The following is a 115,343-nucleotide window of genomic DNA, read 5'->3' on the forward strand; positions in this document are numbered from 1 at the left end:
CGTTATACCTTTGAACAAGTGGATATCTGCAGCCGTACAGAATTGGATCGAGTGTTTAAAGAGTATCAACCTGACGCGGTGATGCATCTTGCAGCTGAATCACATGTTGACCGTTCTATCACTGGCCCTGCTGCGTTTATCGAAACCAACATTGTTGGAACATATACGCTACTAGAAGCGACACGCGAATACTGGAACACGCTTGAAGAACGAGCGAAAGCAGAGTTCCGTTTTCACCACATCTCTACTGATGAAGTGTATGGTGATCTTCCACATCCAGATGAAGTTTCAGAAGGCACAGCGCTGCCAATGTTCTTAGAGACAACCTCGTATGAACCATCAAGCCCATACTCGGCGTCAAAAGCTTCGAGCGATCACCTTGTGCGTGCATGGTTACGTACTTACGGCCTACCAACTATCGTCACGAATTGCTCAAATAACTACGGCCCGTACCATTTCCCTGAAAAGCTGATTCCGTTGGTTATCCTTAATGCGCTTGAAGGCAAAGACTTACCTATTTACGGTAAAGGCGACCAAATCCGTGACTGGTTATTTGTCGAAGACCACGCTCGTGCACTCTACAAAGTAGTGACGGAAGGTAAAGTGGGTGAGACCTACAATATTGGTGGTCACAACGAGAAGAAAAACCTCGAAGTTGTGAATACGATTTGTGAAATCCTAGATACGTTAGTACCGAAGGAGTCAGCGTATGCAGAGCTGATCACGTACGTTCAAGATCGCCCTGGTCACGACCGTCGATATGCTATTGATTCGTCCAAAATGCAGCGTGAGCTAAATTGGACGCCAGAAGAGACGTTCGAAACCGGCCTTCGTAAAACAGTACAATGGTATCTAGATAACTCGATATGGTGTCAAAACGTGCAAGATGGTAGTTACCAGCGTGAGCGCTTGGGTGTAGAAGCAACTGAATCAAAGGAAAATGAATAATGAAAGGTATTATTTTAGCTGGTGGCTCAGGCTCTCGTTTATACCCAATTACTTTAGGGGTTTCCAAGCAGTTACTTCCTGTCTATAACAAACCGATGATTTACTATCCAATCTCGACCCTAATGCTGGCCGGGATTCGAGATATTTTGATTATTACAACGCCAGAAGATAATGAAGCGTTTAAGCGGCTGTTAGGTGATGGTTCTAAATTTGGCGTTCGACTTTCTTATGAAATACAGCCATCTCCCGATGGTTTAGCTCAAGCCTTTTTAATAGGTGAGAATTTTCTTGATGGGGACAGTTGCTGTTTAATTCTGGGCGATAACATCTTCTTCGGGCAGTACTTTACTCAGCTGTTACGCAATTGTGTTGAATCAAATGATGGAGCTACTGTGTTTGGGTATCGCGTCAAAGACCCGGAGCGATTTGGCGTGGTGGAATTTGATGACAACAAACGCGTATTATCGATAGAAGAGAAGCCTGAGCACCCTAAATCGAATTATGCGGTTACGGGACTGTATTTTTATGACAATAGCGTTGTCGATATGGCAAAAAAGGTGAAGCCTTCGCATCGTGGTGAGCTAGAAATTACGACGTTAAACCAAATGTATCTTGAACAAGGTAAATTGAATACTGAGATATTAGGTCGAGGATTTGCATGGTTGGATACAGGCACTTTTGACAGTCTCCATGAAGCGTCGTCGTTCGTGAAAACTGTAGAAAATGTGCAAGGCCAGGAAATTGCGAGTCTTGAAGAAATAGCTTGGCGAAATGGTTGGCTATCAAAAGAAGAAGTTCGCTATGCCGGGGAATCAATGGCAAAGAATCGATATGGTCAGTATCTTTTGAATTTGGTGAGCATGGATGATGCGGAAAATAATGACTACTACAAGTTATGATAATCAAACATTAACGAAGTTACTGCTTCGTTCGTGGTCTTTAAAAGATACGGCCTTTTCAAACCTCTCTGAACACCTTGATTGGATAAAGACATTAAATAAAACGACTAACGTTGCTTTATCTCGAACTTCATTAGCTCAATGTGGCGATTGGTTTTATGATTCGAATCTAGGTGAAATAAGAAATACCAAAGGTTCGTTTTTTAAAATTACCGGAATCAAAGAGACCGTCGATGACCAAGTTGTTGCTGAGCAGCCCATCATTTTGCAAGAAGAAATAGGATATCTAGGCTTCTTATGTAAAGTAATTGATGGTGAGTTGTATTTTCTCGTACAAGCCAAAATTGAGCCAGGAAACATCAATAAAGTTCAATTGTCACCAACAATTCAAGCGACAAAGAGTAATTTTCAGCAGAAACATGGTGGAAGAAAACCCCGATACTTGGAATGTTTTTCGAATGTGATGGATGAGAACATCATCTATGACCAAATCCAATCGGAGCAATCTTCTCGGTTTTACGGCAAGCGAAATCGAAATATTGTTGTCATTACCACTGATGATATTGAAATTAGTGACAGCTTTAAGTTTATGACATTAGGTCAAATTAAAGAACTAATGGCTGTCGATAATCTAGTTAACATGGACTCTCGGACCGTAATTTCATGTTTACCTTATCAAGGTGAATACGTCCAAAGCAGTGAACTGTTGCATTTGTTCAGTGATAGACATCTATATAATTCCCTATGTCACAATAACGATCATGAGCTAAAAGCGGTGCTACGCAGGCTCAATGATACAAAAATGTATTCAGAGAGTAAAAAGGTACTGATCCCTTTATCGGAAATGAGTAGTTGGACGATTGAAGGATCACAGATAGTTGGTTTGGAGCAACCTTTTAAAGTAAGTTTTTTCGAAATTGAAATTGAAGGGCGAGAAGTCACTCGATGGCATCAACCACTCTTTGAAGCTATCGGTTGTGCTACTTTGGGGTTGCTATCGACGGTTATAAATGAAGAACGGAAGTTTTTGGTTAAATTAATACCGGAAGTAGGCTGTTTTGATACTGTTGAATTAGGGCCAACAATACAGAAAGAGCCTAATGAGACTGAAGATGGATCGAACGTGATAGAGCAATTTTTTTTGCAATTGCTTGATGAAAAAAAAGGTGTCTTGCATGACGTATTGTTATCAGAAGAAGGTGGTCGCTTCTATCACGAACAAAACCGAAATATCATCATTGATGTGAATGAAGAAGAAATGGATACGATTGAGTTACCTCCAGAATATATGTGGGTATCATTTAATACACTGAATCGATTACTGCAGTTCAACAATATTCTGAATTTGCAGTTAAGAAACCTAATTAGTCTCCTGAGAATTTAATCATGTCACTAAATATTGCCGTATTAGGCGCTGCAAATATAGCGATGAATCGATTTATGCCAGCCTTGGAATCGGTTAGTTCATTGCATTATGTCGGTGTTGCCTCGAACACACCGTCTAAAGCCGAGCAATTTCAAGCCCAATTTGGAGGAGAAATTTTTGCTTCCTATCAAGACATCATTGATTCTGACGAAGTTGATGCCGTTTATATTCCATTACCACCTAGTATGCATTTTCTATGGGCAAAAAAGGCGCTCTTAGCAAACAAACATGTTTTCCTAGAAAAGCCCTCTGTTATAGAGGCTCAACATGCCAAAGAACTAGTAGAGATTGCACACGAGCGTGAGCTAGTTCTGACTGAAAATTATATGTTTGAGTTTCATAAGCAATTGATCTTTATCAAAGAATTGATAGATTCACAAGAAATCGGGAAATTGCGATCTATCAACAGTCAATTTTGCTTTCCTTTTCGGGGAGAGCAGGATTTTCGCTATTCAAAGGTTATGGGAGGGGGCGCTTTATTTGATTGTGGCGGGTACCCCTTAAAACTAATGAGCTTACTTATGGATGAAGGGATGGCGCTACAGCATGCTTCTCTTAACATAGATGACGGCTTCGATGTCGATAGTCACGGAACAGCGATGTTAATTGATTCTGCTGGAGTAGTAGGGCAAGTATATTTTGGCATGAATGACGCCTACAAATGTTCTGTTGAAGTGATTGGAACTAAAGGGCGTATTGTTTCAAATAGGGTTTTTACGGCCCCCAGTAATGTTGATGCAGAAGTTGAAGTGGTAGCCGGTAACAGTGTGGAGTACCACCTAATTCGTGATAACCAGTTCCGTAATATTCTTAAGCACTTCTACCATGCAACGCAACACAGCGACTCTAGATTAAAACTGTATTCTTCTTTGCTTAAACAAGCAAATCTCGTGGCACAAATTCAAAGGAACCAGACTACTCATGCAAGTAACTAAAACAAAACTTGATGGCGTTTTGATTATTGAACCTAAAGTTCATAAAGATGACCGAGGGTGGTATTCAGAAATCTATTCAGAAAGAAGCTTAGAAAAAGCAGGGATTTCGTTTCGCGCTGTTCAAGATAATCATATTAAATCTAAGAAAGGGACGTTAAGAGCTATTCACTTTCAAAATAGCCCTAAAGCGCAAGCTAAGCTCGTTCGCTGTACAAAAGGTAAAGTAAATGACTTTATTGTTGATTTGAGAAAGACCTCCCCCACTTTTAAGCAATGGATAATGGTTGAGCTTACTGAAGACAATAAACTTCAAGTACTGGTACCAGAGGGATTCGGCCATGGGGTGTTGGCATTAGAAGACGACACTGAAGTCACTTATAAAGTTAACGAGCTTTATCACCCTGATTTAGATAGAGCAATCTGTTGGAATGACCCAGCTCTCGCGATTGATTGGGGGGTTAGTGCACCAATTTTATCGGAGAAAGATAAAAATGCACCACTACTTAAAGATAGCGATGTGAATTACTGATTATGACAAATAAAAAAGTTGTCATCACTGGGGCTTCAGGATTCGTTGGTCTGGCTTTGTGTAGAAAACTATTGTCTGAAGGTAGTCAGGTCGTCGCTTTAGTGAGGGATGCGCAGAGTCTAAAAGAGCTGGCTCATCATAACAACTTAAGTATCATCGAAGTGTCTTTAGCCTCCTACCGTTTGCTAGATAGTAATGAAATTAGAAATGCGGATTGCTTTTATCACATAGCTTGGGATGGTACTTGGGGGAAAGCATTTGCTGATTATGACAAGCAATTGAAAAATGCTATTTATGCATGTGATGCGTATCAGTTGGCATCGGACTCGAATGTTAAACGTTTTGTACTAGTAACTACGATTAATTCGTTTGAGATACATCATTACCTTCATAACAAAGAATCTAAACCGCGTACTGCGTGTATTTATGGTACGGCGAAGATTGCAGCAGGGCTAATTGGGAAAACGTTAGCACAGCAATCTAACTGTGAATTCGTCACTGCAGTATTGCCATCAGTGTTCGGGCCTGGTGATAACTCGGGTATGGTACAAAATATTCTAATCAGAAATTTCATGGATAATGTGTCCCCTAAACTGGTGGAAGGCAATTTTACCTATGATTGGGTGTACATCGATGATGTGGTGGATATGCTTTCTTTGCTTATGTCACCTACGTTAGATGATAGTTCTTACTATTTGGGTAATAGAAAACCGGGCACATTTAAAGAGGTTGTGACACAAGTCAGAGACATCCTTAACCCTGAAATTGCATTAGAATTTGGTTCTTTTCCTGATGTTAATGCCATCAACTACAACTTGATTGATACGGAAACGGTTTATCAAGAGTTTGGTTATGAAGTCGTATCTGATTTTGAAGAATCGATATTAAAAACAGCAAACTGGTTACGAAAAGAGAAGTCCTTATGAAAGATTATGATGTAGTTGTTGTAGGAAGCGGGTTTTCGGGCGCTATCTTTGCACGAGAGTTGGCCGAAAAGTACGATAAGAAAGTCCTAGTTGTTGAGAAGCGACCTCACATCGCAGGCAACATGTACGATGAATATAATGAACACGATATACTTATTCAAAAATATGGTCCTCACTTTTTTAATACTGATAAAGCCTGGATTATTGAATATTTACGTCAGTACTGTGAACTTGTACCTCATGCTGTATCAGGAAAAAGTGTAATCGATGGAAAGTATGTTCAACTACCATATAATTTTCAAACGATTCAAGATATGTATGGTGTAAAAAAGGCAGAAAACCTTTACTGTAAGTTAAGAGCGGAATTTAAGGGTGAAGAGCGAGTTAGTATATTCAGTTTGTTGTCTTGTGACGATAAAGATATCAAAGATTTTGCAGAAGAGCTTTATGAGAAAGCATTTAAGCCTTATACAATGAAACAATGGGATCTCACCACAGATCAAATTGACCGAAGTGTTCTTAATAGAGTCAAGTTTGCTTTGAATTTTGACAATCGCTATTTGAACAAAGATTTTCAATTCGTACCAAAGCGCGGTTTTACAAAACTTTTTGAAGAGATTTTAAATCACGAAAATATTAATGTTGTTTGTGGTGAAAATGCTGTTGAGAATATTTCTTTTAAAGGAAATAGGGTGGAATTTCGAGGGTGTAAGATCGAATCGATCATTTTCACGGGACCAATTGATGAACTTTTCGATTACAAGCTAGGTATGCTTCCCTATAGGTCACTAGAGTTCACTTATAAGCACTTTGAAGGAGAAGATAAGCTACCATCTGACTTTGTATCTTACCCTCAAGATTATAGTTACACTCGACAAACAGAATATAGAAAGTTTAATTATGAGAAACAAGGTCAAAACTATACAACGATTGCATCAGAACATCCACTAGAATATAATCCAAATGGTGAAAAAGGTAATGTTCCTTATTACCCGACAATAACTAGTGAAAATATAAACCTGTTGAAAAAATATCAAAAAATTTCTGAGGAATATGAGAATTTATTTTTAGTTGGAAGATTAGCAGAATATAAATACTTTAATATGGACCTTATTATTGAAAACGCATTTGAAAAGTTAGAAAATTATATAGGAATTATTAGAGCATAAAAATGTTGCTGATCTAAGTGATATGTTAATCTTGCAAAAATAATTACATCAGAATGAAATGTTATTAAAATTAGATAATTATATGGTTTGAGTTAAATTGTGAAAAATAAAAAAATTGATATACTAATACCAACATATAATAGGTCTAGCTACGTTAAGAAAAACATAGCTACTATAGTTGATATTTTAGATAAAACTAATACCCACGATAGAGTTAATGTCTACATTTCTAATGATTGCAGTTCAGATGATACTAGTATTGTTTTAAATGGATATATGAATAATTCCAATGTGACTATCATTAACCACAAAAACAATATCGGAGTTCAGAGTAATTTATTATTTTTAATAGAAAAGTCAAACTCAGAATATGTGATGTATTTGGGAGATGATGATTATATCTCTCTGGATTATATCACTTCCGTTATAAGCGCCATCGATAACGTAAACGATTTGTCTGCGATCGTACCATCATTTAGAAATATTGACATTGAAGGGAACTACATTTCAGGCGGAAGAGATTTAGGAATGAGTCGATCAATTCATTCAAAGGGCTTTAGTAGCAGTAAATATTTTGCTCGAAGAGCCCATCAGATGAGTGGCATCGTACTAAAAAGAGAAGGTGTATTTGAATCATTTAGAGCCCACGGTATCAACAATTTTTATCCTCATGTATTTATGGTTTTACGGTCTACTTTGATAGGAACTGTTTTGCATGAAACTAATTATCCAGTCCTTGTTACACAACCAGGCCAAGATAAAAAAGGTTGGTCGTACGGTGATGACGGTTTACTCGACGATTATTTTAATAACTTCAAGTTGTTTTCTAATATAGAAAGATTTGTTTTGGAGCAAAATTTTCTGAATTATAATCGTTGGAGATATATCACAGCACTAAGAACTTCTCCTATAAAGTTTATGAAAAGTGTAGTGAGTTCAAAAAATACAACTAAATTGACAAAGTTATCTTACTTCTTTTTGGTATTGAAAGCACTGGTGTTTCGCATCTTTCGACGGTAATCATGTTACTAAGGGAGACGTTTTTTCCTGGCTGAGTAGTTTCTTTAAACTGGATCTTATAAACCTAGTGGTACTCAAAATTACTTATTATACATTGATAATATTAGGAAGGGAGTGCTAACTAAATGAGAGTTTTTCCTTGTTCTTAGTCTATTGACTTCGTTAAATTTAACTTTTTTAGAAAATCCGGTATTTGATATGATAAATGTAGCATTATATTCTGCAATTAAAAGAAGCGTTTCAGGACGGTTGTTGGTTTACATCATTCAGTTTTTTGCTTTAGCTTTATATGCGCGTTTATTTACCCCGGAAGAGTTTGGGGTTATCGCATCAATTCAAGTTTTTGTTGTTTTTTTTCAAACTATTGCTGATATAGGCTTTGGACCTGCAATTATCAATCAACGTAAGTTTGATGAGAATCAACGAAATGGTGTCTTTACCTTTACAGCCCTATTTGGTTTTTCTTTAGCTATCGCATTTTACTTATTTTCATTCATACTGAATGTGTTCTATGGCGGCTATGACTATCAAAATATTGCAGCGATAGTTTGCGTATCAGTGTTTTTTAATTCCTTAAACATTGTGCCGATGACCGCTATGAATAAGGATGTGAAATTTTTACGTATAGCAATGAACGATGTATTGGTGGAGATTTTTACTTTTTTTGTAGTTTATTCTCTGTCTAATTTAAACATTGGTGTGTTAGCCCTTGCATCTCGCTCAGCTGTACAAGCAGTATTAAGGTTCTCTTTTACGTGGCTATCATCAATAAAAACTAGTATAGGTAGACCAAAGTTTGGCATTGAGTTATATCATATAAATTCAATATTGGGGTTTTCATTGTATCAATTTGGATTTAACTTTATTAACTACTTTTCTAGGAATTTAGATAATATTTTGGTTGCAAAGTATTTTGGTATGAATTCTGTAGGAGTATATGAAAAATCGTATCAATTGATGAGGTATCCATTGATGGTAACTACATTTGCTATGACACCTGCAATCCAGCCTATTTTGACAAGATACAGATCTGACATATGTATGATTATAAGAGAACATAATAAATTAACATCCAGGTTGTTAGCGTTGGCTCTTCCTGTCAGTTTTTTCTTATATATTAATAGCAAAAATGTTACATTAATTCTCTTTGGAGAACAATGGTCGTCTGTTATACCTCTAATTGAAATTTTTTCTTTTATCATTCCTTTACAGGCTGTATTATCAACCTCGGGGTCTTTTTTTCAGGTAATGAATAAGCCTAATTTGATGTTTATTTCAGGAGTAATATCCGCAGTTATAAACGTCTTAGCAATATCTGCAGGTGTTTTCTTGGGCGAAACAATATATGTGGCTTTATGTTTAGTAGTATCTTTTAGCATCAATTTTTTTCAAACATACTTCATATTATTCAAATTTTGCTTTGAGCATAGCTCTGTGGATTTTTATTTACGTTTAGGTAAGACTGTTTTAGTTATGCTTCTCCCTATTGCAGTATACATTATAATAAATAGTACGATAATTGTTGATTTTAACATGTCTATTATCTTCGATATTCTAGCGAATGCCATTTGTGGTGTGTTTTCATTAATCATATTTTTAAGTTTGATAAAAAGAAAAATCATTGAAGATATATAGGTCCATATTATTATATGTAGTCTATCTTTTATGTCTCAGATGTTAAAAATTGAAGTTTACTACAATTATCAACCTCAATTATTTAAGGTATAGGCATTAGATAAAGATATTACATAATTGGAATTATGCCATTTCTTAAACCCTTGATACGAAGGGGGGGGAATCAAATTATTACAGATTTAGAGTCGTTCATGAATTTAACTTAGAACATGGATAAAGCTATAGGAATGCTTAGGCTTTTGATATTGAATATAATGACCATCTTGGGGTTTGTAGCTATTTCTTATTTTATTGAGTAATAACTCGGTTAAAATAAAACTCGTTAAGTATTAAGTCTCGGGATGATGGGAATTATGTTATCAAAAAAACGGATTATAAAAAACGTTCACATATGGTTTGAACTATTATCTATTTATAAGTTTGACTATTAGAGAATGGATCTTCAATGAATTATATTTGAATTTTTTCGAAATCAATTTTTCAGATGTATAAATTGAATTGTAACTTAAGGTGTAGTTATGAAACTAGTATCGGTTTATATACCGACCAAAGACCGCCACGACCTTCTTGAACGGGCTGTATTATCAGTACTTAATCAAACTTATAAGAATATAGAGTTGATTATTGTTAATGATGGAGGTGCAAGTGTTAAGACGGAAAGGTTGAAGCCTTACTTCTCTCTTTTTAAATCCTGTCAGATTATTGAACTTGATCAATCAGTAGGGGCTCCAGCTGCTAGGAATATTGCAATTGAAAATGCAAATGGATATTTTATTTCTGGCTTAGATGATGATGATTACTTTTTGCAAGATCGGATTAGTTATTTCGTTGAGGAATGGGATAATAAATATGCATTTCTTTCTGCTAGAACCAAAATTGAAGGATATGATAATTTTAACTTTATTAAAGATGCAATTATAAGAAAAAAAAGAGTTTTTTCCTATGAATCATTTTTTGATGAAAATGTGTCCGGTAACCAAATTTTTACTTTAACAAAGCGCCTAAGAGAAAACAAATTCGATGTGTCTTTACCAGCGCTACAAGATTTTGAATTATGGTTTAGATTAAGTAAAGTGCATGGTGAATTTTTAAGTTTGAAGAAAAGAACACAAGTTATTGATATAGGACATGGCTTGTCTAGAATAACAAACTTAGACAGAAGAGATGCTGCATTGCAAAAAGTAATAGATAAACATCAACTTGGCATTGATGACTTCAAGTGTTTGAGGTTGTACTGGAAAGTGGAATTTGGTATTAATCTATCTTTAAAAGATTGTTTGTTTTTGATCGAAAAGTTAAGATTCAAATTGCTTTTTGTTAGTTTTTTTAGGAAGTTAATGAATACTGGCTCCTTAGGTTGATCTTATATTTTTGTGGTTAGTTATGGAAAATGTTAGTTTTTTTATACCCCAATTAACACTTGGGGGCGTTAGTTCAGTGACAAAGAAAATAGCAAAGGGTATTATACCAAATGTTAAGAATGTTTATATATTAACATTGAAAAAACCAAGTTATGAATCCCTATATAGTGTGCCAGAGGGTATAAGAGTTATCACTCTATCTAATTTCTTTTCTTTCTGTAAAGTATTGAAAAAAAGTAAGATGGTTTTCCCTCCATCGTATCATTCTGTAATACTATCGTTAATGATTTACATGTTCTTTGGTAAAAAAAGTGTTTTTATTTTTGATCGATGTATTTCCTCTTTGATAAATGGTGGGCTATATTCAAAGTTGTATTACTTTTCAATGAAACTACTTGTACCAATATCGTGTCGTATTGTTTTTACATATAAGCTTGCATTCGAAGAGTTTAAAAATCAATATTCTAGCCACAAACATAAGGCGGTATTAATTTATTACCCTGTTGACGAAAACTTCTTTTCTGCAAACTCTAATACAGGAGTTAATAAGAATATAGACATATTATATGCAGGGCGCCTTGAAGAAGAAAAAGGGGTTATTTATCTGATCAAAGCGATTGAAATTATACAAAAGAAAAACTCAGATATAAAATTAACAATTCTTGGCTCTGGTTCTCAGTCTGTTTTTTTGCAAGACTATTGTAAGATAAATCATATAAATAATGTGGATTTTATCGGTGAGGTTAATAATGTACATGATTATATGCTCAGATCCAAAGTGTTTGTATTGCCCTCAATTTCGGAAGGTTGTGCTAGTGTCATTAAGGAATGTATCGTCTCAAACCTTCCAGTAGTAGTGACAAGTGTTGATACAGGTGGGCCACAAGAAGCAATCGGCCATGGTGAATTTGGAGAAATCTCGGAGATAAAGTGCCCACAAAGCTTGGCAGTAAATATAGAGATCGCATTGAATAAGCGTTATAATCAAGATTTTAGAAGTTCAGTGATGGTTACATCTAGAGTTGAATATGCAGGCCAAAAATATATAGAGTTGTTAAGATTATGAAAACGCTATTAATCATCCCCTACATCGGTAAGTTAAATATTGATTCGTTAGAGTCGCTTAAATCGTTGTTAAAAAATAGTTTCATTGATGTGTTGCTGCTTACAGATGATGAAGACTTTCTGACGACAAAGTTGGAAAGTAATAATTTAAAAACTACTTATATAAACTTACAGGCCATCGATGAGTTGCTTTTAAAAAAGCTAAATGTTGGAGTAAGTTTAAAAAATCCTTATAAGTTGTGTGATTTTAGACCTTTCTTTTGGTTGGTTTTTCAAGATTTTTTTGATATTGCAGATTATGACTATATCGGGCACTGCGATTTAGATGTTTTATATGGAAATTTATATCCATACTTTCACTCTGATTCTAATAGTTTATTACCAAATGTAATCGGAGCTAATGGTCACTTTTGTGTGTATGATCGTAAAGTTCGAGAACTATTATCTTCAAAATTGGCTAATAGAGATATCAACCGAATTGTCTCGATGATTTTCTCTTCAAATAAATGTTTTGCGTTTGATGAATTTAAGTTTTTTCATGTATTGCTAAAACATTTTGTAGCAAGAAATCAAGTTAAATGGGATAAGTCAATCTCAAATGATTGTGTCGATTTATCTTATTACAATGAATACCTCTATTGTAATAATCGAAAAGACTATATGTTAGAGTTTAATATTAAACAAGGTGAAATTATAAGTAAATTTCAACGTGGTGGTCACATAGAAGTACCTTACGTTCATTTTCAGAAGAGAAGAATGTCTAACCAGGTTAATTCTACTTTTTGTTCTAAAAAAGTCACTCGACTTAGGTCGTACCAGTATACCGCTAGAGTGTTATTGAAGCGGATAAAAGCAAAGCTATTTATTGAATCAACTTTACGTAAGTTTATTTATTCAAAAAGGTTTACTCGGTTACTATGAATAGAAAGACATTTATAGTTATATTATTATTGTTATCTTTGACTGGTTTGGTTTTGGGCTTTGGTCTTAAAGACTATGATCATTTACTAACGCGTAATGAACTTAGCCTTCATACATTGATAATTCAATTCCTTAACCCACCATCAATAATTTTAATTTTATTTAACCTATTGATAATTTCCTATGCACTTTCTGTTGTATGTAATAAAAATATAATATTGTTCGTACTGCTTATTATTAATCCATTCTTATTAACTAACACATTCGATGCTTATAATAAGTTTGCTTTTATTGTTTTTTTTCTATTGTTGGTCGAATATATTTCTAGTAAAAGGAGAAACTTTGTTTATCTAACATCTTTTTTCTCAATACTTATTCACCCGACATTAGTCTTTTCTAATTATTATTACTTATTCTCTTCAAAGAAAAATATCAAGTATTTATTATTGATTTGTTTTTTTATTTTGTTGTCTTTTTCCTTTATCCATGATTACTTATTAGAATATAGTGACAAATACCAATCATTTATTAATAATGATGGAAGTATGGCAAACTTGTATGATGGCAACACAAAAGTATTGAAAGAGTTCTCTGATTTTAATTTTCAATCTATTGTTGCTAGATTTATTGCTTTTATCTTTCCATTTGGTTTTATTATTGATAGTAGTATTATATTTTTAATTTTTGGATTCTACAACGTTGTAACTCTTGGTTTTCTATTTCTACAGTTACGATTTGAACATTTAATTACTCTTCTATTTACATATCTTGTGGTTGTAGTTGCTGTTGGTAATTTCGCAGTAGCTCAGAGGCACATGTTACCTATAATACTGTTTTTTGTAGTTATCAGTGATAGGAAACTAACGTTGAAGTTTTAACCTTACTTGGATTGAAAATTATTACCATCTAAAAGAATAAGTTAATATTTATTTTACAGAGTGATTGCTGATTAGAATCGATTTGCTTAATTCAATAATTATTCTATGTTTAATAGCTCTCCGCATAAGTTGAAATTGGTAGCAAATCTTGAAAATTAATTATTATGTTCAGTTGCTCAACCCTCAGCGACTCGACATTATGTATAATTTATATATTGATGATTACTCATAGAGTGATAATTTGGTTGTTAATTTTTACCATATGAGTAAAGAATCTATGTTTATTTAGGTGATATTTGTGTTATTGATAAGCGGAATTTTTAAAACACTTACTTTCCCTTTTTTAAGAACTGACGGTGCTGTAATTGGTATGTGAAATTAGAGGAGGTTGTTAGAAGAGTCGTATGAATACGTAGTGTCTATCTTTGTCATTATAGGCTATTTAGACGCTAAAGTCCAAATTCCTTAGCTTGCTGTTTTCAAAATTCTCGTGTTTGTTAGATTTTAATTTAGGTTTCTTATGGTTGTTGAAAACAAAAAAATACTATTTGTATTAACCCGCTCTGACGTGATCGGAGGTGCGGGAGTTCATATGTTTGAACTGGTTCGTGCATGTTTAAAGAAAGGCTATACAGTTAAAGTCGCAATTGGAGGTAAGGGACTTTTTTATCAACAATTAGTTGATAAGGGGATTGATGTCGTGTCGTTAGATTATTTGGTTAGGCCAATGAATGTGTTATATGACATCCTAGCGATTAGAGAGATCAATCATTTATTATTGGAGTATAAGCCAGACTTAATACATGCACACTCAGCCAAAGCAGGTCTTGTATCGAGAGTCTCGGGAAAAATAAATAAAATAAGAACAATATATACTGTTCATGGTTGGCCCTTTACTAATGGGATCGTCGGTATTAAGAAGTTCTTATTTCTGAATGTCGAGAAAGCTATGATGTTTTTATCGGATCGTATAATCACAGTTTCTCATTATGACCTTAGTTTGGCAAAGAAGCATAAATTCCCTCGTTGTGAATATATTGTTCCAATTCACAACGGAGTTCCTAGGCCTGAACTAAAAAGAGAAAGCTATTTTAAAAATGGCAAGTTGAATATGGTAATGGTCGCAAGGTTTGACAAGCAAAAAAATCAAGAGTTACTCATTCAATCTCTATCAGGGTTACTTGGAGATAACTGGACTCTAGACTTTATCGGTGATGGACCAAGCATCAGTTCTTGTAAGCAATTGGTCAAATCTCTAGGTTTAGAAAATAATATTAATTTTTCAGGATTTTCTACTGAAGTTAATAAAAAGCTCGTTGAGTCAGACCTTTTCTTATTAATATCCAACTGGGAAGGCTTACCTTTAACAATAATAGAAGCGATGGCACTGGAAATGCCCGTTATAGCCTCTAATGTTGGAGGTGTTTCTGAGTTGATTTCAGATGGGGTGAATGGCTTTTTAGTTTCTGAACAGAAAAGTATTACTGAAGCCATTAACTATTATATCGAAAATGGTAATAAAATTTTAGAACATGGTGAAGAGTCATTAAAATCCTTTAACAGTAACTTTGATGTTAATTTGATGTTGAGTAGGACGTTTGACGTTTACGAGGAAAAATTTTGATACTTTTAACAGGTTCATCTGGTTTTTTAGGCCGAGAAATATTATCCATTCTTAATCCTAACAGCGTTAAGGTTGTTAAAAGAGGGCAATCTAGCGTAATAGGATGTCAGGAGTCATACTCTATCGATAAACTAGATAGTAAAACAAATTGGAGTGGGGCTTTTAGTGGTGTTGATTGTGTATTGCATTTGGCAGCAGTCGCCCATAAGCATGACGAACTTAATACTACTTACGATGAGATAAATACACGTGGTACATTGAACCTAGCGCTGGCGGCTGCACATGCAGGCGTCAAACGGTTTGTATTTGTTAGCTCTATCGGCGTAAATGGTAGTACAACTAAGAACAATAAGTTTACTGTTGCTTCAAAGCCTAGTCCTCATAGCCACTATGCAAGATCCAAATATGAAGCTGAGGTTGGGCTTAAGAAAATTTCAGATGAAACCGGTTTGGAAATTGTGATTGTTCGACCGCCATTAGTGTATGGTCTAAATGCTCCTGGTAATTTCGGTATGTTAACTAAATTTATTCATAGATTTCCAATTTTGCCATTTGGTTTAGCTAGAAATCAAAGGGATTTTATTTCACTACCTAATTTGGCAGATTTACTTGTTGTTTGTACAAGTCACCCGAAAGCAGCTGGCCATACATTTCTAGCTAGTGATAATGACCCCGTTTCAATCAAAGAGTTAACCAATGCAATAGCTGACGGCTTAGGTAAGAGGGTTATCCAACTCCCAATACCGAAGTTTATTATGCATTTTCTAGGGAAGATGGCCGGAAAATCTACCGTTATAGATCAACTATTCGGTGATCTTCGGGTCGACTCCTCAAACTTAAGAGAAACCCTCGACTGGACACCTCCATTTACGATGAAGCAGGTTATGTCATCGTTACGCAACTCGGGAAAATAGACCAATATGATACGAACACTAGATTTTCTCACGGCTTTCTTCGGTTTGCTTCTCCTTTGGCCTTTGTTTCTTATAGTCACTATTTTAGGCTTTTCTGATACCGGGGCTCCAATTTTTGTTCAAGAGCGAGTTGGGCGCAATAAAAAGCCATTCAAACTCATCAAATTTCGTACTATGTCGGTGGAAACAAAATCTGTGGCTAGTCACTTAGCTAGTAATGCCTCGATTACTAAGCTAGGTGCATTTTTACGCAAGACTAAGATTGATGAACTACCACAGCTTATCAACGTCGTTAAAGGTGAAATGAGCCTAGTTGGCCCGCGTCCAAACTTGTTCAATCAAGAAAAGTTGATTAAAGAGCGTGATGTACTCGGCGTTTATGATGTATTACCAGGGATTACTGGTCTGGCGCAAGTACAAAATATCGACATGTCTACACCAGAGCTACTGGCAAAGACGGATAAAAAAATGATAGATACGCTGACTTTGAAAGATTACTTTAAGTATATTCTGATGACCGCTACAGGTAGTGGTTCTGGTGACGCAGTTAAGTAAAAGATATCATAGAACTTTATCTTTTTATTTATTTTAAATTATGAACATGTTTGGCTATTTATGAAAATTGCAATTGCCGGTACAGGCTATGTAGGCTTATCAAATGCGATGTTGTTGGCACAACATCATGACGTTATCGCAGTCGACATAGTCGAAAAGAAAGTTAAACTACTTAACGATAAACAATCTCCTATTATCGATGCTGAGATTGAAGACTTTTTGGCGAATAAACCTTTAAGCTTCACGGCAACACTAGATAAGCGTTTAGCTTATTCAAATGCAGAGTACGTTATCATCGCAACACCGACCGATTATGATGTTGAAACTAACTACTTTAATACCTCTTCGGTCGAGTCTGTAATTAAAGATGTAATGGCGATCAACCCAAATGCAGTTATGGTGATCAAATCTACCGTGCCTGTGGGTTACACTGCACGTATTAAAGAAGAACTGGGGTGTGATAATTTACTGTTTTCTCCTGAGTTCTTGCGTGAAGGTAAGGCGCTTTACGACAACTTATATCCTTCACGTATTATCGTGGGTGAACGTAGTGAAAGAGCTAAGATATTTGCTGACTTGTTGGTTGAAGGGGCACAGAAACAATATATTGATGTCCTGTTTACGGACTCAACAGAAGCCGAAGCGGTAAAGCTATTTTCTAATACTTACTTGGCACTGCGTGTATCTTATTTCAATGAGTTAGATACTTATGCTGAATCACATGGATTAGATTCTCGCCAAATTATTGAAGGGGTGAGCTTAGACCCGCGTATTGGTTCTCACTATAACAACCCTTCATTTGGTTATGGTGGTTACTGCCTACCAAAGGATACTAAACAACTGCGAGCGAACTACCAAGATGTTCCTAATGAAATCATTGGTGCAATTGTAGATGCGAACCGTACTCGGAAAGATTTTGTTGCAGAGTCAATTTTAAGCAAGAGGCCAAAACGTGTTGGTATCTACCGTCTTATCATGAAGTCTGGATCAGATAACTTCCGAGCATCGAGTATCCAAGGAGTGATGAAGCGTATCAAAGCAAAAGGTGTGGAAGTGGTAGTGTATGAGCCTGTTTTGAAAGACGATGAGTTTTTCCATTCAAAAGTCATACGCGATCTGCAGGAATTTAAAGAAAGCTGCGATGTAATTGTATCAAACCGAATGGTTGATGAAATTAGAGATGCTGCAGACAAAGTTTATACGCGTGACTTGTTTGGTTCTGATTAATTTTTATTAATGGTGTGCGACCCATTGGGAGGAGGGACATTCTTGAAGCCTAACTCTGGTCAATTAATCATTACCTTACGATATTACCAACTCAGGCGAGAGTTGAATGGTCGCTTAAAATCCTTTTTTGAAGTATCACTAAAATGCCTCAATAGGTTCCTGTTTGAGACTGTTGGGGCATTTGTTCACTATAAGTAAGCTTGCAGCGTGGTAAGATACTTTAATCATGGACTGGCTTTGTCTGTGAATGAACTTCACTTAGATATACTCTTTTAACATCCTCCTGGTACACATAAATACCAACAAATAAGAATAGATTTATGCAACGTCTAAATTTTATATGGCAGTTGTCTCGCCTACAAAAGCGGGTAATCAGTGTCACGATTGATACTTTCCTTATTCTCTTTGCTCTGCATATTGCATTGTGGACAAGACTCGGTAATTTTCAACTTTTGAATGATGGTGATAATTTATTACTGGCTGGCTTAACAGTAGTTACAACTGTCATCATTTTTACAAAGATAGGACTTTATCGCGCCGTTCTGCGCTACCTTACTTTTCAGGCACTGTTTGTGGTGACAGCTGGTGCCGTGTTGTCGGCGCTAGCATTGGCAGTCTTTGCTTATTATCTGCAAGAGCCAATCCCTCGTACCGTCCCTATTATCTATGGCGCTTACTTAGCGCTATTGTGTGGTGGCTCTCGTCTTGTAATTCGTAACCTTGTTGTCACTACGTCACCTTCGAAAGACTCACGTCAAGAAGTGTTGATTTATGGGGCTGGCTCTGGTGGTCGACAGCTCGCAGTTGCGCTTCGCGCCTCTGAAAGCTATCGTATACGTGCATTTATTGATGACGATAGAACCCTCACTAACACTGTTATTTTGGGGCTACCTGTTGTCGGTTTAGGTAAAACTCAAGCCTTGATTGATAAATATGATATTTCCAAAATATTACTCGCGATACCAAGTGCTTCTCGTGCACGTCGTAAGCAAGTTCTGGACTTGTTAGCGCCGTTACCTGTTGAAATCCAAACGGTACCAGACATGGCGGATATTGTGTCTGGCAAAGCAAAAATTGATGAACTGACCGATGTACCTATTGAAGATTTGTTAGGTCGCGATGCGGTTGCGCCTCAGCAAGTTTTAATGGAAGCTAACATCAAAGATAAAGTGGTGATGGTGACCGGTGCTGGTGGTTCTATTGGTTCAGAGCTGTGTCGTCAAATTCTAAAGCAACAACCTAAAACCTTGGTGCTTTTTGAAGTTTCTGAGTTTGGCTTATACCAAATTGATCGCGAGCTTTCCCAGTTGAAAGAAACCAAAGGTTATGATACTGAGATTGTACCGTTATTGGGCTCAGTTCAACGCTCACATCGCTTATTGACCTCAATGCAGTCTTTTGGTGTACAAACAGTTTATCACGCTGCAGCTTATAAACATGTCCCTCTTGTGGAGTACAACGTAGTGGAAGGCGTGCGTAATAATGTTTACGGCACTTACTATACGGCTAAAGCCGCTATTGAGGCCGGTGTCGAATCTTTTGTACTAATCTCGACAGACAAAGCGGTACGCCCTACTAACGTGATGGGCACCACCAAGCGTATGGCGGAATTAGGCTTACAAGCCTTAGCGCAGCAAGAAAACCAAAAAGAGAATGGTACTCGTTTTTGTATGGTTCGCTTTGGCAATGTTTTAGGTTCTTCAGGCTCCGTGATTCCGCTGTTTAAGAAGCAGATAAAAGCGGGCGGTCCATTAACGGTTACCCACCCTGACATTACTCGCTTCTTTATGACCATCCCAGAAGCTGCCCAATTGGTGATTCAAGCCGGCGCGATGGGTAAAGGCGGTGATGTGTTCGTGTTGGATATGGGAGAATCCGTAAAAATTACCGACCTTGCGGAAAACCTTATTAAGCTATCCGGCCTCTCCGTTAAGAATGAAGAGAATCAACACGGTGATATTGAGATTCAATTTTCCGGCTTACGCCCAGGAGAAAAACTCTATGAAGAGTTATTGATTGGCGATAATGTCGCGCGTACCGCTCACGAACGGATCATGACGGCGCAAGAAGTGTTCTTGCCGATTGATGAGTATGACACGCTACTTGAATCCTTAGACTTTGCTTGTCACAACCTAGAACATGAAGCTATTCGTAGGCTACTTCTTGATGCGCCGACCGGATTTTCGCCAACGGATGGGATTGGTGATTTGGTTTGGAATGCCGCCCTGTTGCAAAAAGAATTGGTTGAATAATAACAGGGCATTATTAGTTAACTAGTAAACCCCTGTTCTATTTTATTTATAACGTCAGTAATTGAAGAATAATTATGATCAAAAAATGTCTTTTCCCCGCAGCAGGCTACGGAACTCGTTTCCTTCCTGCTACCAAATCTATGCCAAAAGAAATGATGCCAGTGGTGAACAAACCGCTCATTGAGTATGGAGTAGAAGAAGCGATCCAAGCCGGCATGAGCGACATGTGTATCGTAACAGGCCGTGGTAAACACTCGTTGATGGATCACTTTGATAAGAACTATGAACTTGAACATCAAATCATGGGTACCAGCAAAGAGTCTTTGTTGGATGATATCCGTGGTTTGATTGATTCTGCAAGTTACACCTATATTCGCCAGCGTGAGATGAAAGGGTTAGGTCACGCTATTTTGACGGGGCGTGAACTTGTTGGTGATGAACCATTTGCAGTAGTATTGGCTGATGATTTGTGTGTTAACGAGCAGCAGGGCGTTTTGGCGCAAATGGTTGAATTGTACAAACAGTTCCGCTGCTCAATTGTCGCAGTGCAAGAAGTACCAGAATCAGAAACGCACAAATATGGTGTGATTTCTGGAGAGATGATCAAAGATGATATCTTCCGTATCGATGATATGGTTGAAAAACCTGAACCTGGCACTGCACCAAGTAATTTAGCGATCATTGGTCGTTATATCCTTACTCCTGATATCTTTGAGCTGATTGAACAAACAGAGCCGGGTAAAGGTGGTGAAATCCAAATTACCGATGCATTACTAAAACAAGCAAACTCAGGCTGTGTTCTTGCGTACAAGTTTAAAGGTCAACGTTTTGATTGTGGTAGCGTTGAAGGGTACATCGAAGCAACTAACCATTGTTTTGAAACCTTCTATAAAAAAGCGCCAAGTGCAGAGCTAGCTAAAAAGCCAACCGTGAAAGTCGTCGAAGAAAAAGAAGTCGAAGTGGTTTAAAGAGATTTTATTTCGTTGTTTTATATTTGAAGGTCTAGGTATTTTTATATCTAGACCTTTTTATTTACTAGTATTCAATTTAAATCACTATTCTTATGATCCACAATTACATATCAAATGACATTTTTTTTCACATCCGATCCTCCTACCTGCGACCTTTCTTGATCTTCCACTACAGTTTTGACTGTAAACTGTAGTAAAATTACGCTAATTTGTTTTTATACCGATTTATTTTGAATTGAACGAGGTCAGTCCTATGTCAGCTAAGAAGCCAATGGCTCTAGTGATCCTTGACGGTTACGGTTACCGTGAAGACAACCAAGACAACGCTATCGCGAACGCTAATACACCTGTATTAGACGGTCTTATTGCTAACCAACCTAATACGCTAATCTCTGCTTCTGGCTTAGATGTAGGCCTACCAGATGGTCAAATGGGTAACTCTGAAGTAGGCCACACCAACATCGGTGCGGGTCGCGTTGTATACCAAGATCTTACTCGTATTACTAAGTCAATTTCAGACGGCGAGTTTGGCCAAACTGAAACGCTAGTGAACGCTATCGACAAAGCAGTAAAAGCTGAGAAAGCGGTTCACATCATGGGTCTTATGTCTCCAGGTGGCGTTCACTCTCATGAAGATCACATCTATGCAGCTGTTGAAATGGCAGCAGAGCGTGGCGCAGAGAAAATCTACCTACACGCTTTCCTAGACGGTCGTGATACGCCGCCACGTAGTGCAGAAAACACGTTGGCACGCTTCCAAGAGTTGTTCGCTAAGCTAGGTAAAGGTCGTGTTGCTTCGCTTATTGGTCGTTATTACGCAATGGACCGTGATAACAACTGGGATCGCGTTCAAGAATCTTACGACCTGCTGACTCAAGCAAAAGCAGAGTTCACATTCGACACAGCAGTGGCTGGCCTAGAAGCGGCTTATGCTCGTGACGAAAACGATGAGTTCGTTAAAGCGACGGAAATCAAAGCAGAAGGCGAAGAGTCTGCAGCTATAGTGGATGGCGATGCAGTTATCTTCATGAACTACCGTGCTGACCGTGCTCGTGAAATTACACGTGCATTCGTGCCTGAATTCGACGGTTTTGCTCGTAACGTATTCCCAGCGATCGATTTCGTGATGCTGACTCAATACGCTGCTGACATCCCACTTCTATGTGCATTCCCACCAGCTTCTCTAGAGAACACCTACGGTGAATGGCTATCGAAGGAAGGTAAAACACAGCTACGAATCTCTGAAACAGAGAAATACGCACACGTTACTTTCTTCTTCAATGGCGGTATCGAAGATGAGTTCGAAGGCGAAGAGCGTCAACTTGTTGCTTCTCCAAAGGTAGCAACTTACGATCTACAGCCAGAAATGAGCGCGCCAGAGCTAACTGAAAAGCTAGTTGCAGCAATCAAAGGCGGCAAATACGACGCTATCGTTTGTAACTTCCCTAACTGTGACATGGTTGGCCACACTGGCGTTTACGATGCAGCGGTTAAAGCCGTAGAGTCGCTAGATGAATGTCTTGGTAAAGTGGTTGAAGCTATTAAAGAAGCCGATGGCCAACTGCTTATCACTGCAGACCACGGTAACGCGGAAATGATGGTAAACCCAGAAACGGGCGGCATCCACACTGCGCACACTAACCTACCAGTGCCACTTATCTACGTAGGTAACAAAGACGTTGAGTTCAAAGAAGGCGGTAAACTGTCTGACTTAGCACCAACAATGCTTTCTCTATCTGGTATCGCAATCCCTGCTGAGATGTCAGGCGATGTGATCGTTAAGTAATCACTTAACTTTCATCGAGTACTAGAACGGCTGCGCGCGAGTGTAGCCGTTTTTTTGTATCTAGAATTTGAGTATAGATGCGAGATACGAGTAAGCGGGATTTGGGTTCTCAAGTGACAAAAAGCGGTAAAGCTAAAAACAGGAAGAGAATGCCCAGTTTCTTTTTACATGCCGAATTTCGTGACTCTCATCTCGCTTTCAAAACTGATCGCTCAAAATCCAACAACCACTCTTTGCGGTTCATGCCGCCGGTGTAACCAGTTAATGTTCCATTCGCCCCAATCACTCGATGGCAGGGTACAACAATACTAAATGGATTCTTTCCATTCGCACCACCTACCGCTCTTACTGCTTTTGGGTTATCCATTCTCTTTGCTTGCTCGCCGTAGCTGATGGTTTCGCCATAAGGAATGGTCGTTAAAGCCTGCCAAGCTGCTTTTTGAAAGTCAGTGCCTTTTATCGCTCTTAATGGCAAATCGAACTCTGTTCGTTGACCTGCGAAGTACTCATCTAACTGTTTCGTCGCCAGTTGGCAAAGCTCATCTGGATTGCTAGTCATTAGCTCTTGGTGATTTATATGGTCAATTTCAATAATCGACACACCATCACTAATAATGATCATCTTGCCAATCGGAGCGTCATAAAGCATTTTGTAAGTGGTGTCTTCCATGCAATCTTCCTTCTCTCGTCTTTTCTACTGTTAAGATCTTAATTCCTTTCGCATCCCGCACTCGCATCTGCTTTAGCCCTCACACGAAGCGCAAAGCAATACCCTGAAATACCACCCATAATGTTCCCCAAGGCTAAGCCAATAAACAACCCTTCGACATCGTCAATTTCGCTGCCTATCCAAGCGAAAGGCAATGTGAATACAAACAAGCGCATGAAGCTCCATTGGAAGGCTTTGAGTGGTTGATGCATCGCATTCATGGCACTGATTAGCATCATGATAATACCTTGGAATCCATAGCTAAATGGTACGACTAACAGGTAATGCCACAAGATGCCACGCACGGACTCTTCTTGAGAGAACAGGGCGGCTAAAGGAATGCTTAATGGCACCATCATTAAGAAAATTAAACCTTGGAACATCACGGCAAAGCGCATGCTTAGAAACAGCGCCTTAAAGCTGCGTTGAGGGTTGTTTGCGCCAAAGTTCTGCGCCATGAAAGGCGTGAGAGCAGAGGTCAGAGACATCAACACAATGATAAGAATCGATTCAATACGCTGAGCTGCGCCATAAGCCGCCACGGCTTCGGTTCCTTGATTGGCCAGCATCATCATAATGATGGCACCCGCGAGTGGGTTTAGCGCATTGGAGAGTGCAGCTGGCGTTCCAATGGCTAAGATTTGTTTCCAGTCATCGATGATGTTTTTTAGTTTGGGTGGAGCAAGCAGCTTTTCTCGTATGGTTAACACATACAGTGAGCCACATAACGCACCAAACCAACTGAAACCACTTGCAATGGCTGCTCCTTGAATCCCTAGCTCAGGAAAAGGCCCGTAACCGAAGATCAGCAGCGGATCGAGAATGCCGTTAATTAGGCCTGCCAACATCATGATCTTTGCGGGGGTTTTAGTATCGCCACTGGCTCGTATTGCGCTGTTGCCTGCCATTGGAATAACAAGCAGTGGAATAGCTAAATACCAGACTGTCATGTATTCAGATATAAGTGGCAGTAACTCTGGCTCTGCTCCCAACAAGGCAAACATGGGTTCAAGCGTTACAAGCCCCAGAGTTGATGTAAAACCAACAAGAAGGACCGCAAGTAATAAACCGTGACAAGTAAAGCGAGCTGCGTTTTGTGAGCAGCCTTGACCAAGTAATCTTCCAATACAAGTAGAAAGGCCGATGCCAATCCCCATAGTGATGCAGTTGATGGCAAAGGTGACAGGGAAGGTAAAGCTAACCGCAGCAAGGGCTTGCGTACCCAGTAATGAGATAAAGAAGGTATCAACAAGGTTAAACATCAAGATCGCCACCATACCGAATATGGTCGGTATGGTCATGGTACGCAATGTACTTTCAATTGGGGCGGTTAAGAGCCCGTGCTTATCTTGCATGTAAAACGCCGATAGAATCCAAAAGCGTAGGATAAACAGATGTGGTCGGGAAGGGAAGAAAAGCAGATGCGAGTAAACGAGATTCGGGATGATATGGCCCCTAAAAAGTAGACACAGGGGTTTAGTTGATTAGTTCAAACTCCATGGGACTCACTCCACCTAGAGTCCCATGTCTTCTTACTGGATTATAATAGGTATCGATATAAATTCGACTCTGCATCGTCATTTCTTGTCGTGAAAGCTGATCTAATTTGTTCATCCACTCTTTCTTATATTGCGCAAAGAAGCTTTCGGAACAAGCGTTATCCCAACAGTTTCCTTTTCTCGACATGCTGACTTTAATCTTTCGTTTACGGTGCCAACGGATCGTCTCCAACGCTCGATACTGTATACCTTGATCGGAGTGAAACAAAAGCTCATGACCTAAGGGCTGCCTTTGTTCCCAAGCCTTATTCAGGCTTCTTAGCACTAACTTTGCGTTATTAATGCGACTTGTCGACCAACCAATCACTTTGCGTGAAAACAAATCTAAGACAACGCACAGGTATTGCCAACCATCAGTACAGCGCACCTGAGTTATATCTGACACCCAAACTCGATCGGGTTTATCCACCTTAAATTGACGGGCAAGAATGTTATAGGCAGGTATAAGTGTATTTTGTCTTGGCGCTCGTCCATATCGCTTCTTACTCACGCAAGAGCGATAGCCCATATTCTGTAGAAGCCTCTGTACTCGCTTTTTATTACAAATAAAGCCGTTAGCGACTGCTGCTTCCCAAAGCTTTCGATAACCAGGAATACAGTGCTGAGCTTTGCTTTCTCTCCTCAAGTAGTTACTTAAGGACTCATTTTCTGTCTCTCGTTTCGAGGGTTGTCTCGTGAGCCACTTGTAGTAACCCGCTGTAGAAACGTCTAACCATCGACATAACCGAATAACAGGAAGCTTCACACAGGTTTTCTTTAGAATGTACTCGAACCTTATTCTTTTTGGCTGTCGAAGAAAGCCTTCGCTTCCTTTAAGAAATCATTCTCCAGCTCCGCCATCTCTAGTTTCTTCTTCAATTGACGGTTCTCTCTTTCCAATTGAGCAACGGATTTCTCGGGGCCTTGATTAGGTATTGGGAGGGAATTAATCTTCTTCGACGTCATTTGAGATCTCCATTTCGAAAGTAGCACCGGCGATATTCCTAAGGATAGTGCTACTGACTTAACGGTGTCAGAAGAATCGAGAGATCGCTGAACAGCTTCTCGTTTAAATTCGTCTGTATATTGTCTTTGTGATTTTACTTTCATGACACTCAATGCTCTGTATTAAGTGTCTACTTTTATGGGGTCACATCAGGATGCGAAAGGCAAAAACAAAATAAGGCGATTCTTTTGTCTTCCGTTCTTCGTTACTCGTTTACCCGCATCTACCTTTAAGCTCTTCGCCACTCGCTTACTCGAATCTCGTATCTGCTCTTTGGATCACAATTTTTCTCTTTCACCCCTTGGGATCTTCCGCATCGCCCCAACATACTCTTTAACCCCATGCCAATCGTGGCAACTATCAAATTAAATGGAAATTATCAGGAGATCTGACCGATGAATATCCGTCCTCTACACGACCGAGTTATCGTTGAGCGCCAAGAAGTTGAATCTAAATCTGCTGGTGGCATCGTTCTAACTGGTTCTGCCGCTGAAAAATCAACTCGCGGTGTAATTCTAGCTGTTGGCAAAGGCCGCATTCTAGAAAACGGTTCAGTACAACCATTGGACGTTAAAGTTGGCGACACTGTTATCTTCGCTGAAGGCTACGGCACTAAGTCTGAAAAAATCGACGGCAAAGAAGTTCTGATCATGTCTGAAAACGACATCATGGCGATCGTTGAGTAATCCGACCCATAAACCTGAACTGACTGAATAAAGAATTTAAAGGAAATAAAGATGGCTGCTAAAGACGTTAAATTTGGTAACGACGCACGTATTAAAATGCTAGAAGGTGTAAACGTTCTGGCTGACGCGGTAAAAGTAACGCTAGGCCCTAAAGGCCGTAACGTTGTTCTAGACAAATCATTTGGCGCACCAACGATCACTAAAGATGGTGTTTCTGTTGCACGTGAAATCGAACTTGAAGACAAGTTCCAAAACATGGGCGCACAAATGGTTAAAGAAGTGGCTTCGCAAGCGAATGACGCAGCGGGCGACGGAACAACGACAGCGACAGTTCTTGCTCAAGCTATCATCACTGAAGGCTTAAAAGCCGTTGCTGCTGGTATGAACCCAATGGATCTTAAGCGTGGCATCGACAAAGCGGTTATCGCAGCAGTTGAAGAGCTAAAAGGTCTTTCTGTTCCATGTGCAGATACTAAAGCTATCGCGCAAGTAGGTACTATCTCTGCAAACTCTGACGCGACAGTCGGTAACATCATTGCTGAAGCGATGGAAAAAGTAGGCCGTGATGGCGTTATCACAGTTGAAGAAGGTCAGGCTCTGCAAGACGAGCTAGACGTAGTAGAAGGTATGCAGTTCGACCGCGGTTACCTATCTCCTTACTTCATCAACAACCAAGAAGCAGGTTCTGTTGATCTAGAAAGCCCATTCATCCTTCTTATCGACAAGAAAGTATCAAACATCCGTGAACTTCTTCCGACTCTAGAAGCGGTTGCTAAGGCATCTCGTCCACTTCTAATCATCGCTGAAGATGTAGAAGGCGAAGCGCTAGCGACTCTAGTTGTGAACAACATGCGTGGCATCGTGAAAGTGGCTGCTGTTAAAGCGCCTGGTTTCGGTGACCGTCGTAAAGCGATGCTGCAAGACATCGCTATCTTAACGGGTGGTACGGTTATCTCTGAAGAGATCGGCCTAGACCTTGAGAAAGTAACGCTAGAAGACCTAGGTCAAGCTAAGCGTATTACTATCACTAAAGAAAACTCAACCATCATTGATGGTGCGGGTGAAGAAGTGATGATCCAAGGTCGTGTTTCTCAAATCCGTCAACAAATCGAAGACGCAACTTCAGACTACGACAAAGAAAAACTTCAAGAGCGCGTAGCGAAACTAGCTGGCGGTGTTGCAGTAATCAAAGTGGGCGCTGCGACTGAAGTTGAGATGAAAGAGAAGAAAGACCGCGTAGAAGACGCACTTCACGCGACTCGCGCTGCTGTTGAAGAAGGTGTGGTTGCTGGTGGTGGTGTTGCACTTATCCGCGCTGCATCTAAAGTTGCTGGCCTTGAAGGCGACAACGAAGAGCAAAACGTAGGTATCCGTGTTGCACTACGTGCAATGGAAGCACCTATCCGTCAAATCACTAAGAACGCAGGTGATGAAGAATCAGTGGTTGCTAACAACGTTCGTGCTGGCGAAGGTAACTACGGTTACAACGCGGCTACTGGCGAATACGGCGACATGATTGCAATGGGTATCCTAGATCCAACTAAGGTAACTCGCAGCGCACTTCAGTTCGCAGCATCAGTTGCTGGTCTTATGATCACAACAGAAGCGATGGTGACAGACAAGCCTCAAGATTCAGCACCTGCAATGCCTGATATGGGCGGCATGGGTGGTATGGGTGGCATGGGCGGCATGATGTAATCATCCCCTTTCTCTATAGCAGAGAAAGCCATACATAAGCTTTAAAGCGGAGACTTCGGTCTCCGTTTTTGTTTTTCGTATCTCGTCACTCGAATCCCGCATCTGCTCTTAACCATTGCTCTTTATGATTTAGCGTCTTATATTCAACAGTACAGTTATGACATTGATCTAACATGAGTAGCTGTTGAATGAAGGATAATAAATGCTTGATTGAAATGGATTAATCAAGTGAACAATAAGTCAGTGGAGACTCCCCCAATGAAAAAACTACTTTCGGTATTAGCTGTGTCGGCAGCGGTAATGGCACCAGCGGCATTCGCTTCTTCGCCTGTTATGTTTTCAACGATTAACGGCTTCAATGCACCTGATTCAGATGCGGTTGGCGGTGTGCGCTTGGCTCTGCTTCACGGACAAGTAAACGACCTTAAAGGTGTCGATCTTGCCGTTGTTGGTATGTCAGAAACACAAACCACCACAGGTGTAAACCTTGGTATTTTTGGTGCATCAAAAGTGAACCAAGAAATGACTGGTGCATCTCTAGGCTTCTTCAACTGGAACACGGGTAAAACAACCGGTGTTAACCTTGGTGCTGTGAACATTACCAATGATGTAAAAGGCGCGAACGTGAGTTTCGTAAACTACTCAGAAGGTAACACTATGGTTGATGTTGGCGCAGCGAACCTTTCAGAAGTGTCTACGGTTCAGGTTGGTATCTTCAACAAAACCAACAAAATCGAAGGCGTGCAAGTTGGCTTGATCAACTGTGCTGATAACGGTTTCTTCCCGTGCTTCCCGATTGTAAACTTTGCTAAATAAAGCGGTCGTTTAGCCTTTGGTTCTGCTATTGGCGAGTAACGTTTAGTTAGCACATTGGCTTTTAGTTACGAATTAGTTTTTAAAGGCTAAGCCTATCAACGCCTAAACCCTTGTTTAGGCGTCATTAGGTTCGATTCCATTCCACTATAAACTCTTCGAATACCCAATAAGCATGTTGTTTTATATTTATTGTTGCGATGTTCTTATTTATAAGTACAGTGTGCGATAAATTTCCAGTGATGATTTATATGCTTTGATTAACCACCATACCGTCGATTTTAAAAGGGCTTTATTAGGCCTGACCGCCAGTTTTTTAGTAGTTTTGAGCTTGTTGCTCGTTGATTCAGCGGAAGAATCAGATAAACAGTATGGAATTGAAAACCAAGGCGTGACCCGTTCCTTAGCGGAGCTCACACAGATCATTAATGCGCTTGAGTACAACATCACCGCCCTCTACCCACTGCATGGGGATACCTACGTATTCTCACATGACAAAAAGGTTGAGGGTGAGACGTGCTACTTTACTAGTGAAGAGCAACATGCCCCTCGTTTTGATTTTATGTTCTCTGGTCCTCGTGAGATGTGCGACCCTAAATCGGACCTTTATACTGAAGCGGGCAAGCGGCTGTTCATTGCACCGACTATGGCTTATTTTGCCAATACCATTGATACCATCTCTGCGATTTACTTTATTTCAAAAGAGAAGTTCATCATCTCTTCGCCTTCTGACTTTGCCAGTTATATTAAGGGCGACACCTTTGATTCGGTTGTGAATAGCCGTCCTTATTGGGTGAATACGATTCGCTTTGGCCTCTCTCAGGGCAAAGAGCAAGTTGTGTATACCGGGCAATATGATGACTACCTTACCGGAAAAAAAGTGGTGACCTTAACAAAGGGGATCTACGTCAATGGTGAGTTCAAAGGGATATTGGGTGTCGATGGATATGTCTCCAACCTCGTATCGAACCCTACCCATGGCTATAAAGTCACAAGTACTCGAGGCGCAAACAAATACGGGTTTATGGACTTTACCTATTCCAAGCCTCTGTATGTTGGTGACATTAACACCCAGTTGTATCTGAGTATTGAAGAAGATAAGAGCGAGCACTTTCTGCATGTATTGGAGATGGAGAAGATTCAGCTTTCAATACTATTGATTTTGTATCTTCTCTCGGTGTTATGGCTATGGCGCTTCTATACCAGGCAAGAGCACCTGCGTTTAAATGACTTAGCAATGCGCGATCCACTGACCGGTTTGCTGAATCGACGCGGTTTTGAAGCTCGATTATTGGCGCAGGATGAAGAGCCGATTATTGGTGTTGGCGTGTTTGATATTGATGATTTCAAAGTTGTTAATGATCAGCATGGTCACAAAGTGGGGGACGATGTGATTTGCCACGTAGCTCAGTTGATGCTGAACAGCGTTAGACAGCAAGATATCGTGGCACGATTTGGTGGTGAAGAGTTTGTTGTGGCGATTACAGGGGAATCCTCTGAGCTGCTTTCGTCTATCTTTGAGCGCATTCAAAACGACATCAGCCTACAAAGTTATCGATGTCCTACGGGGGATAAGATTAGTGTCTCGGTATCTGGTGGCGCGACGCTTTATTCTCTGTACAAGTTCGATAGTGTCGGGCACTTATGGAAAAACCAGAGTATTCGTTCGTCTGATCAGCAGCTCTATAAGGCAAAGGCTGCGGGTAAGAATCAGGTGTGTATTCAGGTGTATTAAGCGCTTTCGTAAAAACTCAAAGCCTAGTCGTTTGACTAGGCTTCTTTTTTGTCTCTAAGAATCGCACCTAAAATTGGAGATTACTTCTTCACACGGCCTTTTCTCATCCACTTCTGGTGAACACCACGACGCAGGCTTTGGAAGCTGTTTTCCACTTTATCGACCCCAAGCAGAATCACTAATGCCATCAGTGTGATAATCACCGATTGGGAAAGGTGGCCAAGGGCGATCATCATACCTAATGCAGCAAGTACCCAGATAATTGCCGCTGAAGTCACACCATGAATTTTGCCATCCAGAGTCATCATTACCCCAGCGCCAAGGAAACCGACCCCAGTTATGATCTGACCAAGCACACGAGCTTGATCCAGCGTGTTAGGGGACAGGCTAATCGCCATCGTAAGGAAGAAGTAGGTACCACTGATGATCAAAATAGATGTTCTGATCCCTACCGGTTTGCCGCGTGTTTGTCGCTCGATACCGATTAACGAACCACACAGCATGCATACTGCAAGGCCTGCCCAGCTAAAGGGGGCAAGGTTGAGAGTTTGTTCTATAAATTGTGTCATATCACCCCTCCTAAAAATTTAGAATAGAGCCGAGTATGCTAATAATAGACCGGACGATCGAACAAAAACTTTTTGTCTTAACGATTGATAAAGATGACTTGAAGTCTAGCAGCCATCTGTTGTTAAGGTGAAGATAGGTGTCGTAGTTTCTGTTGCTTCTTGATACTCCAAGTAGCAATTATCTCCTTCCTTTTTACGACTTGCTGGAGCGTAGATAATTTTTCCATCAGCGTGATTACTATTTGTAAAATACCAATCGGCATTACCGACTCCCCACTCGGCATCAAGAAAAGTTGATTCTATTAGCATTGACCAAGCGTCACTGTTGATTGCTGCTGGGTAGCCATAGACGACTGAGATATCGTCGCCTTCCACATTTACAGACGCACTTGCTGCTTTATCTAAGCCTAATGCTGATGCCTTACCATAAAGCATAGCACTTGCGCCTTCCATGCCGCCTTTGAGGCCATTTAATGTCGAGATGCGAGCATCAGTTTGAAGGTTGAGAAACTTGGAAGCCGCCGTTACAGAAATAATGCCCAGAATTACGATCACTACAACCAGTTCGATGATGGTGAAGCCTTTTGAGAGGCATTTGTTCGCTGGTGGAGTGATAAGAGCATTGTGTTTCATTGATACGACTTCTCTATTCAATGTGTAGGTCGAGTGGTGTCTTGCTAGTGCGACCGCCAATCTCGCGAGTGAGTTTTGGTACTAGGTAGCCAGAAACCTCAGAGATCAAACCCTTGAAGTGGTGTTTTGCCTCTTCATCGGAAATATAGAAATGAGCTGCGCCCTGAACTTTATCAAGTACATGCATATAGTAAGGTAAAATACCGGTGTCGAATAGCTTTTCGCTTAATTCTTTCAAGGAGTTAGCGCTATTGTTCACGCCTTTTAGCATCACGCCTTGGTTGAGCAGCGTCGTGCCACTTTGTTTCAGCTTATGAAAGGCTTGTTTGAGTTCTAAGTTAATCTCGTTGGCATGGTTAATATGGCTCACCATCACTACGTTAAGGCGAGTGTTAGCCAATATTTGGCACAGTTCATCAGTTACACGCGCTGGAATGACTACTGGCAAACGGCTATGAATACGAACAGTTTTGACATGTGGAATCTGTTCGATAGCGTTGATTAGCCACTCTAATTCGCTGTCTTTTGCCATGAGAGGATCGCCACCTGACAAGATAACCTCGTTGACCTCTGTATGGGTAGCAACATAGTCGAGGCTGGTTTGCCAAACCGACTTTGAGCCCTTGTTATCTTGATACGGGAAATGACGACGGAAGCAGTATCGGCAGTTGATCGCGCAACCCCCTTTTACGATCATCAATGCACGATTTTTGTATTTGTGCAGTAGCCCAGGAATAGCGTTTTCTTGCTCTTCTAAGGGATCTGCAGAGTACCCTTGGTGAGCCTCAAACTCTTCACTGAGCGGCAAAACCTGACGTAATAGAGGATCGTGTGGGTTGCCTTTTTCCATTCGTTCGACAAAGCTAAGAGGAACCCGAAGCGCAAATAACTCGCGAGCAGCGAAACCTGCTTGCCACGGTGTTGGGTCTATTTCTAATGCCTCAAGCAGTTTTGTCGGGTCAGAGATCGCATTCGATAGTTGTTTGAGCCAGTTTTGCTCAACAGATTCGACTTTTCGGGTTATGATATGCGGCATTGAAATTAACTCAAAGATGTGGAAGAGAAAATCATGGCGTCAGTAAGCACCAATGAATTCAAAGGCGGTTTAAAATTCATGATGGATAACGAGCCTTGCTCAATTATCGAAAATGAATACGTTAAGCCAGGTAAAGGCCAAGCGTTTAACCGTGTTAAACTTCGTAAACTGCTGTCAGGCAAAGTGTTAGAGAAAACATTTAAGTCAGGCGATACAGTAGAACTAGCGGACGTTGTAGACGTTGAACTAGGCTACCTATACAGCGATGGCGAATTCTACCACTTCATGAACAATGAAACATTCGAGCAAATCGCTGCTGAAGTAAAAGCAGTTGGCGATACAGCTAAATGGTTAGTTGAAAACGACGTATGTACTCTAACGTTGTGGAATGATAACCCTATCACAGTAACTCCACCAAACTTTGTTGAGATCGCAGTAACTGAAACCGATCCTGGCCTAAAAGGCGACACACAAGGTACTGGCGGTAAACCTGCAACTCTAGCAACTGGCGCGGTAGTTCGTGTACCTCTATTCATCGCTATCGGTGAAGTTGTGAAAGTTGATACTCGCACTGGCGAATACGTTGGTCGTGTAAAATAATTACTGTGTTTAAACACGGATAATAAAAAAGGTCGCTAATGAGCGACCTTTTTTGTGCCTGCAATATAACGTTATTGCGAGGTCTAGCTTATTTTTTATTCGCTAAGAAGTAGGTGTCAAGGTAGATATTAAGTGGCGCAAATGCAGGGTTTGCCCAAGAGTTGAACATTGCTTCAACGTTGCCATCTAGCTCACCGGAGCCAACTTGACCAATATTCTGAAACTCGCCACCTTTTGAACCAAACAGCTCACCACCACCTTCGCTGATCGTTGGGTTTACCTTGTACTCGTACATCAAACCAAGCAGTGCGCCAGGGTTTAGGTTTACGCCACTAATTTCGTGAATTTCATCAACTTGACCATTTGGTGCTGGCTCTTCATCATCTTCTGTCACGCATGGTGTATCAGTACCCAATGCACGCTCTGATGCAGTTGTCGATAGCTGGCCATTTCCGTATGGACATTCGTCGAAACGCAGTGCTTCAACGTTCAGTGTACTTGCGGCAAGGTCTTGATGTTGGAGTAGCGACTTAAAGCTGCTGTATGCGCTGTTTAGCCCCTGGCCGAGTAAGTGGCTTTGATTGTCATCACCATAGTAGTCGAACAGTTGCATGAGTTTCTGATAAGTGGTCGCTCGCTCTGTCTCGTCAGTACCATCAATATTGGTGTACACCAGCTCCACACCGTCAACAATCTGTTTCGCTTGGCTTAAGGTAACCACAAACTCAGCTTCTTCAGATGGGCCATTCGGCTCTGTCATCATGATGCCAATTACGAATGTTTTGTGATTTAGCTGCTGTTTGACGCTATCACTCGCCCAAGTCGCGAAGTTGGTTGCTTGGGCAATCACTCGCTGCTGCTGTTCATCGGTAACCGTTGAATCTACTTTTAGTACATAGATACCCTTTTCAAATGCACAGTTAGGGACATCTGCTGCAGTACTACAGTTCTCGATAGACGAGTAAATGGTCACATCCAAGCTTGGTGCTGGTGGCGGCGTAGGCTTAGGTGGTGTGGTGGTCGATGATGTATCACTGTCTGATGAACTATTACAGCCGACTAGGGCTAATGGCAGTAAAGCTAAAAGTATCTTTTTCATGGCATTCGCTATCTAAGTAAATTCAATGGGTTTAATAGTTACTTCTTATTTATTGATAACGATATCACTTGGGCCGATTTCGTGGCGTAAGGAGATGTAAGTAGTGTAAGCGGAGAAAGGCTGATATGAGGGAGATAAAGAGCGGGAGAGCAGATGCGAGTAAACGGGATTCGAGATACGAAGAGCGGGAAGAGCAAGTGAGCTAGATGTTTGAGATTCGACAAGCAACAAAAAAGCAGAGCCGGATAACCTAGCTCTGCTTTTAGTCTTTGCGCTCTTAAGCTCTTCGTGATTCGGTTACTCGAATCCCGTATCTGCTCTTAACTGTTAAATCATAAAGATGAAAATAACAGACAGTGCGCTGATTAGGCCTGCAAAGAAGTAGCAGCCCACTTTACCCGCAACGCCGACGTGGAATTTCAGGTCGTGCATGCCGTGGTGAAGACGGTGCATGGCGTGCCACATTGGCAGTGCTAACGTACCGATGATGAATAGCGCACCAATGATGCTGGTGGCAAATTCAGATACACGCTCGTAGCTCATTGCGTCCGCATCGATAATCCCCATGGGTACTAAGATACCTAGTACTAAGATCGTGATTGGCGTGATCATCGCGAACCAAGTACCGCCAGCGCCGAATAGACCCCACCAGATTGGCTCATCAGAGCGTTGAGGATTGTGGTTAACAGGTTTTACTTTGTAATTTGTGTTCATAACGAAAGCTCCTTACACCACAACAAGAACGATTAAAGAAATAAAAGCCACCGCTGCCCACTGAGTCAGTACGATGATTCTTTTATCAACCAATTTACCTTTCAGGCGGATTGGCATCACTTGAGGCATCATGCTGAAGAAGGTTTGAGCGTGCATTAAGCTACCTAACAGAGCCACGATATTAATACCGACAATGATAGGGTTAGCCATAAAGTTCAACCAACCAGCCCACGCTTCAGGGCCTTTCACTAGCGCACCCAAACCAAAGGTTAGGAACACAGTGAACAGAATCAAAGGCAGTACAGTTGCTTCACGTAGCATGTAGAAGCGGTAGAACGGATGGTTGCTCCACCACGTTCTCTTCATCTCACGAACATAAGGCTTACGATTGCTCATCTTATGCCTCCTCTGTTGTTTTTACTTGGTTCTTGCTAACTGATGTACCGTCTGGTTTGAACATCGAGATAACGAAGTCCATTGAAGACTCAACTTTGCCTTGGTTCACTGCAGCTGCTGGGTCGACTTTCTTCGGACATACTTCAGAACAGTAACCTACAAACGTACAGCCCCAAGCGCCGTTTTCACCATTGATAAGCTTCATGCGCTCATCTTTACCGTTGTCACGGCTATCTAGGTTGTAACGGTGAGCAAGCGTCAATGCTGCAGGGCCAATGAACTCAGGGTTTAGACCGAATTGAGGACACGCTGCGTAACAAAGACCACAGTTAATGCAGCCAGCGAACTGTTTGTATTTCGCCATTTGCTCTGGAGTCTGGATGTTAGTGCCGTCTTCAGGCTTACGATCGTTACCAATGATGTATGGCTTGATTGCTTCAAGGCGCTCGATGAACGGCGTCATGTCGACAATCAAATCTTTCTCGATTGGGAAATTAGCCAGTGGCTCGATAGTTAGGCCGTTCGGGTAGTCACGTAAGAAGCTCTTACAAGCTAGCTTTGGCACACCATCAACCATGATGCCGCAAGAACCACAGATCGCCATACGACAAGACCAACGGTAAGACAGGTCTTTATCTTGGTAGTCTTTGATGTAACCAATGGCATCAAGTACTGACATGGTTTCATCAAATGGCACTTCGAAAGTCTGCATGTAAGGTTCTGCATCTTTCTCTGGGTCGTAGCGCAGAATGTCTACTTTTTGGATACGGTTCGCTGACATTATGCTTGCTCCTCTTCGCTCTTCTCATCTTTCTTAGCACTTTCTGCTGAAGATTTTTCAGCTTCTGCGGCCTTTTCAGCGGCAGCAGCTTTCTCTGCTGCTTCACCGTATAGACGAGCTTTAGGTTGAGATTTGGTGATCTTAACGCCGCTGTAGTCGATGGTTGGTGCAGCATCTTCGTTGTAGAACGATAGAGAGTGTTTCAGGAAGTTCACGTCATCACGTTCTGTGCAGTTGTCATCTAGACGTTGGTGTGCACCGCGAGACTCTTTACGAAGAATCGCTGAATGAACCATCGCTTCGGCAACTTCAAGGCCGTAACCCACTTCGATAGCGTAAAGTAGGTCAGTGTTGAACACTTTGCCTTTGTCTTTAATGCTGATCTTCTTGTAGCGCGCTTTCAGTTCAGTGATCTTGTTGATAGTTTCTTGCATCAAGTCTTCTTGACGGTAGATACCACAACCCGCTTCCATGGTGTGACCCATTTCAGTACGGATATCAGCCCAGTTTTCATCGCCTTCTTGAGCCAAGATACCTGCGATGCGATCTTCAACCGCTTTCACTTGCTTAGCGATAGACTCTTCGTTCCAGCCTTTGAATTCAGCAGCGCGTTTCACCGCTTCTTCACCAGCGACACGACCAAATACCACGAACTCAGCCAGTGAGTTAGAACCTAGGCGGTTTGCACCGTGTAGGCCAACTGAAGCACATTCACCAACCGCGAATAGGCCTTTGATGCGAGTTTCACAGGTACCGTTAGTTTCAATACCACCCATGGTGTAGTGAACGGTAGGACGAATTGGGATTGGCTCTTTTGCAGGGTCGACGTTTACGTACGCTTTTGCTAGCTCACAGATAAACGGTAGACGTTCTTGTAGGTACTCTTCACCAAGGTGGCGAAGGTCAAGGTGTACCACATCACCAAGCGGGTGCTTGATGGTGTTACCTTTCTGCTGCTCGTGCCAGAATGCTTGAGAAACTTTGTCACGTGGACCCAGTTCCATGTATTTGTTTTTCGGCTCGCCCACTGGAGTTTCTGGGCCCATGCCGTAATCTTGTAGGTAACGGTAGCCGTTCTTGTTGACGATGATACCGCCTTCACCACGACAACCTTCGGTCATCAAGATGCCAGTGCCCGGTAGGCCTGTTGGGTGGTATTGAACGAACTCCATATCACGCAGTGGTACACCGTGACGATAAGCCATTGCCATACCGTCGCCAGTTACGATGCCGCCGTTGGTATTACAGTGGTAAACACGACCTGCGCCACCCGTTGCTAATACAACCGATTTTGCTTTGATGGTAACAAGCTCACCTTCAGACATGTGAATTGCGATAAGGCCTTGTACTTCGCCTTCTTCAACGATCAAATCCACCACAAAGTACTCGTCAAATCGTTTGATTTGATCGTACTTCATCGAAGTCTGGAACAGAGTATGAAGCATGTGGAAGCCAGTTTTATCCGCTGCGAACCACGTTCTCTCTACCTTCATACCGCCGAATCGGCGTACGTTTACTTCACCGTTTTCTTTACGACTCCATGGGCAGCCCCATTGTTCCATTTGGATCATTTCGCGAGTCGCGTTTTCAACAAAGTATTCAACAACATCCTGTTCACATAGCCAGTCGCCACCGCCAACAGTATCGTTGAAGTGGTTATCAAGGCTATCTTCGTCTTTAATTACTGCTGCTGAACCGCCTTCCGCTGCTACCGTGTGCGAACGCATTGGGTAAACTTTAGAAATCAGTGCTACTTCCAATTCAGGATTAGCTTCAGCTGCTGCAATTGCTGTACGAAGACCAGCGCCGCCTGCGCCGATGACTGCGATATCTGTGGTAATTGTCTTCACAGTTATTCTCCAGTGTGATGCGGAGTATTCCGCTTGTTATTATAAAAAGCCTATTTAGGAAGGTTCTAAACAGTAGGAACTGCTTATCACCCCTAAGCCTTAAGTGGTAGGTTCAGTGTAAGAGAGGAAGGTATTCGAAAAGTTGATGCATTTGGGTTTTTAGGTCAGTAATGCATATGGAGGCATAGAATTTATAGGTTATGTGACTGCAATCACGGCAATGAATTGTTGATAACGATTAGCCCACAGGGCTTGTGTTAACGGCTTGTTGAGTATGATTTTTGTTATCAATGTGGATGTGAAAGCTGTATTGATAATTGTATTGTAGAACGTGATTTTCTGGCTTCATTAAAGCAACATTTTGCTTTCATAAAAGACAGATAGAAGCTTACAAAAGAGGCGAAAGGTGGTAATTTTCGTCGCCTAGAATTCAGTGATATGGAACTTAGTAATGCACTCTACATGGCAACCAGCAGCAACCATCAAGCAGTTAAAGCAACGTGCTGATATCCTTAATCAAATCCGTCAGTTTTTTGCAGAAAGGAATGTGATGGAAGTGGATACGCCTGCGATGAGTCACGCCACGGTGACGGACGTGCATTTACATACCTTCAAAACTGAATTCGTAGGGCCGGGTTATGCGCAAGGCCAACCATTGTTCTTTATGACGAGCCCTGAATTTCATATGAAGCGCTTGTTGGCAGCTGGAAGTGGCTGTATTTACCAAATTTGTAAGTCTTTCCGTAACGAAGAAAATGGTCGCTACCACAACCCTGAGTTCACCATGTTAGAGTGGTATCGTGTTGGCTTTGATCATCATGACCTGATGGATGAAATGGACTTGCTATTGCAGCAAACCCTCAAGTCGGGTGCAGCAGAGCGCATGACTTACCAACAAGCCTTTATTGATGTGCTGGGTGTGTGTCCGCTCGAGGATTCGATGGGTACCCTAAAACAAGCAGCAGCGAAGCTTGGGTTAAGTGATATTGCCGACCCTGAACAAGATCGCGATACCTTATTGCAATTACTATTCAGCGTGGGCGTTGAAGCTAAAATTGGCCAGACAGTACCAGCATTTGTTTATGACTTCCCAGCTTCACAGGCGGCATTAGCCAAGATTAACCCGAATGATCCGCGAGTAGCCGACCGCTTTGAGGTGTATTTCAAAGGCATCGAGCTAGCAAACGGCTTCCATGAATTAGATAAGCCACAAGAGCAGCTTAAACGCTTTGAAGATGACAATACCAAACGAATTGAGATGGGTTTATCACCTCAACCGATTGACCATCACTTGATTGAGGCATTAAAAGCGGGTTTACCAGACTGTGCGGGCGTTGCGTTAGGTATTGATCGTCTGATCATGTTGGCGTTAGGCTACGACCATATCGATGACGTGACCGCTTTCCCGTTCCCGCGTTCTTAGCTTTTTGTTTTTACTGAGAGTTAATAGTCATTAACCATTAGCTCTCAGTTTCTAATCAGCCGCACTAGCTGACCAAAATACCTGTACCACTACCTGACTAGAATACCAGTACCCACTACGGCAACAATGGCACCGATCCAAGCATAGGTATTTGGCCTCTGCTTGGTGTACAGCCATAGAATTGGCAGCAACATGATAGGTGTGGTTGAAGATAACAGAGCAACCATGCCGACATTCCCTTCTTGCAGTGCATACAAGATAAGCGTCATTCCCACCGCCATCGCCAAAAAGCCGTTAACTGCGGTAATTGCGAATATTTGACCATTCATAGGCTTGATTGCGCGTGATAGCTTGGCGCCGGTTAAGCGAAACAGTGAATGGGCCACAAAGGCGGTGATCATTCGAATGGCGGAGGCAGCTATCGGGTCGATGCTAGTTTGCATCACAGGTTTGGCAATAATACCGCCCAATGCTTGGCAGATAGCCGCTGTGATTCCGAGAGCAACACCAATCCACACCGCGCCCTTGATGGTTTCAAGTTGGTTGTTGGCTTGTCCTCGACGACCAAAGAAGATCGCAGTTAATACGCCACTAAATACCAAAGCTGAGCCAATCAGCTCCACCGAGGTCATGCTTTCACTAAATAGGAAGTAACCGAGAATGGCGGAGAATACGGCGTGACAAGAGAACAGCAAACCCGCTTGGCGTGGGCCCATTCGGTTCAAGCAGGCAAATAGGGCGGTATCGCCAATAAAGATGCCAATCAGGCCAGACAGCATCATCGGCGTGATTAAGTCCGCTTCTACAGTTGTCCAGCCACCAGTAAACCAAGCCATGCTCGATAATATGATAGCGGTGCAGCCCATTCGCCAACGACTATAAGCGAAAGAACCCAAGTGTTGAGCAGGCTTTACGGACATTAGGCTTGCGATAGCCCAAAGAAAGGCAGCGGCGAGAGCCAACCATTCGAATCCCATCTGAATAACATCCTTGTGTCTGGGATAAATTAGCTCATCAATATGCATTAAACCGGACTAAGAACAAAGTGATTCTTATGAAAAGAACCGCTTTGCTCCTCAGTTATAGGTTTGTTTCAGTTGTCCGTTTCGCTATTGCAATATGCTATTGAACTCGGCATTCCTTATACCTTGAAGCGCTCTACATCTCGGCGCATCGATTCAGCAGCGTTGCTCATTTCATTTGAGCTATTGCGGCTGCTTTCAGCTTGTTGTGCCAAATCGTCAGAGGCATCTTTGATCCCTTGTGTGTTGCGACTGATGTCTTCGCTTACCGCACGTTGCTCTTCGGCAGCACTCGCTATCTGAAGTGCCATATCGTTGATTTCAGTGATTGCTTGGGTGATCTTAGTCAGGCTGCCATGAGCTTGCTCTGCGAAGCCAACACTGTTTTCTGCCAGTTGAGTGCTGGTGGTCATGCTATCAACCGCATGTTCGGTATTCTTCTGCAGGGTATCGATCATTACACGGATTTCTTCCGTTGAGCCATGCGTTCTTTGGCTTAGCACTCGAACTTCATCGGCGACCACCGCAAACCCACGACCTTGTTCACCTGCACGAGCAGCTTCAATCGCAGCGTTCAATGCCAACAGGTTGGTTTGTTCGGCAATGCCTTGAATGGTGGATAGGATCTTGTTGATGCTTTGGGCGTTACTCTCTAACTCTCGAATAACATTGGCGGCATCTTCAACTTGAGTCGCAAGGCCTGTTATAGCATCACGGTTTTGTTGGATAACTTCCTGACCCTCATTACAAGCGGTCGCTGATGCCTGAGATGCGGAGGCGGTTAATTCGGCATGGCTGGCCACTTCAGCAGCGGTGGCGGACATTTCATGAATCGCAGTCGCAATTTGGTTGATGTCGTTTTGTTGATTCTCAACTCGAATCGAAGATTGGGTAGCCAGTTGATTGGCTTTTTCTGCATGATTGTTGAGATCGTGGCTGTGTTCTATCACGCCCTTAAGCATGCTTTGCATTTGACTCAAGAACTGGTTCACGAGCTCGGCAAGTTTGCCAATTTCATCCATACGCGTGATATCAATACGTTGAGTGAGGTCGCCTCTACCTTGAGCAAGCTGGGTTAGCGCTTCAGATAAAGTTTGTAATGGGTAAAGCAGTCGGTTGATGACCATAGTACTCGCGATTGAAATCACGATGTACAGAACAAGAGAGGTAAGCGCGATGAATTGAATCGCGTCAGATACCGCAGAAAACGCCATTTCTTTATCGATAACGATACCCAGTGACCAATCGGTATTTGGAACGTTAGCAATGTAGACCAGTTTATCGCCTTGGCCTGGCCAAGTTAGAGTGGTGATCATTTGATCTTTGATCAATTGCGACACTTTGTTAGTCGTCAGAGCAGGGTTCAGAGTCGTCAGTGGTTTTTGACTTAACGCTTCATCACTGTAAGCAACAATGTTGTTGTTACCATCTACTAAGAAGGCGAAGCCATCGTTATCCAGTTTTACGTTAAGAACCGTATCAATGATGCTAGTTACGGTTAAGTCTGCCGCGAGAACGCCTTGTCTTTCTCCACTGAATGCTTTAGCGAAGCTGATAACAATACTGCCATCGAAATCTTGATAAGGTTCAGTGATGATAAGGTCTGATGCAGCGTTGGCATCTTTATACCAAGGGCGAGTTCGCGGGTCGTAGTCTGCTGGCCAGCCTTCCGTTTTATCGCCATACGCGATAGTACCATCGTTGAATCCCGCGTAAACCGATAGGAATTGACCAGCTTGTTTGGTGATCAATAACTCGCGGTCAGAATTACTATTGCTTGAAATGGTTGGTTCATTGGCCAGCATCATATCACTGCGAGTCGACAGCCAATCGGCAATGTAATTGGTTGTTCCTGCACTTACATTCTTCATTTCTTGGTTGATCGCGACTTCAGTCTCTTGGGTGAGCTGGTTGACCGATATCCAGGCTTGGGCGCCACTCACGACGGCGATAATGATCGCAATGGCGATCTGAATTTTAAATTTAATAGTATGTCTCAAGGTCCATTCCTCTCTTTTAAAACAAAACCCTAACTACAGTGACGTACTTGATGGTGAATTGATGTGTCTCTGATAGGTGTATAGTGTCGTTGTCTCAGTGAGAATAAATGTGTTTAAAATCATAAATTCTAAATATATTTGTGCTGTTTTTTTATAAACAGTGAAGTGAAATCACAGTTATCTGTTGATTGAAATGTCAGCTAATTGCTTAGAGCGGAGTGGTATAGCTCGAAAAAAGCGCTAAATCTATATTCAGCGCTTTAGTGAGAATTAAAGAAGGGCGTTAACGTCTGCTAGGTGATGATAAACAGCGCAAGGTAGACCATTAATAAGCCGACAATCCCTAAGATGATACCCATCTTCGCCATGTCTTTGCTTTCGATAAGCCCGGTCGAGTAGGCCAGTGAGTTGGGTGGTGTCGATACTGGCAAAATCATACCAAGTGACGCAGAGAAGGCGACCACAACCAATAACCCTTGCAATCCACCAATAGTAACTAAGCTTTCCATCGATGCACCGATCGCAGCGGCTATCGGCATCAGCAAGTTCGCAGTCGCGGTGTTTGACATGAAGTTCGCCATTAGCCAACACACGATAGATAGCGTCAGAACTACGGCTGCCGGTGACAGAGATTCATAATCAATTGCGTGTGCGAGTGCTGCCGCTAAGCCTGTTTTATCTAGGCCGATACCAATCGCAATACCACCCGCGACTAACCACAACACATCCCAGTTAATCAGCTTTAGCTCTTCCTTACCCATGATGCCCGTTAGGGTAAAGACGGCGAGAGGAATGATAGAGACTACATAGGTGTTCATGCCATGTAGCTTGGTGGTCATCCACAATAAGATTGTTGCAGAGAAGGTGATGTAAACCACAATAGCTCGCCAGCTCTTTCTAAATTGTCCATCGAGCTTGAGCACCATGTTCTTTTGCTTGGAAGGAAAGATTTTCTGAAGAAGGAACCAAGCTATGGTGAGTTGGATGATCACAAACGGTAAGCCCATCATCATCCAACTCAGGAAGTCGATGGTGTTTTCACCCGTTAGGTATTGCAGTGCGATGGCATTGGGAGGCGTACCGATTGGTGTGGCGATACCACCAGTATTAGCGGCAATCGGAATACACAATACGAGTGCTTTGATCCCCATATCGCCTTTTGGTGCAGAAGCCACGATAGGGCCAAGCAGAGCTAGCATCATGACCGTTGTTGCGGTATTCGACATGAACATTGAGAACACAGCGGTGATCAGCATCAAACCCAGCATGATGAAACGTGGCTCTGTGCCAAATGGCTTGAGCAGCACTCGAGCTAAGTTGTTGTCGAGTTCGTACTTGGATGCGGATATCGCGAGTGCGAAACCACCCATGAATAGAATGATGATCGGTGATGAAAATGCACCAAATATGTCGGTATATTTAATTAATTCACCGAGATCGTGTCCCGCTGGTGGATTTCGGAATAGATGCAAACCTTTGTCAGAAATCATGACCAGTTCAAGTGCAATGATCAGTATTGAGGTAGCGAAAACTGGCACGGGTTCAAGCACCCAAAGCAGTGCTGCCAGAAGGAATATCGCCAACAAGCGGTGTTGAATCAGCGTGAGATCGTCGATTGGTATTGAGTCTATCGGCATGAATAACACGCCTAAGGGAATCGCAAAACAAATCAACAGCTTGACCAGAACGCCAACATTGAGTTTAGGCATGTACAAAGACCCTATAAATAAAATTTCTTCAAATAGAGTAAGTTATCTGGTTTTTGGGTACTTGGAGACGGGTTGTAAAATCGGAAAGTTGTTTAAGGTTTCGGCAACTGTTTTGTTTTTGGTCAATCTTTTTTCTGGGCAATTGAAGGTAATAGTGGCAAGCAAATGTGGCTGGACAGGGCTTTGGAAATTTGGGTTGTGAGAGCTTGAGTAGGAAATGAATCGATAGAGCGAAGAAAAAGGCGCGTTCTTCTCTGAAAAACGCGCCTTGAAAGCTTAATGAGCTAACTCTGGGAGTTATACTTGGTCTGTGTTTTCTGCAGTATCAGCAACAACATCTTCACTCGCAGGTGCTTCTTTACCCGCAGCAATGTGCGCGTAAGGCGTACCAAGAACCGTTTTCTCACCATTTAGCATAGTCTCATCGAACTTGATTGCATCTTTAGCGAACAGGTTAATAACCGTTGAACCAAGTTTAAAGCGACCCATCTCTTCGCCTTTTTTCAAGACGATGGCTGTATCACCCTGCGCAGGGTAATCCCACTTGTAAACAGAGTTACCACGAGGTGGTGTAATAGTACCTGCCCACACTTGCTCAATGCTACCAACAATAGTTGCGCCAACCAGTACTTGTGCCATTGGGCCAAATTCAGTATCGAAGATACAAACTACACGTTCATTACGAGCGAATAGGTTTGGAACGTTCTCTGCCGTTAGCGGGTTCACTGAGAAAAGGTCACCTGGAACGTAGATCATCTGGCGCAGTGTGCCGTCGCATGGCATGTGCACGCGATGGTAATCACTTGGAGACAAGTAAAGTGTTGCGAATTCACCGTCTTTAAATTCATCAGCTAATGCTGCATCACCACCCAATAGCTCGCGAGCTGAGTAGTTATGGCCTTTAGCTTGAATCAGTTGACCGTCAGTAATTGGACCAAATTGGCTTACGCGAGCGTCGGCAGGGTGAACAATAACAGACTCGCCTTCAGCGATAGGGCGCATGCCTTCTTTCAATTCACGCACGAAGAATTCATTGAATGTTTTAAAGTGTTTTGGATCGCTATGCAGAGCTTCATCCATGTTCACTTTGTATTGCTTGATGAACCAATTGATGATCGCTGTCGTTAAGCCGCCGGCTTTAGCAGACGCCAGTTTGCCGACTAGGCGAGTCAGTCCATGTTGTGGAATCCAGTACTGCAATCCAACTTTAATCTTATCCATTGTATTAATTTTCCAATGCTAATTGTTTTTCAATTAAATCTGTCGATGACGGTTTAGGGCGCGAGATGTTACTTAAATTCGCGCCAATTGTCAGTAAATGCGCACATTTGTTCACAAAAACGCGATTAGAGATCGGCTTTTTTGTTGCGTGAATACTGACGGTTATCTTTGTTACTCGCCATGCTTTCAATTATGCGGTGGTAGTTGTCGAAACGCAGTCGACTGATCTTTCCGCTTTCTACCGCTTCACGCAGGATACAACCTGGGTCGTCATTGTGCTTACAGTCGCGAAACTTACAGCCGCCAAGGTAAGGCTTGAATTCGATGAAGGCTTCAGTGATTTCGTCGGCTTCTAGGTGCCATAGGCCGAATTCACGAACTCCTGGTGAGTCAATCAGATCTCCTCCAGAAGGGAAGTGGTATAAACGAGCGGCCGTAGTTGTATGCTGGCCAAGACCTGAGTTCTCAGAGACTTCGCCTTCTTCAATGTCTAGCGTTGGCATTAATGCATTCACTAGGCTTGATTTACCTACACCCGATTGGCCAACAAAGATGTTGATGCGATCTTTCAGTTCAGCTTCCAGCTCTTTGATGCCGTAGCCAGACTCTTTACTCACGAACATCACTTTGTAGCCGATCTTCTCGTACTCTTTAAGTGTTTCACGGTATTCAGCAATCTGCTCATCAGTCAGCAGGTCAACCTTGTTCAGTACAACAAGAGGTGCGATGTTGACCGTTTCAGAAGCGATTAAGTAGCGGTCGATGATATTAAGTGATAGCTCTGGTAGTACCGCAGATACGATAACCATTTGGTCGACGTTTGCCGCAACCGGTTTTAGGCCATCGTAGTAATCGGGGCGAGTCAGCATTGAAGTTCTTGGTTCAACCGCTTCCACAACGCCAGAAATACCAGCCATAGACTCTAAGCCCGCTCGCCAAGTCACTCGGTCACCAGAAACTAAAGTCTCGATACTACGGCGTAGGTTACAACGATGAACTTCGTTCGTTTCAAGATCTTCGATATCAGCATGTTGGCCAAAGCGCGTAATCACGAGTCCGCTTTTGGTTCCACCAAGCATGTTCTCATCCCACTGGATAGAATCTTCTTTCTTGAGTCGCTTGTTCTGGTTGCTACGTACACGACGTACTTGACCTTTGGTTAACTTCTTTTTTTTAGCCACAATTTTTCACTTAACACATCTAACTTGATGATTGGGGACTCAAACCGGATGTTGCTGGTACCACGTGATTTCGATGGTCCTAAAGCTAGTTTGAGTATAGTTATTTGGGTATAGTACCTCTTTTACACATAAACAAATAGGCAGCGCCTTATGTCCTTTAGCGATCAGAACCTTATTTGGGTTGATCTAGAGATGACAGGACTTGATCCTGAAACTCATAAAATCATTGAAATTGCGACTATCGTTACTGATAGTGAGCTTAACATCCTGGCTGAAGGACCTGTTTTGGCTATTCACCAACCTCAGAGTGAATTGGACAAAATGGATGAGTGGTGCACAACGACTCATACTGGCAGCGGCCTAGTGAAGCGAATTCAAGAAAGCACGGTTTCAGAACAAGATGCCATTCAACAAACGATTGAATTTCTTGAAAAATGGGTACCGAAAGGTAAGTCACCTATTTGTGGCAACAGCATTGGTCAAGACCGCCGCTTCTTATACAAGCACATGCCAGAGTTGGAAGAGTACTTCCACTACCGCTATGTTGACGTAAGCACTCTAAAAGAGCTGACTCGTCGTTGGAAACCTGAAGTGTTAGATGGTTTTTCTAAGTCGGGAAGTCACCTTGCGTTAGACGATATTCGAGAGTCGATCGCCGAGCTGCAGTACTACCGAAAAACGATTATTAACATCTAGTCGAATGAAATGATCACGTTTATCTAACTTTTCAGGGACATAAGAGCCGTTTTTTTTTGCAAATCTGTGTGCTTTTACAGCAGTTGAGTAAAAAGTTTCGTAATTTTGCATTAAGGACTTGCATCACAAAAAAATGCTCTTATAATTCGCAGCCCTGAACGGCGAAAGACGTTTTCAGATTGCGATACTAGCTCAGTTGGTAGAGCGCAACCTTGCCAAGGTTGAGGTCATCGGTTCGAACCCGATGTATCGCTCCAATTTGTAGGTTACGGCGAATGCGGTAATCGAAAGGTGAAAGACCTTTTATAATGCGATACTAGCTCAGTTGGTAGAGCGCAACCTTGCCAAGGTTGAGGTCATCGGTTCGAACCCGATGTATCGCTCCAAATTAAAGAATCATCAACTTAATTGATGCATCCGGACGCGGGATGGAGCAGTTTGGTAGCTCGTCGGGCTCATAACCCGAAGGTCGTCGGTTCAAATCCGGCTCCCGCAACCACATTACAGTTAAGCGCTATTTATTGCCAAGGCAGTAAGAGCAGCGATTAACTTATGCGATACTAGCTCAGTTGGTAGAGCGCAACCTTGCCAAGGTTGAGGTCATCGGTTCGAACCCGATGTATCGCTCCAAATTCAGTTCTTAGCAGTCATCTCCTAGAGAAAGTACTCAGAATGAAAATGGTTTAGTTTCATTGTCTTAAACAATGCATCCGGACGCGGGATGGAGCAGTTTGGTAGCTCGTCGGGCTCATAACCCGAAGGTCGTCGGTTCAAATCCGGCTCCCGCAACCACATTACAGTTAGGCGCCATTTATTGCCAAGGCAGTAAGAGCAGCGACTAACTAATGCGATACTAGCTCAGTTGGTAGAGCGCAACCTTGCCAAGGTTGAGGTCATCGGTTCGAACCCGATGTATCGCTCCAATTTAAAGCCTCATTGTCTTAAACAATGCATCCGGACGCGGGATGGAGCAGTTTGGTAGCTCGTCGGGCTCATAACCCGAAGGTCGTCGGTTCAAATCCGGCTCCCGCAACCACATTACAGTTAAGCGCTAGTTCATTGCCCAAGGCAGTAAGAGCAGCGGTCAACTAATGCGATACTAGCTCAGTTGGTAGAGCGCAACCTTGCCAAGGTTGAGGTCATCGGTTCGAACCCGATGTATCGCTCCAATTTAAAGCCTCATTGTCTTAAACAATGCATCCGGACGCGGGATGGAGCAGTTTGGTAGCTCGTCGGGCTCATAACCCGAAGGTCGTCGGTTCAAATCCGGCTCCCGCAACCACATTACAGTTAAGCGCTATCTGTTTGCCCAAGGCGGTAAGAGCTGCCCAAGGCAGTAAGAGCAGCGACTAACTAATGCGATACTAGCTCAGTTGGTAGAGCGCAACCTTGCCAAGGTTGAGGTCATCGGTTCGAACCCGATGTATCGCTCCAAATTCAGTTCTTAGCAGTCATCTCCTAGAGAAAGTACTCAGAATGAAAATGGTTTAGTTTCATTGTCTTAAACAATGCATCCGGACGCGGGATGGAGCAGTTTGGTAGCTCGTCGGGCTCATAACCCGAAGGTCGTCGGTTCAAATCCGGCTCCCGCAACCACATTACAGTTAGGCGCTATCTGTTTGCCCAAGGCGGTAAGAGCTGCCCAAGGCAGTAAAAGCAGCGGTTAACTAATGCGATACTAGCTCAGTTGGTAGAGCGCAACCTTGCCAAGGTTGAGGTCATCGGTTCGAACCCGATGTATCGCTCCAGTTTAAAGCCTCATTGTCTTAAACAATGCATCCGGACGCGGGATGGAGCAGTTTGGTAGCTCGTCGGGCTCATAACCCGAAGGTCGTCGGTTCAAATCCGGCTCCCGCAACCACATTACAGTTAAGCGCCGTTTATTGCCCAAGGCAGTAAGAGTAGCGACTAACTAATGCGATACTAGCTCAGTTGGTAGAGCGCAACCTTGCCAAGGTTGAGGTCATCGGTTCGAACCCGATGTATCGCTCCAAATTAAAGAATCATCAACTTAATTGATGCATCCGGACGCGGGATGGAGCAGTTTGGTAGCTCGTCGGGCTCATAACCCGAAGGTCGTCGGTTCAAATCCGGCTCCCGCAACCACATTACAGTTAGGCGCTATCTGTTTACCCAAGGCGGTAAGAGCTGCCCAAGGCAGTAAGAGCAGCGATTAACTAATGCGATACTAGCTCAGTTGGTAGAGCGCAACCTTGCCAAGGTTGAGGTCATCGGTTCGAACCCGATGTATCGCTCCAGCTTTCTTCTAAAAGCTATTAAGACTCTTTAAACCACCGTGTTTTTCTTTAGAACACAGAGTTTAAAGACGACCGTAAAGGTCACGCTCTTTCTTTAATGCTGCGAAGCATAATCCCCCCAAAAAGCAAATAATCCTCCATCATGGTGGATATTTTTTTGTCTTAAATTTTTCTTAGCAACTGGAATGCTAGTAAATATCAGGTCTCTGAAGCAGATACTTGAGGTTTTTCACATCTATAAACAGACTTATCCACAAAAATTTAGGTGTGGATAACTTGGTTGATAAAGTTATTTCAGGCTTAATTCTTTAGCCACCCCTAAAAGATCTTTCTTGTTTTCAATATATTAGATGAATTGTAGTGATCGTAACTTATTGTTTTTTATCAAGTTGGATGCTTATCTAGGATTTGATAAAAGATCGTTAACTTGTTGTTTTTTGATCTTAATCATTTATCGGTACTGTGTTTAACTTTGTGCGGGTGTCGGAAGTTTACGAGAGTTCTGAATTTTTTCCACATTGCTAGAATTGAGAACAAGGTCAAACATTGTTCTAAAATTATGTGCAACGGGTTGTCTTATATATTGGACAGTCGATGTAGGCAAAACTGCCAATCGTTGATGCTTAAAGGGCTAGGCGTCTCTTGGTAGCCCTTTCTCAACAATACGTATCAGTCTGTGCTTTTTGGTGAGGATTTTGCTGCTATTTTTTTGCAAACAGTTATCTTGTTGCATGCCGCTAGCGTTAGGTAACTGTTGTAGTTGTTTATTCAAAGCCCACTCAATATGCACATCTAGCATTTCGTTTTTACCTTGATGAGATTCTAGTGTTTCAACAATGCGTTGTTGAAATGGTGCATTGCCCATAGCAACAAAGATATTGCGTAACCACTGGGTGTGGCCGATACGTCTTATTGCGGAACCTTCCATTTTCTTTAGGAAGGTTGCTTCATCCCAACTTGAAAGTGAAACCAGATCGGCTTCTTGGAAATCTTCTCTGCGGTGAAAGTCGGTTTGTTCTGTCAGTTCGGCATGACGGTTCCATGGGCAAACTAACTGACAATCATCACAACCGTAAATTCGGTTACCAATTGCATCTCTATACTCTTCAGGGATCACACCATCATATTCAATGGTTAAGTACGAAATACATTTGCGTGCATCAACGACGCCATCATCAATAATGGCGCCGGTCGGGCAAGAGGTGATACATGCAGTGCATTTGCCGCACTCATCGACACTCGGTTCATCTGTTGGAAGAGGGATGTTAACTAGTAGCTCTCCAAGGAAGAACCAAGATCCTGCGTCTTTATCGAGAATGAGTGAGTGTTTGCCTGTCCAGCCTAGCCCTGCTTTTTGAGCTAGTGGTCTTTCTAAAATAGGCGCAGAATCGACGAAAGGACGAGAATCTAAACCTTCGACCTCTTTTTCGATTCTTTGTCCCAGCTTTTTCAACTGGTTACGGAACAATTTGTGATAGTCGCGGCCTAAAGAATAACGGCTGATATAGCCTTGAGTGGTATCGTTTAGGTTAGAGGCAAACTGAGCTTCTGGTGGTAGGTAATTCATTCGAGCGCTGATCACTCGAATTGTGCCTGGGTGAAGTTCATCAGGACGTGCACGCATCATCCCATGTCGAGCCATCCAATCCATTTCGCCGTGGTGACCCGCATCTAGCCATGCTTGAAGAGGGGCTTCGTGTTCACTTAAATCAACATCGCAGATGCCAACTTTTTGAAAGCCTAACTCTTTTCCCCAAATTTTAATTTTTTCAGCAAGATGGTCTAGATTCATGGCTTCATACTTATCGATTAAAATTCGGTTAGGCAAAAATGGGGGCGGATCTTAACGGATCTTAGTGGTGTTGACCAGAACAGACGTGTTTTGAGCAGTATTTTTCATAGAACTTACACTTGAGTGCTTGTCTCCCAAAAGCATCACGGTTTACTATTCTTGTTCTTTTGATTTTTATATAGTCAACGATCGATTTTTAGAGAACGTATTCATGAGCACGAAACAATTTACTTTGAAAGATGAACAAGCAACGATTCAATTAGGAACGGAGCTTTCTAATCTTTGCTCACAGCAGACGACTATTTATCTGCATGGTGATCTTGGCGCAGGTAAAACGACCTTCAGTCGTGGCTTTGTAAAAGCACTTGGCCATCAAGGAAATGTAAAGAGCCCAACGTATACTCTAGTTGAACCTTATCAACTTGCCGATTGGCAGGTGTACCACTTTGACCTTTATCGCCTAGCCGATCCTGAAGAGTTAGAGTTCATGGGAATTCGTGACTACTTTACTCCAGATGCTATCTGCTTGGTTGAATGGCCTGAGAAAGGTTATGGGATGCTACCAGAAGCTGATTTGGATATTGATATTCGTTACCAAGATGATCACCGTATTGTTTCTTTAACCGCTAATAGTGAATACGGACAGCGCTTACTTAGTCAGTTGGAGTTATGTTGATTTCTAAACGCCTTATTTCAGCAGTGGCCATGATGGCTGCTGTTTTTTCTATACTGTTTTCTTCACTTGTTTCTGCAAACTCACTGAAAAGTTTAAGGGTTTGGCCTTCTCCAGAAGAAACTCGTGTGGTTATCGACTTAAAATCAGAAGCGGACTTTAGCTATTTCACACTGAGTAGCCCGAGTCGTTTAGTGGTCGATTTAAAAAATACCAACCTTGCAACTAAGCTACCTGTCGTGGTGAAAGATAGCCCTGTTCTATCTAAGATTCGTAAGAGTTCACCGCCAGACAAAAACACCTATCGCTTGGTTTTTGAGTTAAAGAAGTCGTCTAAAGCAGAGTTGTTCAAACTGAGCCCGACTCCGGGTGGTCAGTATGGACACCGTTTGGTGATCGACTTACCTCATGGTGCGGTAAGTAAAGCAACATCGAAGCCAAGTAAACCAACGGTTAGCAAGAACATTAATCAGGTTAAACGTCAGAAAGACATTTTGATCGTGATTGACCCTGGCCACGGTGGTGAAGATCCTGGCTCAATCGGTCCATCTCGTAAATATGAGAAGAATGCGACGCTGAGTATCTCCCGCAAGCTGGCTGCACAATTAAATGCCGTACCGGGAATCAAAACGCGTTTAACGCGTAATGCTGACTACTTTGTGAACTTGAATCGACGTGTTGCGATTGCTCGAGAGAATGAAGCTCACCTGTTGATCTCTATTCACGCCGATGCATTTACCACTCCTCAACCAAGAGGTGGCTCGGTGTTTGTGCTGAATACTCGACGTGCGAATACCGAGATCTCACGCTGGATTGAGAATAAAGAGAAACAGTCAGAGCTACTTGGTGGTAGCGGTGCTGCTTTTACTGGCAATATTGATGATAAGAACGTAAATCAAACCTTGCTTGATTTGCAGTTTAGCCACTCTCAAAAAGAGGGCTACAAGCTGGCAACGGCGATTCTGTCTGAAATGGGTAAGGTTGCGAAACTGCATAACAGTAAGCCGATTAACACCAGTTTGGCGGTATTACGTTCACCACAGATCCCATCTGTATTGGTAGAGACGGGCTTTATTTCGAATCCGACGGAAGAGAAGCTGCTTTTCCAACGCTCGCATCAAGATAAATTGGCACGAGCAGTGACTAAAGCGGTCGTTAAGTATTTGAAGGCTAACCCGCCTGAAGGGATTATCTTGTCTAACGCGACGTCATCAACGGGTAGCGTGAGCCAACATAAAGTCTCTCGTGGTGAGTCTCTATCTGTTATTGCGAGTAAATATGGCACGTCGACACAGGCCTTGATGAAATTCAACAATCTGAAATCGAGCAGCCTAGCGATCGGCCAAGTGCTTAAGATCCCAGGCAGCGCTTCAAGCTCATCATCAAGCAGTGCTGTTAGAACTAAGACCATAACTCACACGGTTAAGTCTGGAGAGTATCTAGGCAAGATAGCCAGCCGTTATAAAGTTTCGGTGGCTGATATCAAACGTGAGAACCGCTTGAAATCAGAGACTGTGAGAGTAGGCCAAAAGTTACGTATTACAGTTGAAGTGAAAGATGTCCCTCTGCGCAAACACAAAGTCGCAAGAGGCGATTATCTTGGCAAGATAGCTTCGAAATACGGCGTGAGCGTTAACAGTATTCGCCAAGCGAACAAATTGCGCTCTGATGAATTAGCCATTGGCCAAGTGCTCATTATTCCACATAAGTAGTTGAGCCAATATTTAAGTCATGTTTAGAACATAGAAGTAATCTTTAACGCGAGAAGTACTTCTATAAGTGGCAGTAAGGTAGCTATATGACGATCAAAATACTGCCAGCTCGGTTAGCGAACCAAATCGCAGCGGGTGAAGTGGTAGAAAGACCAGCTTCTGTTGTGAAAGAGTTGGTTGAGAACAGTTTGGACTCAGGTGCGACGCGTATCGATATTGATATCGAGAAAGGTGGCGCTAAGATGATCCGCGTTCGTGACAACGGTAAGGGCATCGTCAAAGATGAGCTTGCCTTAGCGTTGAGCCGTCATGCTACTTCTAAGATCCATACTCTTGACGACCTTGAGGCGATCGTCAGCCTCGGTTTCCGTGGTGAAGCGCTGGCGAGTATTAGTTCAGTTGCGCGCTTAACCATGACTTCACGCCCTGCTACTCAAGATCAAGCTTGGGCGGCACACAGTGAAGGCCGTGATATGCAGGTGAAACTGCAGCCTGCAGCGCATCCAATTGGTACCTCGGTTGAGGTGTTGGATCTGTTCTTCAACACACCAGCACGCCGCAAGTTCTTACGCACCGAGAAAACCGAATTCACGCATATTGATGAGTTGCTTAAACGTATTGCATTGAGTCGCTTTGATGTGACGATCAACCTTCGTCATAACGGCAAAATGATTCGTCAGTACCGCGCAGCTAAAACACAAGTTCAAGCAGAAAAGCGCATCGCTGCGGTATGTGGCAACCCTTTTGTGCGCCATATGCTTAAGATCGAGCTTGAGCATCAAGGCCTAAAACTTCATGGCTGGATCACCACGCCAGAAGGAGCAAGACAACAAAGCGATCTGCAATACTGCTATGTGAATGGCCGTATGATGCGCGACAAGCTGATCAATCACGCCATTCGCCAGAGCTATGAAACTAGCCTGCGTCCAGACCAATTCGCAACGTATGTGCTGTTCATTGAACTCGACCCACATCAAGTCGATGTGAATGTTCATCCTGCTAAACATGAAGTGCGTTTCCATCAAGCGCGCCTTGTGCATGACTTTATTTACCAAGCATTGAGTGATGGCTTAGCACAGAGTAAGCAGATCGATGCTGCGCCAATCAATCAATCAGCTTTTCATCAATCAGAAGTGATTCATCATCAGCAAGATAGTACGAGCTCTGTAGTTGATGGTGTTGCAAGTTTTACTGAGCCAGAAAACACGCTACCTAGTAATGCGGATCAAACCCAAGTTTCGGAGAGGGAGCGACACGCCATTGAGCAAACACCTTCCTACCCGAGAAAAGCCGAATCTGAGCAGGTTCATGATAAGCCTCAACACAGCGTTAATGACGGCGGGCGACACTATATTTCATCAACCAACTCAAGTTCATCTGCTGGCCGAAGCTCGTCTGCTAGTGAAAGCAGTTTTACCGGCTCTCCTCGCCAAGAGTGGATTGAGTCTCGACCTGCACCGAAGAAAGAAAAAGAACCACACCAACATCATGCTGAGCCAGCGCCCTCAAAGCGTGAAGTTAAGGCTTATAAAGAGCTTTTAAAAACGCCAGACTTTGATGAGCAGGTTGTACAGACTTCATCTCCTCAAGAGTATGTGGCACCAGTAGAAACCAGAGACAACATAGAAAATATAGAAAATAAAGAAGCTAAGCCTGCTCAACAGAATCCTGTTCATTCAAAGCCAAGAGTACCTGTGACGGACTTAGGCAAAGCCGTCTCGGTAGTGGAACGTCAGTATCTGGTGATGGGTAATAAGAACGGCAGTGTGTTGGTTTCTTTGGCTAAGGCTGAATTATTGCGTGTTGTTGGTCAGCTTGATACTCGAGGTGGCGCGTTAAAAAGCCAGCCACTATTGGTGCCCTTATCGATTAAGCTGGGTAGTGAACTTGTCGAAGTTGCGAAGACGCTGAGCCAAACATTGGCATTACTGGGGATTGAGCTTAAGGCGCGAAACAGTGAGGCGGTAATGGTGATGGGCGTGCCTTCTCCTTTAAGGCAGCAAAACTTACAAATTTTGATCCCAGATCTGTTATCTTACGCGGCTTCATTAAACGCTCAGATTGCTGATAATCACACGGCTAATGTTTCCAACGACCTGTTGCCATCATTGGTTAACTGGATCGGGATTCAAACGGCACAAGTAAAAAGCGACTACACTTTATCTGAAGCGGTTCAACTAGTTGGGGAACTTGAACAACTTTGGCATGGTCTACTTCCATTAGATGATCCAGAGTTTGTTAATCCTATCGACTTTTCAGCGACTATAGCCGCGTTTACGGTTTAACTTTTTCGCGACGACATTTGTCTTTTTAGCTGAATACGTCGCGACACAAAGCCCTTTGCTAAAAAGCGCTAAAACAGAGAAGCAAATACAAAATATCATGACTGAAAAATTACCTTTAGCGTTGTTTTTAATGGGCCCAACGGCATCAGGAAAAACAGATTTAGCTATCCGCTTACGTCAGAAATACCCAGTAGAGATCATCAGCGTCGATTCGGCACTTATCTACAAAGACATGGATATTGGTACCGCTAAACCGGATGCGGAAGAGCTTGCGCTCGCGCCTCATCGCTTGATTGATATTCTGGATCCAAGCGAAGCGTATTCTGCGGCAGATTTTCGTCGTGATGCGATCAATGAAATGAATAAGATTGTAGCGGAAGGCAAAATTCCGCTACTTGTTGGTGGCACAATGCTTTACTACAAAGCATTGTTGGAAGGTTTATCGCCATTACCAGCAGCGGATCAAGAGATTCGTAAGCAGATTGAAGCGGAATCTATCGAACAAGGTTGGCAGGCATTGCACGATCAATTAAGAGAGATAGATCCCGTATCCGCTGAAAGAATACACCCAAATGATCCACAAAGGCTTTCAAGGGCATTGGAAGTTTACCGAATTTCGGGTAAAACATTAACAGAGCTAACTCAAACGAAAGGCGATAGCCTGCCATTTCGTGTAAAACAATTTGCAATAGCTCCCAAGGAAAGGACTGAACTCCATCGTCGCATAGAGCTACGTTTCGAGAAGATGATAGAAGCGGGATTTGAAGATGAAATGAAGGCGTTGTACGCCAGAAAAGATCTTCACCCTGAATTGCCATCGATCCGATGCGTAGGTTATAGGCAGATGTGGGATTATTTAGACGGTAATTGTGATTTAGACGAAGCGGTTTTCCGTGGTGTCTGTGCAACCCGTCAGTTGGCCAAGCGACAAATCACCTGGTTGCGCAGTTGGGATGATTTAACTTGGTTAGATAGCGAAAACATTGATCAAGCGTTAGAAACTCTTTCAGATGCAATAGCATCTGATTAGTATTGCTGTGTATAATGTGATCGCTTTTGCGTGAATATACTCTGGAAAGGATCCGTTATTGAGGCTTTTAAAAAATCACAGCCTTTCAATAACAACGGAGTTTTTTTATTCATTTAGCTCAGATGCAAAGGCCGCACCTTTTTGTGCACCACTAGCTAAATAATTACAACAAAATACAAATAAGGAAAATAAAATGGCTAAGGGGCAATCGCTACAAGACCCATTCCTAAATGCACTCCGTCGTGAGCGCATTCCAGTCTCTATCTATCTTGTTAACGGCATTAAGCTGCAAGGTCAGATCGAGTCTTTCGATCAATTCGTGATCTTATTAAAGAACACAGTAAACCAAATGGTTTACAAGCATGCGATTTCTACTGTGGTACCTGCTCGTGCAGTTAGTCACCACAGCGGCGAGCAACGCACGCCATCTGATCGTCCAGAGAAGACTGAAGATTAATCGTTCAATTGATACAGCTTGCGCTGTAATAAGGAGTTGGTTGCTTGTTTGACCGTTATGAATCCGGCGAGCGAGCCGTACTTGTTCATATCAACTTCACGCAAGAGGGAGAATGGGAAGATCTAAGCGAATGTGAAATGCTGGTCTCCTCAGCGGGGGTAGAAACGCTACAAGTGATTACTGGTAGCCGACAATCCCCACTCCCTAAATACTACGTTGGAGAAGGTAAAGCCCTAGAAATCGCACAAGCTGTTCAGCTGACCGGTGCTGAAATTGTGATTTTTAACCACTCCCTCTCTCCTGCCCAAGAGCGAAACCTCGAGCAACTGTGTAAATGTCGTGTGATTGATCGCACGGGTTTGATCTTAGATATCTTTGCACAACGTGCGCGAACTCATGAAGGTAAGCTACAGGTTGAGCTCGCTCAGCTTCGTCATATCTCTACTCGATTGATTCGTGGTTGGACTCACCTTGAAAGGCAGAAAGGTGGTATTGGTCTTCGTGGTCCAGGTGAAACTCAGCTGGAAACCGATCGACGTTTGTTGCGTGACCGTATAAAGGCAATACTGCGTCGTTTAGCGAAAGTAGCTAAACAGCGTGAACAAGGACGACGTGCTCGTAATCGAGCTGAAATCCCAACAATTTCTTTGGTTGGTTATACCAACGCAGGGAAATCAACACTTTTCAATCGCATCACAAGTGCTGGTGTTTATGCGGCAGACCAACTGTTTGCAACCCTAGACCCAACATTACGTAAGATTGAATTGGCAGATGTCGGTCCTGCAATTCTCGCAGATACCGTAGGTTTTATCCGCCATCTACCACACGACTTGGTCGCTGCGTTCAAGGCAACATTACAAGAGACGCAGGAAGCTGACATTTTGTTACATGTTGTTGATGCCAGTGATGACCGTTTTCGTGAGAACATTCAGGCTGTTCATGAAGTATTAGAAGAAATTGATGCTCATGAAGTGCCAACCCTTGTAGTCATGAACAAAATTGACTGCATGGAAGACCAAAAACCTCGAATTGAAAGAGACGAAGAGGGCGCACCTCGCGCTGTTTGGGTTTCTGCAATGGAAGGAGAAGGTATTGAACTGCTGTTTGAAGCTTTAACTGAGCGTTTAGCTAGCCAGATGGTTCAATTCCGGTTGTGTATTCCACATCAACATCAGGGCCGTATTCGCAGCTTATTCTTCGAGATGAAATGTATTCAACAGGAAGAGTATGATGAAAATGGTAACTTGTTGATAGATATCCGAATGCAACAAATAGATTGGTCTAAACTTGAAAAAAGAGAAGGGGCGCTCTTAGGTGACTTTATCGTTACCAAAGAGACTGCTACAGTATAACGTCATATCAAATGATGGAGCTTTCTAATGGCGTGGAATGAGCCTGGAAATAACAACAACGGCGATAATAACGGCCGCGATAATGACCCTTGGGGTAATAAAAATAATCGCGGCGGCCGAGATCAAGGACCGCCAGATCTAGACGAAGTGTTTAGTAAACTAAGTCAAAAGTTAGGTGGCAAGTTTGGTAAAAAGGGTGGCAACGGTAACGGGCCATCTATTGGTGGTGGCGGTGCAATTGGCTTTGGTGTCATTGCCGTTATTGCTATTGCTATCTGGTTCTTCGCTGGTTTCTACACCGTTGGCGAAGCAGAAAGAGCAGTAGTACTTCGACTGGGTCAGTTCGACCGTATCGAAGAGCCTGGTCTTAACTGGCACCCTCGCTTCATCGATGAAATTAAAGGTGAGCAACTAGTAAACGTTCAAGCGATTCGTTCTTTACGCGCGTCAGGCACCATGCTGACCAAAGACGAAAACGTTGTTACCGTTGAAATGGGTGTTCAATACCGTGTTTCTGACCCGTACAAGTATTTGTATCGTGTAACGAATGCGGACGACAGTTTACGCCAAGCAACCGATTCTGCGCTTCGTGCGGTAATTGGTGACTCACTGATGGATAGTATCCTAACAAGTGGTCGTCAGCAGATTCGTCAAAGTACTCAAGAAACACTAAACCGCATTATCGATAGCTACGATATGGGTATTCTTATTGTTGACGTGAACTTCCAGTCAGCACGTCCACCAGAGCAAGTTAAAGATGCGTTTGATGACGCTATCGCGGCTCGTGAGGATGAAGAGCGTTTCGAGCGTGAAGCTGAAGCATACCGAAATGACATTCTTCCAAAAGCAACAGGTCGTGCTGAGCGTTTGAAGAAAGAAGCGGTTGGTTACTCAGAGCGAACAGTTAATGGTGCTCTAGGTCAAGTAGCTCAGTTCGAGAAACTGCTACCTGAATATCAAGCTGCGCCTGAAGTAACACGTAACCGTATGTATCTAGATACAATGGAGAAAGTGTACTCAAGCACATCGAAAGTCCTGATTGACTCTGAATCAAGCGGTAACTTGCTTTACCTACCAATTGATAAGCTAGGCGCGCAAGGTGGTTCTCAGTCGGGCACTCGCCCTGCAAAAGCACCATCAACTTACGATCAAATTGAATTAGAAAAACAAGCGGATCCAAAGTCTAGCACTCAAACTCGTTCAGACAGCTCACGTCAAGGGAGATACTAATAATGCGTAAGTTAATGATCCCTGTATTAGTTGTGACGATTGCCCTTCTATTGATGTCACTGTTTGTGATTCAAGAAGGCGAGCGTGGCATGGTAATTCGTTTTGGTCGAGTTCTCGATGACAACGGCGTATCACGAATCTATGAACCAGGCCTGCACTTTAAACTGCCACTGTTTGATCGCGTAAAAGTACTTGATGCGCGTATTCAAACTATGGATGGTCGTTCTGACCGTTTCGTAACATCAGAGAAAAAAGACGTTCTAATTGATACATACGCAAAATGGCGCATTGCTGATTTTGGACGTTTTTATCTGAGTACCGGCGGCGGCAATATCATGACGGCAGAAGCACTTCTTGAACGTAAAGTGACAGATGTTCTTCGTTCTGAAATTGGTTCTCGTGAAATCAAACAAATCGTATCAGGCCCTCGTAATAAAGATGTCCTGCCAGACTCTGCTGATAGCGAAGTCGTCACAACGGTAGCGGCTGCAGAAGCTCTAGAAGTTGATGGCGAACGCGATAAGATCATGGAAAACGTTTTGTCTGGAACGTCAGAAAGTGCGATGGCTGATTTAGGTGTTGAAGTTGTTGATTTCCGAATGAAGAAGATTAACCTTCCTGACGAAATCAGTGAATCTATCTACCGCCGTATGCGTGCTGAACGTGAATCGGTTGCTCGTAGACACCGTTCTCAAGGTCGTGAGCGTGCTGAAGTTATCCGTGCTCAAGCTGAGCTAGAAGTGGCAACAGTTCTTGCAGAAGCTGACCGTACAGCTCGAATCACTCGTGGTGATGCAGATGCAGAAGCAGCTAAGATCTACTCTGATGCTTTCAGCAAAGATCCTGAGTTCTACGGCTTCATGCGTTCATTGCAAGCTTATGAAACATCATTTAGCGATAAGAGCGACATTCTAGTACTGGATCCGAAGACTGATTTCTTCCAATACATGAATCAAGCAAGCGGCGCTCCAGCAAAGTAAGCTGATGCGTTAGTAAATGCTTAGCTCAACAAGCAAAATACGTTAACACTTAAAAGGCTCCCATAATGGGAGCCTTTTTGTTTTCTATTCGTTGAATACTGCCCATTGAATCTGCGAGGGAAGTCGTAGTAGCTCCGTACTTTAAGAAAACCTAGCGGTAGGTCATGAAAGCGATAACCGCTCCTGCCACTACAAGGCAACCGCCAATGCGACGCAGCTGCGTGTTCGGTTGTTCGCTCAGCTGTGCGACCATATTTCTCCAGCCACTCGGCGCAATCAAGGGCCCAAGCCCTTCAACGATAAGGACAAGCCCAATAGCGAGCCAAATTGATTGAGACATGCTTCTGCCTTTTGTCTATAAAAACACAATGATATCAGTATCTTTACACATCTGCGCTCGGATGTTGCTGGTTTATTTTTGTACAGCGTTAACGTTTATGAACAAAAAGTGACTGCAAGAAGTGTGATTCAGTGCTAGAATCCATTTTTAATTAGCAACAGAAATTGGAAAGATGGGAAATAACGTAGTCGTTCTAGGCACCCAATGGGGTGATGAAGGTAAAGGTAAAATCGTTGACCTTTTAACTGAAGATGCAAAATACGTGGTTCGCTACCAAGGCGGTCACAATGCAGGTCACACACTTGTAATTGACGGTGAAAAAACCGTTCTTCACTTAATTCCATCAGGTATCCTACGCAATAACGTTAAATGTGTTATTGGTAATGGTGTAGTATTATCGCCTGACGCACTTCTAAAAGAAATGAAGCCTCTTGAAGATCGCGGTATCCCAGTACGTGAGCGTCTTTTCATCTCTGAAGCTTGTCCTCTAATTCTTCCGTACCACATTGCAATCGACAACGCGCGTGAAATCGCTCGTGGCGCTAAAGCTATCGGTACAACGGGTCGTGGTATCGGTCCAGCTTACGAAGATAAAGTTGCTCGTCGCGGTCTACGCGTTGGTGACCTTTTCGATAAAGAAGCATTTGCTGAGAAGCTAAAAGAAGTTATGGAATTCCACAACTTCCAACTAGAGCACTTCTACAAAGCTGAAACAGTAAGCTACGAAGAAGTTCTTGAGCAAGCGATGAGCTACGCAGACATGTTAACTGCGATGGTTATCGACGTAACTGACGAACTAGACGCAGCACGTAAGCGCGGCGACAAGATCATGTTCGAAGGTGCTCAAGGTACGCTACTAGATATCGACCACGGTACTTACCCATACGTAACGTCTTCTAACACGACTGCTGGTGGTGTTGCTGCAGGTTCTGGTTTCGGTCCTCGTCACATCGGTTACATCCTTGGTATTACTAAGGCTTACTGTACTCGTGTTGGTTCAGGTCCATTCCCAACTGAGCTATACGATGGCCTTGAGAAGCAAGACCCAGTCGGTAAGCACCTAGGCGATGTTGGTCACGAGTTTGGCGCAACAACTGGTCGTCTACGTCGTACTGGTTGGTTCGATGCTGTTGCTATGCGTCGTGCAATCCAAATCAACTCTCTATCTGGTATGTGTCTAACTAAACTAGACGTTCTAGATGGCCTAGAAGAACTGAAAATCTGTACTGGTTACAAGATGAAAGATGGTTCTATCCTAGAAGTTTCTCCAATGGCTGCTGAGTCATTCGAAGAAGCGACGCCAATCTACGAAACAATGCCTGGTTGGTCTGAAAACACATTCGGTGCTAAATCTATCGACGCGCTTCCACAAGCTGCTCTAGATTACATCAAGCGTATTGAAGACCTAACTGGCGTTCCAATTGATATCGTATCAACTGGCCCAGATCGTAACGAAACTATCATCAAGGTTCACCCATACGGTGCGTAATGCCCGCTGAGTGATTACCACAGCACATAAAGTGCTTTGATAATTAAATCGTTTCTAAAAGCCGACTTTATTAAGTCGGCTTTTTAATACCTGTAATTTGAGGGGCGATACCAATCACAGTAAGTAAGTGATCAAAAATAGCGCCGGAAAAATGCTTGAGAACAAGGCAGAATTTTTCGATAAGTAGTTACTCTACAATCAAAAATTCTAACGAAGTTATCGAGTATTTTAACAAGCTAGAGTGAGCAGTGAGTTACTACGATTGGTATATAGCTTTCTGTGATGATCTTTTGAACGCCATCTGGCAAAATATTGCCCATTAGCGGCAAGTTTTGTCTAAAGCGATACGCTGAGTTGCCGATACAGATATCATAGTGAGTGAAATGTAATTGAGTTTGGGTTATCTAAACGGCTCGATGCGTTTTTAAAACCGATAATAGAGTGCAGGTATGAAGCTACGAATTGTGGCAGCTTCATTGATAATGGCGCTGAGCTCACCCTTGAGTCATGCAAATTTGGCTGATGTGGGAGAGCCCGTTCCAATATATACAGAAGCTGAACTGATTAATTTAATCGAAAAAAACCAACATCTAGAGCGAGTGAAAGCTGATAAGTGCCAGTTAGTTGAAGATATCGTTGCTCGTGCAACGCGTATCAGCTTGCCTTCTTATGAGTTTTTATACGGCGATATGTTGGCTTGGGGTGTGTGTGTTCCACAAGATGTAGAGCTTGGTCTTTACTATATGGAAAACGCAGCACATCAAGGTTTACCAGCGGCGCTTGAGCAGTTAGGGCGTTATTATTCTCGTGGCACCTTGGTGCAACAAGACAAAGAGCGCGCGATTCCGTATCTACGTGAAGCGGCGTCTATGGGCAACTTAAGTGCGAGTATTCACTTAGCTGAACTGCTGTTGCGCGACTATGGTAGTCCGCTGGATTATGAAGATGCTTACCGTTGGTTATATAACTCGGTAACAGCAGACCAAAGACAGCACAAGCGTATTACAGTGCTTAGAAGTGGCTTAGAACAAAGAATGCCAGACAATATTATTGCTCGAGCAAAACGTCGAGACGTGTTCTGGTAATTGAGAAGGCTATTGAAGGTTGATGATTAACTCCTGCACTCGTTAATCATCTGTCTTGATATAGAAAGATATCGATATAAAAAGACCTCATAGGTAAATACCTATGAGGTCTTTTTTTGATCTGAACGGAAAACCGTTTATCTCATTCGATGACGTTATTGAACAACTTCACCAGATTCAATCACCGTCTTACGAACGATTTTGGTAAAATCGAGCGCTTCTTGGCGGATCTTATCTTCGTCTACCGTTAGCATGTCGCGATCTTGCATGATGATCTTGCCATCAACGATGGTGTGACGAACGTTACCTGAGTTCGCTGAATATACTAACGCTGAATATGGGTTGTATACAGGTACCATGTTCGGAGCCTTAGTGTCGATCACTATGATGTCCGCTAGCTTACCTGCTTCAAGAGAACCGATCTTATCTTCCATGTGTAGCGCTTTTGCTGCACCCATTGTCGCCATGTCGATCACTTTGATCGGCGGCATCGCTGCACGATCTTTGTTTACTAGCTTGTGAACTTTAGCCACTTGGTTGAACTCATCAATCGTGCTTAGAGTGTTACCCGACATTGGGCCATCAGTACCTAAACCAATACGCACGTTCTCGTCATACATCTTCAATGCAGGCGATACACCTTTTGCTGACTTGATGTTCGCACTCATGTTGTGTGCGACACCCATGTCAGACTCTTTCACCAGTTTAATGTCTTCGTCATCGATCAAAATCATGTGTGCGCCCACCAAGTTTTTGTTGAGTGCACCGATGCTGTCCATGTATTGAACCGGAGAAAGTCCTTCTGAACGCTCAGCGATTTTCTCTTCTTCACGGTGTGATTCGGCAAGGTGAATCATTACAGGTACATCTAACTCTAGAGAGAGTTTCGAGATCTTTTGCAGGATCTCTGTGGTATTGGTGTAAGGAGCGTGCGGTGCAAACGCTGGTGTGATTCGCGGGTGATCTTTGTATTCCTCAATGAAGTTCAATGCGTACTTAATGCCTTCTTCAGCGTTAGCTGCATCAGCAACCGGGAACTTAATAACAGTCTCACCTAGGATGGCACGCATACCGATCTTATCGACGGTTTTTGCGACTTCATCTTCGAAGTAGTACATGTCGGCGTAAGTTGTCACACCGCCTTTGACCATTTCAACGTTACCTAGGTTGGCACCAATGCGTACCATATCGCGTGATACCAACTTCTTCTCTAGTGGGAAGATGTAGCGGTGTAGTCGATCTGGCACATCATCGGCCAGCGAACGGAAAACCGTCATTGATACGTGAGTATGAGTATTGATCAGACCTGGCATAACGATATCGCCATCAACATCTAATACTTGCTTAGCTTGATACTGCTTCTCTAGTGAAGCATCACCAACCGCAATGATTTTGTTGTCTTTGACGACAACAGTACCGCTCTCATAAACCGTTTTGTCTTGGTTCATGGTCAGAACCATCGCATCGGTAATCATCAGGTCAGCTTTTTCCATTGCTGAACTCGCAAATGGGAATAGAGCTAGGCTTGCCATTGCTGAAGCCAATAGGGTGCGTTTTAGTTTCATATCATACTCAGAACAGGAGTTGGTAAAGTGCGTGGATAATAGTGTATTTCATTCATAGCGCAAACGTTTGTTTTATCGTTTGCTTGAAATTTTGATGATAGTCCACGTCTATGAAGTGATGTTTCATAAAGTGAAGATATGTATCAATCTGAGGTTATTTGAGTGTTTTCCAAAGCATATCTGTAGCTTACCTCTAGCATCAGATATACTAGGGGTATATACCTTCCTTGCTTAAGCAGGCCCGCCTATGTCAAAAAACACACCAATGTCAGAAAACACGACCGCAACGACTAATGTTGATCCTTTCGCCGACCGAGAGTCGAAAAATTACGATAACCCAGTGCCAAGCCGAGAGTTCATTATTTCGTTTCTAACAGACGCGAATATTCCGATGAACCGCAACGATCTATTCGAAGCTTTGGGTCTTGCTGGAGAGGAACAATATGAAGGGCTGCGTCGTCGTTTACGTGCAATGGAGCGTGATGGACAGCTTATCTTTACCCGTCGTCAGTGTTACGCATTGCCTGAGAAGATGGAACTGATTAAAGGCTATGTGATTGGTCATAAAGACGGTCATGGTTGGGTTCGCCCAGACGGCAGTGTTGGTAAAGATAATGATATCGTGCTGCCACATCATCAGATGAAAACCATCATGCACGGTGATTACGTATTGGTTCAGCCTACTGACAATAGTAAGCGTGGCCGTCGTGAAGGCCGCTTGGTTCGTGTGCTTGAAGAGCGTAAAACGCCACTTGTTGGTCGCTTCTTCTTAGAGTACGGCCATTCTTACGTCGTTGCTGATGATTCGCGTATTAGTCATGACATCCAGATCCCCACAGAGCATAAAGGCGGTGCTCGAATGGGTAATGTGGTTGTGATTGAAATTACTGATCGCGGTGGTCGTTCTCGTAACATGATGGGTAAAGTGACGGAAGTGCTTGGTGAGAACATGGCTCCGGGTATGGAAACGCAGATCGCGATCCGCACTCACCAGATCCCACAAGAGTGGCCTGAAGCAGTAGATAAGCAAATCGAAAACCTAGGTGAACATGTTCCTGAAGAAGCAAAAGAAGGACGTGTTGACCTGCGTAAATTGCCATTGGTTACCATTGACGGTGAAGATGCTCGTGACTTCGATGATGCCGTTTACTGTGAAGCGAAGAAAGGCGGAGGCTGGCGCCTATGGGTAGCGATTGCTGACGTAAGTTACTATGTTCGCCCAGATACAGCGCTAGACAAAGAGGCGATTAACCGTGGTAACTCGGTATACTTCCCGTCACAAGTTGTGCCAATGCTGCCAGAAGTACTTTCTAACGGCTTATGTTCGTTGAACCCTCAAGTAGACCGTTTATGTATGGTGTGTGAGATGACAATCTCAGACAAAGGTAAGCTGTCGGGTTACAAACACTACGAAGCGGTAATGAATTCTCATGCTCGTCTTACGTATAACAAAGTAGGCGCGATTCTAGATGGTAATGAAGAACTTCGTGAGCGCTACGAGCCAGAAGTTCCGCATCTTGAAGAGCTGCACAAAATGTACAAGGTGCTTAAGAAAACGCGCGATGAGCGTGGTGCGATTGAATTTGAAACCGTTGAAACTAAATTTATCTTCAATGCAGATCGTAAGATCGACCGTATTGAACCGGTAGTACGTAACGACGCACACAAGATCATCGAAGAATGTATGATTTTAGCGAATATCGCATCGGCATCTTACGTAGAAAAAGCAAAAGAGCCTGCCCTGTATCGTGTTCACGAAACTCCGGGAGAAGAGCGCTTAATGGGCTTCAAGAGCTTCTTAAGTGAATTAGGTTTAACACTGGAAGGTGGCCTGTCGCCATCTCCGGTAGATTATGCACAACTGATGCAACAGATTAACGAGCGTGAAGATCGTGAGTTAATTCAAACCATGCTGTTGCGTTCAATGAAGCAAGCAGTATACAACGCGGATAATGCGGGTCACTTTGGCTTAGCGCTTAAACGCTATGCTCACTTTACCTCGCCGATTCGTCGTTACCCTGATCTGCTATTGCACCGTGCGCTTAAGTACCTTATTGCGAAAGAAGGTGGCCGTAACAGCGAACGTTGGACACCAACCGGCGGTTACCACTACACTTTCGATGATATGGACTTCTATGGCGAGCAGTGTTCTATGACTGAGCGCCGTGCTGATGATGCAACACGTGAAGTAAACGACTGGTTGAAGTGCGAATACATGCAAGACCATGTCGGTGAAGTGATGGATGGCGTGATCGCTAACGTGACTGGCTTCGGCTTCTTTGTGCGTTTAACTGAACTGCACATTGATGGCTTGGTACATATCTCAGCGTTAGCGAATGATTACTACCAATTTGATGCTGTTGGTCAGCGCCTAGTGGGTGAAAGCTCAGGTAATATATACCGCTTGGGTGATTCGGTTAAAGTGAAGGTTTCTGCGGTTAACCTAGAAACTCGCCAAATCGATTTTGACTTAGAAGACACCGATCGTCAGCCGCGCGGTAAAGGCAAAACAGCCAAGAAGCGTGCAGCAGAAGCGATGAAAAAGGCAAAAAGCAAGAAGCGCTCAGCAGTGAAGAGCAATAAGCCTGGTGTTTCAGCTAAGCCTATGGTTGAGCCAACTAAGCGACCAGATGGAAGCAGTGAAAGCTCTGCTAAGAAGAAAAAGCCAGCCAATAAAACTGGTGCTGCTAAAGCTCGCGCTAAGAAAAAGCGTGCTGCAAGCCGTAAACCAAAGACTGATAAATCTTAAGGCTAATAAGGCGCTCTGCTAATCAGGTTTAGCGCCGAGCTAATTTAATACGAAACGACTTTAATGCGAGAGTATCTGGCGTGAAACGCATATTCTCGAAATGAACAACACAGAGAGGGATGCATCGGATTTGATGATATTCTTCTCTGAGCAATAAGAGTAATTTGAGATAATGAGTAACGAATTTATTTACGGTATTCACGCGGTGAAAGCCGTATTAGAAAAAGATCCAGCACGTTTTATCGAAGCGTATGTACTGAAAGGCCGCCAAGATGAGCGTCTTCTCCCATTACTGAACCAACTGCAGCAGTTTGGTGTGTCGATTCAACAGATGGGTCGTAAGCCGCTTGATGAAAAAGCACAAGGTGCGAATCACCAAGGCCTTATTGCTAAGGTGAAACCTGCTAAGCAGCTTAATGAAACTCACCTAGACGACATCCTAGCTCAGCACGAACAGCCTTTGCTGTTGGTTCTAGACGGCGTAACAGACCCTCACAATCTAGGTGCTTGTCTACGTAACGCGGATGCCGCGGGTGTTGCGGCAGTTATCGTTCCTAAAGACCGCTCTTCGCCGCTAACGGCAACGGTAAGCAAAGTAGCGTGTGGTGCGGCTGAAACCGTTCCTTTAGTTCGCGTAACCAACCTCGCTCGTACAATGCGTGCACTGCAAGAGCAGGGGGTATGGTTCGTGGGTACGGCAGGTGAAGCAACGCATGATATCTACCAAGCGAAGCTAACGGGCCCGCTTGCGGTTGTGATGGGGGCGGAGGGTGACGGTATGCGTCGTTTAACGCGTGAAACCTGTGACGACCTAATTAAGATTCCAATGGCAGGCAGTGTGTCGAGCCTAAACGTTTCGGTAGCATCAGGTATCTGTCTGTTTGAAGCAGTACGCCAGCGTTTAGCTCAGTAATCGATTGAAAAAGTTTAAATATTAAACGCTCATTACTTAGGTGATGGGCGTTTGTTTTATAGGCTCAAATAGGGTGGAAAATGCGATTACTGGATGGCTAGATGGCGAAAGAGAAACTGTTTCATTATTCGCCAAATATCACTTGCTAATACCGAGCTCTTTCTATAATATTTGCCGTCCTTAAAACTCGGTCATTTATCTTTAGTTCCTTGCTTCCTCTGGACGACCGGGCCACTCGTGGAAGCTAATAATCCGTAAGGAGCAACCAAATGCGTCATTACGAAATCGTATTCATGGTTCACCCTGATCAAAGCGAGCAAGTTGCTGGCATGATCGAGCGTTACACTGGTTCTATCACTGAAGCTGGCGGTACTATCCACCGTCTAGAAGACTGGGGTCGTCGTCAAATGGCTTACCCAATCAACAAGCTTCACAAAGCTCACTACGTTCTTATGAACGTTGAAGCTGGTCAAGAAGTGATTGACGAGCTAGAAACTGCTTTCCGTTTCAACGATGCAGTTCTACGTAACATGATCATGCGCACTAAAGGCGCTGTGACTGAGCAATCTATTATGCTTAAGCAAAAAGAAGAGCGTGCAGAGCGTGCTCCTCGTCGCGAAGAGCGTACAGAAGCTAAACCAGAAGCAGCTGCTGAGTAATTCTTTTTTGGCTTAATGCCTTAAAAAATTCTCAACTTGTTTTAGGTCATTGATAGTTATTTCGATAATTGTGAAAGACCGCTTTACTAAATTTAAGATCAGGAGATAGCCCATGGCTCGTTTCTTCCGTCGTCGTAAATTCTGCCGTTTCACTGCAGAAGGCGTACAAGAGATTGACTACAAAGACGTAGCAACTCTTAAAAACTACATCACTGAAGCTGGTAAAATCGTACCTAGCCGTATCACTGGTACAAGCGCTAAGTACCAGCGTCAACTAGCTCGCGCTATCAAGCGTTCTCGTTACCTAGCTCTACTACCGTACACTGACAAGCATCAGTAATCGGTAATAGTTAATAATAGTTTAAGAGGACTAAGATAATGCAAGTTATTCTACTTGATAAGATCGGTAACCTAGGTGGCCTTGGCGACCAAGTAAACGTTAAATCTGGTTACGCTCGTAACTTCCTTATCCCACAGGGTAAAGCAGTTATGGCAACTAAAGACAACGTTGCTATGTTCGAAACTCGTCGTGCTGAACTAGAAGCTAAAGTTGCTGAGCAACTAGCTGCTGCTGAAGCTCGTGCAGAGAGCGTTAACACTCTAGAAGGCGTTACAATCGCTTCTAAAGCTGGTGACGAAGGTAAACTATTCGGTTCTATCGGTACTCGTGACATCGCTGACGCTATTACAGCGGCAGGTGTTGCAGTAGCTAAGAGCGAAGTACGCCTACCTGAAGGCGCTCTACGTAACATCGGCGAATTCGAAGTAAGCATCCAACTTCACTCTGAAGTTTTTGCTACTGCGAAAATCGCTATCGTTGCAGCTGAGTAATTTCAGTACCAAGACGAATTCTTTCTTTTGAAAGTTTTAAACACCAGCTTCGGCTGGTGTTTTTTTATGTCTGGAATATAGGAAAGTATAAGGAAAGGCTGCAGTAGGTAAAAAGCTTACTATGATCCATAAGCTGTTATTGCTGAACAGCCCGCTCTCAAGGTTAGAATTAGTCTTAAGATTAGAACTGGAATAGCAAGTTGATAGATAGAACAGAGTCTTCTTTGCTTAATCCTTCAGGCACTTTATCGTGGTACTGTCTAGAGTGAGCGATTTTCAGCGCGATATTGTCAGTAATATCGTTGATGGCTTCGAGTTCGGTATCAAACTTTAGGTTACTGTGACCAGACACCAATGTAACATCGGCTTTGAGCTGCAAATTCTTCAATACCTGCCAAGACGTATTCACGTTGCCACGAAAAATCGCTTCTTCAACAATCTCCGGAAAGATGATGTCATCGTCGTCTATCTCATCAAGGTTTGGCTCTTGGTAGCGAAAACCTGGCCCCACTTCGACTTCTAACACAAACTCTTCTGTATTTGAAAACTGGTAACCCAGACCACTAGAAACAGTGTAATCCTTAAAGTAGGCGCTGTATCGAGAATCGACACCTTTAAAGCTGCCGTAGAGATAGGTTTTAGGGCTTAACTTATAGTCACTCTGAGCCGAGTAAGTCGACTGCCTTTTATCTTCTTCGCCATCTTTGTAGAGGTTGTAGTACTTCCATTCCCCACTCGTTCTATGACGACCTGCCGTGTACTCGCCGTTAAGGCGTGCGTTTAGCGCTCGTGAATTGGAGTTGCCAGTATGCGACTGATATCCAAATTCGACTTCCGTTTTTAGTGGGTTCGGTAGTTCTGTATCACTCGGTGCGATGTCCATATCTTTTTCTTCAGGTGTCGATGCAACGACGATCGGCTCAGCTGTAGGCTCTGGCACTACTATAGAGTCAAGGATTGCATCAACATCGGCTTTAGTATCATCAGCTAAAGCCAACGGAGTGCTCAGGAGACCAGTGCTTAGAAGACCAGTGCTCAGAGCCAATAATTTGGACACGCATACCTCTAGTTATACAGTGAGTGAATGGCAGGATCGTAATGCTACCCTTGGTTAATTCCGTCAGCAATAGGTAAATTCTTCCTGAAGAATAAAACAAACTCATAGGATCGGATTACAAACGGATGTTCTTGGGTATAATGAACGATCATTATTAGTTATTGAGTGTAGTCATAGTGGATACCAAAAGTCAGAAATCAGCCAACGATCAGGTGGATGCCATCAAGGTCCCGCCACATTCATTAGAAGCTGAGCAATCTGTTATTGGCGGTTTGTTATTGGATAACGAACGCTGGGATACAGTTGCCGAAAAGGTTGTGGCCAAAGACTTTTATAGCCGTCCTCACCGTCTGATCTTTGAAGCGGTAAAGGATATCCTTGAAGAAAGTTCTCCTCTGGATCTTATTACACTCTCTGAACATTTAGAGCTGCGTGAGCAACTAGAAGAAGTGGGTGGCTTTGCTTACCTTGCTGACCTAGCGAAAAACACACCAAGTGCCGCAAACATCAATGCGTATGCGGATATCGTGGCGCAACGTGCACTCGTTCGTAGTCTGATTGGGGTTGCGAATGAGATTGCGGATTCTGGTTATGACCCTCAAGGTCGTACATCGGAAGAACTTGTTGATCTGGCTGAAAGTAAAGTCTTCGCGATTGCTGAAGGCCGCGCAAGTGAAAACGAAGGTCCACAAAACGTTGATAGCATTCTAGAGAAGACACTAGAACGTATCGAGATCCTGTACAAAACGCCGCAAGATGGTGTGACAGGTGTCGATACTGGTTTTAATGACCTCAACAAGAAGACGGCAGGTCTACAAGGCTCTGACTTAATTATTGTTGCTGCTCGTCCATCGATGGGTAAAACCACGTTTGCGATGAACTTGTGTGAAAACGCAGCCATGAAGCAAGATAAGCCAGTGTTAATCTTCTCGTTAGAGATGCCAGCCGAACAGTTGATGATGCGTATGCTTGCGTCACTTTCTCGCGTAGACCAAACCAAGATTCGTACTGGTCAGTTAGATGATGAAGATTGGGCTCGTATCTCGTCGAGTATGGGTATTCTTATGGATAAGAAGAATATGTATATCGATGATAGCTCGGGTCTGACTCCAACAGAAGTGCGTTCTCGTGCTCGACGTATTGCTCGTGAACACGATGGCATATCTATGATCATGATAGATTATCTTCAATTAATGCGTGTACCTTCGTTATCTGATAACCGTACTCTTGAAATCGCAGAGATTTCTCGCTCATTGAAAGCGCTAGCTAAAGAGCTCAACGTTCCGGTTGTGGCACTTTCTCAGCTTAACCGTTCCCTAGAGCAACGTGCCGATAAACGCCCTGTGAACTCGGATCTGCGTGAATCAGGTTCGATTGAGCAAGATGCCGACTTAATCATGTTTATTTATCGTGATGAGGTTTATAACCCTGATAGTTCTTTGAAAGGTATTGCTGAGATCATTCTTGGTAAGCAACGTAACGGTCCTATCGGTTCTGTTCGTCTTACGTTCCAAGGGCAACACTCCCGATTTGATAACTATGCAGGTCCTGCATTTGATGATGAGTAATCGTTAATGACTTACATGAAAGCGGCGACGGCGAGCATTGATCTAAATGCGCTTGAACATAACTTGAACCAGATAAAGTCAAAGGCTCCTCAGTGCAAGGTTATGTCTGTCGTAAAAGCAAATGGCTACGGACACGGCCTACTGCATATTGCTAAGCACTCTAAAAGCTCAGATGCTTTTGGTGTGGCGCGTATTGAAGAAGCGTTACAGCTTCGTGCTGGTGGTATTGTTAAACCTATTTTGTTGCTGGAAGGTTTTTACTCTTCGGGCGATTTGCCAATCTTGGTGACCAATAACATTCAAACTGTGGTGCATTGTGAAGAGCAATTAAGCGCGCTAGAGAATGCAGATTTAGAAACACCGGTCGTGGTATGGTTAAAAGTCGATAGTGGTATGCACCGCTTGGGTGTTCGCCCTGAGCAATATCAGGATTTCGTCGAGCGCTTGCATCAATGTGCGAATGTCGCCAAACCTCTACGTTACATGAGCCACTTCGGTTGTGCTGATGAGCTGGATAGAACAACTACGGTAGAACAGACTGAACTGTTTTTGTCTCTTACTGATGGTTGTGAAGGGGAGCGCTCACTTGCTGCCTCTGCTGGTTTACTCGCTTGGCCGGACAGCCACCTTGATTGGGTTCGTCCGGGAATCATCTCTTACGGCGTTTCACCTTTTGCTGATAAATCAGCAAAAGAGCTAGGTTTTAAGCCGGTGATGACCCTAACGTCACACCTGATTGCTGTTCGTGATGTTAAAGCCGGTGAAAGCGTTGGTTATGGCGGGAACTGGACCAGTGAGCGTGATACCAAGGTTGGTGTTATCGCGATAGGTTACGGTGATGGCTATCCACGCACAGCACCTAACGGAACACCTGTGTTTGTAAACGGTAGAAAAGCACCGATTGCAGGCCGTGTCTCGATGGACATGTTAACGGTCGATCTCGGCCCTGATGCTGTAGATAAAGTCGGTGATGAAGCTACGTTATGGGGTAAAGACTTACCTTCGGAAGAAGTGGCTGAACATATCGGCACGATCGCTTACGAGCTCGTTACTAAGCTGACTTCGCGTGTCGCGATGGAGTATGTGAAGTAGCTATGGATTCAGTACAGTAAATGATGTTCAAGCGAATGACTCGACACCTAGTGATGTCAGCAATGGCGCTACTCGGTGTCAGCTTTTCTTCTTCAGCCCTTAGCGAAGAAAAAGACTCGGCCTTTGTCCCTTTCTACTTCAGCACCGAAACCATGGGTAATACTTTTGGGGTTGCTGGTGTCGCAAAGGGTGTTTGGCAACCTCAAGCTGCCCTGTTTGGTATGGCGCTTTATTCAGATAAAGACAGCTATGTCGGTTTTCTATCAGCTTTTAATTTCGCTCTATCTGAGAACGTGTTGTTCAGTACTCAGATGTACCAAGCTCGCTTCAATGAAAACCCATATTACATTGGTTCTCAAGGGGATAACGATTCATCAATTGATGATAAAACCATTGCCGATGGCTTAGAAGAAAACTACCAGTTTGAGTTTAAGTATTTGTTGCCTTGGGGCAATGTTGCCGAGCATGGTTTGTTGGGTGCGTTTCAACCTATCAAAGATGTGAGCTTTGCTTCACCAGTTGAGTCGGGTGTCAGCTCGATAATCTTTACGCCTTTTTATACTTCCCGTGAGTTGGAAGGTTTAAATAATAGTGAAGAGGCGACGGGCTTTAGTTTAGCGTTTGATTGGGACAACCGTGATAGCACACGTAACCCAACCAAAGGTTCCCATACCAATCTTGAGTTCACAACCGGGGCTGAAAGTTGGTCTAACGACGATTTATGGCTGAAGTGGACATTTCAAAACAGCCAGTATTTTGCTTTAGGTCCGCTAGGCGATGTGTTTGATCAGCAAGTCTTAGCATTTGATTTCTATACTGCTGATACACCGACTTGGGACAACTGTACAGGGCAAGATTGTGCTCGACCTCCAGAAACGGAACAGGCTCGATTAGGTGGTTTATACCGTTTAAGAGGTTATACCGGAGGGCGTTATCATGGACGTTCTGCTGTTCATTACTCGGCGGAATATAGGGTGATTCCAGATTGGCAACCACTAGACGATATTCCACTGATTAATTACTACGACTTACCTTGGTGGCAGTGGGTTGCATTTGCCGAAGTCGGGCGCGTTGCCGATGAGTACGACATCAAAACACTGCATACCGATATGAAGTGGAGCTTGGGCGGCGCGGTTCGCTTCCAAGTCGAAGGTATTGTTGTTCGTGCTGAATTAGCGCGAGGCGGTGATGAAGGGACCTTTAGGGTTATGATAAACCAGCCCTTCTAAAGCTTTCGGCCTACAGTAGGCCAAATACTATTTTTATAAGAGTGGTAGTGGAAACACACCACTCTTTTTTATTAAGAAGGCATTGTTTTTATTAAGAAGATCTAGCTTTCAAACAGTCTACTCACCCTGAATCGTAGCAATCACAGTTCGACTTCCACCACAATCTCGGTGCTCACCTAAGTAAATACCCTGCCATGTCCCCAAAGCTAGGCGACCATTAGTGATAGGTATTGTCACACTGTTGCCAAGTGTTGATGCTTTAATGTGAGCAGGCATATCATCATCGCCCTCATAGGTGTGTCTGTAGTAGGGCGCTCGTTCGGGTACAAACTTGTTGAAGTGTGATTCCATATCGCTACGGACAGTCGGATCGGCGTTCTCATTCAGCGTTAGGCTGGCAGAGGTATGCTGAATAAAGAGATGTAATAAACCAACAGATAGAGAGTTGATATTGTGTATCTGTTGTTCAATTTCATCAGTAATGAGATGGAATCCACGCTTTCGTGCATTTAGGTGTATAGTCTTCTGAATCCACATACGCCATCCTTTATAATGTGTTTGGAAAAAAAGTGGTTTAACGCTATCTTTTGAACTTGAATTTATCAGGTATCGCTCACATTTAATTATGTTAGAGCTAGAGTCTGCTCCGATCTTTCTATCAGGAATTCGAATCCTGATTTATCTCAAGGTGCGGCTCTTCATATACGGCATAATACGTCGTGAAAAAAAATTACAAAGAATCTTTCAGTGGTGATGCGGTTTGGTCATCACAGAAAAATATAAACTTTCGCCTAATCGGGGGTTCTATTCATCACCTAGGTGACGTTTAGAATAAAACCTACAGTAACATCGGGATAGATACCATGTTGAAAAATATCAACCCTACGCAAACACAAGCGTGGAAAGCTCTAACTGCACATTTTGAGTCTGCTCAAGATATGGATATGAAAGAGCTTTTTGCTCAAGATGCAAAGCGTTTCGAGAGCTTCTCTACTCGTTTCGGTTCTGACATCTTAGTCGATTACTCTAAGAACCTAATCGATGCAGAAACGATGCAGCACCTATTTGCTCTTGCAAGCGAGACTGAAGTTAAGTCTGCAATTGAAGCGATGTTTAGCGGTGATGCGATCAACAAGACTGAAGGTCGTTCAGTACTTCACACTGCTCTACGTAACCGTAGTGATAAGCCAGTAATGGTTGATGGCAAAGACGTAATGCCAGCAGTAAATGCAGTACTAGCAAAAATGGAGCTGTTCACACACCGTATCGTTTCTGGTGAGTGGAAAGGTTACACAGGTAAAGAGATCACTGATGTAGTTAACATCGGTATCGGCGGTTCGGACCTTGGTCCATACATGGTGACTGAAGCTCTAACACCATACAAAACTCGTCTAAACATGCACTTCGTTTCTAACGTAGATGGCACTCACATTGTTGAGACACTTAAGCCTCTAAACCCAGAAACGACACTATTCCTAGTTGCATCTAAAACATTCACTACTCAAGAAACAATGACTAACGCGCACTCTGCTCGTGATTGGTTCTTGGCTGAAGCGGGCGATAACGCACACGTAGCTAAACACTTCGCAGCACTATCAACTAACGCAACTGCAGTCGCTGAATTTGGTATTGATACTGACAACATGTTCGAATTCTGGGACTGGGTTGGTGGTCGTTACTCACTATGGTCAGCAATCGGCCTGTCTATTTCTCTTTCTGTAGGCTTCGATAACTTCGTTGAGCTACTAGAAGGTGCTCACGAGATGGATAACCACTTTGCTTCAACTGAGTTTGAAAGCAACATTCCAGTAATCCTTGCGCTTATCGGTATTTGGTACAACAACTTCCACGGCGCTGAGTCAGAAGCAATTCTACCTTACGATCAATACATGCACCGTTTTGCTGCTTACTTCCAGCAAGGCAACATGGAATCGAACGGTAAGTTTGTTGACCGTGAAGGCAACCCAGTAGAGTACCAAACAGGTCCTATCATCTGGGGTGAACCTGGTACAAACGGCCAGCACGCTTTCTATCAACTGATTCACCAAGGCACTAAGTTGATCCCATCAGACTTCATTGCGCCTGCTATCAGCCACAATCCAGCATCTGATCACCACCAGAAGCTAATGTCTAACTTTTTTGCTCAAACTGAAGCGCTAGCTTTTGGTAAGACAAAAGAGACAGTAGAAGCTGAATTCCTAGCAGCTGGCAAAACAGCTGAAGAAGTTGCTGAGCTAGTACCTTTCAAAGTATTTGAAGGTAACCGTCCTACGAACTCAATTCTTGTTAAGCAAATCAACCCTCGCTCTTTAGGTAACCTGATCGCGATGTACGAGCACAAGATCTTCGTTCAAGGCGTTATCTGGAACATCTTCAGCTTCGACCAATGGGGTGTGGAACTTGGTAAGCAACTAGCAAACCAAATTCTTCCAGAGCTTGCTGACGATGCTCAAGTAACGTCTCACGACAGCTCAACGAACGGTCTAATCAATGCATTTAAAGCGCTTAAAGCTTAATTGAGTTGATAGCAAAAAAAGAAACGCCAACCTTCGGGTTGGCGTTTTTGTATCTGTAGAGTAAGCAATGGTTAAATCGCAGGTAATAAAAAGGCTGACGTATCTGTCAGCCTCTTAAATACAGCGTCAGTCTTCTAAATATCTGCAATAACGGCTTCTATTCGAAACAGATCTCGATGAAGGCATTACCCCATTGAGATGAGAAAGGCATGATGATGATTGCCCCGTCACACTTGTGACGAATAGTGTGTCCTTTACCGGAAACGACAATTGGTGTTGCCATGTCGAAGTCGAAGCCGCTTTCAGCAAGAATACGCTTTGCACCGCCAGTCACCATGTTAGTGATTTCACCAACCATATCGGTAACTTCTTCGTTCAGGCCATTTGGTCGTTCACCGAGCATGTTTTCCATGATTTCGAGAGCGAGACCTTCATCAAAGGTGATCGACATAGAGCCACGAGATTGTGTACCAACCATACCAATGAGGCCGGATACATCACCACGAGCGATTTCATCTTTCTTAACTCTCGGTTTTTGTGGCTTCAACTCTAGAGAAGCCATCGTTTTTAATACGTTCATCAAAGAAGCTAAAAACGGGTTTACAAATTCAGCGCGCATAATGTTCTTCTATAATCTTATTCTTTCATCTCGGAGGAGCAAGATTGGCAAATGCCATGCGATTCAATGACATGATTAGTCAATTGAAAGCCATGCTTCTCAGCGTTACTGGCAAGTAGGGTGACAAGCGCATCGTCTTGCAGTTCTATCACAGTGCCACATTTATCGCAGATCAGTAGTTGAGAGAAATGTTTGTTGGCATTGCAAGAACAGCAGCATATAAAGCTATTGGTTGACTCAACTCGGTGAATGAAACCTTGTTCCAACAAGAAATCCAAAGCGCGATAAACTGTAGGAGGCTTGGCCTGCGGTTCACTGACTTTCAACTGCTCTAATAATTCATAAGCACTGGAGGCTTTTTTATTAGAGAGGATGAGCTCAAACACTCGCTTTCTTTGAGGTGTTAGTCTAACTCCTCGCGATGCGCATATCCCTTCAACTTGCTCTATTAATGTGTGGTCCAAATTTTTCACCATTCAATCGGACATCCCTATTCAACCTTATTTCTAGGTTACTACGTTTTGGGAGCCAATGATTTCTATTAAAGTCAGGTACAGAGCGTATTGTGACCCACGACTTTGAATAAGACAAGGTAACTCAAAATGACAGTGTGACTCAAGGCATAACTGATTAATGAGGTTGAATTAGAGATCTGGTGAATAGGTTTATAAAAAAGTGTGAGGCAAAGTTCATATAGCACAAACAGAGCATAGCATTTACAATAGCCGACCTTGCTTTTGCTGGGTATTCCAGCATATTTTTTTGACTCGCTACTAGGGTACTTTGCCATGACACATTCATGTAGGTTGTCTGTCGCTCCAATGCTCGATTGGACTGACCGCCACTGTCGTTACTTTCACCGTTTGCTTTCTCAGCAGACTCTTCTGTACACGGAAATGGTAACAACGGGCGCGATCTTACATGGTAAGGGCGACTTTCTAGAATATAATGAGCAAGAACATCCTCTTGCACTTCAACTTGGTGGCTCAAATCCGGTTGATCTTGCTGCTTGTGCAAAGCTAGCTGGTGAGCGCGGTTATGATGAAGTAAACCTTAACGTAGGTTGCCCTTCAGACCGAGTTCAGAATGGTCGCTTTGGCGCGTGCTTGATGGCTGAGCCAGAGCTGGTTGCGGATTGTGTCTCAGCAATGAAAGAAGTCACGGATATTCCAATTACCGTGAAGACGCGTATTGGTATCGATGACCAAGACTCTTATGAGTTCTTAACTAAGTTTGTTTCTACAGTGTCTGAAAAGGGCGGTTGTGAGCAATTTACTATCCATGCACGTAAAGCGTGGTTGAGTGGTCTTAGCCCGAAAGAGAACCGTGAGATCCCACCTCTAGACTACGATCGTGCATACCAAATCAAGAAAGATTTCTCTGATCTTGTGATTGCTGTGAATGGTGGTATCACTACGTTAGAACAGACTAAAGAACATCTTCAGCACCTTGACGGCGTGATGATTGGTCGTGAGGCTTACCATAGTCCATTTATTCTTGCGGAAGTTGATCAACAGATCTTTGGTTTAGATACGCCAATTAAGAAACGCTCACAAGTTGTGGAAGAGATGTACCCGTACATCGAACGTGAACTTTCAAATGGTGCGAGCCTAGGACATATCTCTCGTCATATGCTTGGTTTGTTCCAAAGCATGCCAGGTGCAAGGCAATGGCGTCGCTACATCAGCGAAAATGCACATAAGAAAGGCGCGGGTATCGAAGTTATGCAGACGGCATTGGCTAAGATTCCTAAAGAGCTGAACGTATAGGTTAAATTCGCCATTAAAGGCTAAATTTACCACTCTGATTTATTTGAAAAGCCACGCATGAGAATGTGTGGCTTTTTATTTTGTTGATAAATAAGGGTTTTGTTGTTTTTGGTGACTTGGTACAGAAGCTGCAATGCTAGAAAGTAGGAAAGAAAGGTCATTAACTCATTAGGGAGACCATTATGTTTGAATTAATCTTTGTTCTGATTTTCGTTGCTACGCTACTTGTGACAGGTATTACCTTTATGACGGTATTAGCTGCAACTGGAGTAGCATTACTAGTCATGTTGGTCTTAGGTATGATGGGCGTCGTGTTTAAGTTACTACCTTGGTTGATCGTGATCGCAATCGGCGTGTGGTTTTTTAAAAACTTTGTACACAGTTCTAACCAGAGACGTTACTAAGGTCATAGTGCCGTCAAATCTTTACTTGTCAGCGGTTTATCGTTTTAGATTTTAAGATGTGTGGTAGAATTTTACCCAATAATCTGTGAATGTGCATACAATTAGCACTACGATATGGAATTGGAGCTATCTCAAATGAATAAAATGCCATTAATTGCTTTAGTGGGAATGCTATCTTTAAGTTCGGCAGTGTCTGCTGAAGAAGAGTTTTCTTACACGGCTAAAGTCGGTGCCGATATGTGGTGGGGAAGTACAAAGCTAAACGAAGTTAGACAAGATGATGATTCTAACTCACCTTCGTTGTATTTCGCATTTGAACATAATGCCCCAATGCTTCCAAATGCTAGCTTCCGTTATACCTCTATCGATACGGATGCATTAGCTTTTGATAAGTACGATTACACATTCTACTACACACTGTTAGAGCACAAGTTGATGAACTTCGATGCTGGTTTGACGTTTACTCAGTACTCGAACTCTAATTACATCGAACCAAAAGCGACGGGTGCGAAAACATCGACGTTTGATGAGTTCACGTGGAGTTTTTACGGTAACGCAGAGATCAACGTTCCTGACACCAACTTCGATATCATTGGTACGATGGAGTTTGGTGATAGCAGTGGCATAAAGAGCACTGACTTGATGGCCGGTGTTCAGTACCGAATTCCTGTATCAGAATCTGAAATTGCCCTGCGTGGTGGTTACCGTGTTATCGATCTAGACTCGGATGAGTTCTTTAGCTCTGAACTAGGCAAGAGCTTCGTTATGGTCGATGGTTGGTTTGCGGGTGCTGAAGTACGCTTCTAGGCCATACAAAGCAAACTTAGAACGAATTTTAAGAACGCCATTTTATTAAGTGGCGTTTTTTTATATCTATTGATTATATCTTTCTGGAATTAGTTAGCACATTCATTACTTTCGACCATCCTTAATACAGAGATCTAATTAGCGTCTATTCTTATAAGGTCTATGTTGTGAGGTCAAAGCAAGGGATGGAATATGACACTCAATGAATTACGAAATTTATATCGAGAAAACCTGCTAGTTGAAGCAATCATAGAGCCCTCAATTCAAGAAGGGTCTTGGGTTGTGGAGTTTCGCCATATGGGAGGTGGCTTTGTTCTGCTTACTGATGTTCATGGTGAAGAGTGCCATTACGCAGATCTAGACCTAGCATCTAAGTCGGCAATGGCCGTTGGCTTTCAGCAAGTACGAATCGAAAACCAGTAAGTCAAATTGCGGTTCAATCGGTTTTTACTTCCAAAAAGTTATAAAACATACTTTTCTATTCTTTCTTGTTATTAAAAGGAGTGGTTAATCTATCGTCACGCAATGATTAGGGATGTCGTGACCATGTCTTTAAATAAGAAAGAGTCTTCACAAAATAATAATGCACAGCCTGGGGCTAATGAGTTACCTGGGCTAGCAGCACCACTTAATGACCAACAATTAGGTCATCTTCAGCAAACTGTTTCTGAATTATCTTCTCAGCAACTGGCATGGGTCAGTGGCTACCTTTGGGGTGTGAGCCAAGCTCAGCCTGTAGGTGCTGCTGCACCAATCGCTCAAGCGGCTGCTGCTGTAGCTGCCAAACCAGCGGGTAAGCTAAGTATTATCTTTGCTTCTCAAACGGGTAACGCGAAAGGTGTTGCTGAATCGCTTGAGGCAGAAGCCAAAGCCTTAGGTATTGCCGTCGAGCTTTTCGATGCCAGTGACTACAAAGGTAAGAATCTAGCCAAAGAGACACACGTCATTTTTGTTGCATCTACCAATGGTGAGGGCGAAGCTCCTGATAATGCCATTGAGTTGCACGAATTCCTACAATCGAAGAAAGCGCCAAAATTATCAAACCTACAATACGGTGTGATTGGTTTGGGTGACTCAAGCTACGAGTTCTTTTGCCAAACAGCCAAAGACTTCGATAACTTCCTTACTAAGCTTGGTGCTAAATCGTTTGTCGATCGTCTTGATTGCGATGTTGATTACGAAGAGTCAGCCACGGAATGGCGCGCTAAAGCTTTAGAGCAAGTAAAAGAAACGCTATCGACAGGTAATGAAGCCGATGTGGTTCAGTTACCAGTAGGTCAAGCGGCTGCTGGTCATTCACAATATACTAAACAAAATCCATATACGGCGACATTGTTGACGAGCCAAAAGATCACGGGGCGTAACTCAGGCAAAGATGTTCGTCATATCGAGATCGATCTTGATGAATCTGGTATTACCTACCAACCGGGTGACGCACTGGGTGTGTGGTATGAAAACAGTTCAGAGTTGGCAAATCAGATTCTAGCTAAGGTTGGATTGTCTGGTATTGAGAGTGTTGATGTAGATGGTGAAAGCTTATCTATTCATAGCGCTCTAGTGAGCAAGTTCGAGATCACCACGTCAAATCCTCAGCTTGTAACTAAGTTTGCTGAGTTATCTGGCAGCAAGAAGTTAATCAAGCTGGTGGAAGATAAAGACAAGCTTCGTGAATACGCAGGCAATACTCAGATCGTTGACGTACTAGCAGAAAAGAAAACCAAATTATCGGCTGATGAGTTATTAGGCCTATTGCGTAAGCTGACTCCGCGCCTTTACTCAATCGCATCAAGCCAAGCAGAAGTTGATGAAGAAGTTCACTTAACGGTTGGTCTCGTTGAATACCAAAAAGGTGAAGAATCTCGTTTAGGTGGAGCATCAAGCTTCCTAGCTCAGCGCCTTGAAGAAGGTGGTGAAGTGAAGGTGTTTGTAGAGAGCAACAATAACTTCAAGCTACCACAAAATGACAACACTCCAATCATCATGGTCGGCCCGGGTACAGGTATCGCACCATTCCGCAGCTTTGTTCAAGAGCGCGAAAACAATGACGCTCAAGGTAAGAGCTGGTTGTTCTTTGGCGACCGTACCTTTACTCAAGACTTCCTATATCAAGTTGAATGGCAGAAGTACCTCAAATCTGGTGCGCTAACCAAATTGGATGTGGCCTTTAGCCGTGACCAAAATGAAAAAGTTTATGTTCAAGACCGTTTAATCGAACAAGCAGAGCAGGTTTGGCATTGGCTGCAAGAGGGCGCATACCTCTATGTTTGTGGTGATGCGACTCGAATGGCGAAAGATGTTCATGAAGCATTAGTTACGATAGCGGAAAAACATGGCAACCAAAGCCGTGAGCAAGCTGAACAATATATTAATGATTTACGTAAAGCGAAACGTTACCAAAGGGATGTGTACTAATGAGCAAGCAAGTAATAGAGCAAGAAGTGCTAGGCCAAGTACTTGGACCTTTGGCTGACAATGAGCGTTTAAAGCGTGAAAGTAAGAATCTACGTGGTACGATTGAACAAGATCTTCAAGACCGTATCACTGGTGGTTTTACCGCAGACAACTTTCAGCTGATCCGCTTCCACGGTATGTATCAACAAGATGACCGTGACATTCGCAACGAGCGTGCAAAACAAAAGTTAGAACCTTTGCATAATGTCATGCTTCGTGCGCGTATGCCTGGTGGCATCATCACTCCGAAGCAGTGGCTAGCGATTGATAAATTCGCAGATGAAAGTACCTCTTATGGGTCTATTCGTCTAACAACACGTCAAACCTTCCAGTTCCATGGTGTGTTGAAGCCGAACATTAAATTGATGCACCAAACGCTAAACAGTATTGGCATTGACTCAATTGCTACTGCAGGTGACGTAAACCGAAATGTTTTGTGTACGACAAACCCGGTTGAGTCCGAGCTTCATCAAGAAGCATATGAGTGGGCGAAAAAGATCAGTGAACACCTATTACCTAAGACTCGCGCTTATGCAGAAATCTGGTTGGATGGTGAGAAATTAGAAACAACAGACGAAGAACCTATTCTAGGTAGCAACTACCTACCGCGTAAGTTCAAGACGACTGTTGTGATTCCTCCACAGAATGACGTCGATGTTCATGCCAATGACCTTAACTTTGTTGCGATTGCAAAAGACGGAAAGCTGGTGGGTTTTAACGTGTTAGTGGGTGGCGGCTTAGCAATGACGCACGGCGATACCTCTACTTATGCACGTAAAGCTGACGACTTTGGTTTTGTACCATTAGATAAGACATTAGATGTAGCAGCAGCTGTTGTGACGACACAACGTGATTGGGGTAACCGTTCAAACCGTAAGAACGCAAAAACCAAATACACACTAGACCGTGTTGGCATTGACGTATTCAAAGCGGAAGTTGAAAAGCGTGCCGGTGTCGAGTTCTCTGAAAGTCGTCCTTATGAGTTTACTGGCCGTGGTGACCGTATCGGTTGGGCGGAAGGTATTGACGGAAAACACCACTTAGCACTGTTTATTGAAAATGGTCGTTTACTTGACTTTCCAGGTAAGGCTTTGAAAACGGGTGTGGCTGAAATTGCGAAGATCCACAAAGGCGATTTTCGCATGACTGCAAACCAAAACTTAATTGTTGCAGGTGTCTCTAAAAGTCAGAAGGCCAAAATTGAGAAACTGGCACGTCAATACGGCTTGATGGATGACGCGGTAAGTGAGCAACGCAAAAACTCAATGGCGTGTGTGGCATTCCCAACATGTCCTCTAGCCATGGCGGAAGCTGAACGTTTTCTTCCAGAGTTTGTTACCGATGTTGAAGGCATTCTCAAGAAACATGGATTACCAGAAGAAGATAACATCATCCTTCGAATCACTGGTTGTCCAAACGGTTGTGGTCGTGCGATGTTGGCTGAACTTGGTTTAGTGGGTAAAGCACCAGGTCGTTACAATATGCACTTAGGTGGGAACAAAGCAGGTACTCGTATTCCTAAGATGTATAAAGAGAACATCACATCAGCTCAGATCTTAGAAGAGATTGATTCGCTGGTGGGACGCTGGGCTACAGAACGACAAGACAATGAAGGCTTTGGTGATTTCACTATCCGAGCTGGCATCATCGAAGAGGTGATCATTTCAAAGAGGGATCTGCATGCATAATTCTGTCGCTTCAAAATTGAAGTTAGCAGAGCTACTCGCATTGACTAAGACGGAGCAGATACTTCGTCTTGGACAAATTAATGCTGAGTTAGAACAGCTAACTGCATTAGAAAGAGTGAAATGGGCGCTAGACAATTTAGAAGGGACACATGTTGTGTCTTCTAGTTTCGGCATCCAAGCAGCATTGATGCTGCACCTAGTGACTCGAGTGAAACCAGATATCCCGGTAATTCTGACGGACACTGGGTATCTATTCCCTGAAACGTATCGATTTATAGATGAGTTAAGTAAGACTTTGACTCTAAACCTTCAAGTCTTTCGCGCACAACAGAGCCCTAATTGGCAAGAAGCGCAAAATGGCAAACTTTGGGAACAAGGTATCGAAGGAATAGAGAAGTACAACAAGCTTAATAAAGTAGAACCGATGAGACGAGCGCTAGACGAACTCGATGCTGGGACTTGGTTTTCAGGATTGCGAAGAGAGCAATCTCAATCGCGTGCAAACCTGCCGATCTTATCTATCCAAAATGGTGTATTTAAATTCTTGCCAGTAATTGATTGGACGAATAAAGATGTTCACTACTACCTAGAAGAACATGGTCTGAGTTATCACCCGCTGCGAGAACAGGGTTACCTTTCTGTTGGAGATACACATACGACTAAGAAGTGGGAACCGGGTATGACGGAAGAAGAAACCCGTTTTAATGGGTTAAAACGTGAATGTGGGCTTCATGAGGATGATGGAGAGCAATATGGCTCTGGGATTTAGACTCCTTTCTGTTTAAAAGGCTGCCATAAGGCAGCTTTTTTGTTTCTAGTGGATAAAATTAAATCAATTGTGGATAAATCTGTGGTTATTTTGTAGGTACTTTGTAGTTAAAGTTGCATAAATAAGGCTTTGGGTGTTTATTCGTCATGTGGTCGTTATTTTTGCATTTTTCTTTAATAAACACTTGCCAATGTGATGAACATCTCTATAATGCCGCCTCACTGACACGGCAGACGCCACAAGGCTTCAGCGAAGAATGTTAGTGAGGCAACTAGCTTTAAGCGATTATTCGCTTCTACTTTTAGAAAGTAGAAATTAATTTTCAAAAGTGTTTGACACTGAGAATTAAATCGCTAGAATGGCCGCCTCTTCCGAAGTGATGTAAGTCACAATGAAGAGAAGCTCTTTAACAATTTAAACCTATCAATCTGTGTGGGCACTCGTTGATGAATATCAAAACGTTTTATCGTTAGATAAAACAGATTCTTCGGAATCAAAATGATTTCAATGAACTGAGTGACCAATACGAATAATTACTTTCTTTATAGAGAGGGGTTATTTGGCACAGTCAATTCATTACCATTCTGTTGGAATGGTAATAGCTTTAGAATTACATTTTCATTTTCGAATGAATATTAGTTTTGAAGTCAGTATTCGTTGAGTCACAAAATCTTAAATTGAAGAGTTTGATCATGGCTCAGATTGAACGCTGGCGGCAGGCCTAACACATGCAAGTCGAGCGGAAACGACACTAACAATCCTTCGGGTGCGTTAATGGGCGTCGAGCGGCGGACGGGTGAGTAATGCCTAGGAAATTGCCTTGATGTGGGGGATAACCATTGGAAACGATGGCTAATACCGCATAATGCCTACGGGCCAAAGAGGGGGACCTTCGGGCCTCTCGCGTCAAGATATGCCTAGGTGGGATTAGCTAGTTGGTGAGGTAATGGCTCACCAAGGCGACGATCCCTAGCTGGTCTGAGAGGATGATCAGCCACACTGGAACTGAGACACGGTCCAGACTCCTACGGGAGGCAGCAGTGGGGAATATTGCACAATGGGCGAAAGCCTGATGCAGCCATGCCGCGTGTATGAAGAAGGCCTTCGGGTTGTAAAGTACTTTCAGTTGTGAGGAAGGGGGTAGCGTTAATAGCGCTATCTCTTGACGTTAGCAACAGAAGAAGCACCGGCTAACTCCGTGCCAGCAGCCGCGGTAATACGGAGGGTGCGAGCGTTAATCGGAATTACTGGGCGTAAAGCGCATGCAGGTGGTTCATTAAGTCAGATGTGAAAGCCCGGGGCTCAACCTCGGAACTGCATTTGAAACTGGTGAACTAGAGTACTGTAGAGGGGGGTAGAATTTCAGGTGTAGCGGTGAAATGCGTAGAGATCTGAAGGAATACCAGTGGCGAAGGCGGCCCCCTGGACAGATACTGACACTCAGATGCGAAAGCGTGGGGAGCAAACAGGATTAGATACCCTGGTAGTCCACGCCGTAAACGATGTCTACTTGGAGGTTGTGGCCTTGAGCCGTGGCTTTCGGAGCTAACGCGTTAAGTAGACCGCCTGGGGAGTACGGTCGCAAGATTAAAACTCAAATGAATTGACGGGGGCCCGCACAAGCGGTGGAGCATGTGGTTTAATTCGATGCAACGCGAAGAACCTTACCTACTCTTGACATCCAGAGAAGCCAGCGGAGACGCAGGTGTGCCTTCGGGAGCTCTGAGACAGGTGCTGCATGGCTGTCGTCAGCTCGTGTTGTGAAATGTTGGGTTAAGTCCCGCAACGAGCGCAACCCTTATCCTTGTTTGCCAGCGAGTAATGTCGGGAACTCCAGGGAGACTGCCGGTGATAAACCGGAGGAAGGTGGGGACGACGTCAAGTCATCATGGCCCTTACGAGTAGGGCTACACACGTGCTACAATGGCGCATACAGAGGGCAGCAAGCTAGCGATAGTGAGCGAATCCCAAAAAGTGCGTCGTAGTCCGGATTGGAGTCTGCAACTCGACTCCATGAAGTCGGAATCGCTAGTAATCGTGAATCAGAATGTCACGGTGAATACGTTCCCGGGCCTTGTACACACCGCCCGTCACACCATGGGAGTGGGCTGCAAAAGAAGTGGGTAGTTTAACCTTTCGGGGAGGACGCTCACCACTTTGTGGTTCATGACTGGGGTGAAGTCGTAACAAGGTAGCCCTAGGGGAACCTGGGGCTGGATCACCTCCTTATACGAAGATACTTACGATGAGTGTCCACACAGATTGATGGTTTAGATTTAGTTAAAGCCAGAGCTTTAATTAATAACGTAAGTTATTGATTAAAGCTTTTTGCTTTATGCTCTTTAACAATTTGGAAAGCTGACTGATTGATTACTTACGAGTAATTCAATCAAATTTAAAAGTTCTCAATGTTTATCTTTATGATAAACACAACAAACACATTCAAGTGTCTTGTATTCGAATCAATGTTTACATTGATTCACAATTGAGTCCGGCAAACAGTTATCAAGAATTAACCCTTCTTGATGACAACCAAAAACCTTGGTTAGTTGCCATACACTAAGACCCTTTCGGGTTGTATGGTTAAGTGACTAAGCGTACACGGTGGATGCCTTGGCAGTCAGAGGCGATGAAAGGCGTAATAACTTGCGATAAGCCCAGATTAGGTAGTAATAACCTTTTGAGTCTGGGATTCCTGAATGGGGAAACCCACTTACATAAGTAAGTATCCTGTTGTGAATACATAGCAACAGGAGGCAAACCGGGGGAACTGAAACATCTAAGTACCCCGAGGAAGAGAAATCAACCGAGATTCCGAAAGTAGCGGCGAGCGAAATTGGATTAGCCCTTAAGCTTTTAATGATGCAGGTGAAGAGTCTGGAAAGTCTCGCAATAAAGGGTGATAGCCCCGTAACCGACACATCATAATCAGTGAAAACGAGTAGGGCGGGACACGTGATATCCTGTCTGAATATGGGGGGACCATCCTCCAAGGCTAAATACTACTGACTGACCGATAGTGAACCAGTACCGTGAGGGAAAGGCGAAAAGAACCCCTGTGAGGGGAGTGAAATAGAACCTGAAACCGTGTACGTACAAGCAGTAGGAGCACCTTCGTGGTGTGACTGCGTACCTTTTGTATAATGGGTCAGCGACTTAATTTTAGTAGCAAGGTTAACCGTTTAGGGGAGCCGTAGGGAAACCGAGTCTTAACTGGGCGTACAGTTGCTAGGATTAGACCCGAAACCAGGTGATCTAGCCATGGGCAGGTTGAAGGTTGAGTAACATCAACTGGAGGACCGAACCGACTAATGTTGAAAAATTAGCGGATGACTTGTGGCTAGGGGTGAAAGGCCAATCAAACCTGGAGATAGCTGGTTCTCCCCGAAAGCTATTTAGGTAGCGCCTCGGACGAATACTACTGGGGGTAGAGCACTGTTAAGGCTAGGGGGTCATCCCGACTTACCAACCCTTTGCAAACTCCGAATACCAGTAAGTACTATCCGGGAGACACACGGCGGGTGCTAACGTCCGTCGTGGAGAGGGAAACAACCCAGACCGCCAGCTAAGGTCCCAAAGTATAGCTAAGTGGGAAACGATGTGGGAAGGCTCAGACAGCCAGGATGTTGGCTTAGAAGCAGCCATCATTTAAAGAAAGCGTAATAGCTCACTGGTCGAGTCGGCCTGCGCGGAAGATGTAACGGGGCTAAGCTATACACCGAAGCTGCGGCTACGTACCTTAGGGTATGTGGGGTAGGGGAGCGTTCTGTAAGCCGTTGAAGGTGGTCTGTAAGGGCTGCTGGAGGTATCAGAAGTGCGAATGCTGACATGAGTAACGATAAAGGGAGTGAAAAACTCCCTCGCCGGAAGACCAAGGGTTCCTGTCCAACGTTAATCGGGGCAGGGTAAGTCGACTCCTAAGGCGAGGCCGAAAGGCGTAGTCGATGGGAAACGGGTTAATATTCCCGTACTTCTTACAATTGCGATGGGGGGACGGAGAAGGCTAGGTGGGCCTGGCGACGGTTGTCCAGGTTCAAGTACGTAGGCGGAAAGTTTAGGTAAATCCGGACTTTCATTAACGCTGAGATACGATGTCGAGCTACTACGGTAGTGAAGTCATTGATGCCATGCTTCCAGGAAAAGCCTCTAAGCTTCAGATTGTAAGGAATCGTACCCCAAACCGACACAGGTGGTCGGGTAGAGAATACCAAGGCGCTTGAGAGAACTCGGGTGAAGGAACTAGGCAAAATGGTACCGTAACTTCGGGAGAAGGTACGCTCTTATCAGTGAAGTCCCTTGCGGATGGAGCAGACGAGAGTCGCAGATACCAGGTGGCTGCAACTGTTTATTAAAAACACAGCACTGTGCAAAATCGTAAGATGACGTATACGGTGTGACGCCTGCCCGGTGCCGGAAGGTTAATTGATGGGGTTAGACTTCGGTCGAAGCTCTTGATCGAAGCCCCGGTAAACGGCGGCCGTAACTATAACGGTCCTAAGGTAGCGAAATTCCTTGTCGGGTAAGTTCCGACCTGCACGAATGGCGTAATGATGGCCACGCTGTCTCCACCCGAGACTCAGTGAAATTGAAATCGCTGTGAAGATGCAGTGTACCCGCGGCTAGACGGAAAGACCCCGTGAACCTTTACTACAGCTTGGCACTGAACATTGAACCTACATGTGTAGGATAGGTGGGAGACTTTGAAACCGCGTCGCTAGATGTGGTGGAGTCGTCCTTGAAATACCACCCTTGTAGTTTTGATGTTCTAACGTTGGTCCCTGAATCGGGATTACGGACAGTGCCTGGTGGGTAGTTTGACTGGGGCGGTCTCCTCCCAAAGAGTAACGGAGGAGCACGAAGGTGGGCTAAACACGGTTGGACATCGTGTGGTTAGTGCAATGGCATAAGCCCGCTTGACTGCGAGAATGACAATTCGAGCAGGTGCGAAAGCAGGTCATAGTGATCCGGTGGTTCTGAATGGAAGGGCCATCGCTCAACGGATAAAAGGTACTCCGGGGATAACAGGCTGATACCGCCCAAGAGTTCATATCGACGGCGGTGTTTGGCACCTCGATGTCGGCTCATCACATCCTGGGGCTGAAGTCGGTCCCAAGGGTATGGCTGTTCGCCATTTAAAGTGGTACGCGAGCTGGGTTTAGAACGTCGTGAGACAGTTCGGTCCCTATCTGCCGTGGGCGTTGGAAAATTGAAAGGGGCTGCTCCTAGTACGAGAGGACCGGAGTGGACGAACCTCTGGTGTTCGGGTTGTCATGCCAATGGCATTGCCCGGTAGCTAAGTTCGGAATCGATAACCGCTGAAAGCATCTAAGCGGGAAGCGAGCCTTGAGATGAGTTTTCCCTGACACTTTAAGTGTCCTAAAGGGTTGTCGTAGACTACGACGTTGATAGGCAGGGTGTGTAAGTGCTGCGAGGCATTGAGCTAACCTGTACTAATTGCCCGTGAGGCTTAACCATACAACACCCAAGGGGTTTTGATGGACTCAAAGAAATACCAAACGCTTGAATGAGTTTGAAGAGAACGAAAAACAGCTTTCCGAATTTTAAAATTTGCTTGGCGACCATAGCATTGTGGACCCACCTGATTCCATGCCGAACTCAGAAGTGAAACACAATAGCGCCGATGGTAGTGTGGGGCTTCCCCATGTGAGAGTAGGACATCGCCAGGCTTTAATTTCGACTTTGTCTAGTTTCTAGACAAGTCACCATAGGGTTCTAAGTTTTCTTAGTATTTTATGTTGACTTTCAAAGTAGAAAGCGTATTATACGCGTCCTGCTTAAGTGCTAAGGCACTGAAAGCAAAGCTCTTTAACAATTTAAACCTATCAATCTGTGTGGGCACTCGTTGATGAATATCAAAACGTTTTATCGTTAGATAAAACAGATTCTTCGGAATCAAAATTGATTTCAATGAACTGAGTGACCAATACGAATAATTACTTTCTTTATAGAGAGGGGTTATTTGGCACAGTCAATTCATTATCATTCTGTTGGAATGATAATAACTTTAAAATTACACAGTAGTTTTGAAGTCAGTATTCGTTGAGTCACAAAATCTTAAATTGAAGAGTTTGATCATGGCTCAGATTGAACGCTGGCGGCAGGCCTAACACATGCAAGTCGAGCGGAAACGACACTAACAATCCTTCGGGTGCGTTAATGGGCGTCGAGCGGCGGACGGGTGAGTAATGCCTAGGAAATTGCCTTGATGTGGGGGATAACCATTGGAAACGATGGCTAATACCGCATAATGCCTACGGGCCAAAGAGGGGGACCTTCGGGCCTCTCGCGTCAAGATATGCCTAGGTGGGATTAGCTAGTTGGTGAGGTAATGGCTCACCAAGGCGACGATCCCTAGCTGGTCTGAGAGGATGATCAGCCACACTGGAACTGAGACACGGTCCAGACTCCTACGGGAGGCAGCAGTGGGGAATATTGCACAATGGGCGAAAGCCTGATGCAGCCATGCCGCGTGTATGAAGAAGGCCTTCGGGTTGTAAAGTACTTTCAGTTGTGAGGAAGGGGGTAGCGTTAATAGCGCTATCTCTTGACGTTAGCAACAGAAGAAGCACCGGCTAACTCCGTGCCAGCAGCCGCGGTAATACGGAGGGTGCGAGCGTTAATCGGAATTACTGGGCGTAAAGCGCATGCAGGTGGTTCATTAAGTCAGATGTGAAAGCCCGGGGCTCAACCTCGGAACTGCATTTGAAACTGGTGAACTAGAGTACTGTAGAGGGGGGTAGAATTTCAGGTGTAGCGGTGAAATGCGTAGAGATCTGAAGGAATACCAGTGGCGAAGGCGGCCCCCTGGACAGATACTGACACTCAGATGCGAAAGCGTGGGGAGCAAACAGGATTAGATACCCTGGTAGTCCACGCCGTAAACGATGTCTACTTGGAGGTTGTGGCCTTGAGCCGTGGCTTTCGGAGCTAACGCGTTAAGTAGACCGCCTGGGGAGTACGGTCGCAAGATTAAAACTCAAATGAATTGACGGGGGCCCGCACAAGCGGTGGAGCATGTGGTTTAATTCGATGCAACGCGAAGAACCTTACCTACTCTTGACATCCAGAGAAGCCAGCGGAGACGCAGGTGTGCCTTCGGGAGCTCTGAGACAGGTGCTGCATGGCTGTCGTCAGCTCGTGTTGTGAAATGTTGGGTTAAGTCCCGCAACGAGCGCAACCCTTATCCTTGTTTGCCAGCGAGTAATGTCGGGAACTCCAGGGAGACTGCCGGTGATAAACCGGAGGAAGGTGGGGACGACGTCAAGTCATCATGGCCCTTACGAGTAGGGCTACACACGTGCTACAATGGCGCATACAGAGGGCAGCAAGCTAGCGATAGTGAGCGAATCCCAAAAAGTGCGTCGTAGTCCGGATTGGAGTCTGCAACTCGACTCCATGAAGTCGGAATCGCTAGTAATCGTGAATCAGAATGTCACGGTGAATACGTTCCCGGGCCTTGTACACACCGCCCGTCACACCATGGGAGTGGGCTGCAAAAGAAGTGGGTAGTTTAACCTTTCGGGGAGGACGCTCACCACTTTGTGGTTCATGACTGGGGTGAAGTCGTAACAAGGTAGCCCTAGGGGAACCTGGGGCTGGATCACCTCCTTATACGAAGATATCCACGATGAGTACCCACACAGATTGATATGTTTAAACAGTTAAGAGTAACCTATGTCCCGTTCGTCTAGAGGCCTAGGACACCGCCCTTTCACGGCGGTAACAGGGGTTCGACTCCCCTACGGGATACCATCTTTAAGTATTCTCTTTCGAGAGTCTTTAAAAATGGTTCATTTATGAATCAAGCTCTTTAACAATTTGGAAAGCTGACTGATTGATTACTTACGAGTAATTCAATCAAATTTAAAAGTTCTCAATGTTTATCTTTTGATAAACACAACAAACACATTCAAGTGTCTTGTATTCGAATCAATGTTTACATTGATTCACAATTGAGTCCGGCAAACAGTTATCAAGAATTAACCCTTCTTGATGACAACCAAAAACCTTGGTTAGTTGCCATACATTAAGACCCTTTCGGGTTGTATGGTTAAGTGACTAAGCGTACACGGTGGATGCCTTGGCAGTCAGAGGCGATGAAAGGCGTAATAACTTGCGATAAGCCCAGATTAGGTAGTAATAACCTTTTGAGTCTGGGATTCCTGAATGGGGAAACCCACTTACATAAGTAAGTATCCTGTTGTGAATACATAGCAACAGGAGGCAAACCGGGGGAACTGAAACATCTAAGTACCCCGAGGAAGAGAAATCAACCGAGATTCCGAAAGTAGCGGCGAGCGAAATTGGATTAGCCCTTAAGCTTTTAATGATGCAGGTGAAGAGTCTGGAAAGTCTCGCAATAAAGGGTGATAGCCCCGTAACCGACACATCATAATCAGTGAAAACGAGTAGGGCGGGACACGTGATATCCTGTCTGAATATGGGGGGACCATCCTCCAAGGCTAAATACTACTGACTGACCGATAGTGAACCAGTACCGTGAGGGAAAGGCGAAAAGAACCCCTGTGAGGGGAGTGAAATAGAACCTGAAACCGTGTACGTACAAGCAGTAGGAGCACCTTCGTGGTGTGACTGCGTACCTTTTGTATAATGGGTCAGCGACTTAATTTTAGTAGCAAGGTTAACCGTTTAGGGGAGCCGTAGGGAAACCGAGTCTTAACTGGGCGTACAGTTGCTAGGATTAGACCCGAAACCAGGTGATCTAGCCATGGGCAGGTTGAAGGTTGAGTAACATCAACTGGAGGACCGAACCGACTAATGTTGAAAAATTAGCGGATGACTTGTGGCTAGGGGTGAAAGGCCAATCAAACCTGGAGATAGCTGGTTCTCCCCGAAAGCTATTTAGGTAGCGCCTCGGACGAATACTACTGGGGGTAGAGCACTGTTAAGGCTAGGGGGTCATCCCGACTTACCAACCCTTTGCAAACTCCGAATACCAGTAAGTACTATCCGGGAGACACACGGCGGGTGCTAACGTCCGTCGTGGAGAGGGAAACAACCCAGACCGCCAGCTAAGGTCCCAAAGTATAGCTAAGTGGGAAACGATGTGGGAAGGCTCAGACAGCCAGGATGTTGGCTTAGAAGCAGCCATCATTTAAAGAAAGCGTAATAGCTCACTGGTCGAGTCGGCCTGCGCGGAAGATGTAACGGGGCTAAGCTATACACCGAAGCTGCGGCTACGTACCTTAGGGTATGTGGGGTAGGGGAGCGTTCTGTAAGCCGTTGAAGGTGGTCTGTAAGGGCTGCTGGAGGTATCAGAAGTGCGAATGCTGACATGAGTAACGATAAAGGGAGTGAAAAACTCCCTCGCCGGAAGACCAAGGGTTCCTGTCCAACGTTAATCGGGGCAGGGTAAGTCGACTCCTAAGGCGAGGCCGAAAGGCGTAGTCGATGGGAAACGGGTTAATATTCCCGTACTTCTTACAATTGCGATGGGGGGACGGAGAAGGCTAGGTGGGCCTGGCGACGGTTGTCCAGGTTCAAGTACGTAGGCGGGTGGTTTAGGTAAATCCGGACCGCTACTAACGCTGAGATACGATGTCGAGCTACTACGGTAGTGAAGTCATTGATGCCATGCTTCCAGGAAAAGCCTCTAAGCTTCAGATTGTAAGGAATCGTACCCCAAACCGACACAGGTGGTCGGGTAGAGAATACCAAGGCGCTTGAGAGAACTCGGGTGAAGGAACTAGGCAAAATGGTACCGTAACTTCGGGAGAAGGTACGCTCTTATCAGTGAAGTCCCTTGCGGATGGAGCAGACGAGAGTCGCAGATACCAGGTGGCTGCAACTGTTTATTAAAAACACAGCACTGTGCAAAATCGTAAGATGACGTATACGGTGTGACGCCTGCCCGGTGCCGGAAGGTTAATTGATGGGGTTAGACTTCGGTCGAAGCTCTTGATCGAAGCCCCGGTAAACGGCGGCCGTAACTATAACGGTCCTAAGGTAGCGAAATTCCTTGTCGGGTAAGTTCCGACCTGCACGAATGGCGTAATGATGGCCACGCTGTCTCCACCCGAGACTCAGTGAAATTGAAATCGCTGTGAAGATGCAGTGTACCCGCGGCTAGACGGAAAGACCCCGTGAACCTTTACTACAGCTTGGCACTGAACATTGAACCTACATGTGTAGGATAGGTGGGAGACTTTGAAACCGCGTCGCTAGATGTGGTGGAGTCGTCCTTGAAATACCACCCTTGTAGTTTTGATGTTCTAACGTTGGTCCCTGAATCGGGATTACGGACAGTGCCTGGTGGGTAGTTTGACTGGGGCGGTCTCCTCCCAAAGAGTAACGGAGGAGCACGAAGGTGGGCTAAACACGGTTGGACATCGTGTGGTTAGTGCAATGGCATAAGCCCGCTTGACTGCGAGAATGACAATTCGAGCAGGTGCGAAAGCAGGTCATAGTGATCCGGTGGTTCTGAATGGAAGGGCCATCGCTCAACGGATAAAAGGTACTCCGGGGATAACAGGCTGATACCGCCCAAGAGTTCATATCGACGGCGGTGTTTGGCACCTCGATGTCGGCTCATCACATCCTGGGGCTGAAGTCGGTCCCAAGGGTATGGCTGTTCGCCATTTAAAGTGGTACGCGAGCTGGGTTTAGAACGTCGTGAGACAGTTCGGTCCCTATCTGCCGTGGGCGTTGGAAAATTGAAAGGGGCTGCTCCTAGTACGAGAGGACCGGAGTGGACGAACCTCTGGTGTTCGGGTTGTCATGCCAATGGCATTGCCCGGTAGCTAAGTTCGGAATCGATAACCGCTGAAAGCATCTAAGCGGGAAGCGAGCCTTGAGATGAGTTTTCCCTGACGCTTTAAGCGTCCTAAAGGGTTGTCGTAGACTACGACGTTGATAGGCAGGGTGTGTAAGTGCTGCGAGGCATTGAGCTAACCTGTACTAATTGCCCGTGAGGCTTAACCATACAACACCCAAGGGGTTTTGATGGACTCAAAGAAATACCAAACGCTTGAATGAGTTTGAAGAGAACTGAAACAGCTTTCCGAATTTTAAAATTTGCTTGGCGACCATAGCATTGTGGACCCACCTGATTCCATGCCGAACTCAGAAGTGAAACACAATAGCGCCGATGGTAGTGTGGGGCTTCCCCATGTGAGAGTAGGACATCGCCAGGCTTTAATTTCGACTTTGTCTAGTTTCTAGACAAGTCACCATAGAGTTCTAAGTTTTCTTAGTATTTTATGTTGACTTTCAAAGTAGAAAGCGTATTATACGCGTCCTGCTTAAGTGCTAAGGCACTGAAAGCAAAGCTCTTTAACAATTTAAACCTATCAATCTGTGTGGGCACTCGTTGATGAATATCAAAACGTTTTATCGTTAGATAAAACAGATTCTTCGGAATCAAAATTGATTTCAATGAACTGAGTGACCAATACGAATAATTACTTTCTTTATAGAGAGGGGTTATTTGGCACAGTCAATTCATTATCATTCTGTTGGAATGATAATAACTTTAAAATTACACAGTAGTTTTGAAGTCAGTATTCGTTGAGTCACAAAATCTTAAATTGAAGAGTTTGATCATGGCTCAGATTGAACGCTGGCGGCAGGCCTAACACATGCAAGTCGAGCGGAAACGACACTAACAATCCTTCGGGTGCGTTAATGGGCGTCGAGCGGCGGACGGGTGAGTAATGCCTAGGAAATTGCCTTGATGTGGGGGATAACCATTGGAAACGATGGCTAATACCGCATAATGCCTACGGGCCAAAGAGGGGGACCTTCGGGCCTCTCGCGTCAAGATATGCCTAGGTGGGATTAGCTAGTTGGTGAGGTAATGGCTCACCAAGGCGACGATCCCTAGCTGGTCTGAGAGGATGATCAGCCACACTGGAACTGAGACACGGTCCAGACTCCTACGGGAGGCAGCAGTGGGGAATATTGCACAATGGGCGAAAGCCTGATGCAGCCATGCCGCGTGTATGAAGAAGGCCTTCGGGTTGTAAAGTACTTTCAGTTGTGAGGAAGGGGGTAGCGTTAATAGCGCTATCTCTTGACGTTAGCAACAGAAGAAGCACCGGCTAACTCCGTGCCAGCAGCCGCGGTAATACGGAGGGTGCGAGCGTTAATCGGAATTACTGGGCGTAAAGCGCATGCAGGTGGTTCATTAAGTCAGATGTGAAAGCCCGGGGCTCAACCTCGGAACTGCATTTGAAACTGGTGAACTAGAGTACTGTAGAGGGGGGTAGAATTTCAGGTGTAGCGGTGAAATGCGTAGAGATCTGAAGGAATACCAGTGGCGAAGGCGGCCCCCTGGACAGATACTGACACTCAGATGCGAAAGCGTGGGGAGCAAACAGGATTAGATACCCTGGTAGTCCACGCCGTAAACGATGTCTACTTGGAGGTTGTGGCCTTGAGCCGTGGCTTTCGGAGCTAACGCGTTAAGTAGACCGCCTGGGGAGTACGGTCGCAAGATTAAAACTCAAATGAATTGACGGGGGCCCGCACAAGCGGTGGAGCATGTGGTTTAATTCGATGCAACGCGAAGAACCTTACCTACTCTTGACATCCAGAGAAGCCAGCGGAGACGCAGGTGTGCCTTCGGGAGCTCTGAGACAGGTGCTGCATGGCTGTCGTCAGCTCGTGTTGTGAAATGTTGGGTTAAGTCCCGCAACGAGCGCAACCCTTATCCTTGTTTGCCAGCGAGTAATGTCGGGAACTCCAGGGAGACTGCCGGTGATAAACCGGAGGAAGGTGGGGACGACGTCAAGTCATCATGGCCCTTACGAGTAGGGCTACACACGTGCTACAATGGCGCATACAGAGGGCAGCAAGCTAGCGATAGTGAGCGAATCCCAAAAAGTGCGTCGTAGTCCGGATTGGAGTCTGCAACTCGACTCCATGAAGTCGGAATCGCTAGTAATCGTGAATCAGAATGTCACGGTGAATACGTTCCCGGGCCTTGTACACACCGCCCGTCACACCATGGGAGTGGGCTGCAAAAGAAGTGGGTAGTTTAACCTTTCGGGGAGGACGCTCACCACTTTGTGGTTCATGACTGGGGTGAAGTCGTAACAAGGTAGCCCTAGGGGAACCTGGGGCTGGATCACCTCCTTATACGAAGATATTTACGATGAGTGTCCACACAGATTGATTAGGTTTAGAAAAGTTAAGAGACGATATTGGGTCTGTAGCTCAGCTGGTTAGAGCGCTCGCCTGATAAGCGGGAGGTCGGTGGTTCAAGTCCACTCAGACCCACCAATATCGACCTAGATGGGGCTATAGCTCAGCTGGGAGAGCGCCTGCCTTGCACGCAGGAGGTCTGCGGTTCGATCCCGCATAGCTCCACCATCTTTAAGGGTTTTTCCCTAAGAATCTTTAAAAATGGTTTCGAAAGAAATCAAGCTCTTTAACAATTTGGAAAGCTGACTGATTGATTACTTACGAGTAATTCAATCAAATTTAAAAGTTCTCAATGTTTATCTTTTGATAAACACAACAAACACATTCAAGTGTCTTGTATTCGAATCAATGTTTACATTGATTCACAATTGAGTCCGGCAAACAGTTATCAAGAATTAACCCTTCTTGATGACAACCAAAAACCTTGGTTAGTTGCCATACATTAAGACCCTTTCGGGTTGTATGGTTAAGTGACTAAGCGTACACGGTGGATGCCTTGGCAGTCAGAGGCGATGAAAGGCGTAATAACTTGCGATAAGCCCAGATTAGGTAGTAATAACCTTTTGAGTCTGGGATTCCTGAATGGGGAAACCCACTTACATAAGTAAGTATCCTGTTGTGAATACATAGCAACAGGAGGCAAACCGGGGGAACTGAAACATCTAAGTACCCCGAGGAAGAGAAATCAACCGAGATTCCGAAAGTAGCGGCGAGCGAAATTGGATTAGCCCTTAAGCTTTTAATGATGCAGGTGAAGAGTCTGGAAAGTCTCGCAATAAAGGGTGATAGCCCCGTAACCGACACATCATAATCAGTGAAAACGAGTAGGGCGGGACACGTGATATCCTGTCTGAATATGGGGGGACCATCCTCCAAGGCTAAATACTACTGACTGACCGATAGTGAACCAGTACCGTGAGGGAAAGGCGAAAAGAACCCCTGTGAGGGGAGTGAAATAGAACCTGAAACCGTGTACGTACAAGCAGTAGGAGCACCTTCGTGGTGTGACTGCGTACCTTTTGTATAATGGGTCAGCGACTTAATTTTAGTAGCAAGGTTAACCGTTTAGGGGAGCCGTAGGGAAACCGAGTCTTAACTGGGCGTACAGTTGCTAGGATTAGACCCGAAACCAGGTGATCTAGCCATGGGCAGGTTGAAGGTTGAGTAACATCAACTGGAGGACCGAACCGACTAATGTTGAAAAATTAGCGGATGACTTGTGGCTAGGGGTGAAAGGCCAATCAAACCTGGAGATAGCTGGTTCTCCCCGAAAGCTATTTAGGTAGCGCCTCGGACGAATACTACTGGGGGTAGAGCACTGTTAAGGCTAGGGGGTCATCCCGACTTACCAACCCTTTGCAAACTCCGAATACCAGTAAGTACTATCCGGGAGACACACGGCGGGTGCTAACGTCCGTCGTGGAGAGGGAAACAACCCAGACCGCCAGCTAAGGTCCCAAAGTATAGCTAAGTGGGAAACGATGTGGGAAGGCTCAGACAGCCAGGATGTTGGCTTAGAAGCAGCCATCATTTAAAGAAAGCGTAATAGCTCACTGGTCGAGTCGGCCTGCGCGGAAGATGTAACGGGGCTAAGCTATACACCGAAGCTGCGGCTACGTACCTTAGGGTATGTGGGGTAGGGGAGCGTTCTGTAAGCCGTTGAAGGTGGTCTGTAAGGGCTGCTGGAGGTATCAGAAGTGCGAATGCTGACATGAGTAACGATAAAGGGAGTGAAAAACTCCCTCGCCGGAAGACCAAGGGTTCCTGTCCAACGTTAATCGGGGCAGGGTAAGTCGACTCCTAAGGCGAGGCCGAAAGGCGTAGTCGATGGGAAACGGGTTAATATTCCCGTACTTCTTACAATTGCGATGGGGGGACGGAGAAGGCTAGGTGGGCCTGGCGACGGTTGTCCAGGTTCAAGTACGTAGGCGGGTGGTTTAGGTAAATCCGGACCGCTACTAACGCTGAGATACGATGTCGAGCTACTACGGTAGTGAAGTCATTGATGCCATGCTTCCAGGAAAAGCCTCTAAGCTTCAGATTGTAAGGAATCGTACCCCAAACCGACACAGGTGGTCGGGTAGAGAATACCAAGGCGCTTGAGAGAACTCGGGTGAAGGAACTAGGCAAAATGGTACCGTAACTTCGGGAGAAGGTACGCTCTTATCAGTGAAGTCCCTTGCGGATGGAGCAGACGAGAGTCGCAGATACCAGGTGGCTGCAACTGTTTATTAAAAACACAGCACTGTGCAAAATCGTAAGATGACGTATACGGTGTGACGCCTGCCCGGTGCCGGAAGGTTAATTGATGGGGTTAGACTTCGGTCGAAGCTCTTGATCGAAGCCCCGGTAAACGGCGGCCGTAACTATAACGGTCCTAAGGTAGCGAAATTCCTTGTCGGGTAAGTTCCGACCTGCACGAATGGCGTAATGATGGCCACGCTGTCTCCACCCGAGACTCAGTGAAATTGAAATCGCTGTGAAGATGCAGTGTACCCGCGGCTAGACGGAAAGACCCCGTGAACCTTTACTACAGCTTGGCACTGAACATTGAACCTACATGTGTAGGATAGGTGGGAGACTTTGAAACCGCGTCGCTAGATGTGGTGGAGTCGTCCTTGAAATACCACCCTTGTAGTTTTGATGTTCTAACGTTGGTCCCTGAATCGGGATTACGGACAGTGCCTGGTGGGTAGTTTGACTGGGGCGGTCTCCTCCCAAAGAGTAACGGAGGAGCACGAAGGTGGGCTAAACACGGTTGGACATCGTGTGGTTAGTGCAATGGCATAAGCCCGCTTGACTGCGAGAATGACAATTCGAGCAGGTGCGAAAGCAGGTCATAGTGATCCGGTGGTTCTGAATGGAAGGGCCATCGCTCAACGGATAAAAGGTACTCCGGGGATAACAGGCTGATACCGCCCAAGAGTTCATATCGACGGCGGTGTTTGGCACCTCGATGTCGGCTCATCACATCCTGGGGCTGAAGTCGGTCCCAAGGGTATGGCTGTTCGCCATTTAAAGTGGTACGCGAGCTGGGTTTAGAACGTCGTGAGACAGTTCGGTCCCTATCTGCCGTGGGCGTTGGAAAATTGAAAGGGGCTGCTCCTAGTACGAGAGGACCGGAGTGGACGAACCTCTGGTGTTCGGGTTGTCATGCCAATGGCATTGCCCGGTAGCTAAGTTCGGAATCGATAACCGCTGAAAGCATCTAAGCGGGAAGCGAGCCTTGAGATGAGTTTTCCCTGACGCTTTAAGCGTCCTAAAGGGTTGTCGTAGACTACGACGTTGATAGGCAGGGTGTGTAAGTGCTGCGAGGCATTGAGCTAACCTGTACTAATTGCCCGTGAGGCTTAACCATACAACACCCAAGGGGTTTTGATGGACTCAAAGAAATACCAAACGCTTGAATGAGTTTGAAGAGAACTGAAACAGCTTTCCGAATTTTAAAATTTGCTTGGCGACCATAGCATTGTGGACCCACCTGATTCCATGCCGAACTCAGAAGTGAAACACAATAGCGCCGATGGTAGTGTGGGGCTTCCCCATGTGAGAGTAGGACATCGCCAGGCTTTAAATTTGAACACTTGTCAGCGACGACAAGTATTCCACTGCGGAGTGGTAGTTCAGTTGGTTAGAATACCGGCCTGTCACGCCGGGGGTCGCGGGTTCGAGTCCCGTCCACTCCGCCACTTATTCAGAGTTTCAGCTCTTTAAACTGAAATAGGGGTGTAGCTCCAATTGGCAGAGCAGCGGATTCCAAATCCGCGTGTTGGGAGTTCGAATCTCTCCACCCCTGCCATATACTAAAGCCTCAGCAGAAATGCTGGGGCTTTTTTACGTCTGTTGCTTCTGAAAAGTAATGTTGGGATAACTAGATGCTCCCGCGGGTGCTAGCCCGGTCGAGCCTCTGGAGTGCTCAGTCCACCCCTGCCACCTTTAAGGCTCTAGACTGTGCGTCCCGGCAGAAATGCTTCGGTCACCTTTTTAACTGCCTCTATCTACCGAACCTCTTGAGCACCTGCTTAGTGCAGCTGTTCTGTATTTAAAGACTTAGTTCAAAACTAAAGCTTTCTATTGGATATTTAGCCGATCTGTAGTTTCTGCTAATGACCAAAGCTATTACAGATAGGTCTTGAGCCTCGTTATTTTAACTTGCAGATAAAACTATGAACCCTCTGCTTATGCTCGTATCGTTGAAGAGTGGCCTAGTAGATTGGTTGGTTAGTGCTATAGAAGAATGTTTTTGGGGATAGTGTCGCTTCCAATAATAGCTCTGGTTAATCTTGCTGTTTATACGTTATCTGCATCATTTGTCTTTGCTTTTTTTAGAAAAGTCCAGTGTTCAGCCCATACTAAAGCTTTGACTACTTTAATAATGCCACTTCAAGTATCGAGATAAGCTCTATCTTTCACCGTAGTTCTGCATCTACCGCCTCTGTGAGGAAATAAGCCACCCCGACTTTCATCGGGCATAAAAAAGGCCGCCTAAATTAGGCAGCCCAGTTTAATATTTTGGTATGTTAATCTAGCTCTTTCTCTGCTTGTTTCGCTTTCTCTATCATTGGAGTGATAGTTGAGCCTTGAACTAGAATAGAGAACACAACAACGGCGTATGTCATGACAAGGATTATCTCTTTAACATCTATTGCTTTGCCTTCAATCACCCAGATACCTGAAGGGATTGAAAGTGCCATAGCTAGAGCTAAGCCACCGCGTAACCCACCCCAGGTTAGAATCTTGATCGACCACGGGTTGTAAGCTCTAAAGCGTTTAAACCCGATATAAGACAAGAAAACACTTAGGTAGCGTGCACTTAATACTAGAGGAATTGCGAATGCCATTAAGATCCAGTCTTCTTGGTGGAATTTGAACAACAGCATCGACATACCAATCAATAAGAATAGTACGCCATTTAAGAACTCATCAATCAATTCCCAGAAATGGTCTAGGTGATCCTCACTCTCTTTTGAGAATCCGATAAAGCGAGTCCAGTTACCAATCATGATTCCTGAAACTACCATCGCTAATGGTCCTGATACATGCAGAACTTCAGCAAACGCATAACCAGCTGTTGGGATGCCGATGGTTAATAGTAACTCCATCGAGTGATCATCGGTATTGCTGATTAGGTAATGGAATACTAGACCTAAAACAAAACCATAGACTATGCCGCCAATCGCCTCTTGGACGAATAACATGGTCACGCTACCGACAGTTGGTGCTTCTGTACCGAATGCGATAGTAAATAAGGTTACGAAGATAACTAAGCCAAAACCATCGTTAAATAAAGACTCTCCCTCGATTTGTGTAGAGATTCGTCTGGGAGCATCGAGTTTCTTTACTATTGCTAAAACGGCAATCGGGTCGGTTGGAGAGATTAGAGAGCCGAATAGTAGGCAGTAAATTAGATCAAATTGAATACCGATGAACTGACAGAACCCGTAGAGCACAAAACCAATAAAGAAGGTTGAAAACAGCGTAGCCCCCAACGCGAGTACTGTTATTTCCCATTTCTGGTCTTTTAGGTTGGGTAATTTAATTCCCAAACCACCGGCAAAGAGCAAAAACCCCAGTATTCCCTTAAGTAGGAAATCTTCAAAGTTGATACTGGCAACGGTTTCTGAGGCGATGTCCGCCAATTGGAACCAATTGTTTTGTCCCGCAATGATAATCAATAGAGATAACATCATTGAGCCTGCTGTGATGGCGATGGTTGTCTGCATTTTACCAATTTTCGTATTCACGAAAGCAATAAGCATAGCTGCAGCGGACAAGAAGCATAAGGTGTAATAGACCGACATTGGGATTCCAATATGTAACAAAGTATGAATATGAATTTTCGTTGTCTCATGCTCAAATAGCAAACACTTTTTTGTCATTAGTCGGTAATCAATTTCCTTTTTTAGACGTCTAGACTCCTTTTTAATGTGTGATAGGATGGAGGGATAATTAAAGGAATGAGGTTGTACCGTGGGAAGTAATGTAAGGCAAAAGATTGACGCTCTGTTGAAGCAACGAATTTTACTGATTGATGGTGGCATGGGCACCATGATTCAGGACTATAAATTGGAAGAGCAAGACTATCGTGGTGAACGCTTTGCTGATTGGCATAGTGACCTAAAAGGTAACAATGACCTTTTAGTACTGACACAACCTCAGCTTATCAAAGATATCCATTCACAATATTTGCAAGCTGGGGCTGACATCCTCGAAACCAATACCTTTAACGCTACAACCATCGCTATGGCCGACTATGATATGGAAAGCCTTAGTGAAGAAATTAACTTTGCGGCCGCTAAGCTTGCCCGTGAAGCGGCTGATGAGTGGACGGCAAAGACCCCAGAAAAACCTCGCTTTGTGGCGGGTGTATTAGGTCCGACTAACCGTACTTGTTCTATCTCTCCAGATGTTAATGATCCGGGTTACCGTAATGTTAGCTTTGACGAGTTGGTCGAAGCTTACTCTGAATCGACTCGTGCGCTTATTAAAGGCGGTTCAGACCTAATTCTTATTGAAACTATCTTCGACACACTAAATGCCAAAGCGTGTGCTTTTGCTGTGGAATCTGTTTTCGAAGAAGTGGGAATCTCTCTGCCTGTAATGATCTCAGGCACCATTACTGATGCATCAGGTCGTACACTTTCAGGGCAGACAACTGAGGCTTTCTATAATGCGCTTCGTCATGTTAAACCTATCTCGTTCGGATTGAACTGTGCACTAGGGCCTGATGAGTTACGTGAGTATGTCGGTGAGATGTCTCGTATCTCTGAGAGCTATGTTTCTGCTCACCCAAATGCGGGTTTACCTAACGCATTTGGTGAGTATGATCTTTCACCTGAAGACATGGCTGAGCATGTTAAAGAGTGGGCTGAAAGTGGCTTCTTGAATTTGATTGGTGGCTGTTGTGGTACTACTCCAGAGCATATTCGCCAAATGGCAGAAGCGGTTGAAGGTGTTACTCCTCGTCAATTACCTGACCTACCAGTATCGTGTCGTTTATCTGGTTTAGAACCTCTGACCATAGCTAAAGAGTCTCTGTTTGTGAACGTGGGTGAGCGTACTAACGTTACCGGTTCTGCGCGTTTCAAGCGTTTGATCAAAGAAGAGCTTTACGACGAAGCATTGAGTGTTGCTCGTGAGCAAGTCGAAAATGGCGCTCAGATTATCGATATCAACATGGATGAAGGGATGCTAGACGCTGAAGCGTGTATGGTTAAATTCCTTAATTTATGTGCCTCTGAACCAGAAATTTCAAAAGTACCAGTAATGGTCGACTCTTCAAAATGGGAAGTTATCGAAGCTGGCCTGAAATGTATTCAGGGTAAAGGTATCGTCAACTCTATCTCTCTAAAAGAAGGTAAAGAGAAATTTGTCGAGCAAGCCAAGTTAGTTCGTCGCTATGGTGCTGCCGTTATTGTGATGGCTTTTGATGAAGTTGGTCAGGCTGATACACGTGAACGTAAAGTTGAAATCTGTACCAATGCCTACAACATTCTTGTTGATGAAGTTGGCTTCCCTCCTGAAGACATTATTTTTGACCCGAATATCTTCGCGGTTGCGACTGGCATTGATGAACATAACAACTATGCGGTTGATTTCATTGAAGCAGTGGGAGATATCAAACGCGATCTCCCTCATGCGATGATCTCTGGTGGCGTATCGAACGTGTCGTTCTCATTCCGTGGCAATAACTACGTCCGTGAGGCAATCCACGCAGTATTCCTATATCACTGTTTTAAAAACGGTATGGATATGGGCATTGTAAATGCTGGTCAGCTGGAGATTTACGATAATGTTCCTGAAGACCTGCGTGATGCTGTTGAAGATGTAGTACTAAACCGTCGTGATGATTCGACGGAACGTTTGCTTGATATGGCAACTGAGTACCTAGAGCGAGCAGTAGGTAAAGTTGAAGACAAGTCAGCTCTAGAATGGCGAACTTGGCCTGTAGAGAAGCGCTTAGAGCACTCTTTAGTTAAAGGTATTACAGACTTTATAGTTGAAGACACTGAAGAAGCTCGTGTTAATGCCTCTCGCCCTATTGAAGTGATTGAAGGTCCTCTAATGGACGGCATGAACGTTGTAGGTGACCTATTTGGTGAAGGTAAGATGTTCTTACCACAGGTAGTTAAGTCTGCGCGTGTAATGAAGCAGGCTGTTGCGCACTTAGAACCGTTCATCAATGCATCCAAAGAAGTGGGTGCGACTAACGGTAAGATTCTGTTAGCGACCGTTAAAGGCGATGTTCACGATATCGGCAAAAATATCGTTGGCGTGGTTTTGCAGTGTAACAACTACGAAATTATCGACTTAGGCGTAATGGTTTCTTGTGAAAAGATTCTTAAGGTCGCTAAAGAAGAGAACGTCGACATTATCGGCTTATCTGGTTTGATAACGCCATCTCTTGATGAAATGGTACACGTTGCCAAAGAGATGGAAAGACAAGGCTTTAAGCTTCCTCTATTGATTGGTGGCGCGACCACCTCTAAAGCGCATACCGCGGTGAAGATTGAGCAAAACTACTCTGAGCCAGTGGTTTATGTAAATAACGCCTCTCGTGCTGTGGGCGTATGTACCTCACTTCTCTCTGATGAATTGAAACCTGCTTTCGTCGAGAAGTTAGATATCGATTATGACCGCGTTCGTGATCAACATAATCGTAAGAAACCTCGTACTAAGCCTGTGACACTTGAAAAAGCTCGTGCTAATAAAGTGGCGATCGATTGGGACGCTTATACACCACCGGCACCGGCTAAGCCGGGAGTGCACATATTCAATGACTTCGATGTGGCTACGTTACGTAATTATATCGATTGGACGCCATTCTTCATGACGTGGTCTTTAGTTGGTAAGTACCCTGCGATTCTTGAGCATGAAGAAGTGGGCGAAGAAGCGAAACGTTTATTCAAAGACGCGAACGATCTGTTAGACCGTGTGGAGAAAGAGAAACTACTTGAAGCTCGTGGTATGTGTGCGATGTTCCCTGCCAACAGTGTTGGTGATGATATTGAGGTGTATACCGATGAATCTCGTACCGAAGTTCTAAAGGTTCTACACAATCTTCGTCAACAAACAGAGAAACCCAAAGGCTTTAACTATTGCCTGTCTGATTACATCGCTCCAAAAGACAGTGGTAAAGCGGACTGGATTGGTGGCTTTGCGGTAACGGGTGGTATCGGTGAACGAGAGTTGGCTGATGAATACAAAGCGAAAGGTGATGACTACAATGCGATCATGATTCAGGCGGTTGCTGACCGATTGGCTGAAGCGTTCGCGGAGTATCTGCATAAAGAAGTGAGAAAGGACATTTGGGGTTACTCACCCGATGAGGATTTGTCTAACGACGATTTGATTCGAGAGAAGTACCAAGGCATTCGTCCTGCTCCGGGTTACCCTGCTTGTCCAGAGCATACAGAGAAAGGTACGTTGTGGGAGTTGATGGACGTTGAAAAAGCAATCGACATGTCGCTAACGACGAGCTACGCAATGTGGCCAGGTGCTTCCGTGTCTGGTATGTACTTCTCACATCCTGATGCCCGATACTTTGCGATTGCACAGATTCAGCAGGATCAAGTGGATAGCTATGCTGACCGTAAAGGCTGGGATATGTTAGAGGCAGAGAGATGGTTGGGGCCAAATATTAACTAATGATTGTTCCATAACGTAAAAAGGAAAAGGGTTGCTCAAGAGCAACCCTTTTTGTTCCTGTGATTTGGCTAATTCAAACCAATCTGTTAACCGCCTCTCTTATTCAAATAGCTCTTGATGCAGTTTTTGAATTGCCAGTTTAGATACAGACTCATCCAACAAGAAGCATAGGTTGTGTGGACTTGCCCCGTAACAAATCATGCGCAGGTTGAAGTCTTCAAGAGTGCCGAACACCTGCTTCGCATAGCCTTTACTTTCACTCATGTTGTTACCAATAAGGGCAACAAGGCATAGATCGTGCTCAATATCGACAGAACACAGCTCTTCAAGCTCAAGACGAGCGGCTTCAGGTAGCTCAGGAGCACCACCTGATGTGTCCGTTTGATCCAGAGTAAGTGAAACACTGATCTCTGAGGTGGTGATAAGATCGACCGAGATCTTATGTTTAGCAAGGATCTCGAACACTTTTGCCAAAAAACCATACGCATGGAACATGTTAGCGCTACGGAGTGTAACCATGGTTTGGTTACATCGTAGGGCAAGCGCTCTGAACAGTGGAGAGCTTTCTACCTGTTGGCGAATCCAAGTGCCACCTAATTCTGGTGCTTTAGAGGAGCCGACAAATACCGGGATTTGGTGGCGCAGTGCAGGTACTAGAGTTGATGGGTGCAAGATCTTCGCACCAAAATTTGCCATTTCCGATGCTTCACTGAAGCTGATCTCAGGGATAGGGGAAGCTTTAGGTGCAATACGAGGGTCAGTAGTGTAGATACCTGGAACATCCGTCCAGATCTCTAAACCAATCGCCTGTACCGATTCGGCAATCAGTGCTGCTGAATAATCACTGCCACCTCGGCCTAAAGTCGTGGTGTTGCCTTCGCTATCAGCACCGATAAAGCCTTGGGTAACGACTACTTGTTGTCGGCAAAGTGGAATAAGTTTCTCTTGTGCTAGAGCGGCAATATCTTCTAGTTGAGGTTCGGCTTTACCAAAATCATCATTAGTACGCATTACATCTCTGATATCGAAACGAACAGCAGGGGTGCCTCGTTCACGAATGATTTGAGCCAAGATGTGTGTCGACATCAACTCGCCACATGCGACGAGGTGATCAGTCAGTTTGGTACTGGTTTGGAATGATGCGGCCTCTGCAGCGCTTGCAATGTCATCAAGAATACAGTGAACTTCTTTCTCGATGCTGATTGGGTCTGCGAGTTGGTCAAGAATTGCATTATGAATGTCCGTTAATTGCGCCATTAGTTCCTGACGACGAGCTTTGTCTTGAACACCATTCGCCAGTTCAACTAGCAAGTTAGTGACGCCAGAGCATGCACTACTCACGACCAGTTTCGTATTTGAGTTGTTTTCAATAATGGCAGCACAACGGCTCATTGCTTCAAAGTTGGCAACACTTGTTCCACCAAACTTAGCGACATTAAAAGAACCAGCTACATTAGATGCACTCACGATATATCTCCCACGACTTCCTAAAATAAAATTACGGTTGGGTAATCCAACGTCCGATGTTTTTCGAAGAGAGTTTTAGAGCAAAAAGAGAGGAATTATTAGAATAGTAACCTCAGAAGCTCTTCACCATATAGAAATGGCGACAGTTGACGGGATTCAGCCCGCTCAACCGATAATAAAGGTCCTGCATCCTTTTATTATCTCGGCACTGCTCCCCATAAATGTTTTGTATTGGAAATGCGGTTCCACAAAACATCTGCCTGGGCAGTGCTCCTCTTCTGCTAGATAGCCATTTCATTGAACGTGTTTGCGGTAACAATGTCAATTGGTAACTTGAGATTATTGAAAAATAATTTTAACAATTATGTGACAGTGGTTTGACCTCAATACTTATGGCTAATTGCTGAGGTAATCAATTTGCTTTAGGGTGGATTGTTCACAACATTAACGTAAGGGATGTACATGTCTAATTTAACACTCACTACTGCTATCGATAGCTTTTATCCACCACACCGAACGTTAATGGGACCAGGTCCTTCTGATATTTCACCTCAAGTGCTACAGGCTTTGAGCCGTCCTACGATAGGTCACCTAGATCCGTTGTTTATTGCGATGATGGATGAGCTTAAACAGCTTCTTAAGTACGCTTTTCAGACTGAAAACGAATTTACGATTGCCGTTTCTGCACCGGGCAGCGCGGGTATGGAAACCTGTTTTGTTAACTTGATTGAGCCTGGTGAAAAGGTAATCGTTTGTCGTAACGGTGTCTTCGGTGAGCGTATGCGAGAAAATGTGGTGCGCTGTGGTGGCGAAGCCATCCTTGTTGACGACGAGTGGGGCAAGCCTGTTTCTGTCGACAAAGTAGAAAAAGCATTGGCAGAAAACCCCGATGCTGTTGCTGTCGCGTTTGTGCATGCCGAGACATCAACTGGAGCGCTATCGGATGCTCAAGCTATCTCGGCTATTGCTCGTCAGTTTGATGCCTTAACGATTGTCGATGCGGTGACATCATTAGGTGGTGTGCCATTGCTGGTTGATGAGTGGCAGCTTGATGCGGTTTATTCGGGAAGCCAGAAATGTCTATCTTGTGTGCCGGGTTTGTCTCCAGTGACTTTCTCTCAGCGTGCTGTCGAGAAAATGAAGGCGCGTCAATCACCAGTACAAAGTTGGTTCTTAGATCAGAGCTTGGTATTAGGTTATTGGAGTGGCGAAGGTAAGCGTAGCTATCACCATACTGCACCTGTAAACAGTCTTTATGCGCTACATGAGTCTCTTGTGCTACTGAAAAATGAAGGCCTAGATAATGCCTGGTCTCGCCATCACGCAATGCATCAAGAGTTGAAAGAGGGAGTCGAAGCTTTAGGACTGAAGTTTGTGGTTGATGAAGATAGCCGCTTACCACAACTTAACGCACTTTATTTCCCTGAAGGAATTGATGAGGCTAAGATCAGATCGCAGCTTCTAGAAGAATATAACCTTGAAATCGGTGCTGGGCTTGGCTCTTTGGCTGGTAAGGCGTGGCGTATCGGCCTAATGGGTTACGGTGCTCGTAAAGAGAATGTCGCGCTGTGTCTAAAAGCGCTAAAAGATGTTTTGAAATAGTTGTAATTAACTGAAATTAAAAAAAGCGCACGAGAGAACGTGCGCTTTTTTTGTTTGCTTTAAAGGTAATACGACGAATTAATATCTCGTAAACTCTTAGTTACTCTGCCGACGAGACGTTGTTTTCAGCTTGAGATATTTTCTTGTATTGAACCTGTGAAAAGTCTCTGTTTGGGAATAAAAACTTTGCTTCGCTACGGATCTGTTCCGCCTTACTTTCTTCTCCGAGCCCTTGATACGCCAAAATCAAGTTACTGTAGAAAGCAGGTCTTGGCTTGCTCTTTATGATCTCCAACGACCAATCAATGTAAGGCTGTATAAGGCTAGGATCGGCTTTATATAGACCAATGTTAAGGTAGGTGCTGTATATGTCCCAATCGTAGCGATCTTTCCAAACGACTGGGTTAGTCACTTGTTTGAGAATATCTGGGTTCTTTGGCTTAGACAGTTCAAACTTAGTCAGTACATAGTTGGTATGCAGAGCGCTCAACATATAAAAACTCACCAAGATAGGTATTACTAAGCTCGATACTCGAAACAAGGTTTTACTTATGATACTGAACGGCTGTTGATAATGTCGGGAAGAGCGTTGATCGACCCAGTAAATCAATATAATGAACGTTATCCAGTGAATTGCAGAGTGATAAAAAGGATACTCAAGCTGGGAGTGTAAAAGGATTGGGATGAATAAAGCGAGCAGAGCTAGTCGCGTTCCTTTTGCAGAACTTGCTATGCGTGACATAACCAATATTGCAGCTATCAAGATCCCGATGATTGGTACAATTCCCCCTTCTACTCCCCAAAACAGGAATTCATTGTGCGGGTGATCCATTGAAGGAAGACCTGGATGATAGTTCGAGTTGAGTTGATGTTGGCGAGCTGTATATAGCGTGTACTCAGACTCAAATTTTCCGTAACCATAACCTGTAAATGGCTTTTCGATCATCATATCTAGAGCTTGTGGAAACGTATAAGCTCTTGGGCTTTCTAAGTTAGCCCTTTTGCTTGCGAGGCTGTCAGTCGAACTGAGGCTGATCACCGAAAAAGCGACGATGACACCGACAAGCACTGATGCGCACCAACCGTAGAAGCGTTTCTTGGTCGAGAATTTGTATAGGTAAGGCAGAATACATACAAACCCAATGACAGCTGCCAACCATCCCGTACGTGACGCAATAATAATTAGTAAGGGTACAGTTAAGGTTGGAGTTAAATACAGTAAGAATGACTCGCTAATCTTGTGATTATATTTAGCGGGCTGTCTCGCTAAAAGATAAGCAGATAGCACAAAACCAGTAGCAAGGAAGCTTGCCATTACATTAGGCTGTTGGAATATCCCATATGGTCGGTTCGCAGAAGTGTTGTAACCAAATAGGTTGCCAGGCTCCAATAAGAAATATTGCATATAGCCAAAGAGTGCTTGTATAACCACAGCAAGCACAATGAACCACAACATGCGTTGCTTGTGCTTATTGCTGAACTTAAATTGCTGCAGCACGACGAACAGTGCGAAGCCTGCCCATAACCCGAGTAAGCGCCCTGATGCTCCTTGAGGTGCGGCATTGCTGTATAGAATCGGCAGTGTCAGTATCACGCAGCTGATCAGTAAACCTACGGTTAGCTTGGAATATTTAAGTACCCGATTTGTCGCTAGTTGATAAAAACCAATTGCTAAGGTGAAGCTTAATGCTAGCCAAGTTGTTGGGTTAAATGATAACGCAAGGCCTGAGCCGCCAGGGTTCGGCATAAAAAAATGCATGGCTAACAAGAATACAACAGCTAAAGAAGCCAGAAATGCTTTATTGAGTGGCAGCTGAGTGACCTGATTTTCTAGCTGGGTACCGCTAGTGTGTATTGTTGCCATAAATCCCTAACCTTATAAAAACGGAGCTTGTTCCCTCTGAAACAAGCTCCGT

The 115,343-nt window shown here is 44.0% G+C and carries 81 protein-coding genes, 21 tRNA genes, 9 rRNA genes and 1 riboswitch (1 of these 112 running past the window's edge); of the genes, 85 read left to right on the plus strand and 26 right to left on the minus strand.

What is annotated here, in order from left to right; genetic code table 11:
- The 20 genes from rfbB to gpmM all read left to right on the plus strand — a co-directional run.
- On the plus strand, positions 1-948 hold the 3' portion of the coding sequence (rfbB, locus tag OCV56_RS01080; protein WP_086711857.1) for a dTDP-glucose 4,6-dehydratase. The gene continues 150 nt to the left of window position 1, outside the view; only the last 948 of its 1,098 coding nucleotides appear in the window; its start codon lies off the left edge, out of view; it ends in the stop codon at positions 946-948.
- Positions 948-1,847 (plus strand): glucose-1-phosphate thymidylyltransferase RfbA, encoded by a 900-nt coding sequence (rfbA, locus tag OCV56_RS01085; RefSeq protein ID WP_086711859.1) that lies wholly within the window; start codon positions 948-950, stop codon positions 1,845-1,847. Before rfbB ends, rfbA begins: the two co-directional genes overlap by 1 nt.
- A complete protein-coding gene (locus tag OCV56_RS01090) occupies positions 1,828-3,231 on the plus strand; it encodes an NDP-hexose 2,3-dehydratase family protein (protein ID WP_086711909.1) in 1,404 nt (467 codons plus the stop codon). The genes rfbA and OCV56_RS01090 overlap by 20 nt, the downstream gene beginning before the upstream one ends.
- Positions 3,232-3,233: 2 nt before the next feature.
- Complete coding sequence (locus OCV56_RS01095; RefSeq protein ID WP_086711861.1) at positions 3,234-4,208, plus strand: Gfo/Idh/MocA family protein; 975 nt, start codon at positions 3,234-3,236, stop codon at positions 4,206-4,208.
- The gene (gene rfbC, locus OCV56_RS01100; protein WP_086711863.1) at positions 4,195-4,737 is read left to right on the plus strand and encodes a dTDP-4-dehydrorhamnose 3,5-epimerase; all 543 of its coding nucleotides are present in this window, start codon (positions 4,195-4,197) and stop codon (positions 4,735-4,737) included. Before OCV56_RS01095 ends, rfbC begins: the two co-directional genes overlap by 14 nt.
- Positions 4,738-4,739: 2 nt before the next feature.
- Positions 4,740-5,663, plus strand: a complete 924-nt coding sequence (locus tag OCV56_RS01105) for an NAD-dependent epimerase/dehydratase family protein (RefSeq protein ID WP_086711865.1) — start codon at positions 4,740-4,742, stop codon at positions 5,661-5,663.
- Complete coding sequence (glf, locus tag OCV56_RS01110) at positions 5,660-6,832, plus strand: UDP-galactopyranose mutase (RefSeq protein WP_228761221.1); 1,173 nt, start codon at positions 5,660-5,662, stop codon at positions 6,830-6,832. The genes OCV56_RS01105 and glf overlap by 4 nt, the downstream gene beginning before the upstream one ends.
- A gap of 99 nt (positions 6,833-6,931) precedes the next feature.
- Positions 6,932-7,852: a glycosyltransferase family 2 protein gene (locus tag OCV56_RS01115; protein ID WP_158094610.1), complete on the plus strand. Its 921-nt coding sequence runs from the start codon at positions 6,932-6,934 to the stop codon at positions 7,850-7,852.
- A gap of 198 nt (positions 7,853-8,050) precedes the next feature.
- Positions 8,051-9,487 carry an oligosaccharide flippase family protein gene (locus OCV56_RS01120; protein WP_086711871.1) on the plus strand — a complete coding sequence of 479 codons (1,437 nt, stop codon included), beginning with the start codon at positions 8,051-8,053 and terminating at the stop codon, positions 9,485-9,487.
- Between the two features lie 518 nt (positions 9,488-10,005).
- A complete protein-coding gene (locus OCV56_RS01125; RefSeq protein ID WP_086711873.1) occupies positions 10,006-10,848 on the plus strand; it encodes a glycosyltransferase in 843 nt (280 codons plus the stop codon).
- A 22-nt stretch (positions 10,849-10,870) separates the two neighbouring features.
- Complete coding sequence (locus tag OCV56_RS01130) at positions 10,871-11,914, plus strand: glycosyltransferase (RefSeq protein ID WP_086711875.1); 1,044 nt, start codon at positions 10,871-10,873, stop codon at positions 11,912-11,914.
- Positions 11,911-12,834: a DUF6625 family protein gene (locus tag OCV56_RS01135; protein ID WP_086711877.1), complete on the plus strand. Its 924-nt coding sequence runs from the start codon at positions 11,911-11,913 to the stop codon at positions 12,832-12,834. Before OCV56_RS01130 ends, OCV56_RS01135 begins: the two co-directional genes overlap by 4 nt.
- Complete coding sequence (locus OCV56_RS01140) at positions 12,831-13,712, plus strand: hypothetical protein (protein ID WP_086711879.1); 882 nt, start codon at positions 12,831-12,833, stop codon at positions 13,710-13,712. The genes OCV56_RS01135 and OCV56_RS01140 overlap by 4 nt, the downstream gene beginning before the upstream one ends.
- Before the next feature lie 520 nt (positions 13,713-14,232).
- On the plus strand, positions 14,233-15,336 hold the full coding sequence (locus OCV56_RS01145; RefSeq protein WP_086711881.1) for a glycosyltransferase family 4 protein: 1,104 nt from the start codon (positions 14,233-14,235) through the stop codon (positions 15,334-15,336).
- Entirely contained in the window at positions 15,330-16,250 is a 921-nt protein-coding gene (locus tag OCV56_RS01150) for an NAD-dependent epimerase/dehydratase family protein (protein WP_086711883.1), read from the plus strand. The genes OCV56_RS01145 and OCV56_RS01150 overlap by 7 nt, the downstream gene beginning before the upstream one ends.
- Before the next feature lie 6 nt (positions 16,251-16,256).
- Positions 16,257-16,805 (plus strand): sugar transferase, encoded by a 549-nt coding sequence (locus OCV56_RS01155; RefSeq protein WP_086711884.1) that lies wholly within the window; start codon positions 16,257-16,259, stop codon positions 16,803-16,805.
- Between the two features lie 60 nt (positions 16,806-16,865).
- Positions 16,866-18,032, plus strand: a complete 1,167-nt coding sequence (locus tag OCV56_RS01160; protein WP_086711886.1) for a nucleotide sugar dehydrogenase — start codon at positions 16,866-16,868, stop codon at positions 18,030-18,032.
- A 320-nt stretch (positions 18,033-18,352) separates the two neighbouring features.
- Positions 18,353-20,284, plus strand: a complete 1,932-nt coding sequence (locus tag OCV56_RS01165) for a polysaccharide biosynthesis protein (RefSeq protein WP_086711888.1) — start codon at positions 18,353-18,355, stop codon at positions 20,282-20,284.
- Positions 20,285-20,358: 74 nt separating this feature from the next.
- Complete coding sequence (galU, locus tag OCV56_RS01170) at positions 20,359-21,252, plus strand: UTP--glucose-1-phosphate uridylyltransferase GalU (RefSeq protein ID WP_086711890.1); 894 nt, start codon at positions 20,359-20,361, stop codon at positions 21,250-21,252.
- Between the two features lie 256 nt (positions 21,253-21,508).
- Entirely contained in the window at positions 21,509-23,041 is a 1,533-nt protein-coding gene (gpmM, locus tag OCV56_RS01175; RefSeq protein ID WP_086711893.1) for a 2,3-bisphosphoglycerate-independent phosphoglycerate mutase, read from the plus strand.
- Between the two features lie 187 nt (positions 23,042-23,228).
- Here gpmM and OCV56_RS01180 read toward each other — a convergent pair whose 3' ends face one another.
- The 3 genes from OCV56_RS01180 to OCV56_RS01190 all read right to left on the minus strand — a co-directional run bounded on the left by OCV56_RS01180 (position 23,229) and on the right by OCV56_RS01190 (position 26,398).
- Complete coding sequence (locus OCV56_RS01180; RefSeq protein ID WP_086711895.1) at positions 23,229-23,711, minus strand: methylated-DNA--[protein]-cysteine S-methyltransferase; 483 nt, start codon at positions 23,709-23,711, stop codon at positions 23,229-23,231.
- Between the two features lie 38 nt (positions 23,712-23,749).
- Complete coding sequence (locus OCV56_RS01185; protein WP_086711896.1) at positions 23,750-25,105, minus strand: MATE family efflux transporter; 1,356 nt, start codon at positions 25,103-25,105, stop codon at positions 23,750-23,752.
- A 121-nt stretch (positions 25,106-25,226) separates the two neighbouring features.
- Positions 25,227-26,398 (minus strand): IS3 family transposase gene (locus tag OCV56_RS01190; RefSeq protein WP_261901416.1). Its coding sequence is split into 2 segments (ribosomal slippage): positions 25,227-26,116 and positions 26,116-26,398, totalling 1,173 coding nucleotides; the frame shifts between segments, so codons are not numbered across the junction.
- A 291-nt stretch (positions 26,399-26,689) separates the two neighbouring features.
- On the opposite strand from OCV56_RS01190, the gene OCV56_RS01195 reads away from it, so the two are divergent.
- The 4 genes from OCV56_RS01195 (at position 26,690) to OCV56_RS01210 (ending at position 31,226) form a co-directional block, all read left to right on the plus strand.
- Complete coding sequence (locus tag OCV56_RS01195; protein WP_004741353.1) at positions 26,690-26,980, plus strand: co-chaperone GroES; 291 nt, start codon at positions 26,690-26,692, stop codon at positions 26,978-26,980.
- A gap of 51 nt (positions 26,981-27,031) precedes the next feature.
- Complete coding sequence (gene groL, locus OCV56_RS01200; RefSeq protein WP_086716260.1) at positions 27,032-28,678, plus strand: chaperonin GroEL; 1,647 nt, start codon at positions 27,032-27,034, stop codon at positions 28,676-28,678.
- A gap of 258 nt (positions 28,679-28,936) precedes the next feature.
- The gene (locus OCV56_RS01205) at positions 28,937-29,494 is read left to right on the plus strand and encodes a VC2662 family protein (protein ID WP_017068001.1); all 558 of its coding nucleotides are present in this window, start codon (positions 28,937-28,939) and stop codon (positions 29,492-29,494) included.
- Positions 29,495-29,747: 253 nt separating this feature from the next.
- The gene (locus OCV56_RS01210; protein ID WP_086716262.1) at positions 29,748-31,226 is read left to right on the plus strand and encodes a sensor domain-containing diguanylate cyclase; all 1,479 of its coding nucleotides are present in this window, start codon (positions 29,748-29,750) and stop codon (positions 31,224-31,226) included.
- Between the two features lie 80 nt (positions 31,227-31,306).
- Here OCV56_RS01210 and OCV56_RS01215 read toward each other — a convergent pair whose 3' ends face one another.
- From OCV56_RS01215 to epmB, 3 genes are all read right to left on the minus strand, one after another.
- A complete protein-coding gene (locus tag OCV56_RS01215) occupies positions 31,307-31,795 on the minus strand; it encodes an MgtC/SapB family protein (RefSeq protein ID WP_048607785.1) in 489 nt (162 codons plus the stop codon).
- A gap of 105 nt (positions 31,796-31,900) precedes the next feature.
- Complete coding sequence (locus tag OCV56_RS01220) at positions 31,901-32,428, minus strand: prepilin-type N-terminal cleavage/methylation domain-containing protein (RefSeq protein ID WP_086716264.1); 528 nt, start codon at positions 32,426-32,428, stop codon at positions 31,901-31,903.
- Positions 32,429-32,441: 13 nt separating this feature from the next.
- The gene (epmB, locus tag OCV56_RS01225; RefSeq protein WP_086716266.1) at positions 32,442-33,464 is read right to left on the minus strand and encodes an EF-P beta-lysylation protein EpmB; all 1,023 of its coding nucleotides are present in this window, start codon (positions 33,462-33,464) and stop codon (positions 32,442-32,444) included.
- 33 nt (positions 33,465-33,497) lie between these two features.
- Here epmB and efp point away from each other — a divergent pair, with 33 nt between their 5' ends.
- Positions 33,498-34,064 (plus strand): elongation factor P, encoded by a 567-nt coding sequence (gene efp / locus OCV56_RS01230; RefSeq protein WP_076657048.1) that lies wholly within the window; start codon positions 33,498-33,500, stop codon positions 34,062-34,064.
- Between the two features lie 88 nt (positions 34,065-34,152).
- Here the strand turns inward: efp and OCV56_RS01235 are convergent, their stop codons facing one another.
- The 5 genes from OCV56_RS01235 to frdA form a co-directional block, all read right to left on the minus strand.
- Entirely contained in the window at positions 34,153-35,163 is a 1,011-nt protein-coding gene (locus OCV56_RS01235) for a histidine ammonia-lyase (RefSeq protein WP_143691602.1), read from the minus strand.
- Positions 35,164-35,490: 327 nt separating this feature from the next.
- Positions 35,491-35,877 carry a fumarate reductase subunit FrdD gene (gene frdD, locus OCV56_RS01240; RefSeq protein ID WP_052880182.1) on the minus strand — a complete coding sequence of 129 codons (387 nt, stop codon included), beginning with the start codon at positions 35,875-35,877 and terminating at the stop codon, positions 35,491-35,493.
- 12 nt (positions 35,878-35,889) lie between these two features.
- The gene (gene frdC / locus OCV56_RS01245; protein WP_086716270.1) at positions 35,890-36,273 is read right to left on the minus strand and encodes a fumarate reductase subunit FrdC; all 384 of its coding nucleotides are present in this window, start codon (positions 36,271-36,273) and stop codon (positions 35,890-35,892) included.
- A 1-nt stretch (position 36,274) separates the two neighbouring features.
- On the minus strand, positions 36,275-37,054 hold the full coding sequence (locus tag OCV56_RS01250; RefSeq protein ID WP_076657046.1) for a succinate dehydrogenase/fumarate reductase iron-sulfur subunit: 780 nt from the start codon (positions 37,052-37,054) through the stop codon (positions 36,275-36,277).
- Positions 37,054-38,904: a fumarate reductase (quinol) flavoprotein subunit gene (gene frdA, locus OCV56_RS01255; RefSeq protein ID WP_086716272.1), complete on the minus strand. Its 1,851-nt coding sequence runs from the start codon at positions 38,902-38,904 to the stop codon at positions 37,054-37,056. Before frdA ends, OCV56_RS01250 begins: the two co-directional genes overlap by 1 nt.
- Before the next feature lie 451 nt (positions 38,905-39,355).
- Here frdA and epmA point away from each other — a divergent pair, with 451 nt between their 5' ends.
- Positions 39,356-40,327, plus strand: a complete 972-nt coding sequence (gene epmA / locus OCV56_RS01260) for an elongation factor P--(R)-beta-lysine ligase (RefSeq protein WP_086716274.1) — start codon at positions 39,356-39,358, stop codon at positions 40,325-40,327.
- Positions 40,328-40,416: 89 nt separating this feature from the next.
- Here the strand turns inward: epmA and OCV56_RS01265 are convergent, their stop codons facing one another.
- The 5 genes from OCV56_RS01265 to rsgA all read right to left on the minus strand — a co-directional run bounded on the left by OCV56_RS01265 (position 40,417) and on the right by rsgA (position 47,460).
- A complete protein-coding gene (locus OCV56_RS01265; protein ID WP_086716275.1) occupies positions 40,417-41,304 on the minus strand; it encodes a DMT family transporter in 888 nt (295 codons plus the stop codon).
- A gap of 164 nt (positions 41,305-41,468) precedes the next feature.
- On the minus strand, positions 41,469-43,349 hold the full coding sequence (locus OCV56_RS01270) for a methyl-accepting chemotaxis protein (protein WP_086716277.1): 1,881 nt from the start codon (positions 43,347-43,349) through the stop codon (positions 41,469-41,471).
- Positions 43,350-43,642: 293 nt separating this feature from the next.
- Positions 43,643-45,058 carry an SLC13 family permease gene (locus OCV56_RS01275; RefSeq protein ID WP_086716279.1) on the minus strand — a complete coding sequence of 472 codons (1,416 nt, stop codon included), beginning with the start codon at positions 45,056-45,058 and terminating at the stop codon, positions 43,643-43,645.
- A 297-nt stretch (positions 45,059-45,355) separates the two neighbouring features.
- Positions 45,356-46,279 carry an archaetidylserine decarboxylase gene (asd, locus tag OCV56_RS01280; RefSeq protein ID WP_086716282.1) on the minus strand — a complete coding sequence of 308 codons (924 nt, stop codon included), beginning with the start codon at positions 46,277-46,279 and terminating at the stop codon, positions 45,356-45,358.
- Between the two features lie 125 nt (positions 46,280-46,404).
- The gene (rsgA, locus tag OCV56_RS01285) at positions 46,405-47,460 is read right to left on the minus strand and encodes a small ribosomal subunit biogenesis GTPase RsgA (protein ID WP_086716284.1); all 1,056 of its coding nucleotides are present in this window, start codon (positions 47,458-47,460) and stop codon (positions 46,405-46,407) included.
- A 150-nt stretch (positions 47,461-47,610) separates the two neighbouring features.
- On the opposite strand from rsgA, the gene orn reads away from it, so the two are divergent.
- The 17 genes from orn to OCV56_RS01370 all read left to right on the plus strand — a co-directional run bounded on the left by orn (position 47,611) and on the right by OCV56_RS01370 (position 50,414).
- Complete coding sequence (gene orn, locus OCV56_RS01290) at positions 47,611-48,156, plus strand: oligoribonuclease (protein WP_010434065.1); 546 nt, start codon at positions 47,611-47,613, stop codon at positions 48,154-48,156.
- A 181-nt stretch (positions 48,157-48,337) separates the two neighbouring features.
- Positions 48,338-48,413: transfer RNA gene (locus tag OCV56_RS01295), tRNA-Gly, on the plus strand.
- A 53-nt stretch (positions 48,414-48,466) separates the two neighbouring features.
- Positions 48,467-48,542 (plus strand) — tRNA-Gly (locus OCV56_RS01300).
- A gap of 36 nt (positions 48,543-48,578) precedes the next feature.
- Positions 48,579-48,655, plus strand: a tRNA-Met gene (locus OCV56_RS01305).
- A 55-nt stretch (positions 48,656-48,710) separates the two neighbouring features.
- A tRNA-Gly gene (locus tag OCV56_RS01310) sits at positions 48,711-48,786 on the plus strand.
- 85 nt (positions 48,787-48,871) lie between these two features.
- Positions 48,872-48,948 (plus strand) — tRNA-Met (locus OCV56_RS01315).
- 55 nt (positions 48,949-49,003) lie between these two features.
- Positions 49,004-49,079, plus strand: a tRNA-Gly gene (locus tag OCV56_RS01320).
- Between the two features lie 36 nt (positions 49,080-49,115).
- Positions 49,116-49,192: transfer RNA gene (locus OCV56_RS01325), tRNA-Met, on the plus strand.
- A gap of 57 nt (positions 49,193-49,249) precedes the next feature.
- Positions 49,250-49,325, plus strand: a tRNA-Gly gene (locus OCV56_RS01330).
- A 36-nt stretch (positions 49,326-49,361) separates the two neighbouring features.
- A tRNA-Met gene (locus OCV56_RS01335) sits at positions 49,362-49,438 on the plus strand.
- Between the two features lie 76 nt (positions 49,439-49,514).
- A tRNA-Gly gene (locus OCV56_RS01340) sits at positions 49,515-49,590 on the plus strand.
- A gap of 85 nt (positions 49,591-49,675) precedes the next feature.
- Positions 49,676-49,752: transfer RNA gene (locus OCV56_RS01345), tRNA-Met, on the plus strand.
- A gap of 76 nt (positions 49,753-49,828) precedes the next feature.
- Positions 49,829-49,904 (plus strand) — tRNA-Gly (locus tag OCV56_RS01350).
- A gap of 36 nt (positions 49,905-49,940) precedes the next feature.
- Positions 49,941-50,017 (plus strand) — tRNA-Met (locus OCV56_RS01355).
- Between the two features lie 56 nt (positions 50,018-50,073).
- Positions 50,074-50,149: transfer RNA gene (locus OCV56_RS01360), tRNA-Gly, on the plus strand.
- 36 nt (positions 50,150-50,185) lie between these two features.
- Positions 50,186-50,262, plus strand: a tRNA-Met gene (locus tag OCV56_RS01365).
- Positions 50,263-50,338: 76 nt separating this feature from the next.
- Positions 50,339-50,414, plus strand: a tRNA-Gly gene (locus OCV56_RS01370).
- A gap of 631 nt (positions 50,415-51,045) precedes the next feature.
- Here OCV56_RS01370 and queG read toward each other — a convergent pair.
- Positions 51,046-52,206 carry a tRNA epoxyqueuosine(34) reductase QueG gene (gene queG, locus OCV56_RS01375; protein ID WP_086715101.1) on the minus strand — a complete coding sequence of 387 codons (1,161 nt, stop codon included), beginning with the start codon at positions 52,204-52,206 and terminating at the stop codon, positions 51,046-51,048.
- A 211-nt stretch (positions 52,207-52,417) separates the two neighbouring features.
- Here queG and tsaE point away from each other — a divergent pair, with 211 nt between their 5' ends.
- The 8 genes from tsaE (at position 52,418) to hflC (ending at position 61,925) form a co-directional block, all read left to right on the plus strand.
- A complete protein-coding gene (gene tsaE, locus OCV56_RS01380) occupies positions 52,418-52,882 on the plus strand; it encodes a tRNA (adenosine(37)-N6)-threonylcarbamoyltransferase complex ATPase subunit type 1 TsaE (protein ID WP_004735870.1) in 465 nt (154 codons plus the stop codon).
- A complete protein-coding gene (locus OCV56_RS01385; protein WP_086715099.1) occupies positions 52,876-54,591 on the plus strand; it encodes an N-acetylmuramoyl-L-alanine amidase in 1,716 nt (571 codons plus the stop codon). The genes tsaE and OCV56_RS01385 overlap by 7 nt, the downstream gene beginning before the upstream one ends.
- Positions 54,592-54,677: 86 nt before the next feature.
- The gene (gene mutL / locus OCV56_RS01390) at positions 54,678-56,876 is read left to right on the plus strand and encodes a DNA mismatch repair endonuclease MutL (protein WP_086715097.1); all 2,199 of its coding nucleotides are present in this window, start codon (positions 54,678-54,680) and stop codon (positions 56,874-56,876) included.
- Between the two features lie 97 nt (positions 56,877-56,973).
- On the plus strand, positions 56,974-57,906 hold the full coding sequence (gene miaA, locus OCV56_RS01395) for a tRNA (adenosine(37)-N6)-dimethylallyltransferase MiaA (protein WP_086715095.1): 933 nt from the start codon (positions 56,974-56,976) through the stop codon (positions 57,904-57,906).
- Between the two features lie 193 nt (positions 57,907-58,099).
- Positions 58,100-58,363 carry an RNA chaperone Hfq gene (gene hfq / locus OCV56_RS01400; RefSeq protein ID WP_017059927.1) on the plus strand — a complete coding sequence of 88 codons (264 nt, stop codon included), beginning with the start codon at positions 58,100-58,102 and terminating at the stop codon, positions 58,361-58,363.
- 44 nt (positions 58,364-58,407) lie between these two features.
- Positions 58,408-59,715, plus strand: coding sequence for a ribosome rescue GTPase HflX (gene hflX, locus OCV56_RS01405; protein WP_017107433.1), 1,308 nt, complete (start codon positions 58,408-58,410; stop codon positions 59,713-59,715).
- A gap of 27 nt (positions 59,716-59,742) precedes the next feature.
- Complete coding sequence (hflK, locus tag OCV56_RS01410) at positions 59,743-60,945, plus strand: FtsH protease activity modulator HflK (RefSeq protein ID WP_086715093.1); 1,203 nt, start codon at positions 59,743-59,745, stop codon at positions 60,943-60,945.
- Positions 60,946-60,947: 2 nt separating this feature from the next.
- Positions 60,948-61,925: a protease modulator HflC gene (gene hflC / locus OCV56_RS01415; protein WP_060983118.1), complete on the plus strand. Its 978-nt coding sequence runs from the start codon at positions 60,948-60,950 to the stop codon at positions 61,923-61,925.
- A gap of 151 nt (positions 61,926-62,076) precedes the next feature.
- On the opposite strand, the gene OCV56_RS01420 is transcribed toward hflC, so the two are convergent.
- On the minus strand, positions 62,077-62,265 hold the full coding sequence (locus tag OCV56_RS01420; RefSeq protein WP_086715092.1) for a DUF2065 domain-containing protein: 189 nt from the start codon (positions 62,263-62,265) through the stop codon (positions 62,077-62,079).
- A gap of 172 nt (positions 62,266-62,437) precedes the next feature.
- Here OCV56_RS01420 and OCV56_RS01425 point away from each other — a divergent pair, with 172 nt between their 5' ends.
- Entirely contained in the window at positions 62,438-63,754 is a 1,317-nt protein-coding gene (locus OCV56_RS01425) for an adenylosuccinate synthase (protein WP_010434108.1), read from the plus strand.
- Between the two features lie 449 nt (positions 63,755-64,203).
- Positions 64,204-64,839 carry a flagellar protein MotX gene (gene motX, locus OCV56_RS01430; RefSeq protein WP_086715090.1) on the plus strand — a complete coding sequence of 212 codons (636 nt, stop codon included), beginning with the start codon at positions 64,204-64,206 and terminating at the stop codon, positions 64,837-64,839.
- Between the two features lie 155 nt (positions 64,840-64,994).
- Here the strand turns inward: motX and OCV56_RS01435 are convergent, their stop codons facing one another.
- Positions 64,995-66,404, minus strand: coding sequence for an amidohydrolase (locus OCV56_RS01435; protein WP_086715088.1), 1,410 nt, complete (start codon positions 66,402-66,404; stop codon positions 64,995-64,997).
- Positions 66,405-66,651: 247 nt separating this feature from the next.
- Between OCV56_RS01435 and rnr the strand changes: the two genes are divergently transcribed.
- The 5 genes from rnr (at position 66,652) to rplI (ending at position 71,556) form a co-directional block, all read left to right on the plus strand.
- The gene (gene rnr / locus OCV56_RS01440) at positions 66,652-69,153 is read left to right on the plus strand and encodes a ribonuclease R (protein ID WP_086715086.1); all 2,502 of its coding nucleotides are present in this window, start codon (positions 66,652-66,654) and stop codon (positions 69,151-69,153) included.
- 172 nt (positions 69,154-69,325) lie between these two features.
- Positions 69,326-70,066, plus strand: a complete 741-nt coding sequence (gene rlmB / locus OCV56_RS01445) for a 23S rRNA (guanosine(2251)-2'-O)-methyltransferase RlmB (protein WP_017063180.1) — start codon at positions 69,326-69,328, stop codon at positions 70,064-70,066.
- 269 nt (positions 70,067-70,335) lie between these two features.
- Entirely contained in the window at positions 70,336-70,725 is a 390-nt protein-coding gene (gene rpsF / locus OCV56_RS01450) for a 30S ribosomal protein S6 (RefSeq protein ID WP_004741278.1), read from the plus strand.
- A 112-nt stretch (positions 70,726-70,837) separates the two neighbouring features.
- Positions 70,838-71,065 (plus strand): 30S ribosomal protein S18, encoded by a 228-nt coding sequence (gene rpsR, locus OCV56_RS01455; RefSeq protein WP_000090472.1) that lies wholly within the window; start codon positions 70,838-70,840, stop codon positions 71,063-71,065.
- 38 nt (positions 71,066-71,103) lie between these two features.
- Positions 71,104-71,556 (plus strand): 50S ribosomal protein L9, encoded by a 453-nt coding sequence (rplI, locus tag OCV56_RS01460; RefSeq protein ID WP_010434182.1) that lies wholly within the window; start codon positions 71,104-71,106, stop codon positions 71,554-71,556.
- 181 nt (positions 71,557-71,737) lie between these two features.
- Here the strand turns inward: rplI and OCV56_RS01465 are convergent, their stop codons facing one another.
- Positions 71,738-72,613 carry a DUF481 domain-containing protein gene (locus tag OCV56_RS01465; protein WP_086715084.1) on the minus strand — a complete coding sequence of 292 codons (876 nt, stop codon included), beginning with the start codon at positions 72,611-72,613 and terminating at the stop codon, positions 71,738-71,740.
- A 176-nt stretch (positions 72,614-72,789) separates the two neighbouring features.
- On the opposite strand from OCV56_RS01465, the gene OCV56_RS01470 reads away from it, so the two are divergent.
- The 3 genes from OCV56_RS01470 to OCV56_RS01480 are packed head-to-tail and all read left to right on the plus strand — an operon-like array spanning position 72,790 to position 76,502.
- Positions 72,790-74,181: a replicative DNA helicase gene (locus OCV56_RS01470; RefSeq protein WP_016767560.1), complete on the plus strand. Its 1,392-nt coding sequence runs from the start codon at positions 72,790-72,792 to the stop codon at positions 74,179-74,181.
- Positions 74,182-74,187: 6 nt separating this feature from the next.
- Positions 74,188-75,273, plus strand: a complete 1,086-nt coding sequence (gene alr, locus OCV56_RS01475) for an alanine racemase (protein WP_190960488.1) — start codon at positions 74,188-74,190, stop codon at positions 75,271-75,273.
- A gap of 23 nt (positions 75,274-75,296) precedes the next feature.
- Positions 75,297-76,502, plus strand: coding sequence for a BamA/TamA family outer membrane protein (locus OCV56_RS01480; RefSeq protein WP_086715105.1), 1,206 nt, complete (start codon positions 75,297-75,299; stop codon positions 76,500-76,502).
- Between the two features lie 117 nt (positions 76,503-76,619).
- Here the strand turns inward: OCV56_RS01480 and OCV56_RS01485 are convergent, their stop codons facing one another.
- Positions 76,620-77,039 carry a secondary thiamine-phosphate synthase enzyme YjbQ gene (locus tag OCV56_RS01485; protein WP_086715082.1) on the minus strand — a complete coding sequence of 140 codons (420 nt, stop codon included), beginning with the start codon at positions 77,037-77,039 and terminating at the stop codon, positions 76,620-76,622.
- Positions 77,040-77,365: 326 nt separating this feature from the next.
- Between OCV56_RS01485 and pgi the strand changes: the two genes are divergently transcribed.
- Positions 77,366-79,018, plus strand: coding sequence for a glucose-6-phosphate isomerase (pgi, locus tag OCV56_RS01490; RefSeq protein WP_086715080.1), 1,653 nt, complete (start codon positions 77,366-77,368; stop codon positions 79,016-79,018).
- Between the two features lie 157 nt (positions 79,019-79,175).
- On the opposite strand, the gene OCV56_RS01495 is transcribed toward pgi, so the two are convergent.
- The gene (locus OCV56_RS01495; protein ID WP_017059940.1) at positions 79,176-79,637 is read right to left on the minus strand and encodes a chemotaxis protein CheX; all 462 of its coding nucleotides are present in this window, start codon (positions 79,635-79,637) and stop codon (positions 79,176-79,178) included.
- Positions 79,638-79,654: 17 nt separating this feature from the next.
- Positions 79,655-80,113, minus strand: a complete 459-nt coding sequence (zur, locus tag OCV56_RS01500) for a zinc uptake transcriptional repressor Zur (RefSeq protein WP_017059941.1) — start codon at positions 80,111-80,113, stop codon at positions 79,655-79,657.
- Between the two features lie 312 nt (positions 80,114-80,425).
- Here zur and dusA point away from each other — a divergent pair, with 312 nt between their 5' ends.
- The 21 genes from dusA to OCV56_RS01605 all read left to right on the plus strand — a co-directional run bounded on the left by dusA (position 80,426) and on the right by OCV56_RS01605 (position 104,509).
- Positions 80,426-81,406, plus strand: coding sequence for a tRNA dihydrouridine(20/20a) synthase DusA (gene dusA / locus OCV56_RS01505; protein WP_017063186.1), 981 nt, complete (start codon positions 80,426-80,428; stop codon positions 81,404-81,406).
- Positions 81,407-81,588: 182 nt separating this feature from the next.
- A complete protein-coding gene (pspG, locus tag OCV56_RS01510) occupies positions 81,589-81,810 on the plus strand; it encodes an envelope stress response protein PspG (protein ID WP_017059950.1) in 222 nt (73 codons plus the stop codon).
- Positions 81,811-81,945: 135 nt separating this feature from the next.
- Positions 81,946-82,617: a TIGR04219 family outer membrane beta-barrel protein gene (locus OCV56_RS01515; RefSeq protein ID WP_086715078.1), complete on the plus strand. Its 672-nt coding sequence runs from the start codon at positions 81,946-81,948 to the stop codon at positions 82,615-82,617.
- Between the two features lie 192 nt (positions 82,618-82,809).
- On the plus strand, positions 82,810-83,040 hold the full coding sequence (locus OCV56_RS01520) for a hypothetical protein (protein WP_004735813.1): 231 nt from the start codon (positions 82,810-82,812) through the stop codon (positions 83,038-83,040).
- A 123-nt stretch (positions 83,041-83,163) separates the two neighbouring features.
- Entirely contained in the window at positions 83,164-85,029 is a 1,866-nt protein-coding gene (locus OCV56_RS01525) for an assimilatory sulfite reductase (NADPH) flavoprotein subunit (RefSeq protein ID WP_086715103.1), read from the plus strand.
- Positions 85,029-86,756 carry an assimilatory sulfite reductase (NADPH) hemoprotein subunit gene (cysI, locus tag OCV56_RS01530; protein WP_086715077.1) on the plus strand — a complete coding sequence of 576 codons (1,728 nt, stop codon included), beginning with the start codon at positions 85,029-85,031 and terminating at the stop codon, positions 86,754-86,756. The genes OCV56_RS01525 and cysI overlap by 1 nt, the downstream gene beginning before the upstream one ends.
- Positions 86,749-87,525: a phosphoadenylyl-sulfate reductase gene (locus tag OCV56_RS01535; RefSeq protein ID WP_086715075.1), complete on the plus strand. Its 777-nt coding sequence runs from the start codon at positions 86,749-86,751 to the stop codon at positions 87,523-87,525. The genes cysI and OCV56_RS01535 overlap by 8 nt, the downstream gene beginning before the upstream one ends.
- 674 nt (positions 87,526-88,199) lie before the next feature.
- Positions 88,200-89,754: ribosomal RNA gene (locus OCV56_RS01540) — 16S ribosomal RNA — on the plus strand.
- A gap of 352 nt (positions 89,755-90,106) precedes the next feature.
- A 23S ribosomal RNA gene (locus OCV56_RS01545) occupies positions 90,107-93,000 on the plus strand.
- 96 nt (positions 93,001-93,096) lie between these two features.
- Positions 93,097-93,212: ribosomal RNA gene (gene rrf / locus OCV56_RS01550) — 5S ribosomal RNA — on the plus strand.
- Between the two features lie 390 nt (positions 93,213-93,602).
- A 16S ribosomal RNA gene (locus OCV56_RS01555) occupies positions 93,603-95,157 on the plus strand.
- 65 nt (positions 95,158-95,222) lie between these two features.
- A tRNA-Glu gene (locus OCV56_RS01560) sits at positions 95,223-95,298 on the plus strand.
- A 296-nt stretch (positions 95,299-95,594) separates the two neighbouring features.
- Positions 95,595-98,488, plus strand: a 23S ribosomal RNA gene (locus OCV56_RS01565).
- A gap of 95 nt (positions 98,489-98,583) precedes the next feature.
- Positions 98,584-98,699: ribosomal RNA gene (gene rrf / locus OCV56_RS01570) — 5S ribosomal RNA — on the plus strand.
- Between the two features lie 390 nt (positions 98,700-99,089).
- Positions 99,090-100,644: ribosomal RNA gene (locus tag OCV56_RS01575) — 16S ribosomal RNA — on the plus strand.
- Between the two features lie 67 nt (positions 100,645-100,711).
- Positions 100,712-100,788, plus strand: a tRNA-Ile gene (locus OCV56_RS01580).
- A gap of 14 nt (positions 100,789-100,802) precedes the next feature.
- A tRNA-Ala gene (locus tag OCV56_RS01585) sits at positions 100,803-100,878 on the plus strand.
- 296 nt (positions 100,879-101,174) lie between these two features.
- Positions 101,175-104,068, plus strand: a 23S ribosomal RNA gene (locus OCV56_RS01590).
- A 95-nt stretch (positions 104,069-104,163) separates the two neighbouring features.
- Positions 104,164-104,279, plus strand: a 5S ribosomal RNA gene (gene rrf, locus OCV56_RS01595).
- The 16S, 23S and 5S rRNA genes sit together here with 5 tRNA genes alongside, the layout of an rRNA operon.
- 43 nt (positions 104,280-104,322) lie before the next feature.
- Positions 104,323-104,399 (plus strand) — tRNA-Asp (locus OCV56_RS01600).
- Between the two features lie 33 nt (positions 104,400-104,432).
- A tRNA-Trp gene (locus tag OCV56_RS01605) sits at positions 104,433-104,509 on the plus strand.
- Between the two features lie 721 nt (positions 104,510-105,230).
- Here OCV56_RS01605 and OCV56_RS01610 read toward each other — a convergent pair.
- A complete protein-coding gene (locus OCV56_RS01610) occupies positions 105,231-106,511 on the minus strand; it encodes a cation:proton antiporter (RefSeq protein ID WP_086713491.1) in 1,281 nt (426 codons plus the stop codon).
- A gap of 169 nt (positions 106,512-106,680) precedes the next feature.
- Here OCV56_RS01610 and metH point away from each other — a divergent pair, with 169 nt between their 5' ends.
- On the plus strand, positions 106,681-110,358 hold the full coding sequence (gene metH / locus OCV56_RS01615) for a methionine synthase (protein ID WP_086713490.1): 3,678 nt from the start codon (positions 106,681-106,683) through the stop codon (positions 110,356-110,358).
- Positions 110,359-110,457: 99 nt separating this feature from the next.
- On the opposite strand, the gene lysC is transcribed toward metH, so the two are convergent.
- Complete coding sequence (gene lysC / locus OCV56_RS01620; RefSeq protein WP_086713489.1) at positions 110,458-111,825, minus strand: lysine-sensitive aspartokinase 3; 1,368 nt, start codon at positions 111,823-111,825, stop codon at positions 110,458-110,460.
- 108 nt (positions 111,826-111,933) lie between these two features.
- A riboswitch (Lysine riboswitch) is annotated at positions 111,934-112,111 on the minus strand.
- 176 nt (positions 112,112-112,287) lie between these two features.
- Between lysC and OCV56_RS01625 the strand changes: the two genes are divergently transcribed.
- On the plus strand, positions 112,288-113,427 hold the full coding sequence (locus OCV56_RS01625) for a pyridoxal-phosphate-dependent aminotransferase family protein (RefSeq protein WP_086713488.1): 1,140 nt from the start codon (positions 112,288-112,290) through the stop codon (positions 113,425-113,427).
- 100 nt (positions 113,428-113,527) lie between these two features.
- On the opposite strand, the gene OCV56_RS01630 is transcribed toward OCV56_RS01625, so the two are convergent.
- On the minus strand, positions 113,528-115,291 hold the full coding sequence (locus OCV56_RS01630) for a PglL family O-oligosaccharyltransferase (RefSeq protein ID WP_086713487.1): 1,764 nt from the start codon (positions 115,289-115,291) through the stop codon (positions 113,528-113,530).
- Positions 115,292-115,343 lie beyond the last annotated feature (52 nt).

This window comes from Vibrio gigantis (assembly GCF_024347515.1).
In the GTDB taxonomy this organism is placed as follows: domain Bacteria; phylum Pseudomonadota; class Gammaproteobacteria; order Enterobacterales; family Vibrionaceae; genus Vibrio; species Vibrio gigantis.

What these genes read in the sequence shown, in the direction of transcription:
- rfbA (WP_086711859.1), top strand. Translation starts at nt 948, where the DNA reads ATGAAAGGTATTATTTTAGCTGGTGGCTCAGGCTCTCGTTTATACCCA.
- OCV56_RS01090 (WP_086711909.1), top strand. Translation starts at nt 1,828, where the DNA reads ATGACTACTACAAGTTATGATAATCAAACATTAACGAAGTTACTGCTT.
- OCV56_RS01095 (WP_086711861.1), top strand. Translation starts at nt 3,234, where the DNA reads ATGTCACTAAATATTGCCGTATTAGGCGCTGCAAATATAGCGATGAAT.
- rfbC (WP_086711863.1), top strand. Translation starts at nt 4,195, where the DNA reads ATGCAAGTAACTAAAACAAAACTTGATGGCGTTTTGATTATTGAACCT.
- OCV56_RS01105 (WP_086711865.1), top strand. Translation starts at nt 4,740, where the DNA reads ATGACAAATAAAAAAGTTGTCATCACTGGGGCTTCAGGATTCGTTGGT.
- glf (WP_228761221.1), top strand. Translation starts at nt 5,660, where the DNA reads ATGAAAGATTATGATGTAGTTGTTGTAGGAAGCGGGTTTTCGGGCGCT.
- OCV56_RS01120 (WP_086711871.1), top strand. Translation starts at nt 8,051, where the DNA reads ATGATAAATGTAGCATTATATTCTGCAATTAAAAGAAGCGTTTCAGGA.
- OCV56_RS01125 (WP_086711873.1), top strand. Translation starts at nt 10,006, where the DNA reads ATGAAACTAGTATCGGTTTATATACCGACCAAAGACCGCCACGACCTT.
- OCV56_RS01130 (WP_086711875.1), top strand. Translation starts at nt 10,871, where the DNA reads ATGGAAAATGTTAGTTTTTTTATACCCCAATTAACACTTGGGGGCGTT.
- OCV56_RS01135 (WP_086711877.1), top strand. Translation starts at nt 11,911, where the DNA reads ATGAAAACGCTATTAATCATCCCCTACATCGGTAAGTTAAATATTGAT.
- OCV56_RS01140 (WP_086711879.1), top strand. Translation starts at nt 12,831, where the DNA reads ATGAATAGAAAGACATTTATAGTTATATTATTATTGTTATCTTTGACT.
- OCV56_RS01145 (WP_086711881.1), top strand. Translation starts at nt 14,233, where the DNA reads ATGGTTGTTGAAAACAAAAAAATACTATTTGTATTAACCCGCTCTGAC.
- OCV56_RS01155 (WP_086711884.1), top strand. Translation starts at nt 16,257, where the DNA reads ATGATACGAACACTAGATTTTCTCACGGCTTTCTTCGGTTTGCTTCTC.
- OCV56_RS01160 (WP_086711886.1), top strand. Translation starts at nt 16,866, where the DNA reads ATGAAAATTGCAATTGCCGGTACAGGCTATGTAGGCTTATCAAATGCG.
- OCV56_RS01165 (WP_086711888.1), top strand. Translation starts at nt 18,353, where the DNA reads ATGCAACGTCTAAATTTTATATGGCAGTTGTCTCGCCTACAAAAGCGG.
- galU (WP_086711890.1), top strand. Translation starts at nt 20,359, where the DNA reads ATGATCAAAAAATGTCTTTTCCCCGCAGCAGGCTACGGAACTCGTTTC.
- gpmM (WP_086711893.1), top strand. Translation starts at nt 21,509, where the DNA reads ATGTCAGCTAAGAAGCCAATGGCTCTAGTGATCCTTGACGGTTACGGT.
- OCV56_RS01180 (WP_086711895.1), bottom strand. Translation starts at nt 23,711, where the DNA reads ATGGAAGACACCACTTACAAAATGCTTTATGACGCTCCGATTGGCAAG.
- OCV56_RS01185 (WP_086711896.1), bottom strand. Translation starts at nt 25,105, where the DNA reads ATGCAAGATAAGCACGGGCTCTTAACCGCCCCAATTGAAAGTACATTG.
- OCV56_RS01195 (WP_004741353.1), top strand. Translation starts at nt 26,690, where the DNA reads ATGAATATCCGTCCTCTACACGACCGAGTTATCGTTGAGCGCCAAGAA.
- groL (WP_086716260.1), top strand. Translation starts at nt 27,032, where the DNA reads ATGGCTGCTAAAGACGTTAAATTTGGTAACGACGCACGTATTAAAATG.
- OCV56_RS01205 (WP_017068001.1), top strand. Translation starts at nt 28,937, where the DNA reads ATGAAAAAACTACTTTCGGTATTAGCTGTGTCGGCAGCGGTAATGGCA.
- OCV56_RS01215 (WP_048607785.1), bottom strand. Translation starts at nt 31,795, where the DNA reads ATGACACAATTTATAGAACAAACTCTCAACCTTGCCCCCTTTAGCTGG.
- OCV56_RS01220 (WP_086716264.1), bottom strand. Translation starts at nt 32,428, where the DNA reads ATGAAACACAATGCTCTTATCACTCCACCAGCGAACAAATGCCTCTCA.
- epmB (WP_086716266.1), bottom strand. Translation starts at nt 33,464, where the DNA reads ATGCCGCATATCATAACCCGAAAAGTCGAATCTGTTGAGCAAAACTGG.
- efp (WP_076657048.1), top strand. Translation starts at nt 33,498, where the DNA reads ATGGCGTCAGTAAGCACCAATGAATTCAAAGGCGGTTTAAAATTCATG.
- OCV56_RS01235 (WP_143691602.1), bottom strand. Translation starts at nt 35,163, where the DNA reads ATGAAAAAGATACTTTTAGCTTTACTGCCATTAGCCCTAGTCGGCTGT.
- frdD (WP_052880182.1), bottom strand. Translation starts at nt 35,877, where the DNA reads ATGAACACAAATTACAAAGTAAAACCTGTTAACCACAATCCTCAACGC.
- frdC (WP_086716270.1), bottom strand. Translation starts at nt 36,273, where the DNA reads ATGAGCAATCGTAAGCCTTATGTTCGTGAGATGAAGAGAACGTGGTGG.
- OCV56_RS01250 (WP_076657046.1), bottom strand. Translation starts at nt 37,054, where the DNA reads ATGTCAGCGAACCGTATCCAAAAAGTAGACATTCTGCGCTACGACCCA.
- epmA (WP_086716274.1), top strand. Translation starts at nt 39,356, where the DNA reads ATGCACTCTACATGGCAACCAGCAGCAACCATCAAGCAGTTAAAGCAA.
- OCV56_RS01265 (WP_086716275.1), bottom strand. Translation starts at nt 41,304, where the DNA reads ATGGGATTCGAATGGTTGGCTCTCGCCGCTGCCTTTCTTTGGGCTATC.
- OCV56_RS01275 (WP_086716279.1), bottom strand. Translation starts at nt 45,058, where the DNA reads ATGCCTAAACTCAATGTTGGCGTTCTGGTCAAGCTGTTGATTTGTTTT.
- asd (WP_086716282.1), bottom strand. Translation starts at nt 46,279, where the DNA reads ATGGATAAGATTAAAGTTGGATTGCAGTACTGGATTCCACAACATGGA.
- orn (WP_010434065.1), top strand. Translation starts at nt 47,611, where the DNA reads ATGTCCTTTAGCGATCAGAACCTTATTTGGGTTGATCTAGAGATGACA.
- queG (WP_086715101.1), bottom strand. Translation starts at nt 52,206, where the DNA reads ATGAATCTAGACCATCTTGCTGAAAAAATTAAAATTTGGGGAAAAGAG.
- tsaE (WP_004735870.1), top strand. Translation starts at nt 52,418, where the DNA reads ATGAGCACGAAACAATTTACTTTGAAAGATGAACAAGCAACGATTCAA.
- OCV56_RS01385 (WP_086715099.1), top strand. Translation starts at nt 52,876, where the DNA reads ATGTTGATTTCTAAACGCCTTATTTCAGCAGTGGCCATGATGGCTGCT.
- mutL (WP_086715097.1), top strand. Translation starts at nt 54,678, where the DNA reads ATGACGATCAAAATACTGCCAGCTCGGTTAGCGAACCAAATCGCAGCG.
- miaA (WP_086715095.1), top strand. Translation starts at nt 56,974, where the DNA reads ATGACTGAAAAATTACCTTTAGCGTTGTTTTTAATGGGCCCAACGGCA.
- hfq (WP_017059927.1), top strand. Translation starts at nt 58,100, where the DNA reads ATGGCTAAGGGGCAATCGCTACAAGACCCATTCCTAAATGCACTCCGT.
- hflK (WP_086715093.1), top strand. Translation starts at nt 59,743, where the DNA reads ATGGCGTGGAATGAGCCTGGAAATAACAACAACGGCGATAATAACGGC.
- hflC (WP_060983118.1), top strand. Translation starts at nt 60,948, where the DNA reads ATGCGTAAGTTAATGATCCCTGTATTAGTTGTGACGATTGCCCTTCTA.
- OCV56_RS01420 (WP_086715092.1), bottom strand. Translation starts at nt 62,265, where the DNA reads ATGTCTCAATCAATTTGGCTCGCTATTGGGCTTGTCCTTATCGTTGAA.
- OCV56_RS01425 (WP_010434108.1), top strand. Translation starts at nt 62,438, where the DNA reads ATGGGAAATAACGTAGTCGTTCTAGGCACCCAATGGGGTGATGAAGGT.
- motX (WP_086715090.1), top strand. Translation starts at nt 64,204, where the DNA reads ATGAAGCTACGAATTGTGGCAGCTTCATTGATAATGGCGCTGAGCTCA.
- OCV56_RS01435 (WP_086715088.1), bottom strand. Translation starts at nt 66,404, where the DNA reads ATGAAACTAAAACGCACCCTATTGGCTTCAGCAATGGCAAGCCTAGCT.
- rnr (WP_086715086.1), top strand. Translation starts at nt 66,652, where the DNA reads ATGTCAAAAAACACACCAATGTCAGAAAACACGACCGCAACGACTAAT.
- rlmB (WP_017063180.1), top strand. Translation starts at nt 69,326, where the DNA reads ATGAGTAACGAATTTATTTACGGTATTCACGCGGTGAAAGCCGTATTA.
- rpsF (WP_004741278.1), top strand. Translation starts at nt 70,336, where the DNA reads ATGCGTCATTACGAAATCGTATTCATGGTTCACCCTGATCAAAGCGAG.
- rpsR (WP_000090472.1), top strand. Translation starts at nt 70,838, where the DNA reads ATGGCTCGTTTCTTCCGTCGTCGTAAATTCTGCCGTTTCACTGCAGAA.
- rplI (WP_010434182.1), top strand. Translation starts at nt 71,104, where the DNA reads ATGCAAGTTATTCTACTTGATAAGATCGGTAACCTAGGTGGCCTTGGC.
- alr (WP_190960488.1), top strand. Translation starts at nt 74,188, where the DNA reads ATGACTTACATGAAAGCGGCGACGGCGAGCATTGATCTAAATGCGCTT.
- OCV56_RS01480 (WP_086715105.1), top strand. Translation starts at nt 75,297, where the DNA reads ATGTTCAAGCGAATGACTCGACACCTAGTGATGTCAGCAATGGCGCTA.
- OCV56_RS01485 (WP_086715082.1), bottom strand. Translation starts at nt 77,039, where the DNA reads ATGTGGATTCAGAAGACTATACACCTAAATGCACGAAAGCGTGGATTC.
- pgi (WP_086715080.1), top strand. Translation starts at nt 77,366, where the DNA reads ATGTTGAAAAATATCAACCCTACGCAAACACAAGCGTGGAAAGCTCTA.
- OCV56_RS01495 (WP_017059940.1), bottom strand. Translation starts at nt 79,637, where the DNA reads ATGCGCGCTGAATTTGTAAACCCGTTTTTAGCTTCTTTGATGAACGTA.
- zur (WP_017059941.1), bottom strand. Translation starts at nt 80,113, where the DNA reads ATGGTGAAAAATTTGGACCACACATTAATAGAGCAAGTTGAAGGGATA.
- dusA (WP_017063186.1), top strand. Translation starts at nt 80,426, where the DNA reads ATGACACATTCATGTAGGTTGTCTGTCGCTCCAATGCTCGATTGGACT.
- pspG (WP_017059950.1), top strand. Translation starts at nt 81,589, where the DNA reads ATGTTTGAATTAATCTTTGTTCTGATTTTCGTTGCTACGCTACTTGTG.
- OCV56_RS01515 (WP_086715078.1), top strand. Translation starts at nt 81,946, where the DNA reads ATGAATAAAATGCCATTAATTGCTTTAGTGGGAATGCTATCTTTAAGT.
- OCV56_RS01520 (WP_004735813.1), top strand. Translation starts at nt 82,810, where the DNA reads ATGACACTCAATGAATTACGAAATTTATATCGAGAAAACCTGCTAGTT.
- OCV56_RS01525 (WP_086715103.1), top strand. Translation starts at nt 83,164, where the DNA reads ATGTCTTTAAATAAGAAAGAGTCTTCACAAAATAATAATGCACAGCCT.
- cysI (WP_086715077.1), top strand. Translation starts at nt 85,029, where the DNA reads ATGAGCAAGCAAGTAATAGAGCAAGAAGTGCTAGGCCAAGTACTTGGA.
- OCV56_RS01535 (WP_086715075.1), top strand. Translation starts at nt 86,749, where the DNA reads ATGCATAATTCTGTCGCTTCAAAATTGAAGTTAGCAGAGCTACTCGCA.
- OCV56_RS01610 (WP_086713491.1), bottom strand. Translation starts at nt 106,511, where the DNA reads ATGTCGGTCTATTACACCTTATGCTTCTTGTCCGCTGCAGCTATGCTT.
- OCV56_RS01625 (WP_086713488.1), top strand. Translation starts at nt 112,288, where the DNA reads ATGTCTAATTTAACACTCACTACTGCTATCGATAGCTTTTATCCACCA.
- OCV56_RS01630 (WP_086713487.1), bottom strand. Translation starts at nt 115,291, where the DNA reads ATGGCAACAATACACACTAGCGGTACCCAGCTAGAAAATCAGGTCACT.